This window comes from Nocardioides panzhihuensis (assembly GCF_013408335.1).
In the GTDB taxonomy this organism is placed as follows: Bacteria; Actinomycetota; Actinomycetes; order Propionibacteriales; family Nocardioidaceae; genus Nocardioides; species Nocardioides panzhihuensis.
This window is the reverse complement of sequence record NZ_JACBZR010000001.1, coordinates 3,897,113-4,009,642: the sequence shown is the minus strand read 5'-3', so window position 1 is coordinate 4,009,642 and position 112,530 is coordinate 3,897,113. Positions and strand designations below refer to the sequence as shown.

The following is a 112,530-nucleotide window of genomic DNA, read 5'->3' as shown; positions in this document are numbered from 1 at the left end:
CTAAAGAGGATGGCGGAGCACGTCAACGTCCCACTCCGCGAGCCTTGTGGACAAGATGTGGAGAACCCGGCTTTGCTTGGGGACATCCGGTGGATGAAACGTCCGTTCCTGTGAGTAACCATGGTGTGCGGGTGGAGAATGTTTGGTGGAATCAAGACCTTGACCTGCGAAAAGCATTCTCGACCGGCTGTGGAGGGGAAAATAGTTGGAGGAAGATTTGGTAGGCGAGGCGTTGTCCCCCGTCGCGGCCCTGCGTCGGATCGCGTTCCTGCTCGAGCGCGGCCGCGAGGACACCTACAAGGTGAAGGCCTTCCGCGCCGCGGCGGCAGCGATCCTTTCCCTCTCCGACGACGACATCCGCCGCCGGGCGGACGAAGGCACCCTGACCGAGCTGAGCGGTGTCGGGGCGAGCACGGCCAAGGTCATCGCCGAGGCGGCGCGCGGCGAGGTTCCGCAGCGGCTGCAGGACACCGAGGGGGCGCACGGCGGGCCGCTGACCACCGATGGCGCAGGGGACGGGCTGCGGAGCCGGATCCGGGGCGACCTGCACAGTCACTCAGACTGGTCCGACGGTGGGTCGCCGATCGAGGAGATGGCCTTCACCGCGATCGAGCTCGGCCATGACTACCTCGTGCTCACCGACCACAGCCCGCGCCTGACCATCGCGAACGGTCTCAGCGTCTCCCGCCTGGAGCGCCAGCTCGGCGTGGTCGACGCGGTCAACGACCATCTCGCCGGACACGGGTTCACCCTGCTGAAGGGGATCGAGGTCGACATCCTCGACGACGGCAGCCTCGACCAGACCGACGAGATGCTCGACAAGCTCGAGCTCCGGGTCGCGAGCGTCCACTCCAAGCTCAAGATGGAGAAGGAGCAGATGACCAGGCGCATGGTCACGGCGGTCTCCACGACCCGGATGAACGTGCTCGGCCACTGCACCGGCCGATTGGTCACCGGAAACCGCGGCACCCGGCCGGGTAGTCAGTTCGACGCGCGCAAGGTCTTCGAGGCGTGCGCCGAGCACCAGGTCGCGGTCGAGATCAACTCGCGGCCCGAGCGGAGAGACCCGCCGACCAAGCTTCTCGAGCTCGCTCGCGACATCGGCTGCCTCTTCTCGATCGACTCGGACGCACACGCTCCGGGGCAGCTCGACTTCCTCGTCCTGGGCTGCGAACGAGCCGAAGCGGCGGGTATCGAAGAGGAACGGATCGTCAACACCTGGCCGCGTGACCGCCTGCTGGCCTGGGCGAACAGGTAGTTTCTGGTCCTATGGACGGCCCGGAGATCGAGGTGCGGCGCAGCAAGCGGCGTCGGCGTACGGTCTCTGCCTACCGTGACGGCGACCGCATCATCGTGATGATCCCGGCCGCGATGTCGCAGCGCGAGGAGTCCGAGTGGGTCGAGCAGATGGTCGCCCGGCTGGAGAAGGCCGAGCGGCGCCGCAAGCCCAGCGACGACGACCTGATGCGGCGCTCTGTCGCCCTGAGCGACCAGTACTTCGGCGGTCTGGCCAAGCCGGACTCCGTGCGCTGGGTCGACAACCAGAACAGCCGCTGGGGCTCCTGCACCCCGGGCGACCGCTCGATCCGGCTCAGCGACCGGCTGCGCGGCATGCCGGCCTGGGTCATCGACTACGTGCTCGTCCATGAGCTCGCCCACCTCTTCGAGGCCAAGCACAATGACGCCTTCTGGGCCTGGGTCGACCGCTACCCCCAGGCCGAGCGCGCCAAGGGCTACCTGGCCGGCTGGTCTGCGGCGGCCAGGCTCCCGGCCCCGCCAGGCTCCGAGGACGACGATGAGGACGACGACGAGATCGACTGAGTGACCGCGCAGGTAGCGGCCGCGTGTTGCGCCTGCGCGCTGTCTAGCTCACGGCGTACGTGAGCGCGACCGTGCCCAGGCTCGTCGACGTGACGTCCTGAAGGTGCAGCGAGCACGGCGACGGCAGCTCACCGAAGAGTCGCTTGCCGGTGCCGAGCAGCAACGGGTGCACGAACAGCCGCAGCTCGTCGACGAGCCCGGCGCTCATCAGCTGACGGACGAGGTCTCCGCTCCCGAGCGAGACGATGGTTCCGGACCCTTCGGCCTTGAGGCCGGCGACCGCCTCGATGACGTCTCCCTCGAGCACGCTTGCACCGCTCCAGGTCAGGTCGCCGAGAGTGCGGGTCGCGATGTACTTCGGAGTGGAGTTGAGACTGGCCGCCATCGGGTCCGTGTCGGGCTGGGTCGACCAGAAGGCCGCCATCTTCTCGTAGGTCCGCCGCCCCAGGACGTACGCCGAGGTCTGCGCTCCGACGTCGGGGGAGAGCACCTCCCCGACCGCCGCGCCGTACGGCATGCCCCAGCCGCCGTGCTCGAATCCGCCGTCCCGGTCCTCGTCGGGGGAGCCCAGCCCCTGCATCACTCCGTCGACGCTCAGGAACTCCACGATCGCAAGTCTTCGCATGGCGACAGTCTGCGCGTTTCTCGAATCGGCTGGCTTGAACGAAATCGACCGGCGATCATCGAGGTATGACGGGCGTGACCCGCGAGATCGTACGACTGCCGACCCACCCTGGTCTGCAGGGTCTGGTGGCGGGCATCGTCGGTTTCCGTGAGCGGTCGGCCGCGCCGCTCGAGCGGCGTCAGCCGGCGGGGACCCTGCTGCCGCTGATCGTCTCCTTCGGGGATCCGTTCGAGATAGTCGACGTCGCCGCGGGGGAGGGCGTCGGGACGTACGGGTCGTTCCTGTCGGGCTTCATGCCCGGGCCGGTCGCGACCCGGTCCGGGCGTAGCCACGCCTGCGTGCAGGTCTACCTGACGCCGATCGGCGTCTCCCGGCTGCTCGGTGTCCCGGGACGTGAGGTGGCCGGCCGGGTGGTGCCCGCCGCGGATCTGGTCCCGGAGCTCGGACCGTCCTTCGAGGAGCAGCTCGCGGAGGCAGTCACGTGGCGCGGAAGGTTCGACCTGGTCCAGTCGATCCTGCTGGCGCGAGCAGTCGGTCCGGTCGACCCGCTGGCGTCGTGGTTGTGGGAGCGGATCGCCGAGTCCGGAGGTCAGGTGCGCATCCGGGACCTGGTGGCAGAGACCGGATGGAGTCACCGCTATGTCACGACCTGCTTCCAACGCACCGTCGGGCTCACCCCGAAGGCGGCCGCGGGCGTCGTACGTTTCGAGCGCGCCGTAGCCGACCTCGGCCGGCTGACCGTGGCCGAGATCGCGGCCCGTCACGGCTATGCCGACCAGAGCCACCTGACCCGCGACGTCGTCCGGTACGCCGGTGAACCGCCCGCCGCGCTCGCCCTCACCCGTCGGCCGACCGCTCACACCGCACTCGGGAGAGCCCCGGGCTAGAGGCGAGCCTGGGCGAGCTTGGCCAGCTCGAGGAGGTCTTCGTCGGGGTCGGGAATGCTGTCGACGGGCCACCAACGCACGTCCAGCGACTCCTCGCTCACCTCCGGAGCCACACCCGCGGGGGCGACGGCCACGAAGCGTACGTCGAGGTGGTGGACGTCACCGGACGGAGCACAGAAGGGGACCGGGTGCTCGGAGAGCTGGACGATGCCAGGCAGTGGCTCCAGGTCTGGCACACCCGACTCCTCGCGCAGCTCGCGGGCAGCCGCGGCCCACAGCGTGGGGTCCCCCTGCTCGAGGTGACCACCGAACTGGAACCAGCGCCGGGCCTTGCGGTGGTGGGTCAGCAGGACCTGCGCGCCGTCCTGCGAGACCACCAGGCACGAGGCCGTCAGATGGTCGGGGACGCACGGCTTGAAGACACCCTCAGGGTTCGTCTCGAGGTGAGCGACATAGCGCTGCCGCAGAACCTCCTGCGAGTCGGACGGCGCTGCCCACGCTCGCAGCATCGCGAGCGCGTCGGCGTGCAGACTCACTCCTCCGAGTCTCCGCGAGTGTCGCTGTCGCCACCGAGCAGCTTCTTGAGCTCCTCGTCGAAGTCGATCGACTCGACGTCGGGAGCCTCGGCGCCCTCGCGGAAGCCGAGCGGGTCGTCCAGGTCGGCCGAGGTGGGCAGCAGCGCCGGGGACATCCAGACGCCGTCGCGGGCCTCGACGCCCTGCCGGGTGCGCAGCGAGCCCCACAGCGCGGCCGCGTCCCGCAGCCGCCGCGGTCGCAGCTCCAGGCCGACCAGGGTCGCGAAGGTCTGTTCGGCCGGACCGCCGGCAGCCCGGCGGCGGCGTACGGCCTCCTGCAGCTGGGCGGCAACCGGCATCTTGTCGGCGGTGGCCAGGGCGACGACCTCGTCGACCCAACCCTCGACGAGCGCCAGCACGATCTCGAGCCGCTCCAGCGCAGCCTTCTGCACCGGCGAGTCGGGCACCTCGAACATGCCTTCCTCGAACATGTTCTGCAGCTGCGTGGGGTCCTGCATCGCGGAGAGGTCGAGGCCGCGCATCTGCTCCTCGATCCGCTGCTGCATGGTCTCCATGTTGAGCTCTACGCCCTGCGCGTAGTCGGTGACGGCCGAGACGACATGGTCGCGCAGCCACGGCACTCCCGCGAAGAGCCGCTGATGGGCCGCCTCACGCAGGGCCAGGAAGAGCAGCACGTCGTCGGTGCTGACGCCCAGGCCCTCGGCGAAGGGCTCGACGTTGACCGGCAGCAGCGCGGCCTGACCGGACTCGGCGAGCGGGATGCCGATGTCGGAGACCGAGATGACCTCGCCAGCGAGATGGCCGAGGCCGGTGCCGGCCTGGTTCGCGTACAACGCGCCCATCGCCTTGCCGACGAACCCGATCATCGGACCCATCTGGGCCTTCATCTCCTCGGGGAGCTGCCCGCTCATCGCGCTCGCCGTGGAGGCCGCGACCGGCTCGATCAGCGGCTTCCACGCGTCCAGCGTGTTGACCAGCCACTCCGCCTTCGACCAGGCGGTGGCGGACTTCACACCGGCGGGGAAGGAGGTGGTCTCCTCCAGCCAGTGGTCGGCCAGCTGGATCGCGTCGGCGACCGCGTCCTTCTGTCGCTGAGAAGGCGTCGGGTCGGGTGTGGATGCGGCGACCTTGCGGGCAAGGTCCATCGCGACGTCCCAGTTCAGTGGGCCGTCATAGGGCTGTAGCAGCGACTGGATCTGACCGAAGATCTGGCTCAGGTCAGGCATGCCGCCGGGGCCGCCGCCGACTCCGCCGATCGGGAAACCACCGAAGAAAGCTTCAAAGGGCGTGCCCTTGAACGGGTTCTCCGGCTCCTCCGGCTCGTCGGGGCCACCTGGGGTCTGACTCATGTCTCCAGCCTACGCGGTTACGGAAGCCCACCGTCTGCAAGGACTAGTCTGTATCTCATGGCTGAACCTAAGAAGGGCGCCGTGAAGCTCCTCGACATCCGGGACACCCCGCTCGACGTCACCGAGGTGATGGACGCTCTCGACGACGACGCTTCCGGCGGGGTGACCCTCTTCGTCGGCCGCGTACGCGACCACGACGGCGGCAAGGGCGTGACCGGCCTCGACTATCAGGCCCACCCGACCGCCCTCGCGCGCTTGACGGAGGTCGCCGAGAAGGTGGCCGCCGACCACGGGGTCGCGGGCGTCGCCGCCGTCCACCGCACCGGTCACCTCGACATCGGTGACATCGCGGTCATCGTCGCCACCGCCTCCGGCCACCGCGGCGAGGCCTTCGCCGCGTCTCGCGACCTCATCGACACCCTCAAGGCCGAGGTCCCGATCTGGAAGCACCAGGTCTTCGCCGACGGCACGGACGAGTGGGTCGGCGCGCCCTGATGCGCGCTGTTGGCGACACCAAATACGATTAAGAGCATGTCCATGAACTCGGATCGCCGGCCAGGCGCCGCCCATCACGCGTCCTGGCGGCGTTGTCGTCGGTCGACGGCCAACCCCGGGCCGCCTCCCTCCTCCGCCTTGCCATGCCGCGCACTGGACAGCGCCTGGCTCGACGCCGAGTCCACGGGCAAGCTCTGATCGTGGACATCCTGCTCTGGCTCGTACCCTCTGCGGTCATCACCGTGCTGGCGATGGCCTGGGTCGCTTTCCTGGGACGTGAGGGGCGCGAGGAGGACCGGGAAGAGGTCGTACGCCGCCTCGGCATCGCGCTGGAGAAGACCAAGACCCGCGAGCGCTCGAAGAAGTACGCAGCGCCCCAGCCGCCGCCCGACAGGTCGACCGGGCTCGCGGTTCGTGTCAACCGCGATGCCTCCTAGGTTGCGGGGTCTGAACGAAGTGGCCCCGAGCTTGTCGAGACCCACCCTCGTTCACCTGTTTGTCTCGAATGAGAAGGTGACGCTATGACGCAGCGCACCCTGGCGGGTCTCATCGCCCTGCCGCTCGTCGTCGCCCTGATCGTGATCGCGTGGGTGGTTCCGCTGCCTTACACGATCTACAGCCCTGGGCCGACGGTGAACGTCCTGGGCGAGTTCGACGGCAAGGACATCGTCCAGGTCGAGGGTCACAAGACCTACGACGACGAGGGACAGCTGCGGATGACCACTGTCTCCGAGACCACCCGCGAGGCCAGGCTCGGGCTGTGGACCCTGCTGGGCGCGTGGATGAGCGACACCGAGGCGGTCTACCCGCGCGAGGTCGCCTACCCGGACCAGGGCACCGTCGAGGACGACCGTGAGGCCGGGCAGGTGCAGATGGCCAGCGCCCAGGACGCGGCGATCGCGGCGGCGCTGACCAAGCTCGGTGAGGACGTCGACGAGGTCTCGGTCGCCGAGGTGGCCAAGGACGCGCCGGCAGCCGGCAAGCTGAAGGCCGACGACGTGGTCACCAAGGTCGGCGACCAGGCGGTCGACACTCCTCAGGAGGTCGTCACCGAGGTGCAGAAGGTCGAGCCCGGAGACACGGTCGAGATGACCGTCGAGCGCGACGGCAAGAAGCGCACCGAGACCGTCAAGACCGGTGAGAAGGACGGCAAGGCCTACATCGGTGTCTCGCTGGGGGCGACCTACGAGTTCCCCTACGACATCAAGATCACCCTCGACCCGGCCATCGGCGGGCCGAGCGCGGGGCTGATGATGGCGCTCTCGGTCTACGACACCCTCACCGAGGACTCGCTGACCGACGAGCGGAAGATCGCCGGCACCGGCACCATCGACGGTGACGGCAACGTCGGCCCGATCGGCGGGATCCAGCAGAAGATCCCGGGTGCGGCCGAGGACGGAGCCGAGCTCTTCCTGGTGCCCGCCGGCAACTGCCAAGACGTCGAGGGCGCTGCGAACGGTGACATGCGCCTGACCCGTGTGGAGACTCTCGATGACGCCATCGAGGCCATCGATTCCTGGACCGAGGACCCCAATGCCAAGCTGCCGACCTGTGGGAGCACGAAGTGAACGACACCCCTGAGCCGACGCCTGAGCTCAGCCGCGGACTCGACCTGGAGACCGACCCCGCGCTGGCCACGGCGGTCCTCGAGATCGAGGCCCACGTCGCCGGCGAGGGCTGGGACGGACCGGCGAGGCTCTTCGCGCTCGTCGACACCGCCGCGCTGGTCGAGGCCGAGCCCGCGCTCGCCACGATGATGGGCCTGGACGCTCCCGACCAGGACGGGTCGCTGACCCCGATCGAGCAGGATCAGATCCCGGTCACGACCCAGCTGGAGGAGGTCCTCCAGACGACCGCCTGGCCGCAAGGCGTCACCGGCTGCGCCGCGGTCGTCGAGCGCTTGGTGCTGCCGCCCGACGCAGACGGGAAGATCCCTGAGGACGCCGAGGCGGCCGCCGAGTTCGCCAAGGCACACCCCGACCGGCAAGAGGTACGCATCGTGGCCGGTGCGACACGTGCTGGTGCGACGTACTGTGCGCTGAGGTTGAAGGCGCACGACGACGACCAGTCGGTCATCGGCGGCGTCGACCTGGTCCCGGAGCTGCTTGAACTGCTGCGTGTCACTCTGGAGGAGACTCCCCTCGAGGAGATCCCGGACAGCGAGGGCGACCGATGAGCTTGTTTGACGACGACGACCCGGCGCAGGCGCCGGCGCGCACCCAGAGCACCGGTCGCAACCGCTGGCTGGCGATCGCGGCCGTATCGGTGATCGTGCTCTTCTTCAGCATCAGCGCCTTCGCGGCGATCTACACCGACGCGCTGTGGTACGACGCGATCGACTTCAGCAGCGTCTTCGGCACGGTCTTCTGGACGCGGACGGCGCTCTTCGTCATCTTCGGTGTGCTGATGGCGATCTTGATCGGGTTGCCTGCGGCGCTCGCCTACCGCACCCGCCCCTACTTCCACCCGGCCGACGACATCGGCGGTATGGACCGCTACCGCGACGCGATCGCCCCGATCCGCACCTGGCTGCTGATCGGCATCGCCGGCGTCTCGGGGATCTTCGCCGGGTTCTCGGGCTCGGGCCAGTGGCGCACGTATCTGATGTGGCGCCACGGGCGTGACTTCGACAAGAAGGACCAGTTCTTCGGCAAGGACGTCGGCTTCTACATCTTCGATCTGCCGTGGTGGCACTACCTGGTCAACTTCGCCCTGACCGGGCTGATCCTCGGCACCATCGGAGCGATGATCGTCCACTACGTCTACGGCGGGATCCGGCTCACCGCTCAGCGCGACCGGTTCACTCGCTCGGCGCAGGTCCAGCTCAGTGCCATGTTCGGCCTGATCCTGCTGGTCAAGGGGCTCGACTACTGGGTCGACCGCTACGACCTGGTCAACGGTTCGGGGCCTCGCCTGGACGGGATGACCTACACCGACGAGCACGCGGTGCTCCCGGCCAACCAGATCCTGCTCGCGATCGCGGTGATCTGCGGGATCCTCTTCATCCTGAACATGTGGCGGCGCAGCTGGCAGCTGCCCTCGATCGCGATCTCGCTGTTCGCGATCTCGGTGCTGCTGATCGGCATGATCTGGCCCGCGGTCGTGCAGGGCTTCCAGGTCCGGCCGAGCGAGCAGGACAAGGAGAAGCCCTACCTGGCGGCCAACATCAAGGCCACCCAGGAGGCCTACGGCATCGCCAAGGACGACCTCGAGATAACCAAGTACGCCTCGCAGGCCGAGGCCGACGGCGCCTCGCCCGAAAAGCTCGACGAGACGGCCTCCTCGCTGCCGATCGTCGACTCCACCGTCGTCCACCGCGAGTTCGAGCAGGTCCAGCAGGGTCGCTCCTACTACTCGGTGCACGAGCCGCTCGACATCTCGACCTACGAGGTCGGCGGCAAGGAGCGGGCGGTCGTGCTCGGCGTACGCGAGCTCAACCAGGCCGGCATCTCCGACTCCGACCGCACCTGGACCAACCTGCACACGGTCTACACCCACTCCAACGGCGTGATCGCCTCCTACGCCAACATGCGTGGCGCCGACGACAAGACCGAGTCGAACCAGATGCAGTGGGCCGAGGGTGACCGCACCGGCCAGCACGACCTGACCTCCGGTCAGGGCGAGTTCCAGGACAAGGTCTACTTCGGCGAGGACTCCCCGGACTACTCGATCGTCGGCAAGGCCGGCAAGAGCAAGGCGGTCGAGCTCGACTACAACTCCGAGGATGGCGAGACCCGGACGACGTACGAAGGTGCCGGCGGGGTCCCGATCGGGTCCAACTTCCGCCAGCTGATGTACGCCATCCAGTTCGGTTCCACAAATTTCCTGCTCTCCTCAAGCGTCAACGAGAACTCCGAGATCCTCTACGACCGCTCTCCGAAGGAGCGGGTGCAGAAGGTCGCGCCGTGGCTGACCCTCGACGACGACGTCTATCCAGCGATCGTCGGCGGGCGGATCCAGTGGGTGGTCGACGGCTACACCACCACCGACCGTTATCCGCAGTCGGCGAGCGACTCGTTCGCCTCGATGACCGACGACGCCACCCAGACCTCGGCCGGAGTGCAGACGCTGCCGACCGACGAGATCAACTACATGCGCAACGCGGTGAAGGCCACCGTGGACGCCTACGACGGCACGGTCACCCTCTACGAGTGGGACGAGGAGGACCCGATCCTGCAGACCTGGCAGGCGGCCTTCCCCGGCACCGTGATGCCGAAGTCGTCGATCCCGAAGGAGCTGATGGAGCACCTTCGCTACCCCGAGGACCTCTACAAGGTGCAGCGCTACCAGCTGGCGCGCTACCACGTCTCCGACCCGGACGTCTTCTTCTCCGGTAACGAGCGCTGGGCCGTACCCGAGGACCCGAACGACGACAACCACCAGCAGACGCCCTACCGGATGTTCCTCGACGACGGCTCGGGCACGGCTCGCTGGTCGCTCACGTCGACCTTCGTGCCCTACAACCGCCCCAACCTGGCGGCCATGATGTCGGTCGACTCGGACGCCACCTCGAAGAACTACGGGAAGATCCGGATCACCACCGGCTTCCCCGAGGACACCCAGGGCCCGGGCATGGTCTCCAACGAGTTCCGAACGGACAAGGCGATCGCCGACGAGGTCGCCTCGTTCAACCGCTCCGGCTCGGCGCCGGTCTGGGGCCAGGTGATCACCTACCCGACGGCGAAGGACGGCATCCTGTACGTGGAGCCGATCTACGCCCGCCGGGCGACCGCCTCCACCTCCGGCTACGCCCAGCTCGCCTTCGTGCTGGTCTCCTACGACGGCAGGGTCGGTTACGGCTCGACGTTGAGCGAGGCCCTGGAGGTCGCGCTGACCGGCGTCGCACCGACGCCCCCATCCACCTCGGATCCCGAAGAAGAGGAGCCAGCTGAGACGAAGCCACCCTCCGGTGAATCGCCGGGCGAGGTCGGCCAGCTTCTCGAGGATGCGCGCACGCTGTTCGCCCAGGCGGACGAGGCCGGCAAGTCCGGCGACTACGCCGAGCGCGAGCGGCTCATCGCCGAGGCGCAGGACAAGGTCGATCAGGCCGCCGACCTCATCTCCGGCGGCTGACGCCGGCCGCCGGTGGTCGAGCCGATGGACATCCCCGATTTGGGATCCGTTTCCCCCGCAGGTAATGTTGTTCTTGCGACGCGGGGTGGAGCAGCTCGGTAGCTCGCTGGGCTCATAACCCAGAGGTCACAGGTTCAAATCCTGTCCCCGCTACTCCAAAGAAGAAGCCCGGACCATCTGGTCCGGGCTTCTTCGATTTCGAGGGCTCAGCTCAGTGCCGCGCGAAGGATGGCGCTGATGTGGTCGTGGTCCGGTGTCGGGTCGTCGTCGAGAAGGATCGCTGCGCAGAGACCGTCGGAGAGAGCCACGACGGCGGCCACGGCATCGCTGCTGCTCGTCTGGGTCCGCGCGAGCTCGGCGACGTTCTCGCGCCACCGCCGGGCCGCCGGCCGTAGCGCGGGCCGGCGGGCCGCCAACGTCGACAGCTCCCGCTCGGCAAGCGCGCGTTCCCGACCAGAGCCGGCGGACTCGGCGATCAGCTCAGCGAGGCCGACGACAGGGTCGGGATCCGCGTCGATGAGTTCGCGGATGCGTCGGGTGTACTCGTCGGTGACGCTGGTCAGGGCGGCGACGAGCAGGTCGTCCAGCGTCGCGAAGTAGTAGAGAGTCAGGCTGGTGGTGATGCCGGCCTCTTTGGCGACGGTGCGGTGCGTGACGCCGGCGGCCCCGTCGCGACGGACCACGGCGAGCGTCGCCTCGATGATCTGCGCCCGACGGCGCTGGCCGCGGAGCTTGCGTCCATCCGTCATGCCGTGCTCGTCCGCCATCTTCGCCACTCACCGCCGTCATCGTTCGCTGATCACCTCATCCATCGAGGTGCTGGTCTCCTGCCCGCCCTGGTCACCGAGAGGTCGCAGGCGTCGCAACGTGATGAAGCATGCCAGCGAAGCGACGGCGACGCCGATGCCCCCTGCCAGGGCGGCAGCATTGAGCCCGCTGACGAATGCGGCCTGTGCGTGGTCCGTTGCCCATGCCGGGAGCTCGCCTTCGAGGGAGAGTGCGCCTGAGATGTTGTCCTGGTACTTCGCGGCTGCTGCGGGGGACAGCCCCGGGGGAACCTCGACCCTGGCTCGGTAGACCGCCGCCGCGAGACTTCCCAGGAGCGCCACGCCTGTCGCCACGCCGAGCTCTTGGACGGTCTCCGACAGCGCGGCCGCGGCTCCGGACTTGTCGGCCGGTGCCGTGCCCACGGCGATGTCGGTTCCGAGTGCGGCGACGACCCCGAGCCCGAGGTAGACCAGTCCGAAGCCGATGACCACGCTCAGCTTGCTGCCTGGCCCGGCCAGGGCCAGCAGCGCGTACCCGGACAGCGAGACGGCCAAGGTGGCCGACATGACGATCCCGGGCGAGACGCGGCGGGCGACGAGCGGGGCGCCGATGGCGCCGACGAGCATGGCCAGCGCCGGCGGCCCCATCCACATGCCGGCCGCGGTGGGGGAGAGCCCCGCGACGAGCTGAAGGAACTGGGTGACGAGGAACATCGCCCCGCCGAATCCGATGAGGCCCAGCAGCAAGACCGCCAGAGCCGCGGAGAATGCGCCGCTCGTGACCAGGCTCAGATCCAGCAGCGGCTCTGTCAGGTGTCGCTGGCGTCGGATGAAGGCGACACCTCCGATGCCGCCGGCGATGATCGCGATGATCACCTGAAGGTCGATGCCTTCCGCGGCCAGGTGCTTGACCGCATAGATGGTCGGCAGCATCGCTGCCAGAGACAGCCCGACGCTCAGCAGGTCGGGCCGACCCGCTCTGGTGCGGAACTCTGGAAGCAGGACGGGCGCTCCGACGACGACGAGCACCGCCACCGGCACTGCGATGAGAAAGACGGCCCCCCACCAGAACGCTGCGACCAGTGCGCCACCCGCCACCGGTCCGGCTGCCATGCCCAAGGCGAACATCGTGGCCCATACGCCGATCGCCAACGCTCGCTGTCGTAGGTCGGGAAACATGTTGGTGATCAGCGACAACGTCGATGGCATCAACGTGGCCCCGGCGACACCGAGGAGGGCGCGCGCCACGATGAGCCACATCGCCGTCGGCGCGAAGGCGGCCATCACGGAGGCTGCGCCGAACGCGACCGTGCCGATCATCAGCAACCGGCGCCGCCCGAGCCGGTCCCCGAGCGTCCCCATCGTGATGAGGAACCCGGCGATGAAGAAGCCGTAGACGTCCATGATCCACAACGTCTCGGACGCGGTGGGATCAAGGTCCTCGGTCAGGTTCGGCACGACTAGATACAGCGCCGTCACGTCCAGTCCCAACAGCACGGTCGGCAAGGCCAACAAGGCAAGGCCGGCCCATTCGCGCCACCCTGCCCGCGCGGGAGTTCCCACTGCCATCCACAACACCTCGTTCAGATCGATAGTTGTACGAAAGTACTAGTTGTACGATCGTACAACTAAGTCAAAACAAGGAGAGCCGCGGCTCCGGGGTTGTCGAGGTCACAGGTCCCCAGATTGGGGTTCGGTTCAGTTCGCGGTAGTGTTCCTCTTGCGACGCGGGGTGGAGCAGCTCGGTAGCTCGCTGGGCTCATAACCCAGAGGTCACAGGTTCAAATCCTGTCCCCGCTACTCCAAGACGAAGGCCCGGACCGAGAGGTCCGGGCCTTCGTGGTTTTCTGGGCTATGTGGTCCGGTCGGTCACGAGCGGAAAGGCCCGCTGATCTCATAGGTGATGCCGCCGCTGGACGAACCGCTCGTACCTCGCTGGGAGGAGAAGTACATGCGGTTGCCGGCCGGGTTGAACGCCACGCCGCACAGCTCCGACGAGCTCTGCCCCGTGACCCGGAGGAACGGCGCCACGACGTCGTCGGGGGTGATGATGCAGATCTCCATGTTGCCGCCGTCCTCGGCGACGTAGAGGTCTCCTGCCCCGGCACCGGTGAGGTTGTCGACGCCGGTGAGTGGTGGGTTGCTGGTCAGGTTGTCGTCGTAGACCACGTCGAGGGTGTTGGCGGCGGCGTTGTAGGCCCACACCTTGTTGTCGCCCTTGGTGGTGAAGTAGCAGATGTCATTGCGGTAGTAGGCGCCTTCACCGCCGCTGAACAGCTTCATGTTCGACACCTGGTCGCGCGTGGGCGTGGGCGAGCCGTCCGGGTCGGGGACATCGGCCCAGGTGAGGTTCGTGGTGAGCACCTGCAGCTTCCCGGCGGACAGGTCTCCCCAGGTGGTCGGGACGAAGCGGTAGAAGCCGCCGTCGCTCTTGTCCTCGGTCTGATAGACGACCTTGCGGACCGGGTCGCAGGCTGCGGCCTCGTGCGTGAACCGGCCCATCGCCGCGCGTCGGACGGCGGTCTTGACGCCCCACGGGTCGGTCTCCCAGCTGTAGCCCGTGTCGTGCTCCTCGCACGAGATCCAGGTGTTCCACGGTGTCGGCCCGCCCGCGCAGTTCCGGGTGGTGTTGCCGAGGATGCGGTAGGCGTTGGTGATGTTGGCGTTGCCGTCGAACTTGAGCGCGCTCGCGCCTCCGGCGCCGCTGCTCATCTCCGAGTTGGAGACGTAGATCCAGCCGGTTCCGTCGGCGAAGCAGACCCCGCCGTCAGGGGCGCTGTGCCAGGTGTACCCGGTGTTCGCGACAGTCCTCGTCGAGCGGGCGACCACCCTGCTGGTGAACCCTTGGGGCAGCATGATGCCGTTGGCGTCGGCGCCGAGGAGATTCCCGTAGGGGCTCGGTCCGGTCTTGGCGGGATAGGCGATGGCGGGACGAGTGACGCTGAACCCGAAGGCGACGGTTCCAGCGCCGACAACGGCGGCACGTAGGAAGTTGCGACGATCCATGGTGGGGTCCTCTGGAGACTCGGCAGTGGGACGGATGCGCGACATACGCTAGAGATCGGTACCTCCGTCAAGGCGTCTTCAGGGCGAACAATGCTCGACGCATCCGGACCCACAGCCTTCCCGCCAAAGGCGTGGCCGGGCCCCACGATCGAGACCCGGCCAGCTGTGTCAGATCGTGGCGCAGGTGGACGTGGATGGCTCGCCGCGGAACCTCGCGTCCAGGAAGCTCAGGGCGTACGGGTGGAACCCGAAGGCGCCCCCGACGTGCCCCGGTGCCAGACCAGGGCGGAACGACACCGTCGCACCCTGGGCGCACCAGCGCTTCGCTGCGTCATAGCCGGCCGCGTAGGCCACCACGTCATCGGTCTGACTGTGGTAGACGAAGGCCGGGATCGTCGGTTTGCGCCCGTTGCCGATCCGCTGCTCGTCCAACATCGTCGCGTACTGCGGGTCGCGAAGCGTCTGCGGCAGGCTGCGACCGTCCTTCGTCAGGGTGCTCGACTGCACGAACGGGTGCTTCAGCACCGTCTCCACCACGCACTCTTCGCGTACGGCGTCCATCAGCGTGGAGCCGCGGGCATTGAGGAACGTGCTGACATCGATGCCATAGCTGGCCTCACCGACACCGAGCACCGCGTAGGCCAGGAAGCCGACGGCGAAGCTGCCGTCCAGCTTGTCCGCCACGGTGAGCAGGTCTCCGGGGATCCCGCCGGCGGCGACCCCGACCACATTCAGGTCGGGGGCGTAGCCGTGAGCGATCTCGGCTGCCGCTGCGGCCGCGCCACCGCCCTGGGAGTAGCCCATGAGTGCGACCGGGGTCGAGGAGGTGACCCCCGAGCCAGACACGTTGCGAGCAGCCCGTACCGAGTCGAGCACGGCCCGGGCCTGGACCTCACGGCTCATGTAGGTGTGCAGACCCGGCGTGCCCAGGCCTTGATAGTCGGTCACCACGACGGCGTAGCCCTTGGCGAGCAGGCCGGCGAGGAAGACGTTCTCGTATTCCAGGCCTCCGCCGTCGGAGAGCCGTGACGGCGCACACTCGTCGCCGAGACCCTGGGTGCCGACCGCGTAGGCGATCAGCGGCCGGGACCCGCTGCCGGACCATGCCTTGTTGGGCACCACGAGCTGGCCGGTGACCGCGATCGAGGTGTCGTTGCGGTCGGTCGAGGTGTACATCAACCGGGTTGCGGTGGCGTCGACCGGCGTGATCTTCAACGGGGTGACCCAGAACTGCGACGGCTCGGTGCGTACCAACGTGCCTCTGCCGGCAGGCAGCGTCGAGGGCGGGGTGTAGAACGCAGCGCCCGTGGCGTCGTTGCCGCACACCAGCCGGGCGTCGGCCCAGTCGGCGTGGTCGTAGTCGACCCCGTCGCCGGTGTCGTCGACCAGGAGGTCGAGCCGTCGTGCTCCTGCGGTCGTCGCGGAGATCGTCTTGGTGGCGGTGCCGTTGAGCATCTTGCCGGTGTCTGCCACCTCGACGCCATCCGCGAACACACGGAAGCGTGCCGAGCCGAGCCAGCCCTGGGAGTCGTCGACGCCGACCTTCGCGGTGAACGCAGAGCAGCCGCCGCCCAGGTGATAGCTCACCATCGAACCGGCGTGGACGCCCAGCCCCTTGGTGTAGGTGACGCCGTTGAGCTTGAGCGGGCCGCCGTCGCCGGCTGCTTCCTCGCCGTTCTCCTGGTTGCGCTCGACCGGCCCCCAGCCGTTGCTCGGGGTGCCGAGGAACGGCCAGTTGCCGGCGTAGACGGACGTCGTCGGAGCGGCCGGGGTCGTCGCCGCCGGTGCCGTACCGTCGCCGGAGCAGCGGAACTTCGCGCTGGCCCAGTCGGCGTGGTCGTACGCGGCGCCGCCCTCTGCCTGGGAGACGAGCAGGTCGACGGTCTGCGCGCCGTCGATGCCGGCGTAGATCGTGATCGGTTCCATCGAACCGGTCACGGTCTTGGTCTGCGCGACCTGGACGCCGTCGGCGACCACCGAGAAGACGACGCTGCCCTTGTCGCCGACCTCGTCATCGATTCCGACCTCGGACTGGAAGTACTCACAGCTGCCACCGACGTCGAAGCGCACCGCCGAGTCTGCGTGGACGCCCAGGCCCTTGCTGTGACTCTTGCCGCCGACCCAGATCGTACGGCCGTCGCCGGCCGCTTGAGTGCCGTTGGACTCGTCACGCTCGACGGGGCCGTTGCCGTTGACGGACGAGACGAACGGCAGGTCGGAGGCCCAGACCTGGCCGGTCAGCGTCGCTGCGGAGGCGGGTCCGGTCAGCAACGGGGCTGCCGGCGTCGCCAGGGCGACGGCCAGGGCGACGGCGAGGCCCGCGCGGCGGGACGCCCGGGGGCTCATCCGATCACCGCCCGGACAGCGGGTGCCATGGCCTGGGAGTAGCCGGCCCTCGTCGGGTGGTAGCCGTCCGCCATGCTCCATGACTTCCCGTTGACGTACGGCGTCACAGCGCACACGTCGTGCTTGGTGAAGGAGGCGATCGAGCTCTTGTAGCTGAAGCCGGCGGCTGCGGCCCGGTCCGCGGTCGTCGTGTCCAGCATGTCGCTGATCTCGTTGGCCCACACGGCCTCCTGCGCGGTGATGCCGTCAGCCGCGGCGCAGCTGAGGTCGTTGCCGAACAGACGCGGGTAGCCGAGGACGGCCACGGTCGCGCTCGGAGCCTTTGCCCGGATCGCCGCGTAGGCACGATCCAGCTTGGCCGGCAGCTCGTTGGTGATCTTCGCCTTGGTGTCGTTGGCCGCGTTCTCACAGTTGAACGAGAAGCTGCCGGCACAGTTGAAGATCAGGTTCGCGAAGCCCACGTCGTTGCCGCCGATCGTGATCGACACGTAGTCGGTGTCGGCGGAGAGCGAGTTGACCTGGGAGCTGACCACATCGTCGGTGACCGCGCTCTGACAGGCGACGAAGGTGAGGTGGGTGTTCGGCCGTGCCTGGGCGACCACGTAGGGGTAGGCGTAGGTATTGCGCCCGCAGCCCACGTCGAGATTGGAGCTGTAGGCACCGTTGCCGGCGGAGTAGGAGTCGCCGAGACCGGCGTACTCGTCGGGGGTGGCGGCCTGGGCCGCCGACAGTTGCGGTGTCGCCAGGGTGAACGCTGCCAGGGCGATCGCGGTACGGACGGGGAGCCTGAGCATGGCAAACCTCCAGGGCTGTCGGGGATGTGCGCTCACGCTAGGGACCGCCGCCGTCCAGCGGAATCGTCATGCTTCCCGAACTTCGTCGCGGTTGGCTGTGTCCGTTCACAACGACGCTTGCGGGGTGCTGGCCAGGTGGGTCACGATCCCGTCATGCCTTGCATGCCCTTCCGTTCGCGGCCGAACCTGCGGTCTCGCCTTGCCGCCCACCTCCCCGGGATGGTCGACACCACGATGGAGCGGCTCGCGTCCGATGTGCCCTTCTACCAGCAGCTCTCGCGTGACCAGCTGGAAAATGACATCGCCGAGGTGATCCGGCTCAACCTCGAGATGTTCAGGCGGTTGCTGCGCGAAGGGCGCACGCCCGAGAGGATCGATCTCGAGGCGATGCTGCGCTCCGCGCGTGTGCGGGCAGAGGAGCAGATCCCGCTCCCCGCGGTGCTGTCGGCGTACTACAACGGCTTCCGCATCTGCTGGGAGGAGACCGCCGCCCTGGTCGATGCCAACGACGTCGACGAGCTGATCGACATCGGGTCCCTGGTGCTGCGCTATCTGGAGCTCGTCACGACTGCTGTCACCGAGGTCTACGTCGAGACGGTCACGGCCATGACCGGCCGCGACCGCGCGGTGCGCGACCAGCTGCTCGCCCGGCTCGTCGTCGGCGAGGACTCCCCGGAGATGTGGCACGGTGCCGGCCTGGTCCCGTGGCTCCACCGGACGCTGGTGCATCTCTGGGTGCGCGCACCTCGTCATCCGCACGAGGTGACGGTGACGGTGGAGGCAAGGAGGAGGGCCCGGGCCGTGCGTGAGGCGCTCGTCGAGCTGAGCGGTCACGAGATCCTCGACTCCCTGACCCCGACCGGCGGCCTGATGGTGCTGCGCGGGAGCATCTCTGCCTCGGACGTACGCCGTGCCCTCGGCTCTGTGCTCCCGGGCCGTTGGCATGCCGGGCTCGCGCACGCCGAGGGTGCCGAGGCCACCGTTTCCGCCGTGACGGCGGCCAAGGACTGTGCGGAGGTTGCCCATCGCCTCCGACTCGCCACGGGTGTCCACCAGATGGCGGAGCTGGCGCTGGAGGTGCAGGTGACCCGTCCCGGGGCGGCCCGGGACGTACTCGCGGATCTCCTTCGGCCGCTCGACGACCAGCCGGACCTCCTGAACACACTGACCGCCTACGTCGCCGCGTCCGGGCGCCGCGCCGAGACGGCCGAGGCGCTGCACGTGCACCCGAACACGCTCGACTACCGTCTCCGGCGCATCCACAAGCTCACGGGCATCGATGCCACCGACCCTCAGGGCAGCCACCTGGCACGCGCCGGCCTGGTGGTGCGACGCTTCCTCGAGTGACGTCGGGTGCGCCTGTGGAACCACACATCGCTCGATGATGGGACCGTGGGCATGGATGTGCAGGCGGAGACGGCCGTCTTGCGGATGAGATCGCCCTAGGCGGTGATGCGTCCGGGTGCGTCTGGATCGTGTCGTTGACGCTGCGCGGGGGAGAGACCGCGGTGGCGGTCGCCATCGACTCGGTCTCCGAGGCGAAGGCTTCCTCCTACGGTGCCGGTCTGGCGCCGTTCTTCCTCGCCCTGGGTGCGTGGATCGGCGGGTACGTCCTGTTCCTGCTCGTCCGGCCGATCTCGACCCGCGCACTGGCCGCCAACCAGACTCCGCTGAGAGTGGCGCTGGGAGGCTGGCTCACCCGAGTGCGCCCGGAGATCGCCATCTGAGTCGACAGCGGACGGGAACCGGTGCGGCACGATGTCCTGATAAGGCGACCTTATGACGGTGTTGGTTGCGTACCGCCAAGCGCGACACGACGAGGAGGTCGCGCGGCTTCGGCGTGGGCTCGCGCTGCGTGCGATGGTGGCCTCGGGGATGAGTCAGCGGGAGATCGCCGCCGAGCTCGGCGTGAGTCAGCCTGCGGTCAGTCAGCAGTTGAAGGTGGCACGGGACCTGGCACGGCTTCACCCCGCAGATCTGGTCGAGGCGGCTGGGCCGGTCCTCCGGAGTGTCGCCGACGATGCGGGCTACCGCCGCCTCGCGGTCTTTGGATCGGTGGCTCGTGGTGTGGCGCGGTTCGACTCTGACATAGATCTGATCGTCGAGGCGCCCGAAGGAACGTCGTCCTTCGGGTTCATCCGGTTCAAGAGGGTGCTCGAGCAGATCCTCGGACGAGAGGTTGACCTGGTCGACTACGGCGGTCTGAAGCCGAGGCTTGATGATGACGTACGACGTGATGCGGTGTTGCTCTGATGGATCTCAAGGGAGCCAAGGAGGTGCTGCACATTAAGGCGTGGCTCGTGCGGACCGACGAGATCGTTCGTCGAGGCAGGGATGCATACCTCGCCGTGAGCTCACGTGGTTGACGCTCGCAAATGACCTACCTGCCTGGGAGGCCTCGCTACGTGGGCTCTTTGCCGAGGCCGGGACGATGCTCCCGGATGCCTAGGCACCGCTGGTGTCAGACATATCCGCGCCCTCTAGGTTTGGTGATGCGTCGTCAGACGTACTCCTCCCTGAACGGATCGGCAAACCCATGAACATGAACGAACCAGGTGTCGTTCTGAGCATCGATGGTGTGGTGGCGACTGTGCTGCTGGATCGTCCTGACGTACGCAACGCCCAGCATCCGGCGATGTGGGCGGCGATCGCGGGGTTCCTCGAGTCGCTTCCGGATGAGGTGCGGATCGTGGTGGTGCGCGGGGCCAGCGGCACTTTCTCCGCGGGGCTTGACCTGTCGCTGGTCGACCCGGGGGAGACCGAGGTGCCGGGAAGCCTGGTCGCGACGCTGGCGCGCAGCGATCAGGAGGTCATCGATCTGATCGGTGAGTATCAGCGCCCGTTTGCTGCCCTGGCCGACCCGAGGTTCATCTCGATCGCCGTCATCGACGGGTACGCGATCGGTGCCGGCTTCCAGATGGCGCTGGCCTGCGACCTGCGGATCATGGCCGAGGACGCGTGGGTCTGCATGAAGGAGCCTGCGCTGGGGCTGGTGCCCGACCTGGCCGGCACCAAGCCGCTGGTCGAGGCCGTGGGCTATGGCCGAGCGCTCGAGATCTGCGCCACCGCGCGCAAGGTGGGTGCTGCGGAGGCCGAGCGGATCGGTCTCGCGCAGAGCGTGGTGCCATCGGCCGAGCTGGACTCCACGCTCACCGACCTGGTCGGGTCGCTCGTCGCTCACGACGCGACCGCGGTGCGGCGTACGCACGAGCTCTTGGCGGCTGCGTCGAGCCGGAGCCTCGACGAGCAGCGCCTCGCCGAGCGCACCGCCCAGGTGGGACGGCTCCGCGCGGTGCTCGGGCGCTGAGCCGGCCTGCGTCGCTAGCGGGAGATGGCGGCGGCGAGGATCCCCGCGCCGGCTGCGATGTCGTGACCCAGGCGGAAGGCGGGCTCGGGAGCGTGGGCCTGCTGGGCGCCGCCGACGGCCACGACGAGATCGGGGCGGCGGTCGCACAGGGCGGTGATCACCTCGTCGGCGCAGGGGATGTCGGCCGTGGTGGGGATCGCGAGCACGACGGCGGCGAGATCGGGATCGTCGACGACGCCGAGCCAGTCGTCGAGGGGAAGGTCGGCACCCAGGTAGTCGGTGTCCATGCCGCGGCGTCGGGCGGCGACGGCGAAGGCGAAGAGCCCGATCTCGTGCCGGGTGTGGGGAGCCAGCCCGAGGGTGATACGAGGGCCGTGACCATGGGTGGCCGCCGCCTCGTAGGCGACGGCGAGACGCCGCATCACCGCGTTCGACGACAGATGCTCGCCGGCGACGCTGACCCGGCCGTCCGCCCAGGCATCGCCGAGCATCCCCAGGGCGGGAAAGACGTGGTCGGTCATCACCGTCTCGAAGCTGCCGAGAGCGAACACCTGGTCCAGGGCTGCGGCCAGGTCGGTGGTGTCGAGTGCTGATGCGGCGGCGGTCAGTCTCTCCGCGAGGGCGGGGAGCGGCTGGGCGGGACGACCGCTGTCCGGCGACCTCGGGGTCGTGTCGGGAGCCGGGTGTTCGCGATCGATCCGGACCGCCTCGGCCGCGGCCAGGCCGACCGACCAGCCCTGGTCGACGAGGTGCTTCATCGAGAGCAGCACGGCGACGTCGTGGTCGCCGTACAGGCGGTAGCCGCTCTCGGACCGGTGCGGCGTGATGACCCCGTACCTGCGTTCCCAGGCACGAAGCGTCGCGGTGGTGATGCCGACCCGCTGCGCCGCGTGCTTGATGGTGTACATGGGGTCGGCTACCGCGCCAGCTGGTCCAGGGTCGCGCGCATCTGCTCGGAAGCGGTGTCACCCAGGCGGGTGAATGCGGGAGCCAGCAACGGGGCCACGATCTTGGTCATGCCTTTCAGTTCGAACTCGGCCACGTAGCGCACAGATGTTCCGCCGTTGGCTGTCGGTACGAAGGTCATCGTGTCATGGGCGACGACCGTCTTGTTCTCGCCACGTAGCACGATCCGGGTGCCGGGCTCGTAGGCCTCCACCACGTAGGTGAGATCGGTGGTGCGCCCGAGGAAGCGAGAGGTGTTCGCGTAGGTCGTCCCCACGCCGCCGTCTCCGGAGACGCGGTCGGTGCGCACGGTCCCCGGATCCCAGTGCTCGGTGTTGGTGAAGTCGGCCAGGAAGTCGAACACCTCGGCTGTCGACGCGGAGGTCTCCACTGTTCGGTCGATTCTCATCATCGCGTCCCTTCAAACCTTTGACATACCTTGAACAAGGATTGTACATTCGATCCTCGGAACTAGCCAGCGGCAATACCGCTGCTCGAAGAGGGAGATTTCATGAGCCGAGCGGCGAGCACCCCGCGGCCAACGGTTGCCGTGATCGGGGGCGGAGTCTCCGGACTGACCGCCGCTCATCTCCTCGGGCGCACCCACGACGTCACGCTCTTCGAGGCCGAGCAGAGGCTCGGCGGCCATGCGCACACCCACGAGGTCTCGACCGCATCGGGAGCCGTCCTCCGCGTGGACAGCGGCTTCATCGTGATGAACGAGCGCACCTATCCCAACCTGCTCCGCCTCTTCGGTGAGCTCGGTGTCGAGACGCGGCCGACCGAGATGAGCATGAGCATCGTCTGCGACGACTGCGGTCTGGCGTACGCCGGGGGCAGGGGCCTCGGCGGCATCCTGGCCCAGCCGGGGCGACTCCGCGACCCTCGCTTCGTCCGCATGCTGGCGCAGGTGCCCCGCTTCCACCGCCGAGCCCGCCGCCTGCTCGAGACCGACAGCGATCTGACCTGGGGAGAGTTCCTGGTCGACGGTGGCTTCAGCGACTACTTCGTCCAGCACTTCGCCGTGCCGCTGGTCTCCTGCGTCTGGTCGTGCGGTGAAGAGGACGCCGCCGGCTACCCGGCCCGGCACCTGTTCGCCTTCCTCGACCACCACGGGATGCTTCAGGTCACCGGATCGCCCACCTGGCGTACGGTCGTGGGCGGCTCCCGCGCCTACGTGGACAAGCTCGCCGAGCGGCTCGGAGACGTCCGCGTCGGCGAACCCGTGACCGCTGTGGCGCGGTCCGTCGATGGGGTCGAGGTGCGCACCGCGGCGGAGACCAGGCACTTCGACCGGGCGGTGGTGGCGACTCACGCCGACCAGGCCCTGAGGCTCCTGGTGGACGCGAGCCCCGAGGAGAAGGCGGACCTGGCCGCCATCGGATACTCGCGGAACGAGACCTGGCTGCACCGCGACGCCACCCTGCTGCCGGACTCGCCCCGTGCTCGAGCCTCGTGGAACTACCGCCTCGCGGCGTGCGGCGGCGGCGCCGACAAGGTGGTCGTCAGCTACTGGATGAACCGCCTTCAGGGCCTCGACGACCGCGACGAGCACGTGGTCACCCTCAATGCCACCGAGCACGTGGACCCGGCCACGGTCACCGCACGGATGACCTACGAGCACCCCGTCTTCACCACCGAGGCCGTCGCGGCGGCGGCTCGGCTGCGTACTGCCGGCGGCCCCAGGCTGGCCTTCGCCGGGGCACACCTCGGTTGGGGCTTCCACGAGGACGGCTGCCGCTCCGGGGTGGAGGCGGCGGAATCGTTCGGAGCGACCTGGTGATCCCGTCGCCGGCCTTTCCCGAGGTCCCCGCGCTGGTCGTGGGTCATGTCAGTCATGCCAGAGAGGTGCCGTTGCGGCATGCTTTTCGCCACCGCAGCTACCAGTGGCTCATCGACGTCGACGATCCGCCACGTCTGCCCTTCTGGCTGCGTCCCCTGGCTGGGTTCCGGGTCGAGGACCATCTCGACGCGGGCTCTTCGGGGCGCGGCGTACGTGGTGATCTCGGTGTGTTCCTCGCGGCCCGAGGGGTCTTTCTCGCGCCGACCGACCGGGTGCTCATGCTGGCGAATGCCCGAGTCCTGGGCCACGTCTTCGACCCCCTCACGGTCTTCTGGGTGCAGTCGGACGACGGTGTGCTGCGAGCGGTCGTCTTCGAGGTGCACAACACCTACGGCGACCGCCACGCCTACCTGCTCGACATCGATCGTCGCGGACACGCCCGCATCGACAAGGCCTTCTACGTCTCGCCGTTCAACGACATGGCCGGCAGCTATGAGATCCAGCTGCGGGTCGACCCGGGCGAGGTCGCGGTGACCGTCGGCCTGGACCGCGACGGCGTCCGCGTGCTGACGGCGACCACCCGAGGAGTCCCGGAGCCGGCGACGCGTCGCGCGCTGCTTCGGGTGAGCCTCACCCACCTGCTGATGCCCCATCGGGTCAGCGCTCTCATCCGGTTCCACGGGATCCGGCTGTGGTTGCGCAAGCTGCCCGTCCTCACTCGTCCTGCCGCACAGAAGGAGGCCACATCATGAGCGTGGAGTCCGTGACGCTCGACCGGCCGGTGCGCAGGGCGCCGGCGGCGACCGGGAGCCTGCGAGCAAGCATCGCCAAGCAGATACTGCGTCTGGCGACGCGGCAGGCCCCGGTCGACGTCGTGCTCCCGGACGGGAGCCTGCTCAACCGTCGCGGCGGTTCACCCACCGCGGGAAGGCCGGGCATCGTGCTACGGAGCCCGGAGTCGTTCTACGGCCGAGTCGCTGTGAACCCGAAGATCGGCATCGGCGAGGCGTACACGGCCGAGGACTGGCACGCCGCCGACGGCACCGATCTCGCGGATGCACTCACGCCGTACGCCGAACGTCTCTCCGGGCTGCTCCCGGCCTGGATGCTGCGACTGCGCGGCCTGGTCGACCAGCCGATCCCCGCCGACCAGCGTGGGGCGGTGGAGGACACCCAGGAGAACATCTCCGCCCACTACGACCTGGGGAACGAGATGTTCGCCGCGTTCCTCGACCCCACCCTCAGCTACAGCTCGGCCATGTTCGACCGCACGCGTCCGCTCGCCGAGCAGGATCTGCAGGAGGCGCAGCTGCGCAAGGTCAACGCTGCCCTCGACCTGGCGGGCGTCGGCGCCGGTGACGAGGTGCTGGAGATCGGTACGGGATGGGGGACTCTCGCGATCGAGGCAGCACGTCGCGGCGCGCGGGTCACCACGGTCACGCTGTCGGTGGAGCAGGCGGCCATGGCCAGAGAGCGGGTGGAGGCCGCGGGACTCACCGAGCGGGTCGAGGTGCTGGTGCGGGACTACCGTCACGTCGCCGGCACCTTCGACGCCGTGGTCAGCATCGAGATGATCGAGGCGGTCGGCGAGCGCTACTGGCCGGAGTACTTCGCCACCCTGTCCCGGCTGGTCCGCCCCGGCGGAGCCATCGCCCTGCAGGCGATCACCATGCCGCACCAGCGCTACCTGGCCACCCGCCACTCCTACGGCTGGATCCAGAAGCACATCTTCCCGGGCGGGCTGATCCCGTCGACCACAGCCATCTCCGAGCAGGCCGGCAGGGTCGGCCTGGCGGTGACCCGCACCGACACGTTCGGCGCCGACTACGCCGAGACGCTACGCCGCTGGCGCGCGGCCTTCCTGGCCGCGTGGCCGACGATCCGGTCGGACGCCTTCGGTGAGGAGTTCCGGCGCACCTGGGAGTTCTACCTGGCCTACTGTGAGGCGGGCTTCCGCGCCGGGGTCATCGACGTCGCCCAGATACGACTGGAAGCCGACCGGCGGGAGGTGCCATGACGACATCGCTGATGTGGTTCCGGCGGGACCTGCGGCTCGGGGACCATCCCGCACTGCAGGCCGCGGCGCGTGACGGGCAGGTCGTGCCGCTGTTCGTGCTCGACCCGCGCCTTGCCCGCCCCGGGCCGAGATGGGAGCGTCTCCTCGCCTCGCTCGCGGCGCTGCGTGAGGAGACCGACGGGGCGCTGGTCGTCCGGGAGGGTGATCCGGCCGAGGTCGTGGCGCAGGTCGCGGCCGAGGCCGGGGCGAGCCGGGTGCACGTCTCGACCGAGACGACCCCCTACGGTCGGCGGCGCGACGCAGCCGTCGAGCAGCGTCTGGCGGCGGACGACATCGCCCTGGTCGGCACCGGCAGCCCGTACGCCGTGACCCCGGGCAGGATCCTGAACACGGCCGGGTCTCCCTACCGCGTCTTCACACCTTTCCTGCGGGCCTGGCGGGAGCACGGGTGGAGGGCCCCTGCCGGTGATCCTCAGGTCGAGTGGATGACGAAGCTCGACTCGGAACCGCTGCCGTCCCATCCTGACCGCGAGGCCGGTGAGCGCGCGGCCCTCCGCCGCTGGGAGGACTTCTGCGACGAGGGCCTGGCCGGCTATGCCTCGGCCCGGGACCGACCCGACCTGGATCAGACCAGCCGCATCTCCGCAGCGCTGAAGTATGGCGAGATCCACCCGCGTACGCTCCTGGCGGATCTGGACGCGCGCAGCACGGATGCCTCCGGCGGCGACGTCGAGCGCTTCGTCACCGAGCTGGCCTGGCGCGATTTCTACGCCGACGTGCTCTGGCACGACCCCGAGTCGGCCTGGCGCGACCTGCGGGGAGGGCTGCGAGGCATGCAGTACGACGAGGACCCCGCCCTGCTGGCGGCCTGGAAGTCGGGCACCACGGGCTTCCCGTTCGTCGACGCCGGCATGCGTCAGCTGCTCGCGGAGGGCTGGATGCACAACCGCGTACGGATGGTCGTCGCGAGCTTCCTGGTCAAGGACCTGCACATGTGGTGGCCGGTCGGCGCCCGGCACTTTCTCGACCATCTCCTCGACGGAGACCTGGCCTCCAACAGTCACGGCTGGCAGTGGGTGGCGGGGACCGGGACCGACGCCGCGCCGTACTTCCGGGTGTTCAACCCGGTCACGCAAGGGCTTCGGTTCGACCCGGAGGGCGACTATGTCCGGCGCTGGGTGCCTGAGCTTCGCCATCTTCCGGGCGCGGCGGCACACGAGCCGTGGCTCCACCCCGACGGGTCTGCCAACGGCTACCCTGATCGCATCGTCGACCACGCCGAGGAGCGTCACGAGGCGCTGGCCCGGATGACAGAGCTGAAGGACTCGACCCTATGACTCCGTCGCGTGCGACCACCGAGGACGAGGGTCTGGACCGAGTGCTCGACCGTGCGGTCGTGCTGGGCTACTCCCGCCTGGGCTATGCGATCCGTCGCCGCCGGTGGGCGGCGGCCGATCCGCGTCCCGGTGCCTTGGCCGGGCGGACCGCGCTGGTCACCGGCGGAGGTAGCGGGCTCGGTGCGGCCACCGTGCTGGGCCTGGCCCGGCTCGGCGCCCGCGTGCACGTCCTCGTGCGCTCACCCGAGCGCGCCGCGACGGCGGTCGCCCGGATCGAACAGCAGCTGGGTGACGAGGGTCTGGTCGCCGACCTTCGGATCGAGCGCTGCGACGTCTCGGACCTGTCCGTCGTCGATGCGTTCGCCGACGACCTCTGCACCCGTGACGGTGGCACCACGACTCTCGACGTGCTCGTGCACAACGCCGGGGTCATGCCCCCGGAGCGAACCGAGTCGGTCGACGGTCACGAGCTGACGGTCGCCACCCATGTCCTCGGACCGATCCGGTTGACCGAGCGGCTGCTCCCCGCGCTGCGGCGCTCGGAGCACGGCGCCAGGGTGGTCTTCGTCGCCTCGGGCGGGATGTACACCCAGCCGCTGCCGGTGGACGACCCGGAGTTCCAGCACGGCAGCTACCGGGGCGCGGTGGCCTATGCGAGATCCAAGCGCATGCAGGTGGAGCTGGCGCCGCTCCTGGACCGGCGATGGTCGCCAGATCGCATCTCCACCTACGTCATGCACCCGGGCTGGGCGGACACGCCGGGTCTGGCCCGGTCGCTCCCCGCCTTCCGTACGCTGAGCCGTCCGCTGCTGCGGTCGGCCGAGGCAGGGGCGGACACGGCGGTGTGGCTCGGCGCCACCGACCCCGCCCCGCCTTCCGGCACGTTCTGGCACGACCGGCGGCAGCGTCCGACGAGCTACCGGTCGGCGACCCGTCCCGAACCCGGGGACACCGACGAGCTGTGGAGATGGGTGGCGGCGGCCGCCGGCGTCGACCGGCCATGAGTCTCTGCCCGGTCCTGCGACCCCCTTTCGCGAACTACCAACACGACAATTGGAAAGGCCCCGACCATGCGGTCTGCGATAGAACGTCTCGCGCGAGTCACCACGAGGAAGGCCACGGCGTGGGTGGTCCTGGTGGTCGCGTTCCTCCTGGCCGGCGCGGTGATGGCTGTGGGATCGTCGCTGGGGTCCGCGAGCTCGGCCCCTGACCCGCTGCCGGCGGACGCCGAGTCCGCGCAGGTGGCGGAGCTCCAGCAGAGCTTTCCGGGCGGGGACGTGCTGCCCGCGGTCGCGGTGGTCGAGCGTTCCGGTGGGCTGACCGAGGAGGATCAGGAGTGGGTCGGCGAGGTGTCGCGGCGTTGGGCCGAGATCACCGGGAACGAGGTGTCGCCACCGATCCCGGCCACTGACGGCGAGGCGCTGATCGTCGCCATCGACGTCGATGCCGACGTGACCGGCCTCGATCTGACCGAGCTCGTGGACGACCTGCGCGAGGCGGCCGACGAGGGCCGACCCGACGGCCTCACGGTCGAGCTCACCGGCGGTGCCGCCTTCGCCGCAGACATCTCCTCGGCGTTCGAGGGTGCGGATCTGCGTCTGCTCCTCGTCACGGCCGGCGTCGTTGCCCTCCTGTTGATCCTGACCTACCGCTCGCCGGTGCTGTGGCTCGTGCCGCTGACCGTGATCGCGGTGGCTGATCGCACCGCGTCGGTGGCGACCCAGATCGTCGCGGACTGGATCGGCACCGGCCTCGACGGGTCGACGTCGGGGATCACCAGCGTGCTGGTCTTCGGTGCCGGCACGAACTATGCGCTCCTGATGGTCTCGCGCTACCGCGAGGAGCTCCGAAGGCACGCCCATCACCGCGACGCCCTCGCCGCCGCGGTGCGTGGATCCAGCGAGGCGATCGTGGCCAGCAACCTCACTGTCGTGCTCGCGCTGCTGGTGCTGACGCTCAGCGTCGCCCCGAACACCCGGTCCCTGGGCATCTCGGCCGCCATCGGTCTGCTGATCGCCCTGCTGTTCGCTCTCTTCGCTCTGCCCGCCGCGCTGTCGTTGTTCGGCCGCGGCCTCTTCTGGCCGTTCGTCCCGCGCAACGGCGAGGAGGAGAAGTCGCGCGACGGTGTCTGGTTCCGGATCGCCCGTACGGTGGTCAGCCGTCCGGCAGTGGTGCTGGCCGCGGCCGCGGTGATCCTCGGCGTCCTGGCCTCGGGGCTCCTGGGCGTCAAGGTCGGCCTGTCGCAGACCGATCAGTTCCGTGTCGACGCCGAGTCCGTCGACGGTCTGGAGACGCTGTCGAAGCACTTCCCTCCCGGTGCTGCCGATCCGGTGACGATCGTGGTGGGAGCCGATGAGGCCGAGGAGGTGCTCGCGCGGGTCAACCAGATCGACGGGGTCGACAGCGCTCGTCCGTCCGGCAAGAGCGACGACCTGGTGAAGATCACCGCGACCCTCGAGGACGCGCCCGCGACGGCGGAGAGCATCGAGACGATCGAGACGATGCGCAGCGAGCTGGACGGGACCGGTGCTCTGGTCGGCGGCAGCGTGGCCAAGGACCTGGACAGCCGAGACGGTGCAGTACGCGACCTCAAGGTCATCGTGCCGTTGATCCTGCTGGTCGTGCTGCTGGTGCTCTTCGTGGTGCTGCGGTCGATCGTGACGCCACTGGTGCTCGTCGCCATCAGCGTGATCGCAACTCTGTCGGCGCTCGGCCTGGGCGCCTGGATGAGCACACACGTCTTCGGGTTCCCCGCGCTCGATGTCAGCACCCCGCTCTACGCCTTCTTGTTCCTGGTGGCGCTCGGCATCGACTACACGGTGTTCCTCGTCCTGCGTGCGCGGGAGGAGGCCGCCGAGCACAACACCGTCGATGCGATGGTCATGGCGGTCGGCTTGACCGGCGGAGTCATCACCAGTGCAGGCATCGTGCTCGCCTCGGTGTTCGCGGTGCTCGGCGTGCTGCCCCTGATCACGTTGACCCAGGTTGGTCTGATCGTGGGCCTCGGCATCCTGCTCGACACCTTCCTCGTCCGCACCGTGGTGGTGCCTGCGGTCTTCGCGCTGGTCGGCGACAGGATCTGGTGGCCCGCGGCGATCTCCCGGCGGAAGGCCGAAGGGTCGACGATCGACACCTGATCGTTCGGACAACGTTCTTGCAGGTCGGGCGGCGTCCTGACGGGTCAGCGGCCGCCCGACCCGATAGGCTCTCGTGGTGATTCGCCAGACTCGGGGTCGTTACGGGGGCCAGGGTGCGCCTTGAGGGTTTGCTCGGCATCAGGCTGCGGCTGCTGCGCGAGGAGCGTTCCCTGACGCAGGGCGCGCTCGCCGAGGCTGCCGGCGTCAGCGTCGCCTCGATCCGCGACCTGGAGCAGGGCCGGACGAGGCGACCGAGGGCGGCATCCCTGCGTGCGCTCGCCCGCGCGCTCGACCTGACCCCGGAGGAGGCGGCGGAGTTCACCGAGGCCCCCGCGCCGAGCCGGGACGCCGAGGACAGCGCGGTCGTGAGCGTCTCCGTGCTCGGCCCGACCCTCGTGGTCCGAGACGGGGTGGCGCTCGACCTGCCTGAGCAGGTCGGGCTGCTGCTGAGGCGGCTGGCTCTGGATCCGGGAGAGAAGGTCGGGCGCGACGAGCTGCTCGACCTGCTGTGGCCGGAGCTGACCTCGGACGCGGCCGGCAAGCGGATGGCCCAGCTGCTCCGGCGGCTGCGGGCCCTCGTCGCACCGATCACGGTGACCCACGACGGCAACGCGCTCGGTCTCGACGCCACCCCCGAAGAGCTCGACCTCGTCCGCTTCCGCGAGCTCGCCGCCGACGCCGACCTGGACACCTTGACCGAGGCCGTGCGCCTGTGGCGCGGGCGTCCCGACCGGTTCGAGGAGGCGCCGTGGCTGTCGAGCTCCGTCGAGAACGAGTACGTCGCGGTCGCGCTCAGATGGGCCGGCCTCAGCGTGGCGGAGGGACAGGCCATCGAGGCGCTCCCGGTCGTGAGCGAGCTCGCCCGCCTGCGTCCTCTGGACGAGCCGCTGTGGGCGGCGTACGTGAAGGTGCTGGCGGCGGCCGGACGCCAGGCCGAGGCGCTCGCCGCGTACGAGACGGTCCGATCCGTCCTGGCCGAGGAGCTCGGGCTCGACCCGAGCCCGGTCCTCGAGGACGTCCGCCAAGGCACCCTGGAAGGACGATGGCACGCCCGGCGGCCGACCCTGGTCGAGGGTGCACGCAGGCGTGACGTACCTCGCGAGGTGCCGGCGGCGCCGGCGCTGATCGGACGTGAGGCCGAGCTCGCGACGCTGACCGCCGGCCTCGGCGAGGATGGCGGTGCGGCGGTGCTCGTCACCGGACCGGCCGGCTCCGGGAAGAGCACGCTGGCGCTCACCGCCGCGGCCCGCCTGACCGATGACTTCCCCGACGGACAGCTCTACGCCGACCTCCACGGCGTCTCGGGAGAGGCGGTGGCACCCGGCTTGGTGCTGAGGCGGTTCCTGCGCTCGCTCGGCCTCTCCGGCCAGCAGATCCCGACAGACGACGCCGACGCCGCGGCGCTGCTCCGCAGCGAGCTCTCCGACCGGCGGATGCTGATCGTGCTGGACAGCGTCGACAGTCCTGGCCAGGTCGTCCCGCTGCTGCCCGGTCTCGGCGAGAGCCGGACGATCCTCACGAGCCGACACCGGCTGCCGGCGCTCGCGGGCATGATCGACCTCGGCCGCCAGATCCACCTCGGCGAGCTCAGCATCGAGGCCTCCGTCGCTCTGGTCGGCGCGATCGTCGGCGCGGAGCGGGTCGCCGCCGCACCTCGCGCGAGCGAGTCGTTGGCGCTGGCGTGCGGCCGTCTCCCGCTGGCGCTCAGGATCGCTGCGGCGCGGTTGCTGAGCCGGCCGGAGTGGTCGATCGAGACGTACGCCGACCGGCTGAGCGCGAGCTCCCACCGGCTCGCCGAGCTGGCCGTCGGCGAGGTGAGCGTCGCGGCCAGCCTCGAGATCTCCTATTCGGCGATGCCTGCCGAGGTGCAGCGTGCCTTCCGGTTGTGCTCGCTGATCTCGGCCTACGACTTCGACCCTGCTCCGGCGGGTGCCGTCCTCGCCCGCGACCCGGAGACCGCACAGCGGCTGCTCGAGGACCTGGTCGACGCCAACATGCTGCAGACCGTCGTCTCCGAGGACGGCGTCGGGCGCTACCACTACCACGACCTCCTCCGGCTCCATGCTGGTGATCTGGCCGCGGCCGACCTCGAGCAGCAGGAGGCGCAGGGCCGGCTTGCCGACTGGCTGCTCGACACCACCGTCAGCGCCGCCGACACCACCTATCCGGGGCGCCTGCGCGCGCTGGAGATCGAGCCCTCGCCGGGCAGTCGTTTCGACTCGGCTGACGACGCTCGCACCTGGCTCGACCACGAGGCGCAGCTGCTGATCGCGTTCGTGAAGCAGGCCGGGGCCGACCCGCAGCAGCGCCACTACGCCTGGAAGCTCGTCGACCAGTCCAGGATCCACTACCGCACCCGCCTCGACGTGACCACCTACCTCGACCTGATGACGGTCGGAGCCGAGGCCGCCATGCTGGAGGGTGAGGTGCGGGCCGAGGCCTTCCTGCGTACGCTGCGGGTCGATGTGCTCGGGGTCCTGGGTCGCATGGACGAGGCCTGGGCGGAGTCGGATCGTGCCCGCACGCTCCTCGACACCAGCGGCTGGAGGAAGGGTCAGGCCTTCGCGGCGATCGTCGACGGTCACCGCCACCGCGTCGCGGACTCGGGACGCGAGGCGGAGTCCGCCTACGCGCGCGCCTTGGAGATCCTCGGCGAGGCACCCGGCACCGAGGGACTGCGTGCGTGGGCGCACCAGGCACTCGGCATCGCCTGCACCCAGCAGGGCCGTTTCGAGGAGGGGCGCCGCCACCATCTCGTGGCCGTCGAGCTGAGCGAGGTGCAGGGCAGCGCCACCCCGCTCGAGCTCTCCACCCTGGCCGCGGCCGAGCGGGCCCTGGGCCTGCTCGACTCGGCAAGCGCTCGGCTGGAGTCAGCGCTGGCGCAGGCCACCCGCAACCGCAGCCCGTTCGCGGAGGCCAACGCGCTCGAGGAGCTCAGCCTGCTCGCCCTGGTCCGTGGCGACCACGCCTCGGCGCTCGAGCTCGCCGACCGGGCTCACCTGACCGCGCGGGCCCACGGGGACGTACGTTTCGTCGCCTCCACGGCCTGCAGCTATGCGGCCGCTCTCTATGCGACGGGAAGCCTCCGCGACGCCGCCGAGACCTATGAGTACGCAGTGCGGCTCAGTCACACCCACGTCGCCTCGTTCACCGAGACCCGTGCCCGGGTCGGGCTGGCGCAGGCACTCCATGCCGAGGGCGACCACGAGGCCGCCCGGACCCACGCCGCCAAGGGCCGGCAGCTCGCGGTCGAGCACGGCTTCGCGCCGTTGCGGCACGAGGCCGACCGCGCGCTCGAGCTGCTCGGCGACTAGCTCGGCTCGCGGTCCTTGCCGAGTCGCCTGTCTCTCAGAGGCGAGCGGGTGTGGCCCCTCGGACACGGCGCCGCGCAGGTACGAGCAGGATCATCACCAGGCCGAGGACAGCCGGGATCACGAACGAGTAGAAGTTCCAGCGGAAGCCGAGATCTGCATCCATGACGAACCCGATCATGCTCGGGGCGACCACGGCACCGACCCGTCCGAGGCCGAGGGTGATACCGACGGCGGTGCTCCGTGTCCACGCTGGGAAGTACGCCGCGGCGTACCCGTTGACCAGGATCTGTGTGCCGATCGAGCCGAGCCCGGCGACGGCGACGCACACGTAGAGCAGGCCGGTCGGCGGCTGATAGGCAAGCGTCAGCAGCGTCACGGTTGCCGCGAGGAAGCAGAGGGCGACCGCGATCTTCTCGCCCAGGCGGTCGGCTAGCGCGCCAGCGGCGACGGTCCCCACGACCGCGCCGAGATTGAGGACCAGCAGGAAGCTGATCGCCGAGCCGAGCGGGTATCCGGCGGACCGCATGATCTGGGGTAGCCAGGTGTTGAGACCGTAGACAAGCAGCAGGCCGGAGAAGGACGCGACCGAGAAGAGGGCGAGCGGAACGATCCTGCCCGGGCCGAGCAGGTAGCGGATGGCGCCGCCCGCATCACGGGTGCCGGGGGTCGGGTCGTCGCTCACCAGTCCGTACTGCTCGGCGAGCGCGTCCGCCTGGGCGGAAAGGCCGCGGCGCCGCAGGTAACCGACCGACTCCGGGAGCAGCTTGTAGACGATCGGGAGGAGCAGCAGGCCCGGGATCGCACCGATCCACAGCAAAGTCCTGAAGCCTGCAGACTCCAGCCAGATCAGGGCGGCGATCGCCGCGAACACTCCGCCGAAGGCGTATCCGATGAACATGGCCGCGTTGTAGAGCTGCTTCTTCCCCGGCGGGGCGTACTCCACCGTCAGTGCGATCGCCGTCGGCATCACCCCGCCCAGCCCGATTCCCGCGAGCAGCCGGAACAGGCCGAAAAGCTCCGGGGTGGGAGCCATCGCGGTGGCGACGGTGGCGAGGGAGAACGAGCCGATGCTCAGCAGGATCAGGCGACGTCGACCCAGGATGTCGGCCAGCGCTCCGACGGCCAGAGCCCCGACGAGCATGCCGAGGGTGGTGTAGCTGCCGATCATCCCGGCCTCGGACTTGGACAGGTCCCAGGTGGGATGAGCGAGCAGCTCGGGAATCATCGCGCCGTAGACCATCAGGTCATAGCCGTCGAGGACGATCGCGGCAAAGGCGACCGCCACGATCACCAGCGGACTCCGCCGGGCGACCGTCGTGCTGCCGGCCGTCCTCCCTACCGTGCTCATCGAGCGCTCCCAGCCAACGCTGCGACGGCGCCCGATCCGGCGTCTGCGACGAACTCGTGGATCCAGGCCAGGTGACGGTCCCAGGCCCGCGGCCCGCCCAGCCGTACGTTGCGGGCATCTGCCCGCGGACCATCAGGCAGGTGCAGCACATCGGCGGTGGTGATCGAAGCGATCTGCACCTTGCGGGTTCGTTCCAGGCGCCGCTCCTGGTAGACGCGGCGCGCCGTGTCCCAGTCGTTGCCGTCGGCCGGACCGCTGAGGAGGCAGTCGGCAAGCACTATCGCGTCCTCGATCGATTGGTTCGCGCCCTGGCCGTGGTGCGGCACCAGCGCGTGTGCGGCATCACCGAGCAGAGTGATCCGGCCCTTGCTCCATGAGTGCAGCGGGGGGCGCTGGAAGAGGCCCCACTTGTCGCCACCGGGAACCGCGCCGATCATCTGGAGTACGGCGGGATGCCAGCCCGCGAACGCCCTGACGTGCTCGTCGTCGGCGCCGGAGTCGAGCCAGGCTTGCTGGGGCCAGGGGCCCTTCAGCCGCTTGACCAGCAGGAAGTTGTGGTCGCCGTTGCCGATCGGGTAGTGCAGCAGGTGTCCCGACGGGCCCATCCAGAACTGGATCGCCTCGGGATCGGGAAGCAGGTCGAGGTGGGCACGCGGAACGATGCCGCGCCAGCCGAAGCTGCCGGAGAAGCGGGCGTCGTCGTATCCGACCACATGCGTTCGCAGCAGCGACCTGGCGCCGTCGGCTCCGATCACCAGGTCCGCTTCGACGACCTCGCCGTCGGCGAAGTGCAGCCTCGCCGCGGCCCCGGAGTCGTCGACCGAGACCAGTCGTTTCCCGAGGTGCAGGCCCTCGGCCCCGAGCCGGCCGGAGAGGATCTGCTGAAGATCTGCGCGGTGGATGCCGTAGTACGGCGCGCCGCAGCGCCGGTGGTACTCCTCACCGGAGAGCAGGCGACCGATGGCCTCGCCGCTGCGGCCGTCGCGGAAGATCAGGCCGTCCACGACGGCGGAGCTCTCCGCCATCGCGTCGCCGACTCCGAGGCGGTCGCGCAGGAAGCGGGTCGCGTTGGCGGACAGGGCGACAGCGGCCCCGACCTCACGAAGCTCCTCGGCCTGTTCGTACACCTGGGGCTCGAGGCCTCGACGGCGGAGCTCGATCGCGAGCGTCAAGCCACCGATGCCGGCGCCGACGATGACGATGCGCGGGGTCGTCATGGGGTTTCCCTTCGTTGATGTGTGATGCCCCGACGCTAGGTCTCGGCGACGGGTGGCCACATCGGTCCGATGTGGCAACCGTCACGTCGAAATTCCGACACTGTGTCGGACTAAGGTGATGTCTCGTGCAGCGGATCCCTGATCTCGACGACGCGCTCCAAGACCTTTCCGAGGTCGTCGGTCGCCGCCTCGTGCTCCTCGACGAAGCGATGCGCGTGGTGGGCTACTCCATCCACGAGTCCGATCGTGACCGGCGCCGACTCGCGCACTTGCTCACCCATAGCGACTCCTGGTCGGTGCCGCGCACCTTCACCCAGGCGGACATCATCGAGGCCAGACCCGGACTGGGACGCTGCCTCTTCGTCCGGCTGACTGAGCGAAGCCATCGGATCGTGGGTCACCTGCTGATGGTGCTGGGTGACGACGAGGTGCCTGAGGACGTCCGCGAACGGTTGCTCGGCAAAGCGCCCGAGCTCGGCGACCTGCTCGCGCTGCGTAACGCCCATGCCGAGCGCGACCACCGGAGGGCACGCGAGCTGACCGTCGACCTGGTGACAGGTGACCCGGACAGCCGAGCGGCGGCGGCCGAGGGACTGCTCGGCGAGCGGGTCCTGAGCGACTCCGGTCGCTACTGCGCAGTCGCGCTCGGTGTCGACCCGCGCTCGACCTCCTCGCGGGATGCGGAGAAGTCGGCCCTGGCGGTCAGTGTGACGACGAGCTTCGTGGCACAGAGCTCGACCGCTTCAGTGGTCGGCGCGGCGCTGCCGGACGGCCTGGGCGTGCTGGTGTTCCCCCGACCGGTCGTCGTCCCCCGACTGACTCGGCTGCTGCAGGGACCAGAGGTCATCGGAGTACGGGCCGGGATCGGCCCGCTCGGAGCGATCGAGGACGTCCAACATTCCTTCGCTCGCGCGCGGCTGGCTTGGCGTGCGACCTGCTTCGCACCACAGGACCACCCCATCGTGCTGGAGTGGGATCGGGCAGGACTGGATGCGACCCTGGCCCGGCTTCCGTTGGAGTTGTTGAAGACTGACGACCTCCCTCCGGCAGTGCGGCGGCTGCTCGATCACGGGCTCGGCATCGACCTGCTCGACACGCTCGATCGCTACCTCGGCTCTGGGGGCGACGCCCAGCAGACAGCACGAATGCTCAACATCCATCGATCGACGCTCTACTACCGTCTCGACAAGGTGCGGGAGGCCATCGACGAGGACTTGCGTGACGGGGTGCTGCGCCGTGAGCTCCACACGGGAATCCGGATGGCGCAGCTCGCTGGTCTCGGTCCCTGGGCGATGGACCCTCGCCCAGGGACATGACTCGGCCCCTCCGCCGGTGCGGAGGGGCCGAGGGGCGCGACCGAGGCGGATTCCTCAGTTGTTGATGTCGGAAGGGTGCTTGGCCAGCGGGGTGACCTGGACGTCCATGTAGGGGAACAGTGGCAATCCGGACAGGATCTGGTGCAGCTCGTCGTGGGACTCGACGTCGAAGACCGAGAAGTTGGCGTACTCCCCGGCGATCCGCCACAGGTGCGGCCACTTCCCGGCGCGCTGGAGCTCCTGCGCGTAGGCCTTCTCGCGGGCGATCGTGTCGTCACGGACGTCCGGATCCAGGTCGTGCGGGATCCGGACGTCCATGCGTACGTGGTAGAGCATCAGCCGCGAACCGGGTCGAGGACGAAGCCGTAGTCGACGTTCACCGAGCCGTCACCGTTGGCGACGGGAGCGAGCACCAGCTCGGGCTTGACCGCCGAGGCGATGTCGTCGTCGTTGTGCTCGTCACCGGGGAAATAGAGCTGGGCGGTGAGGAGCTCGTGACCCGGAGCCGACACCTTCACGTGCAGGTGCGCCGGGCGCCAGGCGTGCCAGCCGGCGGCGGCGATGAGCTTGCCGCACGAGCCGTCGGTCGGGATCTGGTACGGAGCCGGCTGGATCGTGTGGATCTCGAAGGCGCCGTCGGCCCCGACGGTGAAGCTGCCACGCAGGTTCCACTCCGGGATGCCGGGCGCGAACTGCGAGTAGAAGCCATCGGCGTCGGCGTGCCACAGCTCGACCTTGGCGCCGTCGAGCGGGGTGCCGTCGGTGGAGGCGACCTTGCCCGTCCAGGTCAGCGGCGTGCCGGACTCGCCGTCGCGCATCGGGATGGTGCCGTTCGCACCCTGCTCCGGGGCGTCGGGGACGTAGTAGGGCCCCTCGATGGTGCCCTTGTTGCCCTCGCGGTGCTCGGTCGCGACCTTCTCGACCTCGTGCTCGACCCAGACGTCGAGGAAGAGCGGCCACTCGCCGTCCTTGCCGACCTGGATCAGCCACGCCTTGAGCGCGTTGTACTCGTCGTAGGTGACCTTCTCCTCGCGGATGGTGTCGTAGATGGCGTTCAGCACGCGCTTGGCCAGCCTGTCGACGCGCTCCGGCGGGGTGTCCTTGACGGCGTCGAAGGGCGACTTGTCGGCGGCGAACCGCTCGGTGGCAGAGGCACCGGAGGCGGCCGCGGAGGCGGCCTCGCTGGACTCCGTGGGCTGCAGGGTCTGGTCGGTGGTCATGATGTGTCCTCTCGGGTTGCGGTGTGGGGTCCGGTGTTCAGTTGTCGGTGCGGTAGCGATCGAGCTTGTCCGGATCGATCTCGACCCCGAGGCCGGCACCAGGACGTACGGCGAGCTCGCCGTCGCGGATCTCGAGCGGCTCGGTGAGCAGGTCATCGGCCATGTCGAGGAAGTTGGAGAGCTCCCCGGCGCGGCGGGAGGTGAGCCGGTGAGCCGCGCCGAAGGCGAGCGTGCAGGCGGTGCCGAGCTGGCCGTCGATCTGATTGCCCATCACGACCTCCAGCCCGAGGCCCTCGGCGAGGTGGAGCACCTGCTGCGACCCGGTGAAGCCGGTGCGTGCGGTCTTGATGCTGATCGCGGTGGCCGAGCCGCCGAGCACCTCGCGGGTGACGTCGGCCGCCGTCGGGACCGACTCGTCGGCGATGAACGGCACGTCGAGCTGGCTGACCAGCCAGCGCCGGCCGAGGACGTCGTCGGCAGGGTTGAGCTCCTCGGCGAAAAGCAGGTCCAAGTCGGCCATCTGCCTCATCGCACGGGCGGCCTCGGCCGCGGTCCAGCCGCGGTTGCCGTCGACGTACAGCTCGATCTCGGCGCCGAACCGCTCGCGCAGCGCTCGGACGACGGCGGTGTCGAGCTCGATGGGGGAGCGGCCGACCTTCACCTTGAACGTCGAGATCCCGTACGCCTCCCGCATCCGCTCCGCCTCGGCGACCATCGCCTCGGGGGAATCGAAGCCGAGCATGTGGGAGACCCGCATCCGGTCGGTGAAGGCACCGAGGAGGTCGACGACCCGCAGGTCGAGGGTCTTGCCGAGGGCGTCCCACATCGCCATGTCGACGGCGGACTTCGCGGTCGGGTTACCGACGGTGCGGTCCATCAGGGCGCGGGCGGTCTCGCGCTCGAGCAGCGTGAGCCCGGCGAGCTGCGGGGCGAAGAGCTGGTCGATGACGGCGATGATCCCGGTCTGGGTCTCGCCGTAGGTGAACGGCCGCGGTGGTGCTTCGGCGACTCCCACGACACCGTCGTCGGTGTGGACGCGGACGAGCACGTGCTCTGCGGCGTGGACCTCGCCGGAGGCGAAGCGCAGCGGTTTGCGGTACGGGATGGCGAACGGGATCGCCTCGATCGCGGTGATCTTCATGGTTGGACTCCGAATCGGGGAGCTTCCAGACGGGGTGCGGTGAACAGGTCGGCTGCCTCGAGGACCTCGATGACGGCATCGACGACCGGGTTGTCGTCGTCGGTCCGGTACGCGAGGGAGAGCTCGATGCTGCCCGCGTCGAGCAGGTCGCGGAAGACCACTCCCTCCAGCGGGAGGGCCCGGACCGAGGCCGGGACGACCGCGACGCCGAGGCCGGCGGCGACCAGGGCCAGCAGGACCGCGGTGCTGGGTGCCTCGTGCTCGCGGCGGGGCACGAATCCGGCCTCACGGCAGCTGCGCAGGACGGCCTCGTTGACCGCCGAGTCGCGGGCGCTGTAGGCCACGAACGGCTCGGTGCGCAGGTCGGCCAGGGCGACGACGGGCTCGACGGCGAGCCGGTGGTCGAGGGGGACCGCGAGGGCGAGCGGCTCGACCTCGAGGGTGCGCAGGGTCAGCCCTTCGCCGACGGCCGGCGGTCGCAGCACCCCGAGGTCGAGCGCCCCGCTCTGCAGTCGCTCGCACTGGGCCGGCGTGAGCAGATCGGCCTGGATCTCCAGCGCCACCTCGGGCAGCTCGCGCTTGACCACTCGGGCGATGCCCGGCAGATGCGAGAAGGAGGCGGTGCCGGTCAGCCCGAGGCGGACCAGGCCGTGGCGGCCGGCCCCGATGCGGCGTACGCCTCGAACGCTGTCGTCGACGGCGGCGAGCACCCGGGCGGCCTCGGTGCGCAGGAACTCGCCCGCCGGAGTGAGCGAGACCTGCCGGGTCGTCCGGGTGAACAGCGTGACGTCGAGCTCGGACTCGAGCTGGCGGATCGCCTGGGAGAGCGCCGGCTGGGCGATGTGCAGCTGCGCCGCGGCCTGTCCGAAGTGACAGGTCTCGGCGACCGCGGCGAAGTACCGCAGGTGGCGTAGCTCCATGAAGCGCTCCTCGGGAAGTGGTGATGAGCGCCACGCTAGATCCGCGATCAATAAACAACAAGGACGAAAATGCGGTCCATTGATTGATCTGAATGATCAATAGATGCCTAGGTCGGAACTGGGCATTCGCCTGGTGTGACGGGCGCCACTCACTGCGAGGGTCGAAGCACCGTCACCCGTTGGAGGCATCACCATGACCGCACCGCTCACCGAGAGTCTTGGCCACATCGAGAACGTCCTGTCGGACGCCGTCGTCGAGGACCGCGAGGCCGGGATCTACCGCGCCAACCGCCGGATCTTCACCGACGAAGAGATCTTCGAGCTGGAGATGAAGCACATCTTCGAGGGCAACTGGATCTACCTGGCCCACGAGAGCCAGGTGCCCAACCCCGGCGACTACTTCACCACCTACATCGGGCGGCAGCCGGTGATGATCACTCGCGACAAGGACGGCGAGCTGCACTGCATGATCAACGCCTGCGCCCACCGTGGCGCGATGCTGTGCCGGCGCAAGACCGACAACCGGATGACCCTGACCTGCCCGTTCCACGGCTGGACGTTCCGCAACGACGGCACCCTGCTCAAGGTCAAGGACCCCGACGACGCGGGCTACCCGGAGAGCTTCAACACCGAGGGCTCCCACAACCTCACCCACGTGGCCCGCTTCGAGAGCTACCGCGGCTTCCTGTTCGGCTCCCTCAACGAGGACGTACTTCCGCTGGAGGAGCACCTCGGCGACACCGTCAAGGTGATCGACATGCTGGTCGACCAGTCGCCCGAGGGGCTCGAGGTGCTGCGCGGGGCCTCGACCTACACCTACGACGGCAACTGGAAGGTCCAGGCGGAGAACGGCGCCGACGGCTACCACGTCACCGCCACCCACTGGAACTACGCGGCCACCACCTCGCGACGCAACACCGGCGAGTCGAAGAACACCACCAAGACCGTCGACGCGGGCAGCTGGGGCAAGTCCGGCGGCGGCTACTGGTCCTACCCGAACGGCCACCTGTGCCTGTGGACCTGGGCGGCCAACCCCGCCGACCGGCCGCTGTGGGACCAGATGGACGTGCTCAAGGAGAAGTTCGGCGAGGCCAAGGGCGAGTTCATGGTCAAGGGCTCCCGCAACCTGCTGCTCTACCCGAACGTCTATCTGATGGACCAGTTCTCGACCCAGATCCGGCACTTCCGGCCGATCTCGGTCGACCAGACCGAGGTCACCATCTACTGCATCGCCCCCAAGGGCGAGAGCCCGGAGTCGCGGGCCTGGCGGATCCGGCAGTACGAGGACTTCTTCAACGCCTCCGGCATGGCCACGCCCGACGACCTGGAGGAGTTTCGCTCCTGCTTCCTGACCTACCAGGCCTCCGCCGCACCGTGGAACGACATGAGCCGCGGCGCCGAGCACTGGCACACCGGCCCCGACGAGGTCGCCGAGGCGCTGGAGATGCCGGGAGTCATCTCGGCCGGCGCGAAGAACGAGGACGAGGGGCTCTATCCCGTCGTGCACGGCTACTGGGCTGACGTCATGCGCGCGGCCGTCGAGAGCGTAAAGGGGAAGTGATCATGACTCTCACGCAGAATGCTCCCGCCGGGGCGAAACTCATCACGCACAACATGATCGAGCAGTTCCTCTACCGCGAGGCGCGCCTCCTCGACGACCGCGAGTTCGAGAAGTGGCTGGAGTGCTACGCCGACGACGTCGTCTACTGGATGCCCTGCTGGGACGACGCGGACCTCCTCACAGAGGACCCGCAGACCGAGATGTCGCTCATCTACTACCCCAACAAGGGCGGCCTGGAGGACCGGGTCTTCCGGATCCGTACGGAGCGGTCCTCGGCCACCTCGCTGCCCGAGCCGCGTACGTCGCACAACTTCACCAACGTCGAGGTGATCGAGCGCCGCGGCGACCTGGTGGACGTGCGCTTCAACTGGCACACCATGTACTTCCGCTACAAGACCATCGACCCGTACTACGGCACGTCGTTCTACACCATCGACTTCTCCGGCGAGCAGCCGCTGATCCGCCGCAAGACGGTGGTGCTGAAGAACGACTACATCCACCACGTCGTCGACATCTACCACGTCTGAGGTTTCTCCCATGACTGCAATCGAGACCGAGCCCACCACCGGGGTCACGACCCACCAGGTGGCGCTCTCCTTCGAGGACGGGGTGACCCGGTTCATCACCGTGCGTGAGGACCAGACCGTCGCCGACGCGTCCTACCGGCAGCGGATCAACATCCCGCTGGACTGCCGCGACGGCGCCTGCGGGACGTGCAAGGCGCTGTGCGAGTCGGGGGAGTACGACGGCGGCACCTACATCGAGGACGCCCTCTCCGACGCGGAGGCCGCCGACGGGTACGCCCTGCCCTGTTCGATGAAGCCGCGCTCGGACCTGGCGCTGCAGATCGCCACCACCTCCGAGGTCGCCAAGACGGGCGCCGCGAGCTACACCGGCACCGTCGTCGGCCTGGACCGGCTGAGCCCGACCACGGTCGAGCTCGCCATCGACATCCCCAACCGCGGCGAGCTCGCCTTCCTGCCCGGTCAGTACGTCAACATCGCCGTTCCGGACACCGAGGTGACCCGCTCGTACTCCTTCGCGAACGCCCCGCGCGAGGAGCGGCTCGTCTTCCTGGTCAAGCTGACCGAAGGTGGCGCGATGTCGACCTGGCTGACCGAGCGCGCCGCGGTCGGCGACGAGGTCACCTTCACCGGGCCGAACGGCTCCTTCTTCCTGCGCGAGGCGCGCCGGCCGGTGCTGATGCTTGCCGGCGGGACCGGCCTGGCGCCGGTGCTCTCGATGCTGCGCCAGCTCGAGGTCGACGGCTGCGATCGCGGCGGCCGGCTGGTCTACGGCGTCAGCACCGACGACGACCTGGTCAAGCTGGCCGAGGTCGGCGAGCTGGTCTCGCGGCTGCCCGGGTTCACCTGGGACCACTGCGTCTCCGACCCCGGCTCGACCGCGGCCAACAAGGGCTACGTGACGAGCCTGGTCGGTGACGAGCATCTGCACGACGGCGACGTCGCGATCTACCTCTGCGGTCCGCCGCCGATGGTCGAGGCGGTGCGTACGCACGTCTCCGGTGCCGGCATCGAGCCCACCGGTTTCTACTACGAGAAGTTCGCCCTCGCCGTGCCAGCCCCTGCCGAGGCGTCACCCGCGTCGGCCGAGACGTCACCCGCGTCGGGCGAAGCGTCACGCGTACGTGTCGAGCTGGAGACCCACCCGGAGGCGCGGGCCGTCGCGGGGCAGGTGATGCTCCCGGCACTCGACCTCGGATCCAGCGGATCGGCTGCCGTGGCTCGCGACGATGGCGATGTCGTACGCCGGATCGCCGGTCAGCTGGTCGCGCCGGCATCAGCACCCGTTGGTCGGGGCCACTTCGTTCAGACCCCGAGGGCGAGCGAGCGTGTCGAGACCAACACGGTCGAGGACCTGATCGAGTTCCCCGAGGCACGGAGCATCGGTAGCCAGGTGACGTTCGCTCGAGACGACTCTGTTGGTCTCGACACGCCTCCGCCTAGCGGCTCCGGCGGCTCGACCAGCGAAGGGGCCGGCTCGACCAGCGGAGGGGCCGGCTCGACCAGCGGAGGGGCCGGCTCGATCGGCGGGGACACCACCGCTGACGGCTACACGATCGGTGAGGAGCATCCGGACATCTCGGCCTCCGACGCGATCTTCGAGGCGCGGGCGGCGCTGGAGGTGGGGGCGCTCGACCTCACCATCGGCCGGCTCGACTCCCAGCAGCTCGCCGGCTACCGGCTGCTCGCCGAGTCCACCCTGCCGTACGTGGACGGCGACTGCTTCCTCGACGCCCACGGCTACACCGAGTCGAACGCGGCCTTCCACGACTATCTGTTCACCCTGACCGGCAACGGCCACCTGCTGGCCGCCTACCAGGCGCTCGGGGTCAAGGGGCGGATGGAGGAGGTGCTGCGCAACGCCACCTGGTGCCACCCGCGGTGCACCCAGGACCACCTCGACATCGTCGAGGCCTTCGAGCGCGGCGACCGCGTGGCCGCTCGCGACCTGATCAAGGCTCACAGCGAGCGGTCCAAGGAGACGATGCGGCGAGCGATGGCCGAGTCGGCCGCGGCGACCAGGCCGAGGCTCATCACCCCGGGCCGGTTCGCCGGCCAGGTCGTCGTGGTCACCGGAGCGGCCCAGGGCATCGGCGCCCAGGTCGCCCGCCGGGTGGGCGCCGAGGGCGGCGCCGTCGTCCTCGCCGACCGCTCGCCGCTGGCGGGCGAGGTCGCCGCCGAGCTCACCGACCAGGGTGCGAAGGCGAAGGCGGTCGAGTGCGACCTCGAGCACTATGAGGGAGCCAGCGCGCTGGTGGAGCAGGCGCTGGCGGCGTACGGCCGGATCGACGTGCTGATCAACAACGTCGGCGGCGCGATCAACTTCAAGCCGTTCACCGAGTTCACGCCTGCGCAGATCGACGCCGAGATCACCCGGTCGCTGATGACCACGCTGTACGCCTGCCGGGCGGCTCTGCCGGGCATGGTCGAGCAGCGGCACGGCGTCATCGTCAACGTCTCCTCGGCCGCCACCCGAGGCATCCACCGGATCCCGTACTCCGCCGCGAAGGGCGGGATCAACGCGATCACGGCGTCGCTCGCGCTGGAGTACGCCGACGCGGGCATCCGCGTGACCGCGACGGCCCCGGGAGGTACGGAGGCTCCGCCACGCCGGATCTCTCGGGGCACACCACAGCCGCGTACCGACACCGAGAAGGCATGGTTCCAGGCCCACATCGACCAGACCCTCGAGACCTCACTGATGCACCGCTACGGCACGCTCGACGAGCAGGCCGCCGCGATCTGCTTCCTCGCCTCCGAGGAAGCCTCCTACATCACCGGCACGGTCCTTCCCGTCGCCGGCGGTGACCTCGGCTGAGCCACCCAGGTCCTCTCTCGGGGCCGAATCCCTCCCTCCGCGAGCGTGCTCGCGTCACCGATGGAGATCACCCATGCCAGACAACACCGAAATCACCGACGAAATCACCCGCACCAAGCGCGGGCGCCAGCTCACCTGGGTCGTCGCGCTCTCCGCGCTGGCCCTGATGTTCGACGGCTACGACCTCGTGGTCTACGGCACGGTGCTGCCGACCCTCATGGCTGATCCCGGGCAGATCGGGCAGCTCTCCGCGGGCCAGGCAGGCACGCTGGGCAGCTATGCCCTGGTCGGGGTGCTCGTCGGTGCGCTGAGCGCCGGAGCGGTCAGCGACCGGATCGGCCGCCGGAAGGTGGTGCTCGCCAGCATCACCTGGTTCTCGCTCGGGATGGCCGCGACCGCGTTCGCCGAGTCGATCGCCGTTTTCGGGACCCTGCGCTTCCTCACCGGCCTCGGGCTGGGCGCGATCCTGGCGACGGTCGGTGCCCTGGTCGCCGAGTTCGCGCCGCCGGAGCGGAAGAACCGGCTCAACGCGATCGTCTACAGCGGCATCCCCGCCGGTGGCGTGGCCGCCTCCGTGATGGCGCTCATCATCGATCCGAGCGGCTCCAACTGGCGGATCCTGATGGCGATCGGCGCCGCCCCGCTGGTGCTCCTGCTGCCGTTCGCCATCGCCAAGCTGCCGGAGTCGCAGCTGTGGCTCGACTCCCGCGGCCAGGTCGCGACGGGCCCCGCGGCCCAGGAGGCGGTCGGCTTCAGCGCGCTGGCGCGCCGCCCGCTCGCCTTCCCGACCGCGGTGCTCGGGTTGATGAGCTTCTCCGGCCTGCTGCTGACCTACGGCCTGAACACCTGGCTGCCGAAGATCATGGAGGACAACGGGTACGGCAAGGCGTACGCGCTCACCTTCTTGCTGGTGCTCAACGGTGGCGCCATCGTCGGCGGGCTCCTCGCCTCGTACGTCGCGGACCGCACCGGGGCCAAGAAGGTCGTCTCGACCACCTTCGTGCTCGCCGGCTGCATGCTGTTGCTGCTGCCTCTCGGGCTGCCGCTCTCCGTGCTGTTCCCGGCCGTCGCGATCGCCGGCGTCGGAACCATCGGCACCCAGGTGCTCATCTACGGGCTCGTGGCCAACTTCTACCCCACCCGGGCCCGCGGCGCGGGCGTCGCCTGGTGTGCCGGGTTCGGTCGGCTGGGCGGCATCGTCGGACCGATCATCGGCGGGGCGCTGGTCGCCGCCGGTGTCGGCGGCACGACCGCCTTCCAGATCTTCGCGGGCGTCGCGGTGCTCGGTGCGGTGGTCACCACGGTCGTGCCGCGATCCCCGGAGGAGCCGGTCTTGGACGTCGCGCTCGAGGACGGCGTACCAGCGTGAAGGGGCCTAGGGTGTGACCGTGCTCATAGAGAGAGCCGGGTGTGTCGGTCGTGAGGACGAGCTCGACGAGCTCACCTCGCGGCTGGCCCTCACCCGTGCCTCAGGCTCTGCCGCCGTCCTGCTCCTCGGCGACCCGGGGCTGGGCAAGACCGCGCTGATCCGCGGCCTCGTGGACCGGACCATGACGACGGCGCTGATGGCCCGTGCCGGTGCCTGGGAACAGGAATCGCCGGGTGCCGTTCTCCGCCAGCTGCTCGGTGAGGCGATGTATCGAGCTTGTCGAGATGATGCGTCTGCGGATCCGGTCGCTGCGGCCGACGCGCTGGTCGCGCGAGCCCTCGACACTGGTTCGGCGGAGGATGCCGGCCTGATCCTGGTCGACGACGCCGACCTCGCCGACACGCTCTCGCTGCAGGCGATCGCCTCCGCGCTGCGCAGGCACCGCGACGCCCCTGTGCTGGTGGTGCTGGCGGCCACCCGCAGCACGCCGTTCCTCGGGGAGATCGCCGCCGAGACCGTACGCATCGAGGGGTTGGACGCGGCTGCCGTCGGCGAGCTCGCCTCGCTGCGCGGACGGATCCTGCACCCCGCGATGGCCGAGGTCCTCACCCGTCACACGGCGGGCAGCCCGCGCGATGCGGTCGCCCTGCTCGACGAGCTCCCGCCGAACCGCTGGGCACGGCCCGAGACCCAGCTACCGGCACCCGTCCACGTACGCGACAAGGTCGAGCTCGCTCTCGCCGGGTGCGGCGCCGACGGGCGCGCCCTCGCCGAGGCCTTCGCGATCCTGGGGGAGGACGCATCGCTGGGACAGGCCGCGACCCTCGCCGACCTCGAGGACCCGCTCTCGGCCGTCGACGCGCTGGCCGCTGCCGGGCTCGTCGAGGCCACCCACGACCACCGCCCCCGATGGCGTACGCCGCTGGTCGGTGTCGCCGTGCTGACGGCGATGGGCGCTCGCCGGGCCGCCGACGCGCACCAGCGCGCGGCCGCGATCGTCGACGACGAGGTCCGGCGGGCCAGGCATCTCGTCGCCGCGACCCCGATGCCCGACGCGAACCTGGCCGACGAGGTCGCCCGGCTGGCGCAGCGGCGTGGCGACGAGGGCGCCTGGGCGCAGGCCGCGGCACTCTACCGCGACTCCAGCCGGCTCACCGAAGACCCGGTGCGCCGCGACGACCGCCTGATCCGTTCCGTCGACGCCCTGGTCGCGGCGGGCGACGGCATGGGCGCCGCGGCGCTGGTGCCCGTGGTCGAGGGCCTGCGCGAGACGCCGCTGCGCGATGCGGTGCTCGCCTATCTGGCGATCCTGCGCGGTCGCGCCACCGAGGCCGAGGTGCGGCTCAAGCGCGCCTGGGACATCGTCAACCCCGACCGGGAGCCGGAGACCGCCGCACTGATCGCCACCCGGCACGTGCTGCACTCGCTGGCGCTGTGCCGTGGTGACGAGCTGGTCACCTGGGCCGACCGGGCGATCGCGCTGGCCGGCCGAGATTCTGCGGCGGGCGTCGAGGCGGCGGCGATCCGCGGGCTCGGGCTGGCGATGTCGGGCCGGTTCGAGGAGGCGCACGAGGCGTACGCCGCGGCCGCCCGCCGCGTCGGGCACAGCGCCCAGACCCAGCGGGTCACGATGGGCCGAGGCTGGCTCGATGTCCTCACCGACGAGCCCGACGAGGCCCGCAGCCGCCTGGAGGGGGTCACCGACCCACGGGTCCTCGGCGGGTCGACCCGGATCTCGATGTGGGCCCTCGCCTGGCTGGCACGGGTGCAGTTTCTGACCGGTGAAGGTGAATCGGCCCTGCAGACGGTCGCCGCCGGCCGGGCGCTCGCCGCCGAGTCGGGCATCGCCCTGGTCACCCCGCTGCTGGAGTGGACCGCCACCGAGACCCACCTGCTGCGCGGCAGCTGGGAGGACGCCGCCCGCACCGCCCGTGCCGCCGAGGTCGGCGCGCAGGGCTACGAGATCATGCGCGTCCCCGCGCTGCTCGCCCGCGCCCACATCGCCGAGGCCCGCAGCGACTTCCGTGCCGTCCTCCGCATCCTCGAGCCGCTCACCCAGGCCCCGGCCGGCAGCGCGTTGGCCGAGCCGGCCATCTGGCCCTGGGCCGAGACGTACGCCGCAGCGCTGATCGCAGAGGGCAGGCTCGACGAGGCCGACGAGTTCCTCCGTCCGCACGAGACGCGTGCCGGTGAGGAGCGGCATCGCTCCGCCCAGGCCCGTCTGGCCACCGCCCGAGGCCGCTGGCACGGCGCGCGGGGCGACCTCGCCGGGGTCCGCGACACCTTCGACCGGGCGCTCGGCCTGCTCGACGGGCTGCCGCTGCGCTACGAGCGGGCCCGGGTGACCTTCGCCTACGGGCAGGCCCTGCGTCGTGCCGGTCGCCGTCGCGACGCCGAGGCGCTGCTCTCCTCTGCCCGCGACCTGTGGGACGGACTGGGGGCGGTGACCTACGTCGACGCCGCCCAGCGGGAGCTGCGCGCCGGGGGAGTGCGGGCCGGGGGAGTGCGGGCCGGGGGAGTGCGGGCCCCGCGCGGCCGGCGTGGGCCGGCGGACCTGACCCCGCAGGAGGAGACCGTCGCGGAGATGGTCGCCTCCGGCCTCTCCAACCGCGAGGTCGCCGCGCAGCTGTTCGTCTCGCCCAAGACAGTGCAGTACCACCTGACCCGCATCTACGCGAAGCTCGGCGTACGCAGCCGGACCGAGCTCGCCGCGATGGCGGCCGAGCCGACGGAGGAGCCATGAGCACCGATCTCCACGTCCGAGCGCCCCGGACCGAGCTGAGGCGTGACCTGGGCCGCCACGAGCTGGTCAACGGCTTCATCGGGTTCCTGTTCTCCTGCACCGGTCCGGTGGCGGTGATCCTCGCCGTCGGCCAGGGCGCCGGACTCTCCGCCGGTGTGGTCGCCTCCTGGGTGAGCGCGGTCTTCTGCCTCAACGGGGTGCTGACGATCATCGCCTCGCGGTGGAGCCGGCAGCCGCTCGTCTACTTCTGGACGATCCCCGGCACCGTGGTCGTCGGCCAGGCGATGACCGCCGGCACCACCTGGCCGGAGGCGGTCGGCGGGTTCTGCATGGCCGCGGTGCTGCTGATCGCGCTGGCCCTGACCCGGCAGGTCGACCGCATCATGCACCTGCTCCCGATGCCGATCGTGATGGCGATGGTCGCGGGCGTCTTCCTCCGCTTCGGCACCGACCTCGTCCTCGCCGTCGACCGCGACCTGGCGGTCGCCGGGCCCATGGTGGCCGCCTTCGTCGCCGTCAGTGCGGCGCCGTGGCTGGCGCGCTGGCTCCCGCCGGTGCTGGTGGCGCTGGCGGTCGGGGCGGTCGCGGTGAGCCTCGCGGACCGGCCGGCCGTGGAGGTCTCCGGGCGCTGGATCCTCGACCCGGTCTGGACCACCCCTGTCTTCACCGGCTCCGCCTTCGTCGAGCTCACCATCCCGCTGCTGATCACCGTCCTGGTCGTCCAGAACGGCCAGGGCATGGCCGTGCTACGTGCCGCTGATCATGACCCCCGGATGAACCAGGTGACCGGCTGGTGCGGGGTGACGTCGCTGCTTGCGGCCCCGCTCGGCGGAGTGTCCACGTGCCTGGCCGGTCCGACCAACGCGCTGGTCACTGCCTCGGGAGAACGGCGGCGGCACTATGCCGCGGCGGTCTGGTGCGGCGTACTGGCCATCGGGTTCGGCCTGCTCGCCCCCGGCATGGTCCGGGTCATCACCACCATGCCCGAGGCGTACGTCGCCGCGCTGGGCGGCCTGGCCATGCTCAAGCCGCTCCAAGGCGCCTTCCAGTCCGCCTTCAGCGGACCCCACGCCACCGGCGCGCTGGTCACCTTCCTGGTGACCGTCGCCGACATCACCGTCTTCAACATCGGCTCCGCCTTCTGGGGACTGGTGGTCGGCGTCGCGGTCAGCGTGCTGCTCGACCGCGGCAGCCGAGACAGCCGCAGCAGCCGCAGCAGCCGAAACAGCCACAACAGCGAGGAGAAGTCATGACCACGACGGACACCACCTATCCCGACGCGACCATGCGCTACGGCGCCACCGCCCGGCAGGTAGCCGACGTCTTCGAGCCGGCCGAGGCGACCGACTCGCTCGTCCTGCTGCTCCACGGCGGGCTGTGGCGTGACTCCGACCGGATGCGCACCTGGCCGGCCGGGCGGGCCCTGGCCGAGGCCGGCCACCTGACCGTGACGGTGGAGTACCGTCACGGACCCGGCCAGTGGCGAGCGGCGTTCGAGGACGTCGAGACCGCGATCGAGTCGATCCAGCTCAGCGGTCGGGAGTGGACGATCCATAACGACGCGCCCCGCCGGATCACCCTGGTCGGCCACTCCTCCGGCGGCCAGCTCGCGCTCTGGGCGGCAGCCCGGGCGAGCACCCTCGTCACGGGTGTCGTGGCCCTCGCCCCCGCCGCCGCACTGGCCGCGATGAGCGAGGACGGTCTCGGCGACGGCGCGGTGGAGGAATTCCTCGGCGGGACCCCGGCCGACACCCCCGACGCGTACGCCGCCGCCGACCCGCTGGGCCTCGCCCCGCGGGTCCCGGTCCGGATCCTGCACGGCACCGCCGACACCGTCATCCCGCTCGCGATCTCCGAGCGCTACGCGGCAGCACATCCCGGCGTACGCCTCGAGATGGTCGACGGCGCCGATCACTCCGTCTGGGGCGACCCGACCTCATCGGCCTGGTCGCACCTGCTCTCCGCGGTCGGCCATCCGGCCTCGCAGCCAGAGTGAGACGTAGACGAGGGCCACGAGGACCGGGACCTCGATCAAGGGGCCGACCACGCCGGCGAGCGCCTCACCGGAGGTGACCCCGAAGACGCCGATCGCCACCGCGATGGCCAGCTCGAAGTTGTTGCCCGCGGCCGTGAACGCGAGGGTGGCCGTCTTCTCGTATCCCAGCCCGATCCCGGCACCCAGGGCGAAGCTGCCGCCGAACATGAGGAAGAAGTAGGCCAGCAGCGGGAGCGCGATCCTGACGACGTCCAGCGGCTGTGAGGTGATGGTGTGCCCCTGCAGCGCGAACAGCATCACGATGGTGAACAGCAGGCCGTAGAGCGCCACGGGGCCGATCTGCGGCAGGAACTTCGACTCGTACGCCTCCTGGCCCATCTTCCGCTCACCGATCGTTCGGGTGAGGAAGCCGGCCAGCAGCGGGATCCCGAGGAAGACGAGGACCGAGACGACGATCGTCCAGAACGAGAAGTCGGCGTCGACCTGCTCCAGACCCAGCCAACCGGGCAGCACCTGCAGGTAGAACCAGCCGAGCACGCCGAAGGCCAGGATCTGGAAGACGGAGTTGATCGCGACCAGCACGGCGCCGGCCTCGCGGTCGCCGCAGGAGAGGTCGTTCCAGATCAGCACCATCGCGATGCACCTGGCCAGACCCACGATGATCAGCCCGGTCCGGTATTCCGGCAGATCGGGCAGCAGCAGCCAGGCCAGCGCGAACATCAGGGCCGGCCCGACGAGCCAGTTGAGGACGAGCGAGGAGATCAGCAGCTTGCGGTCGCCGGTGACTCGGTCGAGCTGGCGGTAGCGCACCTTGGCCAGCACCGGATACATCATCAGCAGCAGGCCGATCGCGATCGGCAGGCTGACCGAGCCGATCTTGATCGCGTCGAGCGCCTGGTCCATGCCCGGGATCGCTCGGCCCAGTCCGATCCCCAGCGCCATCGCCGCCAGGATCCAGACCGGCAGGAACCGGTCGAGGACCGACATCTGCTGGAGGACGGGCGCTTGGTCCTTGTCGGACACAGCGGCGTCTGCAGTGTTGGTCACCAGGGGCTCCTCGGTTTCGTCGGCCATCTCAGGAACATCTTGACTGCGGAAGATTGCTCAGTCAATATTGAGTCAATGGAGGTTGAGAGAAAGTCGGAGCTGGAGCGCCGTGCCAAGATCCATGCGGCGCTCGGTGATCCGGTGCGGCTTCGGATCGTCGACAGCCTCCAGATGAGTGATGCCTCCCCCACGGAGCTCGCCGGGATGCTGAATGTCCCGTCGAACTTGTTTGCTCACCACGTCCAGGCGCTGGTGAGCGCAGGCGTCGTGTCCCGTCACCAGTCCGAGGGCGACGGGAGACGCACGTACCTGCACCTCGAGCAGGACATGCTCGACACCCTGGGCACCGCGTCCCCCGTGGCGGTGCCCAGGCGTGTCCTGTTCGTGTGCACCGGCAACTCGGCGCGATCCCACCTGGCCGCGGCGCTGTGGCGCCAGGTCAGCACGATCCCCGCCGACTCCGCAGGCACTCATCCCGCCGAGCACATCAATCCCGGGGCGGTCGCGGTCGCCTCCCGCCGCGACCTGGAGCTTCCGATCGTCGAGCCCCGCCACCTCGATGACGTCCTCGACCCGGACGACCTGGTGGTCACCGTGTGCGACCGCGCTCACGAGACGCCGAAGGCCCGCGGCGAGCTGCACTGGTCGATCCCCGACCCGGTGGGCAACGGCCCCGAGGCGTTCGACGCCGCCTATCTCGAGCTCGAGCACCGGATCAGGTCGCTCGCCTCCCGTTTCGATTCCTGACCCCACACACCCCACCAGGAGAACCACTCGATGAGCACCGACGGATCCGCGACCGACAGCAAGCCGGCCGTTCTGTTTCTCTGTGTCGAGAATGCCGGCCGCTCGCAGATGGCGCTCGGCTTCTTCACCCACTACGCCGGGGAGAAGGCGATCGGCTGGTCCGGGGGCTCCGCACCGGCCGCCGCCATCAACCCGGTCGCGGTCGAGGCCATGGCCGAGCTCGGGATCGACATCTCCGGGGAGTTTCCCAAGCCCTGGACCGACGAGGTCGTCCGGAGCGCCGACGCGGTCATCACCATGGGCTGCGGTGACGCCTGCCCGTTCTATCCCGGCAAGCGCTACGAGGACTGGAAGGTCACCGACCCGAAGGGCGGGGGCATCGAGCACGTACGCGGCATCCGAGACGAGATCGAGCAGCGAGTGCTCGGCCTGCTCGACGAGCTCGGCGTGCCCCCGGAGCGCCCGATCACGAGAGCGTGATCGGCGCCCTGCTGATCGTGATCAGCTCCTCGCTCGGCGCAGGGGCCCCGCAGCAGCTGCCGCCGCTGGCGCTGTCCGGGTCGTCGAAGACACCGGCGCCGCCGCAGACACCGGTGTCCGGGAGCTCCAGCTCCACCCGGGCCGCCGCGTCGTGGTCGCCGGCGAGCTCGGCCACCACGCTGCGTACCTGCTCGTAGCCGGTCATCGCCAGGAACGTCGGTGCACGGCCGTAGGACTTCATACCGACCAGGTAGAGGTCGGGCTCGGGCTGGGCGAGGTCCTTGGCGCCGGTTGCGCTGACCGAGCCGCAGGAGTGCAGGTTGGGGTCGATCTGGACCGCGATGTTGCGCGGCGCCTCCAGGGTCGGGTCGAGGTCGAGGCGCATCTCGCTGAGGAAGCTCGTGTCCGGCCGATATCCGGTCAGCACGACCACCTGGTCGGCCTCGATCTCGCGGCCGTCCTCGGCGATGAGGGTGGCTCCGTCGACCCGCTCCGTGCGGAACCCGGTCACCATCTCGACGGTGCCGTCCTGGACGGCCTTCCGGGCCCGTACGCCGAGGGCACCCCGCTCCGGGAGCTCGTCGGCCTCGCCGCCGCCGAAGGTGTTCGTGGACACCGCACGGCGGATCGCCCAGGTGATCCTCGTTCCCGGGTGGTCCTTGGCGATGACGGTGAGCTCGTTGACGGCGTTGAAGGCGGAGTCGCCAGCGCCGATCACGACCGTGTGCCGGCCTGCGTACGCCTCGGGGTCGGCGTGGTTCGGCACGGCGTAGCCGAGCACGCCCGCGGCGTGCGCCGCGCGCTCCCCGAGCGCCGAGAGCCCGTCGGCACCGGCCGGGTTGGGCCGGCGCCAAGTGCCGGAGGCATCGATGACGGCCCGCGCCTCGAGGCGCTCCTCGGAGCCGTCGGCGCCGGTCACGTGGAGGACGAAGGGCTGCTCGGCGCGGTCGGCGTCGACCAGACGGTCGCGGCCCTTGCGGGAGACGCCGGTGACCGTGGCCTGGTAGCGGATGTGGTCGCCGAGTGCGTCGGCGAGCGGGACGAGGTAGCGCTCACGCCACTGCGCGCCGGTGGGGTAGCCCTGGGCCGGGGCTTCCCAGGCGGTCGGCTCGAGCAGCCGGGCGGCGGCCTTGTCGACGAGCTCGGGCCAGGCCGAGAAGAGGCGTACGTGGCCCCACTCGGCGACCGCCGCAACCGGCTCCGCTCCTTGCTCGAGCACGAGCGGGGTGAGACCACGCTCGAGGAGATGGGCTGCGGCCGCGAGGCCCTGGGGTCCGGCGCCGATGACGGCAACAGGCAGGTCGGTCATGATGCTCCTCAGATTCACGAACGTCGATATGTGGGCGACACTAGATCACGTATCGACGTTCGTCAATGTTTCCGGGTAGACTGTTCCCCATGACCGCTCTCCCCGTGCTTCCGTCCGCCGCCGTCGCGTGCTGCTCGCCGGTGACCGCAGGCGTCCTCGAGGACGACCAGGCCGAGGCGCTGGCGCGGATGTTCAAGGCGCTCGGCGACCCCAACCGGGTCAAGCTGCTCTCGATCATCGCGGCCGCCGACGACAAGGAGGCGTGCGTCTGCGACCTCACCGAGCCGGTGGGGCTGTCCCAGCCGACGGTCTCCCATCACATGAAGCTGCTGGTCGAGGCCGGGATGGTCACCCGCGAGCAACGCGGCCGCTGGGCCTACTTCTCGATCGTCCCCGGCGTTCTCGACTCCCTTGCGGGGGCGCTGGCGTCCCGATGAGGGTTGAGCGCCCGGGTCAGACCGCGGTGTAGCCGCCGTCGATCAGCCAGTACGCACCGGTGACGAACGAGGCGTCCTCGGAGAGCAGGAAGCGGACGACCGTGGCGATCTCCTCGGGGCGGCCGAGCCGGCCCAGCGGGTGCTTGGCGGCCAGGGCCTCCTGAGCGCTGTCGTCGGCCGTGGCCTGGATCAGCGGGGTGTCGATGTAGCCGGGGCCGACCGCGTTGATCCGCAGTCCGGCTGCTCCGTACTCGGCGGCGGCGTTCTTGGTGAGGCCGACGACAGCGTGCTTTGTCGCGGTGTAGGCGGCGTTGCCGGGAGCGGCCACCTCGCCGTGGATCGAGGCCATGTTCACGATGGCGGACTCGCCGGCGCCCGCCTTGAGCAGCTCGGGGATCTGGTAGCGGAGGCCGTAGGCAACGCCGGAGAGGTTGATGCCGATGACGCGGTCCCAGTCGCTGGTGTCCAGCTCGCCCAGCGGTGCCGCAGCGCCGCCGATACCGGCGTTGTTGACGGCGTAGTTGAGCTTTCCGTACGTCTCGACGGCGAAGGCGACCGAGCGCTCTGCGTCCTCGGCCATGGAGGTGTCGGCCCGCAGTGGCATCGCCTCGCCACCGCCGGTCTTGATCTCCTCGGCGACCCGGGTCGCGGCGTCGAGGTCGATGTCGGTGATCACGACCTTCGCGCCCAGTTCGGCGAGCTCCTTCGCGATCGCCTCCCCGAGTCCGCTACCGCCTCCGGTCACCAGGGCTACCTTGTTCTCGAACGTCATGTCTTCCTCCTCGCATTGTCCGGGGCGGGGCCCGGGCGCTATTTGATCCAACATTCAAGTACCGCTGAGGGGGCGCGCCCTCTTCCATTTGCATAGGTGATCTATGCCTCTTGGTGGCTCATCGAGTTGCTGCGGCGATCACCTCCAGCAGCCGGCGGTGAAGCTCCATGAGCTCGTCGACGCTCATGTCGAGCCGCTCGACGATCGCGCGCGGGATCTTCTCGGCGTCGTCGCGGAGCGCGCGCCCATGCTCGGTCAGGACGACGGCGAGCGAGCGCTCGTCGGACTTGTTGCGCTCGCGGCGTACGTAGCCCTGAACTTCGAGGCGCTTGAGCAGCGGGGAGAGGGTGCCGGGGTCGAGCTGGACCTTCCGGCCCAGCTCGGAGACGCGGAGCGGCTCCTCCTCCCAGAGGGCCAGCATGACCAGATACTGCGGATGGGTCAGGCCCAACGGCTCGAGGAGGGGCCGGTAGAGAGCGATGACGCTACGGGCGGCGACGGCCAGGCCGAAGCAGACCTGTTGATCGAGCGCCAGCGGATTCTCGATCTCCGCGAGCGGATCTTTCTTCGTCGGCATGTGAGTTAGCGTACCAATAGTTTGTGCACAAACGGTTGTCCTGCAAGTATGGGACTGTGAACGAGCAACCGCGACGACCACGCCACCTGATGGACCCGGACAACCCGATCCGGACCGTCAACGACAAGTCGCTCACGCACGTGCAGCAGTGGGTCGCCTCCGTGCTCGTCGTGTTCACGGTCGCCCACCTGGTGGTCGGGCTGGTCATCGCGGCGGTGGCGATCGATCCGGCCTACCAGACCTCACGGATCGGGCTGTGCGTCATCGCGGCGGCCTTCGGGGTGCTCGGTCTGGCCGGCGGCTTCCTCATCCACCGTCGCAGCCCGATCACGCCGTGGCTGATCCTCGGGATCGTGCCCTCCGTCGTCGGTCTCTGGTTCGTGCTGCGCTGAGGGCGACGCCGCGATCGAGGCGTCGCCCTCAGCGGGATGGAGCAGGTCAGAACAGGTCGGGCACGGTCCAGCCGTCCAGGTCGTACTCGGCCAAGAACTCGTCAGCCAGACCCTTCATCGCGTCTACCCCGCCCCGGTTCTGGGCGGCGAAGAGGAGCTCGGCCTTCACGTTCTCGTGGTTGCCGGAGTAGTTGCGCTCGTAGAGCTCGTGACGCCCGCCGAACTCGGAGCCGATCGAGTCCCACAGCGCCTTCATGACCTTGACGCGCTCGACGGCGGTGATGCCGTTGGAGCCACGGACGTACTTGTCCAGGTAGGGCCGGACCTCGGGGCTCTTGAAGTCGGCGGCGCCCGAGGGCAGGTAGATCAGCCCGGAGGCGACGTCCTGCTCGATGATCTCCTTGACCCGCGGATAGCCGTGGATCATGAACATCCGGTACGTCAGGCCGTACTCGAGCTTCGGGATGACAGCGTCGCCGACCCATGGCTCGGGGTCGCGGGCCATCGACTCGGTCAGCGACCAGAACAGGTTGCGCCAGCCGATCACCTCACCCACCCGGGTCTGTACGCCGCGGAAGCCACCCGAGCCGGTGGCGTCGAGCGCCTTCATCAGCAGGCCGGCGATGAAGTCGAGCTTGACGGCCAGGCGCGTGCAGCCCTGGAAGGTGAACCGCGGCAGGAACCCTGACTGCGGGAAGAAGGAGTTGATCCGGTCCACGTCGCCGTACATGAAGACGTTCTCCCAGGGCACGAGCACCTTGTCGAAGATGAAGATGGTGTCGTTCTCGTCCATCCGGCTCGACAGCGGATAGTCGAACGGCTCGCCGTTCTTCGCGGCCTGCTCGGTGTAGGAGGAGCGGCAGATCAGCTTGATGCCGGGAGCGTCCATGGGGACGGTGCAGATCAGCGCGAACTGCTTCTTGCGGATCGGCAGGCCGTAGTGGGCGATGAAGTTGTAGTTGGTGATCGCGCTGCCGGTCGCGACCACCTTCGCGCCGGAGACGATCAGGCCGGCGTCGGTCTCCTTCTCGACCTTCATGTAGACGTCGCCGACCTCGTCCGGCGGCAGCTGGCGGTCGACCGGCGGGTTGATGATCGCGTGGTTCCAGTAGAGGACCTTCTCCTGGGACTCGCGGTACCAACGCTCGGCGTTGTCCTGGAACGGGGCGTAGAGCTCCTTGTTTGCGTGCAGGGTGCCGAGGAAGCTGGCCTTGTAGTCGGGGGAGCGGCCCATCCAGCCGTAGGTCATCCGGGCCCAGCGCGCGATCGCGTCGCGTTCCTTGAGCAGGTCGGCCGAGGAGGTCGGGGTCTTGAAGAACGGCATCGTGACGCCGCCGTTGCCGGTGTCGGTCGGCACGGTGAGCTCATCGACGTGCGGTCCGGTGTGGAGCGCGTCGTAGAGGCGCGCCGTCATCCGCACCGGGTTGCGGAAGGCCGGGTGCGTGGTGACGTCCTCGACCCGCTCGCCGTGCAGGTAGATCTCGCGGCCGTCGCGCAGGCTCTCGATGTACTCGTCGCCGGTCATCGGCCGGGAGGCGAAGTTGGTCTGCTGGTTGACCGGTGAGCCGGCGGCCGGGTTGACGGTCGGAGGGCCGTCGGGCAGGGACTCGGGGGCGAGGGTGTCGGTCATCGTGTCTCTCCTTGGTCTGGATATCGGGGTTGGCATCAGTAGTGGGTGGACCGCGGGATCGCGGGAGCCGCGATGGCGGTGAACGACGAGGTCGCGTCGAACCAGCCGGTGTTCGGGTCGTCCTGGCAGCCGAGCCAGACGACCTCGGAGGTGGGGTTGCCGATCTGGTGGAAGGCGCTGTCGTGGAAGAGCAGCGGCTTTCGGTCGGTGGTGATCACCTCGACGACCTCTCCGAGGAACAGCAGGTGGTCCCCGCCGTCGTCGGCACGCCACGGACGGCAGACCAGCGTCGCCGCCGTCCCGCCGAGTCGTGGCGCCGTGACGCCCTCGCGCCAGGGGAGCTGGTCGCTGCTGGGGCGTCCGGCGAAGTGCATGGCGACGTCGCTCTGGTCCGCCGCGAGCACGTTGACCGCGAAGGCGGCGCCATCGAGGTAGGCGGCCGCCTTGGACGTACGAGTCAGAGCGACCTGAACCAGGGGCGGGTCGAGCGAGATCGGCGTGAAGGCCGTCACCGTCGCGCCGTGGTGCGCGCCGTCAGGGGTGCGGCAGGTGATCACGGTGACACCGGTCGCGAAGCGGCCGAAGGTCGACCGCAGGGTGCGTGGGTCCATGGAGCTCCTCCTTCGTCGGGCCGCGAGATGTGGCGGCGATCACGTTGGAGGACGACGCTAGATCCGGATCACGAGGGCGGCGATCCGCTCGGCGAACGGGCTGTCCGGATTGCGCACACGGTTTCCGTACGCTCTCGGCGACGGGCGGTTGCGCTGTTAATGTGAAGGACGTCACTAGGGGGTGGCAGATGAGCGTGACCGGCACTCTCACCGCGTCGTCCGGGGCGTCCGGAGACATGGAGACCTTCTCCGACGAGGTCGCCCGGGCCTACTTCCCGCATGCCCTGACCATGCGCGGTCGGGCCGCGCGGCCGGCGGTGCTGCGTGCGGTCGATCTCGGCCCTGTCCGGCTGACCCGGATCGGTTGGGGCGCGGAGGTCTCGGTGGAGTCGGACCACCCGGGCGCCTGGGCGGTCAACGTCCCGCGCAGCGGTGTGCTCGAGGCCAACGTCGGTGGCGCCCACGTGCTCTCGCTCGACGGCCAGGCGACGGTGTGTCCTCCCGACCGGCCGACCAAGATGACGCGGTGGTCGGCCGACTGCTCGATCGTCGGGATGCGGGTCGACCGTGACTATCTGGTCGAGGAGGTGGCGGCCCTGGTCGGCCTGCACACCGACCGGCTGCCCGCCCAGCTCGACCTGCGGGGCCACGGTGCCCGTGCCTGGATCGGCCTGCTCGGCTCCCTCGGCACCGAGGCCATGCGCAACCCGGCCCTTGTCGGCGACGAGCGGGTCAGGACCCGCCTGGCCGGCACCTTGACCGCCGCCTTCGTCGCCGCCTGCTTTCCCGAGGAGCCGGCCGTCGGCTCCGTCCAGCCCCGCATCGTCTCCCGCGTCGTCGAGGCCATGGAGGCCGACCCGGCGCGCGAGTGGGCCGCCTCCGACCTGGCCCGCGAGGCCGACGTCGGCATCCGCCGGCTCCAGCAGGGCTTCCAGCGCTACCTCGGCCGCACGCCGACCCAGAAGCTGCAGGAGATCCGCCTCGAGCGGGTCCACGCCGACCTGCTCGCCAGCCGCGGCGACACGGTCGCCGAGGTCGCCTACCGCTGGGGCTTCACCCACCTCGGCCGCTTCGCCGCCGCCTACCGGCAGGCCTACGGCGTAGCCCCTTCGCAGACCCTGCGCTGTCGCTAGTCGGCGCTGAGACTCGCCAGGAGGGCCAGCGCCCGGTCGAGCAGCGGGCTTTCCTCACCGGCGCGGGTCGCGGCGACGAGCTCGACGCCGGGGGTGCCGGTGAGGGGGACGTAGACGACGCCGGGGACGGCGAGGGCCGCGGTCGGCTCGGGCACGATGGCGACCCCGAGACCGGCGGCCACGAACGTGACCAGGGTGGAGGTCTCGGCGACCTCGTGGGCGATGTGGGTGCGGATCCTGGCGGAGTCGAAGAGGCCCTGGATCGTCGCGTTCATCGCCGAGCGGCCGCTGCCGGCATGGATGACGAGGCCTTCGCCGTCGAGATCGGCGATGCGTACGCGACGACGGCCGGCGAACCGGTGGTCCTTGGGCATCGCCACCAGCAGGCTCTCCTGGCGGAGGTGGGTGATCGAGAGGCCGGGGCCCCCGGAGTTGCCCGTGGGCAGGGGCCGGAGCAGGCCGAGGTCGAGGGTGCCGTCGGTGAGCGCCGCGGCCTGGTCCGGCGAGAGCATCTCGCCCCGGAAGCCGAACTCGACCTCGGGCAGCTCGGCGCGCAGGGTGCGGGCGAGGGCCGGGAGCAGCGAGTACGTCGCCGACCCGACGCATCCGATCAGCAGGCGTCCGCGCCGACCCGAGGCGATGCTGGCCGCCTCGTGGGCGGCGGCGTCCACGGCGCCGAGGATCTCCCGCGTCCGTTCCAGGTACGCCGCCCCTGCCGGGGTCAGGTCGACCCGTCGCGTCGTCCGGGTGAGCAGGGTCAGCCCGAGCTCGGCCTCGAGCTGCCGGATCTGCTGCGACAACGGTGGCTGCGCCATGTGGAGCCGCGCGGCCGCCCGGCCGAAGTGGCGCTCCTCGGCGACCGCGACGAAGTAACGAAGATGGCGCAGCTCCATGCACTCATATTCGCAGAGTCTCAGTCGCCCGGCGGTAATAAGAATGCCGAGGCGTCACCCCCGTCGGCCGAGGCGTCACGTACGTCGGCCGAGTTGGCACCGCATTGCCAACTCGGCCGACGCGGGTGACGTCTCGGCTCAGGTTGGCAGCGTCTCGCCCTGGACGGCCTGGATGTCCAGCTCAACCTTGAGGGTCGTGCCGATGGCGGCTATACCGGCGGCGACGGCCTGGTTGTAGCTCATCGCGAAGTCCTCGCGCCGCAGCTGGGCGGCCGCGCGGAAGGCGGCCCGGGTGCCGCCCCAGGCGTCCGGTCCGGTGCCGAGGTAGGCGACCTCGAGGTCGACCGTGCGGGTTTGGCCGTGCATCGAGAGGTCCCCGTGGACGGTCCAGCGGTCCGATCCGGCCGGGGTGAGACCGGTGGAGCGGTAGACGATCTCGGGAGAGGCCTCGACGTCGAGGAAGTCGGCGCTGCGAAGATGCTCGTCGCGCATCCGATTGCCGGTGTCGATCGAGGCGGCTCGGATGACCGCCTCGACGCGTGACTTCTCCAGATGGTCCGGGGCGATCTCGACGACCCCGCTGAAGTCGGTGAACCGTCCGCGCACGCTGGAGATGCCCAGGTGCTGTGCGACCGCGCCGACGGTGGAGTGGGCGGGGTCGATCGTCCACGGCCCCGGGGCCGGGAGCGAGGTGTCTCCCTGTCGGGACAGCGTGATCGTGCCGAGCGCGGCCGATCCCGAGGCGGTGACGATCGCCGTCGCCGCGGTGGGGGACCACCCGATCGCGGTGATGATCGCGACGTACGGCCCGGGGGCGAGGACGGTGCCGTCGGTGACGACACCGTCCTCGTCGGCCTCGGCGCGCAGCACCTGACCGCCGGCCGTGTCGGTGAGGGTGACGACCGCGTGCGCCACGGCCCAGCCGTCGCGGGTGCGGATCTGTGCGGTCAGTGCCATCGCGGATCAGTCCTCGGGGTGGGAGAGGAGGATCTCGTGGCCGTCGACGCCGTGGCCGGTGAGGCTCACCGCGCTGGCCGCCGGGGGATAGCTGGTCGCCAGGACCGTGTACTCCCCACCGTCGAGATCGGCGAAGGCGTACGCCCCGTCCGCGCCCGTCGTCGCGGTCCCGACCACGTTGCCGGCCGCGTCGACCAGCGTCACCCGGGCGTCTGCGAGAGGGCCGAGCGCGGCCTTGACGACTCCGGTCAGCCGGGCGCCGGTGACCAGCTCCACCTCGACCCGGGTGACCCCGGTCGCGCCGATCTCGATCGGCACGGCGTGCGGGCGGTAGCCCTCGGCGTTGACCGCGACCGTGGCTGGTCCCGGGACCAGCTCGTTGACGAAGAAGGTGCCGTCGGCGACGGTCGTTCCGGTGGAGAGCAGGTCGCCACGTACGTCGGTCACGATCACCATCGCACCCTGGACCGGCGCGCCGTCCTCGCCGCTGCGCACGATGCCCTTGAGGCCCGTCGTGCCGCTGAGCAGGAGGTCGTACGCCACCGGCTCGCCGCCCACGACCACCGTCGACGCCTGCGGCTGGAAGCCGTCGGCCGAGGCGATCAGGACGTATGTCCCCGAGCCGGGTGCGTCCACCGCGTAGGAGCCGTCGGCGTGGGCGACCGACCGGCCGAGCTGACGTCCCGCCAGCGAGATCAGCGTGACGGCGGCGTGCGAGACCGGGACGCTGCCGGCGCCTCGGACGAACCCGTGCAGCGCGATCCCGTTGCCGGCCGGAGTGGATGCGGGAGTGGATGCGGGAGTGGATGCGGCCGGAGCGGGGTTGTCGGCCGGGTGTTGCTCGGGCACCCCGGCGACGGCCTCGGCGACAGCCGCAGGCCCGTCGACGCCGGTCGCCTCCTCGGCAGCCTGGGCGAGCCCGCCCTTGGTCTTCAACGGCACCTCCTTGATGAACACCACGAACACGAGCGCGACGACTGCTGCCGCCGCGGCCACCAGGAAGATGTCGGCGATGCCGTGGCCGTACGCACTCTCGAGCACGGTCCGCAGCGGCTCCGGGATCTTGTCCATGTCGGGGATCTCGCCCGAGGTGCCCTGGGCCATCGCGGCGTACCGCGGTCCCAGGTCGGCCAGACCGTCCTTGACGTAGTCGCCGATCCGGTTGGCCATCAGGGCGCCGAGCGCGGAGACGCCCATCGCGCCGCCGAGGCTGCGGAAGAACGTCACCATCGAGCTGGCGGCGCCGAGGTCGGCGGGTGCGACCTGGTTCTGCGTGGAGAGGACCAGGTTCTGCATCGTCATACCGACACCCAGGCCGAGAACCGCCATGAAGACGGCGACGTGCCAGTACTCGGTGTCGTAGCGGATCGTGCCGAGCATGCCCAGCCCGCCGACGATCAGCGCGGCGCCGACCACGAGCCAGGCCTTCCACTTCCCGGTGCGGGTGATGACCTGCCCCGAGATGGTCGAGGAGAGGAACAGTCCGGCGATCATCGGGATCGTCATCACGCCGGCCATCGTCGGGGACTTGTCGCGGGCGAGCTGGAAGTACTGGCTGAAGAAGATCGTCCCGGCGAACATCGCCACACCGACGAAGAGCGAGGCGAGCGAGGAGAGCGTGATCGTCCGGTTGCGGAACAGTCGCAACGGGACGATCGGCTCCGCGGCCTTCGACTCGACGAGGCCGAAGATCGCCAGGAGCGCCGCCGAGCCGCCGACCATGGCAGCGGTCTCCCAGGAGGCCCAGTCGTACTTGTCGCCGGCGAAGGTGACCCAGACGAGCAGCAGGCAGACGCCGGCCGCCATGAAGAACGCGCCGGCCCAGTCGACCTTGACGCCCTCCCGCCTGACGACGGGGAGGTGCAGTGTCTTCTGCAGCACGATGAAGGCGACGATCGCGAACGGGATGCCCACGTAGAAGCACCAGCGCCAGCCGAGCGAGTCGGCATCGGTGATGACCCCGCCGAGTAGCGGGCCGCCGACGGTGGCGACCGCGAAGACGGCGCCGAGGTAGCCCGAGTAGCGGCCGCGCTCACGCGGGGAGATCATCGCCGCCATGATGATCTGGGCCAGGGCGGTCAGGCCGCCCATGCCGATGCCCTGGACCGCCCGGGCGGCGATCAGCTGCTCCGGGTTCTGAGCCAGGCCGGCGACGGCCGAGGCCGCCACGAAGAGGACCAGCGCGATCTGCATCAGCAGCTTCTTGCTGAACAGGTCGGCCATCTTGCCCCACAGCGGCGTGGTGGCCGTCATGGTGAGCAGGGTGGAGGTGACCACCCAGGTGTAGGCCGACTGCCCACCGCCGATGTCGGCGATGATCTCCGGCAGCGCGTTGGAGACGATCGTGGAGGAGATCATCGCCACGAACATGCCGAGCAGCAGGCCCGAGAGCGCCTCCATGATCTCGCGGTGGGACATCTGACCGTGCAGGGCCCCGGGGGCGCCGCCGGACGAGCCTCCCGGTGGACCTGCGTGCGTCCGTTCGGCGGTCGTCGTTGCCATGGACTTCCCTTCTGTATCGAGCACAGCGGTGTTGGGCAGAGCCTCAGCTGCGTACGTGGGTGAGCGTGTGTGCTGGGCAGACGATGCTGTCGTGCAGCTTGGCCATGAGCCGGATCAGCTCGTGGACCTCGTCGTCGCTCCAGTCGCCGAGCCGCTCGGAGAGCAGCTCGGTGATGTGGTCGGAGAACCCGGCGAGCAGGTCTCGCCCGGAGGCGGTGAGACACAGCAGGCGTGATCGACCGTCCGCCGGGTTGGGGGAGCGCGCGAGCCAGCCGTGGTCGGCCAGGTAGGAGACGTGGCGGCTGGTCACCGAGATGTCGACGGCGAGCAGATCGGTGAGCTCGCTGATGGTCATCTCGCCGTGCTGGCTCAGGAGCCCCAGCACGCCTGCGGAGCCGGCCGGTAGGCCGGGCGGGAGGTTGCGGGCGAGGCCCCTCTTGACGGCCCCGACCTCGCTGAGCCGATGCATCAGGTCGCGGTAGGTCGCCTGCTCCATCATCGCCCCTTCATATTGGTTGACTTTTACAACCTTATGAAGAATAGGAGGCCGATGCAAATTGCTTCGCGCGCGAGTCGGGGCCGAAGAAGGTGGTGCGGGCTAGGCGACGATGCCGCGGGCGGCCCAGGCCGTCGCGGTCACGGTGAACGGGCCGTTCCCGAGCCGGCGCCGGGCGACCTCCTCGAGCGCGGCGCGACCGGCGTCGTCGAGGGACTCCACGTAGTCGCCCGCCGGGCCGACGCCGAAGGTGTACGGGTCCCACCAGTCCTCGAACGTCGGGTGGGTGACGCGGACGGCCAGGCCACGGGGCTCGACCTTGCGGAGTCCGGCCTGCTTGAACAGCTTCTCGAGGTCACCCATCCGAGAGCCGGCGAGGAGCGCCTCGTCCTCGGCCTCCGGGTCGATCTCGTCAACGCAGGACCAGAACGGCGAGACGGCACCGGTGTCGGCGTCCCAGACGCACGCCGCGACGGTGCCGCCGGGCCGGGTGACCCGGATCATCTCCTCGATGCCCGCCGCCGGGTCGGTCATGAAGTGCACGACCAGCTGGGCCAGGGAGACGTCGAACCAGCTGTCGGCGAAGGGGAGCGCCTCGGCCACGCCGGTGTGCACGTCGACCCGGGCCAGCTCGCGGGCGACCGCCTCGATGAAGGGCGGTGAGGGGTCGATGGCGGCCACCAGATGTGCCTCGGTGAGGGTCACCAGATGGCGGGTGAGCGTGCCCGGGCCGCAGCCGACGTCGAGCACACGCTGGCCCATGCTGACCCGGGCGAAGTCGGCGAAGTGAGGTGTGAGGGGCTCGGCGTAGCGGCCCATGAATCGGGCGTATCTCTCCGCGACGACGTCGAAACCCATGCTTCAGGCTAGGTCCACCGTCCGGTGTGCCGACAGCCCCAAGTTCGGTATCTCCCTAGTGAGTCGACGGCGTCGTCTCGACCTCGGTGCGGTCGTCGGACCACAGCGTGTGGAAGTTGCCGTCCTTGTCGACGCGCTTGTAGGTGTGGGCGCCGAAGAAGTCTCGCTGGCCCTGGATGAGCGCGGCCGGGAGCCGATCGGCGGCGAGCGAGTCGAAGTAGGCGAGCGCTGAGGAGAAACCGGGTGCGGGGACGCCGGCAGCGGCTGCGATCCCGACGACGCGCCGCCAGGCGTCCTCGCCGGAGGCGACCCCGTCGGCGAAGTAGGGGTCGACCAACAGTGTCTCCAGGTCGGGCTTGGTCGCGTAGGCGTCCACGATCCGGTCGAGGAAACGGGCCCGGATGATGCAGCCGGCCCGCCAGATCTTGGCGAGCGCACCGAGATCGATGTCCCAGCCGTACTCCTTCGCCCCGGCCACGATCAGGTCGAACCCCTGCGCGTAGGCGACCACCTTCGAGGCGTACAGAGCCGCGCGTACGTCGTCGACGAACGTGTCGGGGACCGCCGGCGCCTTCGGGCGATTGGTCACCGAGGCCCGCATCGCGCCGCGCTGGGCAGGCTTCGAGGAGACCGCCCGGGCGAAGACGGCCTCGCCGATGCCGGAGACCGGGATGCCGAGGCCGAGGGCGTTCTGCACCGTCCAGACGCCGGTGCCCTTCGAGCCAGCCTCGTCGAGGATGACGTCCACGAGCGGCTCGCCGGTCTCGGCGTCCTTCTGGGCGAGCACCTCCGCAGTGATCTCGATCAGGTAGGACTCCAGGTCGCCGGTGTTCCAGTCCTTGAAGACGTCCACGAGCTGCTCCACGGAGAGCCCGCCCACCCGACGAAGGAGGTCGTAGGCCTCCGCGATCAGCTGCATGTCGGCGTACTCGATGCCGTTGTGGACCATCTTCACGAAGTGGCCGGCACCGTCGGTGCCGATGTGGGTGACGCAGGGTTCGCCATCGGCGACCGCGGCGATGCTCTTCAGGATCGGGCCCAGCGTCTCCCAGGCCTCGGCCGAGCCGCCGGGCATGATCGAGGGACCGTTGAGCGCACCCTCCTCGCCGCCGGAGATGCCGGTGCCGACGAAGTTCAGGCCGCGCTCACGAAGCTCGCGCTCGCGGCGGATGGTGTCGTTGAAGTTGGCGTTGCCGCCGTCGACGATGATGTCGCCGGGCTCGAACCGCTCGGCGAGCTGCTCGATCACCGCGTCGGTGCCCTTGCCGGCCTGGACCATGATGATCGCCGTACGCGGTTTGGTCAGGGTGGCCACGAAGTCGTCGATCGTCTCGGAGGCGAGGAAGCCCGCCTCGGGATGCTCGGTGATCAGCTCCTCGGTGCGGGCGTAGGTGCGGTTGTAGACCGCCACCGTGTTGCCCTCGCGCGAGGCGAGGTTGCGGGCCAGGTTGGACCCCATCACGGCCAGGCCCACCACGCCGATGTTCGCGGACCTGTTGTCGGTGTTCGGCATCGCTGCTCCTCGTTGCTGGGTCTGGTTGCTGCGTCTGGTTGCTGCGTCTGTTGCTGTGCCTGGGTTGGGCGGGTGCCACCATCATGCCCGCGGCGTGAAGACCATGTCCTCGGGTATCTCGAGCCCGAGCTGGGCGAGCAGGCCGAAGAGCACGCCCGCGACCTGCCGGGTGAGCCGCTCGACCACCTCGTCGCGGGTCTCGTCACCATGGTCGAGCCACCAGATGATGCTGGCGTCGACCATCCCCATCAGCCCGGCGAGGACGCCGTCGGGCGGCTCGCCGCTGAGCTCGGACTCGCTCAGGTAGCCGCGCATCGCCTCGACGAGCTCGTTGAGGAAGCGGGTGCGACCCATCCGGGCCCGGTGCAGCGCCTTGGTCTGCTGCTGGGCGGCGACGAAGCGGTAGAGGTTGGGGTGCTCGGCGGCCCAGTCGACGCACGACCCGATGACCCCGCCGATCACCTCGCGGGGTGTTCCGGTGCGAGCCAGGTTGGGCCGTACGCGGCGCAGCAGCTCGTTCGCGGCGAACCTCGTCACCTCGGCGTCGAGCTGGTCCTTGCCGGCGAAGTGCCGGTAGACGTTGGGCCGCGGCAGACCGGCCCGCTCGGCGATCCGTGCCATCCCGACCGTGGGGCCGTCCTCCTCGATCGCCTCGACCGCCGCGAGCACCACTCGCGAGCGTCGGGAGTCTTCCTCGAGTGCCTCTTTCGCCGAGCGGCGCCGAACTGTCGAGTCGACCCACTTCACAACGTCCACCACGCGTTCACCGTAGCGCTGATACACCTTGTATCCAGTTCCGGTACGGTGATACAACCTGTATCCAGTACATCGTGTCCCACTTACTCGTGGGGTGCCGACCGGAAGGAACGCCCGTGACCCGCCGCTCTCCCTGGATGGATCAAGACCTCGAGGACCTGCGCGACCTCGCCCGCACCTTCTGCGAGAAGGAGATCAAGCCCAACATCGACTCGTTCATCGCCAACAAGCAGGTCGACCGCGACCTGTGGAACCGGGCCGGCGAGCTCGGCCTGCTCTGCCTCTCCGTGCCGGAGGAGTACGGCGGCGGTGGTGGCACCTTCGCCCACGAGGCCGTGCTGATCGAGGAGCAGGCCCGCGTCGGCGACTCCTCGTGGGGTGCCCCGCTGCACAGCGGGATCGTGGCGCACTACCTGGTGGCGTACGGCACCGAGGAGCAGAAGCAGGAGTGGCTGCCGAAGATGGCCAGCGGGGAGGTGGTCGCCGCTGTCGCGATGACCGAGCCCGGCACGGGATCGGATCTGCAGGCGATCAAGTCGAAGGCGATCCGCGACGGCGACGACTATGTCGTCAACGGCGCCAAGACGTTCATCACCAACGGCCTCCAGGCCGACATGGTGCTGGTCGCGGTCAAGACCAACCCGGAGGAGAAGGGCTCCGGGATCTCCCTGGTGATCGTCCCCACCGACGCCCCCGGCTTCCGGCGTGGGCGGGTGCTCAACAAGATCGGGATGAAGGGCCAGGACACCTGTGAGCTCTTCTTCGACGACGTACGCGTCCCCGCGGCCAACCTGCTCGGCGCGAAGGAGGGCGAGGGCTTCGTCCAGCTCATGCTGCAGCTGCCGCAGGAGCGCCTGATCGTGGCGCTCGGCTGCGTGGCGGCGATGGAGTTCGCCTACGAGGAGACGATCTCCTACGTCCACACCCGCACCGCCTTCGGGCGCCCGGTCTTCGGTTTCCAGAACACCAAGTTCACGATGGCCGAGGTCGCCACGGAGGCACGGGTGGCGCGCTCCTTCATCGACGAGTGCATCGAGCTGCACATCAAGGGCGAGCTCGACATCCCGACGGTCGCGATGGCGAAGTACTGGTGCTCGGAGCGGGCCATGAAGGTCGTCGACAAGTGCGTGCAGATGCACGGCGGCTACGGCTACATGGAGGAGTACCCCATCGCCCGCGCCTTCACTGACCTGCGCGTCCAGCAGATCTACGCCGGCACGACCGAGATCATGAAGGAGATCATCAGCCGCTCCCTGCCCGTCCCGAGCTAAGGCCCGGGACGGGTCTCGGAGCGGGGCTCAGGCCGCGGCGCTGGGCGGTGCGGCGCGGAAACGCGCCGGCCGTCCAGCGACGCCGAGCGCTCGCCACGCCCAGCCGGTCAGCGGCGTACGCAGCCCCAGGTTGTCGAAGAGCATCCGCACGTCGGCGAAGAGATGCCGGCGGAAGGCCGCGGCCTCGGGGCCCTCGCCCCAGACCTCGCGGACGACCGAGTCGGGCAGGCCCATGAGCTCGCGGTCGGCACGGGAGGGAATGATGATCGCGTCCGCGCCGAGGCGCATGGCGAGCGGGGTGAGGATCCCGAGGGCGATACGCGAGACCGGGTTGAGGTCGGGCGCGTGCTCCTCGAGCCAGGCGTGCGCGAACCCGATGTGGCGCGCCTCCTCGGCGATGTGGATGGCCATGATCCGGTCCAGGAGCGGGTGGGTGCCGCCGGAGCGCATGACCTCCTTCTGCACGTGGTCGATCGGCTCCTCGCCGGCGAGGATGATGGCGAAGAAGAGCGCGGGGTAGAGCCCGCCGAGATGTCCCACCAGCGGGATGACCCGCATCAGCCACTCGGGCGCGCCGGCGACGTCCGGGCACACCCGGTTGGTGAACTCCTGGAACATCTGGATGTGGTGGGTCTCTTCGGTGAGCTCGTGCATGAAGTAGCGGAACTCCGGGTCGCCGTTCTCGACGCCCATCAGGAACTGGGTGCCGCCCAGGAGCAGCAGCTGCTCGAACTGGGAGCCGGTCTTCACCATCGCGGTGAGGCGGTGCCGGCCGACCTCGATCTGCCGGGCCTTGGGCAGCGACTGGTACCAGGGGTGGGCGCCGAGCAGGTCGAGCGGAGGCAGGATCCAGCGCTCGTCGTCCTCGTCGACGGCCATCTCCGCGGCGTCCCAGTCGACGTCCTTGAATGCGTTGAAGTACTTCTCGACCGAGGCCTCCGACAACGTACGCAGCGTCTCGTCGTACTCCCGGCGGGGCTGTGGCCGGGGCGCGATCACACGGGCCGGGGTGCTGGCCACCGTGCCCACGTAGCCACCGATCGAGCGAAGTGTCTGCACAACCATCCGAGCCTCCTTGCGCGATGTTGATACATCATCAAGGTACATGGGATTTGTGTCCCGGAAAACGCTTTTGGGGGCGTGTCTCGCTCAGCAGATCTCGGCAGCCAGCGCCTTGCGCACTCCGGCGACGAGGTCCTCCGGGGTCCGGGCGGGGCGGTCGAAGGTGGTGTGCGCGCTGTGCGCCCCGCGCTCGTCGACCCACTGGAAGTCGAAGCCGTCGGCGTGGAGCCCCGTGATCTGGGCGGCGAGGATGCTGTCGACCGGGAGGTAGGTGCGGGTGGCGACCGCCTCGCGGAGCTCTTCTCCGTGGTGGTTGTTGAGGTGGTCCTGGTTGCGGTGGAGCACGCCGTCGTTGAGGTCGAGATCGCGGTCGGTGAAGGTGTCGAGCGGGATCGGGAGCGCCTCCCCGTCGGGGCGGACCAACATGACTCCGGAGACGTCCATGACCACCTCCTCCCACTCCGTCTCGCAGCAGGTGCAGGCGTCGGTACGCAGCCACCTGAGCAGGCCGGTGAGTCGGACCGCCTCGCTGCCGCCGAGAGTCCCCTGCAGGACCAGCACGGCGTGGCTGCCCCGGCGCCCGGCGTACGCAAGGCGCTGCTCGGGTGGGCACAGGAAGGTCGGCCGCCCGCCGTCGTCGGCGAAGCCCTGCATCTCGAGCTCCTCCAACGAGTAGGGGATGCCGTCGATCACCACGCTGCCGCCACGGGGGCAGGACAGGATGCTGCGGGCAATGCTGGCGGTCGAATCCATGACACCTCCGTGTTTAGGTAAGGCTTACCTAAACACGATTGCGGTTGGTCGGGCAAGAGACGCCGCCCACATCGTCAGCTGAGCCCTACCCAATCCCGGTGAGCAACCATCGCCGCCATCTGTCGCTGCCTGGTAGGCCCATAGCTTGCGGACACACCTCTCTGAAAGCAGCTGACCATGGTCACCGAGCACACCGCCGCATTCACCAGGATGCGCGCGATCGTCCAGACCAAGTACGGCGACTCCGGCGCCCTTCACCTCGACCGCGTCGCCGTCCCCGAGATCGCGGACGGCCAGGTTCTCGTACGCACCCACGCCGCCGGACTCGACCGCGGCACCTGGCACATGATGACGGGCAAGCCGTACCTGATGCGGATCGCCGGGATGGGTTTCAAGGGGCCCAAGGACAGGGTGCCGGGTCGTGATCTGGCAGGCATCGTCGAGTCGGTCGGGTCCGCGGTCACGAGGTTCGCGGTCGGCGACGAGGTCTACGGCATCGGCCGTGGTGCCTTCGCCGAGCTAGCGGTCGCCTCCGAGGCCAAGCTCGCCCACAAACCTGCGAGCCTCAGCTTCGAGCAGGCCGCGGTGGTGCCGATCTCTGCCGGCACCGCGCTGCAGGCGCTGACCGACCAGGGTCGTCTCGGGGCCGGACAGTCGGTGCTGGTCATCGGGGCGTCGGGTGGGGTGGGCGGCTATGTCGTCCAACTGGCCAAGAGGCGCTCGACCGCCTCCCGACGATCGACGTGCTCGTCAACAACGTCGGTGGCTACTGGGACACCCGTCAGGTCACCGCCGACGGGATCGAGCGCACCCTCGCCGTCAACCACCTCGCCCCGTTCCTGCTGACGGAGCTGCTGCTGGCCCGGCTGAAGCGGAGTGCCTACGCCCGGGTGGTGACCGTCGCGTCCCAGGCGCACGCCCAGGGCTGGATCGACTTCGACGACATCCAGGGCGAGCGCTCCTACTCCGGGGCTGGTGCCTACAGCCAGTCGAAGCTCGCCAACATCCTGTTCACCCACGAGCTCGCGCGGCGCCAGCCGAGGGTGACCGCCAACGCGGTCCATCCCGGCGTGGTGAGCACCGCGTTCGGGGCCGAGGACCCCGGACGTACGCAACGGCTCCTCGTCCCGCTCCTGCGGCCGTTCATGAAGAGCCCGGCCAAGGGTGCGGCGACCTCGATCTACGCGACCACCGCCCCGGAGCTCGTGGGTGCCACGGGCGGCTACCTCGCCAACAGCAAGGCCCGGCGTTCCGCCCCGCTCAGCTACAACCAGGACCTCGCCTCACGCCTGTGGCGGGTCAGCGAGGATCTCGTCAGAGCGGACTAGCCCTACCTGACCAGACGCTCCCGTCCCGCCACCATCGCCGAGACCACCAGGCCGGCTGCGGCGATCCAGAGCGGGATCATCGCCAGGATCCACGACCCGGTGGCGCCCTGGATCAGCCCGACCAGGAACGGGCCGCAGGCGCCGACGGTGTAGCCGAACAGCTGCATCATCGCCGAGAGCCGGGCAGCGACGTGGTCGTCGGCGCTGCGCAGGACCAGGATCGTGAAGGCGTAGGAGATGCCCATCCCCTGCACGATCCCGCCGGCCACGGACCAGATCAGCCACAGGCCGGGGGCGAGGACGAGTCCGAGGAGCATGGCCAGCCAGACCGCGCCGATCGTGATGCCCAGGACTCTCTGGTCCCGCCCACGGTGGACAAGAGCAGGCACCAGCAGTGTGCCGGGGATGCCCAGCACCTGGAAGAGCGACATCGCCAGCCCGGCATCGGCCAGGCTCAGCCCGGCCGAGTCGCGCAGCAGGGTGGGCATCCAGGCGGTCACCCCGTAGTAGGTCACCGACTGCAGGCCGAGGAAAGCCGTGACGGCCCAGGCCACCGGATTCGTACTCAGCCGCGCGCCCATCCCGCCGGCGCGCGGAACCGCGGTCATCGGTGAGCGGTGCGCCGCGGTCGCGGGCCCGGCGAGCGCCACGACGGCGACCAGCGCCATGAGCGCCCACGCCGCCAGTGCGTGCCGCCAGCCCAGCCAGACGGCCAGCGGCGCGGTCAGTCCGGCCGCGAGCGCGGCCCCGGTCGCCAGGGAGGCGGTCGTGACCCCGGTGATCCGACCGGCGGCGGACCCGAAGTCACGCTTCACCGCGACGGGCATCAAGACGTTGCCGACCGTCATCGCCAGCCCGAGGACCACGGTTGCGGCCAGGAGCAGCCAGACACCGGCGTACGGGCGGACCGCGGTGGCCAGTGCGATGACCAGGCAGCCGACGAGCAGCGCCCGGTAGATCCCCAGCCGGCGACCCAGCCATACCGCGCCGGGTGCGCCGAGTGCGAAGCAGAGGACCGGGAGGCTGGTCAGCAGCCCGGCCGTCGCCGAGGACATGTGCAGGTCGGCGCGGATGTCGGGGAGGACGGGCGAGACCGCGGCGATCGAGCCGCGCAGGTTGAGACCTACGACGAGGATGGCCGCGAGCAGGCCGTACTTGAACCGAGCCACTCAGAATCCGATCGGGAGTCCTGCATAGTTCTCCGCCAGCCCCGCTGCCGCGTGCTGGCTGGAGGTCACCCAGCGTAGCTGGGAGAGCTGGAGCTGGGTGTCGAACGGGTCCTCGGTGGTGTGCAGCATGGTGGTCATCCACCAGGAGAAGTGGGTGCAGCGCCAGACCCGGCGCAGCGCGGTCTCTGAGTAGCCGTCGGCGAGGCGTGGGTCACCCTTGAGGAGCGCGGTGAGCGCGGGCGCGAGCAGTGCGACGTCGGCGATCGCGAGATTGAGGCCCTTGGCTCCGGTGGGCGGGACGATGTGGGCGGCGTCGCCGGCGAGGAAGAGCCGGCCGTGGCGCATCGGCGTGGAGACGTGGGAGCGCATCGGGAGGACGCTGCGGTCGGTGATCTGACCCGGCTGGAGCGTCCAGCCGTTCTGTCCGTGGCCGAGCCGGGCGGCGAGCGCGTCCCAGATCTGGTCGTCGGACCAGCTCGCCGGGTCGGTGCCGTTCGGCACCTGGAGGTAGAACCGGGAGACGCTCTCCGAGCGCATCGAGTGCAGGGCGAAGCCGTCGGGGTGCCAGGCGTAGATCAGCTCGTCGGTCGAGGGCGCGACGTCGGCGAGGATGCCGAACCAGCTGTAGGGATAGGTGCGGTCCCAGCTCTCTCGGGCCGGGATCGCGGCCCGGCTGGGGCCGAAGGAGCCGTCGCAGCCGACGATCGCATCCGCGACGACCGTCCGGGCACGGCCCTCGGAGTCGGTGAAGGTGACCGAGGGGCGGTCGGACTCGATGTCGTGCAGCGCGGTGTCGGTGACCTCGTAGTGGACGACCTGCCCGGCGGCGCGCCGGGCATCGATGAGGTCCTTCTGGATCTCGGTCTGCCCGTAGACGTAGACCGCGCGGCCGACCAGGTCGACGAAGTCGAGGTGGTGGCGCTCCTCGGGCCACTGCAGGTAGATCCCGCGGTGCTTGTCGGCGTCACGAGTCAGCCGGTCGCCGAGTCCGACCTCGGTGAGCAGGTCGACGCTCGACTGCTCCAGGATGCCGGCGCGGATCCGGGCCGCGACGTACTCCTCCGACCGGGTCTCCACCACGACCGAGTCGACCCCGTCGGCCGCGAGGAGATGGCTCAGCAGCATCCCCGCGGGACCGGCGCCGACGATCACGACCTGCGTACGTTCATCTGCCATGGGGTGAGTCAACCTCCGTTCGGGTGGCCACCGCCATCGCCACTTTCCACTGAATGAAAACCCCGGGTACGGATCCCGGTTCGACAGGGGCCGCTGCCCGTCGAGCTGAACCAAATGATGCGGACGGGCTCTTGTGTCCGCACCGGCAGGTCCCTACGGTCGAGGCACACGTTGTGACCCGAGTCACAAACTGAAAAGGAGCGCCTCTGATGCCCGACGTCCTCGCTGACCGCGCCGCCATCGAGTCCCAGATCGGCGACCAGACCATGGTCGACATCCTCGCCAAGGTCGTCGCCGAACGCGGCGCCGAGCCGGCCTTCTCCGACCGGCACACTGCCGACGGCACCGGTTGGCGCACGCTGACCTGGGGCGAGCTGCACCAGCGGGCTCGCGAGCTCGCGGCTGCCTACATCGAGGCTGGTCTGAAGCCGGGGGAGTCGGTCGCGATCATGGCCGCCAACCGCATCGAGCACGTCCTCGCCGACCTGGCCGCGGTGCTCGCCGGCGGGGTCCCGATCAGCATCTACAACACCCTCGCGCCCGACCAGGTCGGCTATGTCGCCGAGCATGCGGACCCACGGATCGTGGTGCTGGAGACCGACGATCACGTCGCCCGCTGGGCGCTCGGGCTGAAGCGGGAGGAGATCGTCCGTGTCGTCACGATCGACGCAACCGTGGCGGACGATCCGCGGGCGATCGCCTGGGACGACTTCGTGTCCTCGGGGGCGGCCGCGCTGGCCGAGGTCGGCGACGAGCTGGACGCTCGAGGCGCGGCGGTGACCCAGGACGACACCGTCACCATGCTCTACACCTCGGGTACGACCGGGCAGCCCAAGGGGGTGGTGCTCACCCACCGCAACATCGTCTTCGAGACGACCTCCTCGCTGGCGACCTCCGGTGTCGAGGAGCCGGGGGTGCTGGTCTCCTACCTGCCGTTCGCGCACATCGCCGAGCGGGTGCTCAGTCTCTACATCCCGCAGTTCAACGGCGGTCACGTCTACCTGATCCAGGACCCCTCGCTGCTGCTCGCCAGCCTCCAGGAGGTGCATCCGACCAGCTTCTTCGGGGTGCCCCGGGTCTGGGAGAAGATCCGCACCGGCGTCACCGCTCTGCTCGCCGCCGAGACCGACGACGCCAAGCGGGAGGCCGTGGAGAAGGCGATGGCGGTCGGGCTGGCCTACGTCGAGTCGCAGCAGACCGGGCAGACGACCTCCGCCGAGCTCCAGGCGCAGTTCGAGCAGGCCGACGCGTCGGTGCTCTCGATCATGCGCGCGCTCCTCGGTCTCGACAAGGTCGAGTGGGCCGCCAGCGCCGCCGCGCCGATGCCCATCGAGGTGGCGAGGTTCTTCGCCGGCCTCGGGCTGAAGATCTACGACGTCTACGGCATGACCGAGACCACCGGGGCGGCCACCGGCAACGGCCCCGACGGCTTCCGGCTCGGCACCGTCGGCCGCGCGCAGCCCGGGATCGAGGTGCGCATCGCCGATGACGGCGAGATCCTGTTCCGCGGTCCGATCATGACCCCTGGCTACGTACGACGGCCGGAGGCCACGGCCGAGCTCTTCGACGCCGACGGCTGGCTGCACACCGGCGACATCGGCTCGCTGGACGAGGACGGGTTCCTGACCGTGGTCGACCGCAAGAAGGAGATGATCATCAACTCTGCGGGCAAGAACATCGCGCCGTCCAACATCGAGAACCTCCTCAAGGAGAGCCCGCTGGTCGGTCACGCCATGGTGGTCGGTGACGCTCGCTCGTACGTCGTCGCCGTGCTCACCCTCGACGGCGAGATCGCTCCGGTGGTCGCTCAGAAGCTCGGGGTCGAGGCCGGCTCGCTCGCCGAGCTCGCCCAGCACCCGGTCATCCGGGGCGCCGTGGCCAAGGCCGTGGACGCCGCCAACGCCCGGCTCTCCCGCCCCGAGCAGGTCAAGGCCTTCGAGCTGCTCGGCGAGGAGTGGACCGCCGAGTCCGAGGAGCTCACCCCGACCCTGAAGCTGAAGCGCCGGGTGGTGAGCAAGAAGTACGCCGACATCATCGACGGGCTGTACGCCGAGGCGCAAGGCTGAGTCGCCCGGGTTGTGAAGCCGAGAGTGGTCTATCGGTCACTCTCGGCTTCACAACGTCGGAGGCCTCCGCAGATCGGACATCGTGTTGGCCCAGCCGCCGTCGCGTCGGATCTGCACGACCGCGATGAGGACCAGGACAGCCGCGGTCGCGAAGTGGATCACCGCGTCGGTGACGTGGTCGGGCATGTGCATGACCCACATGACCTGCGGTGAGATGAGCGCCCAGATCCCGGGAACGGTGCCGGCGACGGCCGCGGCCAGGAGATAGAGCACCGACCAGGAGTTGCGGCGGCACAGGAACAGACCGGGCGCGAACAGCGCGAACCCGGCGACCGCGTGCCAGCCGTTGTAGTCCATCCCCAGCACCTTCTGCGTCGGGGCGTGGTGGCCGACCTCGAAGCTCGGCTCTGCGATGAATCCGGCGATCGCCCACAGGATGTGGACCGTGCAGACCACCAGGACCGCCCACTGGGTGAACGTCCAGCGCGTGCCCGAACGCGTCTCTTGATAGATCGTTCTAGTCATATATTGACCATAGACGTTCCCGTTCACAGGCGCTACCGAAAGTTCAGGCGATGACCAACACGCGTACGCGGATCCTCGATGCCAGCACCGAGCTCTTCCGCAGACAGGGCATGTCCGGCACCGGCCTCAAGCAGATCGCCGAGGTGGCCAAGGCGCCGTTCGGATCGATCTACCACTTCTTCCCCGGTGGCAAGGACGACCTGGCGGGCGAGACGATCCGGCGCGCGGGCGGGGAGTACCGAGACCTGGTCCTGGCCTTCTTCGCCGGTCCCGACGACTTGCTCACCAATGTCGAGACCGCGTTCGCGGCCGCCGCCACGGTGCTGGTGGAGACCGACTATGCCGACGCCTGCCCGATCGCCACCGTCGCGCTCGAGGTCGCGAGCACCAACGAGCCGCTGCGCCAGGCGACCGCCGAGGTGTTCGCCGACTGGATCGAGGCCGGCGGGCGGCATCTCGAGCAGCGGGGAGTTCCGCCCGAGGCCGCCCGCGGCCTGATCATCGGCTTCATCACGAGCCTCGAGGGCGCCTTCGTCCTGGCTCGGTCGCTGCGGTCCACCGAGCCGCTGGAGGCGGCCGGCCACACCGTACGGGCCGCGGTGCGGGAGGCGTTGGGCACCGCGGCCTAGAGGTCAGCGAGCCGTCGGCGCGGAGACGGCGTCCAGGCGGTCCACCTCCTCGTCGGTGAGCCGGAGGGCGCCGGCGGCGATGTTCTCCGCGAGGTGCGCGGGGTCGGCGGTGCCGGGGATGGCGAGCACGTGCGGGCCCTGGTGGAGGGTCCAGGCGAGGCGTACCTGGGCGGGGGTCGCGGAGTGCGCCTCTGCGATGGCCTCGACCACGTGGCGTCCGGTCTCGTCGGGGACGGTTCCAGGGACCGCTCCGGCGACGGCGGCGCCGATGGAGTTGAAGGGCACGAACGCGACCCCGTGCTCGCCGCACAGCCGCAGCAGCGCGTCGTCCTCGCGGCGGGTGGTGAGACCGTACTGGTTCTGTACGCAGGCCACCGGCCCGATCACGAGCGCCTCCGTGAGCTGCTCAGGGCCGATGTTGGAGAGGCCGACATGCTCGACCAGGCCCGCCTCGCGCAGGTCGAGCAGGGCGCCGAAGTGGTCGGCGATGGACCCGGTGCCGCGCTCGCGCCCGACTCCCCAGCGCAGGTTCACCACGTCGAGGTGGTCGAGGCCGAGCTGGCGGATGTTCTCCTCGACCTGGTCGCGCAGGCGCTCGGGACGGGTCTCTGACTCCCAGGCGCCGTCGCGTCCGCGCGGGGTGGGGCCGACCTTGGTCGCGATCACCAGGTCGTCGTCGTACGGCTGGAGGGCGGTCGCGATCAGCTCGTTGGCCGACCGCGTGGGGGTGAAGTAGATCGCCGCGGTGTCGATGTGGTTCACGCCGAGCTCGACAGCGCGGCGGAGCACGGCGATCGCGGCCTCGCGGTCGGGGGCGATCGGGGTGGACAGGTTGCCGATCAGGCGCATCGCACCGAAGCCGATCCGGTTGATCTGCTTCTCGCCGAGCTGCCAGGTGCCGGCGGTGCCGGCGGTGCCGGCGGTGCCGGCGGTGATGTGGTTCGTCGTCATGCTCTCCAGCGTCGCGACCAGCTGCCGCGTACTCACGCCGTTGGCAGGTTGTTGCCGATCGCCGCTCGCGCCTTGGTGGGCGAGGGAGGATCGATGCCATGACGAACACCGTGGGGACGATCCGGACGGGCGGGACCGTCGCCCTCGTTCGCGGCGAGGAGGAGCTGGTGCGGCGCACCTCGCATCTGTTCGCGGTCGCCACCGACATCGCCTGTGCGGCGATCGACCTGCGCACCTGGTCGGCCGCGCGGACCGATGCCGGCATCCGGGCCGCGCTGTGCGGTCGCGACGGCGCCGAGGTGCGGCTGCGGAAGGTCTATCGGCCCAACGTGCTGCTCGACCCGACCTCCGCCGCTCATCTGCGCGAGATCCGCGACACCCGTGGCGCCCAGATCCGGATCACTCCCGACGAGATCAACGAGACGATCCTGATCGACCGCCGGGTGGCGATCCTCGCCGGCGACCGGCGCCTGGGCGAGCGCAGCTTCAGCATCGTCACCCAGCCCGAGGTGGTCCAGGGCGTCACCTCCCTCTTCGATGCGGCGTGGCGTTCGGCGACCTCGGTGGACGCCTACGACGCCCGGATCGCCGAGCTGCGCGACATCGCTCCGCAGGTGCTCGACCTGCTCGGCCGAGGCGTGAAGGACGAGGCCGCGGCGCGCACCCTCGGGCTCGGCGTACGCACCTACCGGCGCCGGGTCGCCGAGCTCATGGAGGCGCTCGGCGCCTCGTCCCGGTTCCAGGCGGGCGTACGCGCCCGGGAGCTCGGGCTCGTCTGACCGTTCCGGTCGACGGTGTCCGGATCCTGATGGCGCCGTCGGGATCTTCGGGGCCGCCCGGTAACGTCGAGAGTGACTTGTTCGGGCGGGTCAGGAGGTCTGCGGTGCGTTGCTTCATCGTCGTCAAGGGGCGCAGCGACGCCGAGCGCTGGGACTGGGTTCTGGCCGGTCCGGAGCTGCGCGCGGCGGGATCGCTGGGTGCGCGCGGGACCGAGGACGCGATCATCGCGGCGCTCGGAGCCGCGTACGACTCGCTGCAGTCGCTCGCACCGGTTCAGGTCGTAGTCGCGCTTCCGTCCAACTCGCGGTTCTGGATTCTGACCGACGAGATCGCGTCCGCGTATCCAGGGGTCGCCGTGGTGCCGTTCGTCGACGAGGACGCGGACATCCGCGCCGAGGCGGTCGAGGCGCTGGCCGTCCATCGCGCCGGCCCGTTGCCACCACTGGTGGTGGCGACCGACGGCTCGGCGCACCGCGGGTACATCGGGTGGGGCTGGCTCGCCGGCGACGGACAGCACGGCTTCGGGCGGCAGATGCCCAACGCCCGGATCCGCGATCCGCAGTCGCTGGTGGTCCTGGCCGAGCTCCAGGCGATCGCCGAGGCGGTGCGAGCGCTGCCTCGGCGCACGCTGACCATCCGGACCGACTCGCGGGTCGCGCTCGCGCTGATCGAGAGCTGGCTCCGGGGCGAGGAGTCCATGCCGAAGGGCTACGACACTGCCCACCGGGCCGAGCTCGCCGGCCTGACCCGGATGCACGACGATCTGTGCCGCGAGTCCGAGCGAGTCTCGTTCGAATGGGTGCGCGGCCATGTCGGCGAGGCACTCAACGAAGGTGCGGACTCGCTCGCGAAGCTCGCCCGGCGTTTCGCCGAGGGGACCTGGGGGCTGACCGCCGAGGAGATCCCCGCGAGGGCGCGGGCGATCGCGGAAACGTTCGCCGTGCCCGTGCCTTCGGGCTCCGCATCTGCGGGGCACATGGCTTCGGGCTCCGCCTCAGCCGGGTAGGTTCGCCTGCTGTGAATGCTCCTGCGGTCACCGTCGCCCCCGACGAGCCTGCGCAGATCCGTGCGCGGCTCGATGCGCTGGGCCTGGACGGCATCTTCGACGTACACACCCATTTCCTGCCCGAGCGGATGCTCGAGAAGGTCTGGTCCTACTTCGACGCGGTCGGTCCGATGACCGGCCGGGCGTGGCCGATCGCCTACCGGCACACCGAGGAGGAGCGGCTCCGCGTGCTGAGGGGCCTCGGCGTAGGTCACTTCTCGGCGCTCACCTATCCGCACAAGCCCCAGATGGCGGCGTGGCTGAACGAGTGGGGTGCGGAGTTCGCTGCCGACAAGCCGGACTGCCTGCAGTCCGCGACGTTCTACCCGGAGCCGGGGGCGGGCGAGTGTGTGCGCGAGGCGGTGGAGGCAGGGGCGCGGATCTTCAAGGCGCACGTCCAGGTCGGTGACTACGACCCCAACTCGCCGCTGCTGGACCCGGTCTGGGAGGTGCTCTCGCAGTCGCGTACGCCGCTGGTGATCCACTCCGGCCACGGGCCCGCGCCGGGGCGTTTCACCGGGCCGGCCGGCATGGAGGCGCTGCTCGAGCGCTATCCGGATCTGGTGCTGATCATCGCCCACATGGGGCTGCCGGACTACTCACGATTCCTCGATCTGGCGGAGAAGTACGACGGGGTGCACCTGGACACGACCATGGCCTTCACCGCCTTCACCGAGGCGATGGCGCCCTTCCCGGCCGAGGAGATGCCACGCCTGAAGGCGCTGGGGGAGCGGGTGCTGTTCGGGAGCGACTTCCCGAACATCCCCTATCCGTATCTGGAGGCGGTCGACGCGGTTCTGGGTCTCGGGCTCGGGGACGAGTGGGCGCGCGGGGTGCTCTACGAGAATGCCGCGCGGCTCTTCCGGCTCTAGCCCGGCTGTGCCTGCTCCAAGAACTTGCGGGCCGCGTCGACAAGCCGGGTGAGCGCGGTCCGCGACTCGTTCCGGCCCTGGTCGAACTCCTCGGAGGTGATCCCGGGCCTCATCGCCTCGATGACCTCGAGCGCCAGGCGACATTGCTTTCGCAGCTCCTGGTCCTCGACCAGCAGCTCGACTCGTAGTCGTGCCGACACGGCCGCCGCGCGTACCTCGTAGTTCTGCCGTCGGAGGGTGTCCTGGTCGTCGCGATCCTCGTTGACGGAGTGCCACCGGTCCATCCGGACACGTCGGTAGGTGGTGAGTGCCTCCGCGTAGACCGCGATCGCGTCGACCCGTTCCTGCCGCCGGCGCTCTACCCCGGCCAGTGCCTGCTGCTGACGAACTGTGCTCCGCTGGATCGCGTACGTCGCCAGAGAGCCGAGGAGGGTGCCGAGCACTGCCACCACACTCGCGAAGATCGCTGTCACCTGCGTAGCCAACCAGGTCGGTGCTCGTCCGTGTGCGCTTTGCCGCAAAGTACGCCGCCCGGAGGACCGGTCAGGCCACGGCGGTCTCCTCGAAGCTGCCGGTGAGGATCTGGACGATGTCGGGGAAACCGAGTGCGAGCCGGTTGAACCGGGGCGACTCCGCGGCGACCACCAGGTGCTTGGCGAGCTCGAGCTCGTCCCGGGCCCACGGGATCAGCCCCGCACGGTCCAGGTTCGCCGAGTTGGCAGCGCCGTGGCCGGAGATCGAGCGGTAGGTGATCACCGGGGTGCCCGAGGCCAGAGCCTCGAGCGAGGTGAAGCCGCCGGCGTTCTGGACGACGCAGTCGCTGGCCGCCATCAGAGCGCGTACGTCGGTGCGCCAGCCGAGGGCCACGACACCGGGGATCCGCTCCAGGCGGCGCTTGAGAAAGGGGTCGGTCGCGCAGAGCACCACCGGGGTCATGTCGCTGTGCGCGAGGATGTCGCGGGCGGTCTGCTCGAGCGCGCCGGCGCCGAGCGAGCCGCCGGTGACCAGCGCCCGCGGGCCGTTCAGCTGGAGGTCCGCCAGGGGGTCGGGGAAGGCGCGCCCCGGCACGTACTCCGCCCCGGCCGGGACCAGCGCCTGGACCACGGACGCGTTGCCGCCGAGCAGTCGGGCCTCGCGGGCGGCGACCTCGTGGATGGCGAGGTTGAGGTCGATGCCCGGGTGGATCCACAGCGCCGGGACCGCGGCGTCGGTGAGGTAGGTGACGGCCGGCGTCGTCAGCTGACCGGTGGTGCGCAGCTCACCGATGACCTGGGAGCAGAACGGGTGGGTGGAGACGACCAGGTCGGCGCCGCGCGTGGCTTCGATGACGGGGCGAGCGGAGAGGCGAAGAAGCTGCGCGAAGGGCCTGTGGAGCGGGCGTCCCGGCATGACCATGCTCATCGTGGTTCCCCAGGAGTCGGGGCTGACCTGGAGCTGCATCTTGTAGCCGAGCTTCAGCCCGCGTCCGAGCCGCCACGGCATCAGATCGACGAAATCGAGGATCTCGACGTCGCACCCGGCCTCTTCGAGTACTCGTGAGATCTCCCGGGAGGCCGAGTTGTGGCCGGCGCCGTAGCTCGCCGAGATGATCGCCACGCGGGGTGCCGAGCCGGGCCGGAGGTGCAGGAGGGGCCCGAGCCGCTCCGAGTCGATGGGCATGCGCCGGATTCTGTAGGCAAGGTGTGACGTCGTGGTGAACGGGACACCCGCCGGCGGCACTCTTCACCATCGGTTCGTCTCGCAGAATCTGCGAGCGTTCTATGGTTCATCCTGTGATCACGGCCCAGGCGTTGCGCGATCGAGCGCGGTCGGCGGTGGCCGAGCTGGGCGGCGGCCCCTTGGCGGTGGCGGTGGTGATGCGCCGGGTCGTTCGGAGCTTCGCGGCAGCGCGGGGACTTCCGCTCACCGATGCTGCTCTCGACTCGGCGGGGCTGCTGTCCGCGCCGAGCGTGGACCGTCCCTCCTTGGATCATCTGGTTTCGGACTATCTGTTCCCGGACGGGACAGCGGTGGACGATCTCGTTCTGGAGGAGATCGGCTACGTCTACGAGGCTCTGCTCGAGGACTCCTCGCGGCGCGACAACGGTGCCCACTACACCCAGCCCGAGCTCGCAGACGAGATCGTCGCGCACACCCTGGCACCGGTCGCCTCCCCGGACGCGACCGTGGTCGACATCGCCGCCGGGAGCGGCGTCTTCCTCCTCGCCTCCGCCCGCTATCTGGCCTCCTCGTGCCAGGTTCCCACGGTCGAGATCGTGACCGGCTGTCTCTACGGTGCCGACATCGACCCGGTCGCGGTCGACATCGCGAAGCTGTCGCTCTGGCTGCTCTGCGAGGACCCCACCCTCCCGCTGACCTTTCTCGACGACCGCATCTTCTGCGGCAACTCGCTGGTGGGGCTCGTCGACCCGGCCGAGCTGCCCGCGAACGTACGCGATCCGAAGGCGTACGCCGACGCCATGATCGCGGTCGCGCTGCCGTTGGGCGGCCGGCCGGGGCGACGGCTCGAAGAGGCGTACGCGGCGCTGAGCAGGGGCCGGCGCAGGCCCGTTCCCGTCGTCCGGCCGATCCACTGGGCGTTGGTCGCTCCTGAGGTGATGGCGCGTGGCGGCTTCGACGCGGTCGTCGGCAACCCGCCCTACCTCGGGGTGAAACGCGTGCGGGACGCGATCGGTCAAGAGCTGCGGGACTATCTCGCCCACACGCTCGCCGGGGGCACCACCAGGCGGGCCGACTACGTCATCTACTTCCTCCTCCGCGCCGCTGCTCTCAGCCGCGGCGAGATCGGGCTGATCACGACCGACTCGGTCAGCGAGGGCGACACGGCGCGGTTCGGCCTCGGCGCCCTCCTGGACCGCGGCTGGCAGGTCGCTCGGGCGGAGCGTTCGGCCCCGTGGCCGACGGCGGGCGTGCGGTTCGCGAAGATCTGGCTCACCATCCGGCCGCTCGACAGCGCCTGGCTCGACGGTCGCCCGGTCTCCGCGATCACCGGCACGCTCGAGGAAGGCCTCTCCCTCCCGGAGCCGGCGCAGCTGGATCTCGAGGTCCCGCTACCGCACGGCTATCAGGGCACGATCGTGCTCGGACGCTCGCTCGTGCTGAGGCCGTCCGAGGCGGAGACCTTCGCTCGCGGCCCGCTCGGGCACGCCGTGCGGCCCTATCTGAGCGGTGAGGACCTGGTGAGGCCGTGTGGCTCGACCGCCTCCCGCTTCGTCGTGGACGTCGGCAAGCTGGGGCTCGAGGAGCTCGCCGAGGACCGTGCGCTCGCGCGTCTCGTACGGTCGAAGGTACGCGCCGAGCGCCGTCGTCACTTCGTGAAGTATCCCCAGCTCAAGGAGCGCTGGTGGGGTTTCCTCAGCCCGGTCGACGAGCTCTATCGCGATGCCGCCGGGCTGTCGCACGTCATCGCGTTCAGCAAGCACAGCAAGCACCTGTGGCCTGTGCTGGTCGGCGCCGACCACGTGTTCTCCAACGGCCTGGTCGTCTACCCGACGCAGGATCCGGCGGCGTACGCGTTCTTGGCCTCCGACCTCCATCGTGTCTGGGCGATGCGCGCCGGCGGCACCATGCTCAACACCGCCTACCGCTACAACCCCTCGCGCCTGCGCGCCACCTACCCGTTCCCCGTCGATCTCGCGCCGCTCCGCCCGGTCGGCAAGGCGCTCCTGGCGGCCCTGGACCGCGTCGGCACCGAGCGCCGGATCGGCATCACCGGCGTACTCAACCTCGTCGGCGACCACCACACCCACGACCTCGCGACCACTGACCTGCGCCAGGCCATCGCCGACGTCAACCACGCGGCCGCCCGCCTGCAGGGCATCGAAGAGTCCCTCGCCACTCCCGATCTGACCCCCACCGGCTTCGGCCTCACCCCGACCCGTCAGCGAGCTCTGATGGCAGCCCTCGTCGACCAGAACCTCACCCTCGCCGAGACGTCACGTACGTCGCCCGAGACGTCACGTACGTCGCCCGAGACGTCACTCCCGTCGCCCGAGACGTCACGTACGTCGGTCGAGACGTCAAGTACGTCGCCCGAGACGTCACCGCGGTGACGTCTCGGCCGACGCGAGTGACGTTTCGGCCGACGGGAGTGACGCCTCGGCTAGACCGGGGTGGCGGGGCCGCCCTCGACAGGAGCGGTGAAGTCGACGGTGCGCTTGGCGTTGGCCAAGGCAGTGACGGTGGCGGTGCCGATGGTGCCCTCGCGGTCGAAGACCTCGGCGGTGCCGACGGAGATGCCCTCGTGGGCGACATGGTCGATGGTGGCGAGGCCGACCTCCATCCCGGCGGGGCGGCGGGCGAGGGCGAGCGAGATGTCGGTGTTGATCCACTCGACGCCGTTGCTGCCCCAGTTGGTGACCATCGAGGTGGCGTCGGCGATGGAGGCCACGGTCTGGAACGGGGTCATCGGCTCGCCGGCGACGGTCGGTACGGCGACCTGCCAGGTGACGTGGCGCCCGGAGTTCTGGTGCTTGCCGAAGTCGTCTGACCAGGGGTTCTCGGAGACGAAGAAGGGCACGTGCGGCTCGGAGGTCGGCGGTGCCACCTCCAGCGGCGGGGGAGCGGCGCGCTCGGTCGACGACCAGACCTCACCGGCGGGGTTCTCGCCGGCGAGCAGGTAGGTGCAGGTCGCCCGGGCAACGACCCGCTCCTCGTCGTCACCAGAGGACTGGACCATCTCGGCGTCGAGCAACGCGATGCGGGGGCCGTTGCGTACGACCCGCGTGCGGATCCGCGTCGGCACCATCCGCGGCGGTCGGAACAGGTCCACGTGATAGCGCGAGGGCACCAGTTCCGAGGCACGTCCGAGCTCCTCGATCTGGTCCTCGAGACCGCGAGCGATCAGGCCGCTGGCGGCCACTCCGTGCATGTGGTCCTCGGCCCACATGCTGCGAGCCATCGGCGTAGGCTCGAAACCGTCATCGGTGCGCCGGAAGAATGCGAGATCCATGCGGACATTCTAGAACGTGTCCTAACTTCGGATTCAGTTGCGAAAACCGGTAAAGAGTAACGGTTCCGTCATCAAAAGCGCTCCAGAACCACGTACCATCGCCACCAAAGCAGCCCCCGATCGAAGAGGACGACGATGAGCACCACGCCTCCCTACCAGGTGACCGACCCCGCAACCGGCGAGGTGATCGAGACCTTCCCGTTCGCCACCGACGCCGAGGTGGAGGAGGCGATGGAGCGGTCCAAGAAGGCGTACGCAGCCTGGCGCTCGACCCCGATCGAGGAGCGTTCCGCGATCGTGAAGCGCGCCGCAGACCTCTTCACCGAGCGCGCCGCGGAGCTCGGGAAGATCATCCGCACCGAGATGGGCAAGAAGGCCTCCTCGGGCGCCGGCGAGGCCGAGTTCTCCGGTGAGATCACCGCCTACTACGCCGACCACGGCCCCGAGCTGCTCGCGGAGACCGACCTGCCCGGCCACGAGGGCAAGGCGGTCATCCAGCGTCTCCCGCTCGGCCCGGTGCTCGGGGTGATGCCGTGGAACTACCCCTACTACCAGGTCGCCCGCTTCGCCGCGCCCAACCTCGTCGCCGGCAACACCGTCATCCTCAAGCACGCCGAGAACTGTCCGCGCTCCTCGGCCGCGATCGCGAAGATCTTCGAGGAGGCCGGCCTTCCCGACGGCGTCTACCAGAACATCTACGCCACCCATGAGCAGATCGCCACGATGATCGCCGACCCGAGGGTCCGGGCGGTCTCCCTGACCGGCTCCGAGCGCGCCGGCACGGCGGTCGCCGAGGCCGCGGGCCGCAACCTGAAGAAGGTCGTCCTCGAGCTCGGCGGCTCCGACCCGTACATCATCCTCGACTCCGACGACATCGACGAGGCCGCCGAGACCGCCTGGGCGACCCGGATGGAGAACGTCGGCCAGGTGTGCAACGGCAACAAGCGGATGATCGTGAACGAAGGCGTCTACGACGACTTCGTCGCGTCCCTCACCAAGCGCGCCGCCGCGATGAAGCCGCTCGAGGGTGAGGACGGCGACGACACCGTCTACTCCCCGCTGGTGGCCCGCAAGGCGGCCGAGGCGCTGCGTGCCCAGATCGAGGACGCGGTCTCCAAGGGGGCAACGCTCCACGCCGGCGGCGAGATCTCCGACGGGCCCGACGCGTTCTTCGCCCCCGCCGTCCTCACCGGGGTCACCCCGCAGATGCGTGCCTACACCGAAGAGCTCTTCGGTCCGGTCGCGGTGGTCTACAAGGTGAGCACGGACGAGGAGGCGGTCGAGCTGGCCAACACGGTGGAGTACGGCCTCGGTGGTGCGGTCTTCTCCACCGACGAGGCCCGCGCGATCGCCGTCGCCCAGCAGCTCGAGGTCGGCATGGCCAACGTCAACACCCCGGCCGGTGAAGGTGCCGACGTCCCCTTCGGCGGCACCAAGCGCTCCGGCTTCGGCCGCGAGCTCGGCCCGCTCGGGATCGACGAGTTCCTCAACAAGCGTCTCTTCTACGTCGAGCGCTGAGCTCACCTCAGCGGGCCTGCTCGGTTGCTCCGGATTCTCTGCGAGAATCCGGAGTGTGGCTGAGAAGGTGTCTTTCGCGAGCATGTCCGGGCCGGTGCTGGCCGGTCTCATCGACCTGCCCGAGGGTGAGGTGCGTGGCTGGGGAGTGTTCAGCCACGGCTTCACCCTCGGTAAGGACTCTCCGGCTGCCGCGCGGATCTGCAAGCAGCTCGCCGCCGAGGGCATCGGGATGCTGCGCTTCGACAACCTCGGACTCGGCGACTCCGAGGGCGACTGGGGCGACGGCTCCTTCACCCACAAGGTCGCCGACACCGTCGAGGCCACCCGGTTCATGGCCGAGCGCGGCACTCCGGCCGAGCTGCTCGTCGGTCACTCCTTCGGCGGCGCGGCGGTCCTGGCCGCGGCCGGGGAGGCCGTCGGTGTCGATGCCGTGGTCACCGTCGGCGCCCCGTTCCAGCCCGCGCACGTCGAGCACAACTACGACGCGGTGCTCTCCAGGGTGCTGGAAGAGGGTCAGTCGCCGTGGATGGCCGGCGGAAAGTCGCTGACCCTCCGCGATCACTTCGTCCACGACGTACGCCGCGCCGACCTGCGCCACAAGATCATGCAGCTCAAGAAGCCGCTCCTGGTCATGCACAGTCCCACCGACAACACGGTGGGCATCGAGAACGCCTCCGACATCTTCAACACCGCCCGCCACCCGCGCTCCTTCGTGGCGCTGGAGGGCTCCGACCATCTCCTCACCCGGAAGGGCCAGGCCAGGCGCGCCGCCCGGATCATCTCGGCCTGGGCGGACCAGTATCTGGTGGACTGACCCGGGGCGCGCGAGTTCTCGCGCGAGTTCTACCGGGCTCTCCCGCACCCTGTCTGACGCCGATGTTTGATCAATTGACAGAAAACGCGGAACGAGACTTCCGCTAACAGGTGTGGGTGGGGTTACACTCGCTGCAAGCGCCCGGCTCGTGGACGTTCGTCGTGGGGACCGAACGAGTCACTGGCCCGGTCGATGAGGCGCCGATCGCGCGTACCCGCTGTTTTGGATGCGGTCGTCAGTCGTCTGCCATCGATCTGCGTGAGCCCTGGGAGGGCGACCGGCCGATGAGGTCGGTATCTGGACATGCCACTCACCCGGTGCGTGGCCCAAGGAGGATTCAGTTGGCTCAGGGAGCCGCTACCCGGCGCAACAACCGGTCCGGCCGTTCGCGAAGCAACGGCAACGCCGGCAAGTCCGGGCAGAACGGTCGCCGCAAGGGCGTCCACAAGGACAACGAGGGCATCATCCCGGTGCTCGCTCAGGTCGTCCGCGAGGTGGAGTCGGCCGTGCAGCGCCGCTCGGCCATGCCCGATGTGCGCACCAAGTTCCAGGTCGTCGCGCTCCTCGCCCGAGACGAGCGCCACCGCGTGCTCGAGGACGAGACCCTCAACGAGGGACGCCGCGCCGAGCAGCTCAAGCGCTTGGACGGGATCGCCACGATCCTCGCCAAGACGGCGACCATGGACTCGCGCCTGTTCGAGCTCCTCGCCGAGGACGCCGAGATCTCCGATGCCGCCGTCGACCTCAAGCACGAGCTGATGGCCCGCGGTGGCGTCGACGTGCCCGAGGACGAGGAGGACGACGAGGACGACACTCCTGTCGTCGCGGTCGCCGACAAGCGTGTGGTCCCGACGAGCGTCATCCAGCGCCAGCTCTCCAACCCGTTCCTGGTGCCCGACTTCACCAACGCTCGCCCGACGGTGCATGCCCGCCGCCTCTCCGGCTGGGAGCTGCTCGGACCGCTGTTCCGAAGCTTCGAGTACGCCGACTCCGGGCCCTCCTGCATGCCGCTGCCCGAGCCGCCCGCCTACGGCCCCGGCCACATCGACGCGCCGGGGACCCGCGAGCTCATGCACCACCAGGCGCAGCTGGTCGCCTCGGCCGCCGAGGGCCACCGTTCCTACCTGCTGGCCGACGAGCCCGGCCTCGGCAAGACCGCTCAGGCCCTGCTCGCCGCCGAGGCGGTCGACGCCTACCCGCTGCTCGTCGTCGTGCCCAACGTCGTCAAGGCCAACTGGGCCCGTGAGGTCGACCTCTGGACGCCGTCAAAGAAGGCGACGGTCGTGCACGGCAACGGTGAGGACATCGACGGCTTCGCCGACATCATCGTGGTCAACTACGAGATCCTCGACCGCCATGTCGGCTGGCTCGGCGAGTTCGGCTTCAAGGGCATGGTCGTCGACGAGGCCCACTTCATCAAGAACAAGTCCTCCCAGCGCTCTCAGCACGTGCTCGCTCTCTCCGAGAAGATCCGGCAGCGGACGGCCAACCCGCTGTTGATGGCGCTGACCGGCACCCCGCTGATCAACGACATCGAGGACTTCCGGGCGATCTGGCAGTTCCTCGGCTGGATCGACCACGTCATGCCGCAGGGCAGTCTGCTCGAGGGGCTCGAGGAGACCGGCCTGACCCCGCAGGACAACAGCTTCTACGGCGCTGCCCGTCGTGTCGTCGTCAACCAGGGCATCGTCCGACGCCGCAAGATCGACGTCGCCAGCGACATCCCGGCCAGGCGCGTGGCCGACCTCCCGGTCGAGCTCGACGACGCCGAGGGCCGCTCGATCCGGGCCGCCGAGGCCGAGCTGGCCAAGCGGATGATGAAGCGGTACGACACCGCCATCGAGACCCGGGTGACCGGCGCCAAGCCGGCCGCCGGCGAGCTCGACCTCGAGCTGATCCGCCGCGTGGCCGCGTGGGAGCGCGAGGACCAGGACGCCTCGACCGGTGAGAACGTCTTCGGCATGATGCGCCGCATCGGCAAGGCGAAGGCCAGCCTGGCCGCCGACTACGCCGCTCAGCTGGCCCGCAACGTCGGCAAGGTCGTCTTCTTCGCCAAGCACATCGAGGTCATGGACACCGCCCAGAAGGTCTTCGAGGAGCGCGGCATCCGCTACTCCACGATCCGCGGTGACCAGACCTCGAAGGCGCGCGAGAAGGCGATCGACGAGTTCATGAACGACCCCGAGGTCGCCGTGATCGTCTGTTCCCTCACCGCCGCCGGCGTCGGCATCAACCTGCAGGCCGCCTCCAACCTGATCCTGGCCGAGCTCTCCTGGACCGACGCCGAGCAGACCCAGGCGATCGACCGCGTCCACCGCATCGGCCAGACCGAGCCGGTCACCGCCTGGCGGATCATCGCGTCACAGACCATCGACACCCGGATCGCCGAGCTGATCGACTCCAAGGCCGGCCTCGCGGCTCGTGCCCTCGACGGCTCCGACGAGGAGGTCACCGACTCCGCCGACATCCAGCTCGAGGCCCTGGTCTCGCTGCTCACCGACGCGCTCCGCAAGCGGGAGTCCGGCCGCCGGAGTCGGCGCACCGCCTGATCCTGGTCCGGCGCTTCACCCGGGCGCCATCTCAGGGAGAATCCTGAGGTGGCGCCTGGGTGCTCCGGCGTAGGCTTGGTCACATGTTCTGGATCATTCTTCTCCTCATCGCGGCGGCTGTCGGCGGATACGTCTTCCGAGTGCCGATCGTCGCCAAGCTGACCGGTCAGCCACGCAGCCGGATCGAGCGTCAGATCGGGCCGAAGAACAAGCGCCTGCCCTGATCCCCACGGGGAATCCTCAGCAGCCCACATGCGTTGAGGCGTACGTGTCCGCCGATCTGGCGTACACGTGACTCCAGACCGGAAAGTGAGACCCCCATGCCTACCGTCGAGCTCGGCGCAGAGAACTTCGAGAGCACCGTCACCGACAACGAGATCGTCCTCGTCGACTTCTGGGCGTCCTGGTGCGGCCCGTGCCGCCAGTTCGGCCCGATCTACGACGCCGCCTCCGCGGAGCACCCCGAGATCGTCTTCGGCAAGGTCGACACCGAGGCCGAGCAGGCGCTCGCCGGTGCCGCCAACATCACCTCGATCCCGACGCTGATGGCGTTCAAGAAGGGCAACCTGGTCTTCTCCCAGCCCGGTGCGCTCCCGGCTCCGGCGTTGAAGCAGGTCATCGACGCAGTCGTCGAGCTCGACGTCGACAAGGCGCTCGCCGAGCAGTCCACGCAGTCCGCGGAGTCCGGCGAGTAAGACCGAGCGACGCTGCCGGACCCACATCAGGTTTGATAGCGCTGTGACCGAAGAAGCCCACGACGAGCTCCTGCGCCTGCGCGGCAGCATCGACAACCTCGACGCCGCCCTTGTCCACCTTCTCGCCGAGCGCTTCAAGTGCACCGAGCAGGTCGGCCGGCTGAAGGCGCGTGCCGGATTCCCGCCGGCCGACCCCAGCCGCGAGGCGGTCCAGATCGAGCGACTCCGCCGGCTCTCCGACGACGCCGGCCTAGACCCCGAGTTCGCCGAAAAGATCCTCAACGTGATCATCGCCGAGGTGATCCGCAACCACCGGCAGTTCGTCGAGGACTGACAGGGTCGGGGTAGTCCGGTAGCGAACTGCCCATTTACCCGTCGGTAATAGGCAGCTCGCTACCGGACTACCCCGAAATGTCAACCGACCACCCGGTCCAGCCAGGCGTTCCAGAACCGGCGGTCGGGGTCGAAGCGGCGGACGAGGTCCTTGAAGTCCTCCCAGCGCGGGAAGTCGGCGCCGGGGGCCGTGGTGGCGAAGAGCTTGCCCCAGTGTGGCCGTGTGCCCGCCGGGAGCCGCTGCTCCAGGTCGGGCAGAAGCTCGCGTACGCCGGTGGGGTCGGCGTTCCAGGTGAAGTGGAGCGCCAGCACGTCGGTGCCGTAGGCGGGGGAGAGCCAGAGATCGTCGGCGGCGACTGCGCGGATCTCGCTCACCTGCAGCAGCGGCCGGATGCGGTCGGCGAGCGACCGGACGGCGTCGAGCGCCTCCTGAGCGCGTTCGAGGGGCACCAGGTATTCGCTCTGCAGCTCGGCCCCGACGCTCGGCTGGAAGTCGAGCCGGAAGTGGGGCAGCCGCTCGTGCCACGGCCCCGGCGCGCCGAGCTGCTCGGTGCAGGGCGCCGGGTCCAGGCCAGGGACGACGTGGCGCGGCCGGCTCGCGAGCACCGTCCCGGGGATCTCCGGAGCCGTCGAGAGCGACTTAGCCCAGACACGGCCGACGGACCCGTCGGGCTCGTCGGACCAACGCGTGAAGATCGACACCGAGTAGACCGCACCAAGGATGTCGGTGAGGTGTTCTCGCAGGTCAGCGTAGGTAAGCCCCTCGTGGACGGTCTGCGCGATCTGGTAGGTCGCTGAGGTCAGCAGCTCGAGGTGCGTCACGATCCCCAGGGCGCCGATGCCGACCACGGCCCCCGCGAAGTCGGGCGAGCCGGCCTCCAGGCGCACCAGCTCGCCCCGCCCGTCGACGATCTCGAGGGCGGTCACGGAGGTGGCCAGCGATCCGTTGCGTACTCCGGACCCGTGGGTGCCGGTGGCGACCGCGCCGGCGACCGAGATGTGGGGGAGCGAGGCGAGGTTGGGCAGCGCCCGGCCACGCTCCTGCAGCCAGGCGGTGAGCTCTCCGTAGCGCATCCCGCCGGGCACCCGGACGATGTCGCCGGCCAGGACCGGTGACTCCTCCAGCCGGTCGAGCGACACCAGCACGCCCGGGGTGTCAGCGAGATCGGTGAAGGAGTGCCGCGACCCCAGTGCGCGCAGCCGGGGCTCGCGCAGCACGAGGTCGCGTACGTCACCCACGGAACGTGGTCGCACGAGCTCGCGCGCGGTGTAGTCATAGCTGCGAGCCCACGTCGATCCGCAGGCCTCGGGGAGGGAAGGCATGCGACGGATCGTAGCGATGACACCGGCTTGTGGTCGGTGGTCTACTGGAGTTCGAGAACGTCGATCTGAGCGAGGGGTAGATGAGCGAGCACGCAGCAGAGGCAGATCTCGAGGAGCAGGCCACCGCCGTCGTGACGGACACCGTCGACGAGGAGGCGCCGCTGGACGCCGAGGAGACCGTCTCCTCGACGCCGGACGACGTCAACGAAGCCGACTACGCCGAGCAGAAGCTCGACGCAGGCAGCCCCGACGACGACTACTGGGCCTAGGCGTTCTGGCCTAGGCGTTCTGGCCTAGGAGTTCTGCGGGAACCCCAGGTTGATCCCGCCGTGCGACGGGTCCAGCCAGCGGGTGGTGACGGCCTTCTCGCGGGTGAAGAAGTCCAGCCCGGCGGGGCCGTACGCCTTCGCGTCCCCGAACAGCGAGGACTTCCAGCCGCCGAAGGAGTGGTAGGCGACAGGCACCGGGATCGGCACGTTCACGCCGACCATCCCGACCTGCACCTCCCGCTGGAAGCGGCGAGCAGCGCCGCCGTCGTTGGTGAAGATGGCGGTGCCGTTGCCGAACTGGCCGGAGTTGATCAGCTCCAGGCCCTCCTCGTAGCCGGAGACGCGGACGACCGAGAGCACCGGGCCGAAGATCTCCTCGGTGTAGACGGCCGACGTCGTGGGCACCCGGTCGACCAGCGTCGGCCCGACCCAGAACCCGTTGGGGTCGCCGTCCACCTCTATGGCGCGGCCGTCGACGACGACCTCCGCACCGTCTGCGGTCGCCACGTCCACGTAGCTCGCCACCTTGTCCCGGTGGGCGGCCGTGATCAGCGGGCCCATGTCGGTCTCCCGGGTGCCGTCCCCGGTCTTGAGAGTGGCCATCCGTGAGGTGATCTTCGAGATCAGGGAGTCGGCCACCGAGTCGACCGCTAGCACCACCGAGATCGCCATGCACCGTTCGCCGGCCGACCCGAAGCCCGCGTTGACCGCCGAGTCGGCGACCAGGTCGAGGTCGGCGTCGGGCAGAACCAGCATGTGGTTCTTGGCGCCTCCGAGGGCCTGGACCCGCTTGCCGGCGGCGGTGCCGCGCTCGTAGACGTAGCGCGCGACCGGGGTGGAGCCGACGAAGGAGATCGAGGCGACGTCGGGGTTGTCGAGGAGGGCGTCGACCGCCTCCTTGTCGCCGTGGACGACGTTGTAGACCCCGTCTGGGAGCCCCGCCTCGGCCCACAGGTCCGCGATCCAGCTCGAGGCGGTCGGGTCCTTCTCCGAGGGCTTGATCACAACCGCGTTGCCCGCCGCGATGGCGATCGGGAAGAACCACATCGGCACCATGGCGGGGAAGTTGAACGGGCTGATGATGCCCACCACGCCGAGCGGCTGCTTGAGGGTGGTCACGTCCACGCCGGAGGAGACCTGCTCGGAGACGGTGCCCTTGAGCAGGTGGGAGAGCCCGCAGGCGAACTCCACGACCTCGAGCCCCCGGGCGATCTCGCCGGCGGCGTCGGAGAGCACCTTGCCGTGCTCGGCGGTCAGGATCTCGGCCAGCTCGCCCTTGCGCGCGTTGAGCAGCTCGCGGAACTTGAAGAGCACCGTCGTACGCCGCGTCAGCGAGGCCTCGCTCCACTCCGCGAACGCCTTCTTGGCGGCCGAGACGGCGGTGTCGACGTCGGCGGCCGCGGCGAAGCGTACGCGCTTCTGGACGGTGCCGAGCGCGGGGTTGTAGATGTCGCCCAGACGGCTGCCGGTGCCGGGGGTGGTGGCCCCGCCGATCCAGTGGTCGAGGATGGGGAGATCGGTCATGTCATGCGTCCTTTGCGGGTTACAGCGAGCCGAGCACGTCGTCGTAGATCGACATCGCCTCGGCGACCTCGTCGGGGGTGACGACGCACGGGGGAACCACGTGGATGCGGTTCTCCATGATGAAAGGGATCAGGTTGCGGTTGATGAGCTCGGACTTGATCCGGCCCATCGCCGCGGCCGGCAGCGGCTCCCGCGTCTCGCGGTCGGCGACGAGCTCGAGCGCCCAGAAGACGCCGGTGCCGCGCACCTCGCCGATCACCGAGTGCTTCTCGGCCAGCGTGGCGAGGCCCGGAGCGATGTGGTCGGTGCCGATGGTCGCGGCGTTGTCCACGATGCCCTCCTCGTTCATCGCCTCGATGGTCGCCACGATCGACGCCATCGCGAGAGGGTGGCCGGAGTAGGTGAGGCCGCCTGGGAAGACCTGGTCGTCGAAGGTCGCTGCGACCGGGTCGGAGATGATCACGCCTCCGGCGGGTACGTAGCCGGAGTTGACCCCCTTGGCGAAGGTGATCAGGTCGGGGACGACGTCGTAGGCGTCCAGGGCGAGCCACTCGCCGGTGCGGCCGAAGCCGGCCATGACCTCGTCGAGGATGAGCATGATCCCGAACTCGTCGGCCAAGGCCCTGACCCCGGGCAGGTAGCCAGGCGGCGGGATCATGATCCCGGCGGTGCCGGGGATGGTCTCGAGCAGGATCGCCGCGATCGAGCCCGGTCCCTCCGCCTCGATGACCCGGCGCAGGTGGTGCAGCGCACGCTCGGCCTCCTGCTCGGGCGTGGTCGCCCAGAAGTCGGAGCGGTAGAGGTAGGGGCCGAAGAAGTGCACGTGGCCATGGGCGTACTCGTTCGGGATCCGCCGCCTGTCACCCGTCGCGACGATCGCCGCGCCGGTGTTGCCATGGTAGGAGCGGTAGGTCGAGAGCACCTTGTCGCGGCCGGTGTGGATGCGGGCCATCCGGATCGCGTTCTCGACCGCATCGGCGCCGGCGTTGGTGAAGAAGACCTTGTTGAAGCCCACCGGAGCGATGTCGGTGATCCGCTCGGCGGCCTCGCCGCGAGCCAGGTTGGCCGTCGTCGGCGCCACCGTGGTCAGTGTCTCGGCCTGCTTCTTGATCGCCTCCACCACCCGGGGGTGCTGGTGGCCGATGTTGGTGTTGACCAGCTGGGAGGAGAAGTCCAGGTACGTACGCCCCGAGTGGTCCCACACCCGCGAGCCCTGCCCGCCGGCGATGACCAGCGGCTTCAGGGAGGCCTGGGCGGACCAGGAGTGGAAGACGTGGGCGCGGTCGAGGTCGTAGGCGCGAGCGTCGAGGGCCGACGCGGTGGGAGCGGGCTCCGTGGTGAGCGCGCTCGTGCTTGTCTCGGTGCTGGTCAAAGCTGTCCCCTGGGGTGCGTGACGAACATGGATCTGACTCCTCACTCTACGCCGGGAGCAGCGAAGACGTCGTCGAACGTTGATGCTGATTACGACGGTATATCAGGGTCGCGCCTACGTTTTCGATACATTAATGCCATTCGGGCAACGAAATCGCGTGTAGTCTCAGATCTTGGCGATCGCCGGCAGGTTGACGCCGGGGATCACCAGCTCGCCGTACGCCGCCAGGGTCTGGTCCATGGCGTCGTGCTGCAGATAGATGGCGAACTGGTCGACGCCGAGGCTCCTGAGCTGCTCGAGCTTGGCGACCTGCTGCTCGACCGAGCCGAGGATGCAGAACCGGTCGACGATCTCGTCGGGCACGAAGTCGGTGTGGGTGTTCCCGGCCTGCCCGTGCTCGTTGTAGTCGTAGCCCTGGCGGTCGGTGATGTAGTCGGTGAGCGCCTGTGGGACCGCACCGCTCCCGTACTTGGCGACGATGTCGGCGACGTGGTTGCCGACCATCCCGCCGAACCAGCGGCACTGTTCCCGAGCGTGCGCGAGCGCCTCGGGCGACCCGTCGGTGACGTACGCAGGCGCGGCCACGCAGAAGGTCAGCGACTCCGGGTCGCGGCCGGCGTCGGTGGCCGCCTTCTTGACCGCCCCGATCATCCACTCGGTGATGTCGGGGTCGGCCAGCTGCAGGATGAACCCGTCGCCGACCTCCCCGGCCGCCTTCAGAGCGAGCGGGCCGTAGGCCGCAATCCACACCTCCAGCTCGGAGCGCTTGGCCCACGGGAATTGCAGCGTGGTGCCGTTGATCTCGACCGGGCGCCGGTTGGCGAGCTCGCGGATCACCCGGGTCGCCTCGCGCATCTCCTTGATCGTCGACGGCTTCCCGTTGAGCACCCGCACCGCCGAGTCGCCGCGACCCATCCCGCACACGGTGCGGTTGCCGTACATCTCGTTCAGGGTCGCGAAGACGGACGCGGTCACCGTCCAGTCGCGCGTCGCCGGGTTGGTGACGAACGGACCGACCTTGATCGTGCGGGTCTCGGCGAGGATCTGGCTGTAGATGACGTACGGCTCCATCCACAGCAGGTGGCTGTCGAACGTCCAGACATGGTCGAAGCCGTACGCCTCGGCCCGCTTCGCCAGGTCGACGACGCGCCAGACGGGCGGGTTGGTCTGGAGGACGACACCGAAGTCCATGCCGTCACACCAGGTACTGGGACAGGTCGCGCTTGAGGTAGCTGCCGTGACCCTTGGTGCCTTTGAACTCCCCGTCGGCCACGACGACGGACCCGCGGGAGAGCACCACGTCGACGTGTCCGTCGATCTCGTAGCCCTGCCAGGCGGAGTGGTCCATGTTCATGTGATGGGTCCTGCCCTCCCCGAGGCCGATGGAGGTGTGTCCGGCTGGGTCGTAGACGACGATGTCTGCGTCCGCGCCCGGCGCGATGACGCCCTTGCGGCCGTAGAGCCCGAACATCCTCGCCGGCGTGGTCGCGATCAGCTCCACCCACCGTTCCAATGCGATCTGACCGGTCACCACACCCTGGTAGAGCAGGTCGACGCGGTGCTCGATCGAGCCGATCCCGTTCGGGATCGCCCGGAAGTCGTCCTTGCCGAGCTCCTTCTGCTCCTTCATGCAGAAGGGGCAGTGATCGGTGGAGACCATCTGCAGGTCGTTGGTGCGCAGGGCCTGCCACATCGCGTCCTGGTGGCCCTCCTCGCGCGAGCGCAGCGGCGTCGAGCAGACCCACTTCGCGCCCTCGAAGTCGCCCCACTCCTCCGACCTCGCGCCGAGCTGGTCCTCGAGGGAGAGGTAGAGATACTGCGGGCAGGTCTCGCCGTAGACGTTCCTGCCCTTGTCCCGGGCGGCGGCGAGCTGCTCGACGGCCTGCTTGGCGCTGACGTGCACCACGTAGAGGGGTGCTCCGGTGACGTCGGCGAGCATGATCGCCCGGTGGGTGGCCTCCTCCTCGAGCTGCCAGGCACGCGCGATGCCGTGGTAGTAGGGGCTCGTCTTCCCGGACTCGGCCAGCTGCGCGGCGAGCACGTCGATCGCCGGCCCGTTCTCGGCGTGCATCATGGTCAGCAGCCCGTGGCCGGTGGCCTTCTGCATCGCCCGCAGCACCTGGGCGTCGTCGGAGTAGAAGACACCCGGATAGGCCATGAACAGCTTGTACGAGGTGATCCCCTCATCGACCAGCGAGTCCATCGCCTTGAGCGCGTCGTCGTCGACCCCGCCGATGATCTGGTGGAACCCGTAGTCGATCGCGCAGTTGCCGGCGGCCAGCTCGTGCCAGTGCGCCAGCCCGTCCTGTACGCGTTCGCCGTAGCGCTGCACCGCGAAGTCGATGATCGTCGTGGTGCCGCCCCAGGCCGCCGCTCTGGTGCCGGTCTCGAAGGTGTCGGACGCGTTGGTCCCGCCGAACGGCAGCTGCATGTGGGTGTGGGCGTCGACGCCACCGGGGATGACGTACTTCCCGGTCGCGTCGATGGTCAGGTCCGCGTTGATCGTGCCGAAGGGGCTGGCACCGGGGGAGATGAGCGCCACGATCTTCTCACCGTCCACCAGCACGTCTGCCTGGGTGCGCCCGGTCGCGGAGACGACCGTGCCGCCAGTGATGAGAGTGGTGCTCATGCGGTGCTCCTATCCGCTGGTCGAGCCGCCGGAGCCGCTAGGCGGAGGCGTGTCGAGACCAACACAGTCGTTCACGGTCGAGGGATGGCGGTGTAGGAGTCGGGCCGTCGGTCGCGGTAGAACTGCCAGTCGTCGCGCATCTCCTGGACCATGTTCATGTCGAGGTCGCGCACCAGCAGCTCCTCCTTCTCGCCCGAGCCGAGCTCGCCCACGTAGTTGCCGCGAGGGTCCACGATCTGCGACATCCCGTAGAAGTCGACCGCCTCGGGGCCGTACTCGTTGTCCTCCAGCCCGACCCGGTTGGGCGCGAGCACGAAGTAGCCGTTGGCGACCGCGGCAGCGGGCTGCTCGACCTCCCACAGCCGGTTGGAGAGTCCGGGCTTGGTGGCGTTGGGGTTGAAGACCATGTGGGCGCCGTTGAGACCGAGCTCGCGCCAGCCCTCGGGGAAGTGGCGGTCGTAGCAGATGTACATCCCCACCTTGCCGACCGCCGACTCGAAGACCGGGTAGCCCAGGTTGCCGGGGCGGAAGTAGAACTTCTCCCAGAACTTCTCCACGTGGGGCAGATGGTTCTTCCGGTACTTGCCGAGGATCGTGCCGTCGGCGTCGACGAGCACGGCGGTGTTGTAGTAGACCCCGACCTCCGCCTCCTCGTAGATCGGCAGCACCATCACCATGCCCAGCTCCTTGGCCAGGCTCGCGAAGCGCTGCACGATCGGCCCGTCGGCCGGCTCTGCGTAGCGGTAGTACTTCTTGTCCTGGGTGATCCCGAAGTAGGGCCCGTAGAAGAGCTCCTGGAAGCACATCACCTGGGCGCCCTGCGCGGCGGCGTCACGCGCGAAGCCCTCGTGCTTGTCCAGCATGGAGACCTTGTCCCCGGTCCAGGTGGTCTGGCTGATTGCGGCTCTGACGATGCTCATGCAAGTACCTCCCCCCAAATAGAAGCACGCCGCTGCGGCCCGTGGGGCCGCAGCGGCATTTTTGCTTGAAACGAGGCGGGGGTTGAAACTCTTCTGCTCTAGGGGGCCGTCGCCGGATGACGTACGACCACGTGCTCCACGGCCTGGGCGAGCTCCTCGCGGAGCTCGGGCGCGAGCTGGGGGCAGTCGAGGGAGAGGAACAGCTCCATCGCCGAGCGGGTCGCGCGAGCACGTTCGCCGGGCGAGCGCTCGGGAAGGGTCGGCGCGATCTCAGCGAGGTGGGCGCTGGTCTCGACCACGGTGTTGCAGTCGTGCGGGGTGAGTGGGGCGCGGGCCTCCCGGCCGGCGCGGACGAGGACGCTGAGAACCTCCACCTTGGCGGCGGTGGTCAGTGACATCGCGCTCCTCGATGAGTCGAACAGATGCGACCCCACACCGTCCGCGTTGTGCGACAACATGTATCTCCTCGGTGGGACGTGTGCCTCCCCCGAGGCACTCTCGTCCACTCCAACGAGCGGGGGAAGGGATCGGTGACGCCCTTGGGTGGTTTGTAACCCACCTGTTGGCCAACCCGTGAGTAGCCTATAGAAACCCCGGTCTCGGTGTTGCAGTTCGGCCCTGCGTTGGGCGACCCGGCACAATTGGGCCATGAGTTCTCCTGGGGGCGTCGGGATCGGCGGCCTGATGGCCGAGACCGAGGCCGATGTCGTACGTCGCCAGGCACTGCGCCGGATGCGCATCGTCGCCACCGGGCTCCTGGTCGTGGCCGCCATCGTCTATCTGCTGACCCTGGGCATGGACGGGTTCTGGGGGTTCGTGAACGCCGGTGCCGAGGCGTCGATGGTCGGCGCGATCGCCGACTGGTTCGCGGTCACCGCGCTGTTCCGCCACCCGCTGGGGCTGCCGGTGCCGCACACCGCGCTGATCCCGAAGCGGAAGGACGAGCTCGGCGCCAGCCTGGAGGAGTTCGTCCAGGACAACTTCCTGCAGGAGGAGACCATCCGCGAGCGGCTCGGTGTCGCGATGCCGTCGCTGAGGCTCGCGCTGTGGCTCTCGGAGGAGGCCAACGCCAAGCGGGTCGTCGACGAGGTCTCCACCGTGGTCGCCGACGGGTTGTCCCGGATCAGCAACCGGCACATCGTCGAGATCATCCAGGACGGGTTCGTACCTCGCCTGCGCGAGGAGCAGATCGCGCCGCTCCTCGGCGGCACGCTGCAGGCGGCCCTGGACGACGGCGTACATCACGGCCTGGTCGACCTGGCGCTGGTCGAGCTGCACGGCTGGCTCGAGGAGAACGAGGAGATCGTCACCGAGGTGCTCGGTGAGCGCGCGCCCTGGTGGACGCCGCAGGTGCTGCGTGAGCCGGTGACCGCCCGCATCCACGTCGAGCTGGTCCGCTGGATCGCCGACATCCGCGACGACCCCGAGCACCGAGCCCGCAAGGCGATCGACGCCATGCTCGCCGACCTCGCCGACAACCTGCAGCACGACCAGGCGACCATGGAGCGTGCCGAGCGGCTCAAGGAGCGCGTGCTCGAGCATCCGGGCGTCATCAACACCGCCATCTCCATCTGGGACGCGCTGCGTCGCGCGCTGACCTCCTCGCTGCGTGACCCCGAAGGCGTCGTTCGCCTCCGCGCCCTGGACGAGGTCATCCGCTACGCCCAGAAGGTCGTCCTCGACGAGGCGCTCCAGCGCCGCTACGACGCGCTCGCGTCCGACGTGGCCGTCTACGTCGTCCAGCGCTACGGCCGCGAGGCGACCACCGTCATCACCCATACGATCCAGCGCTGGGACGGCAAGCAGGCCGCTCGCCGCATCGAGCTCTTCGTCGGCCGGGACCTGCAGTTCATCCGCATCAACGGCACCATCGTCGGCGGGCTCGTCGGCGTCATCATCCACACCGTCGCGGTCCTGATGGAGTGATGGGGGAGGATGGGCACGTGAGCGAGCGACAGCGAGTGAACCGTCAATACAACACGCGACCGCGTCCGTACTCTGGCGCCTGCGCTACGGACGTGGTCGCGTGAGCGAGCATCAGAGCGAACCCTTCGACGTACCCATCTCCGACGAGATCATCAGGCTCGGTCAGTTCCTGAAGCTGGCCAACCTGGTCGAGGCCGGCTCCGAGGCGCGCCCGGCGATCACCGCCGGTCAGGTGAAGGTCAACGGCGAGCCCGAGCTCCGCCGTGGCCGTCAGCTCCGCGTCGGCGACGTCGTGGAGTACGCCGGCCAGTCCGCCCGGGTCTCCGACGAGGCCGACTTCGACGTGCCGTGGTAGGACCCGGCAGAAATAGAGCGAGGCGGTGACCCGGAAGGGTCACCGCCTCGCTGCGTACGAACTGCTTACTTCTCGACCTTCACCAGGTCGCAGAGGAAGACGAGGGTCTCACCGGGCTTGATGACGTTGCCGGCACCGCGGTCGCCGTAGCCCAGGTGGGGCGGGATGACGAGCTGGCGGCGGCCGCCGACCTTCATGCCGAGGATGCCCTGGTCCCAGCCCTGGATGACCTGGCCGATGCCGACGCGGAAGTCGAGCGGCTCGCCACGGTTGTAGGACGCGTCGAACTCCTCGCCGGTGGACAGCGCCACGCCGACGTAGTGCACCGAGACGCGGTCACGCTCGGTGGCCTCCTCGCCGTCACCGATGGTGATGTCCTTGATGACGAGGTCGGTCGGAGGGGTGGGGTCGACGAAGTCGATCTCAGGCTTCTGGGTCATGGGTTCAGTCTACGTATCGAATCTCGCTGGGGCACACCGTCGCGGTCGCGTCGTCCGGCACGAGATAGGTCGGGGTCAGGCCGTCGGCCCGCGCACGGCCGAGGTTCCACTCCAGCCAGTCGCCCTCGCGATCGTCGGTCCCGAGCACACAGCTCCGCAGGTCCGCTGGGAGCTTCTTCAGGGCCGGCACCGCGTCGTCGCTGAGACCGGAGAGGAAGTCGGTGTCGATCTTCCCGGTCTCCTCATAGCGCGAGACGTTGTGCTCGGCGATCCACGCGTCCGGGTTGATGGCGGCGATCCCGAGCAGCGCGACAGCGCCGCTCACCAGGGCGAACCGACCGAGCCAGACCCCGCGACCGATCGCGCCGCCGGCCACCGCGGCGACGAGCCCGGCGACCACCAGCAGACCCAGCCAGGCCTCGAAGACGTCCACGAGCAGACGGAGCTGCGTGAAGCCGTACGCCTCCTGGTAGAGGTGCATCCGATACAGCGCCGACCCGACGACGACCTGGGCCTCGGCGGCGAGCAGCCCGAGCGCGACCCGCAGCCACAGCCGGTCGGCGATGGTCTCCACCGGCGCCTTGCGAGCCGCCGCCCAGATCACCAGCAGAGTCAGTGCGGTCGCGACGGTGAGCTGGCCGAACCCCTGGTGGACGTACTCGGCATACGTCAGCCCCGTCGTCTCGCGCAGGTAGTCCTCGCCGCCGAACACCGCGGTCGCCTGAGCGACCAGGAACGCCGCGAAGACGGCGACCACGACCCCGACCGGAGCCAGCCACTCGTAGCGGTTGGCGACGGGCTGGGACGTACGCTCGCTCTGGTCGATCCGCGGCGGGTTCACGGCCAGGTACGCAGCGCCCAGCACCACCCCGAAGACGAAGACGGTCATGAAGATCCGGGCCGCGAGGGTATCGGGGCGTACGTCCGGCACGAACTGGTCGACCCAGCTGCCCAGCACCGCGTCGGCGGTGGTGAACAGGAGTCCGAAGATCACCAGTCCGAGCAGGGACAGCACCGTGGTGCGGGCGACCGCGGCACCGTGTCCGCGACCGGAGACGCTGGTCAGCGTCCGGCCCAGCCACGGGATCCCGCGCAGCCCGGCCAGCGGCCAGGAGATCCCGGTCAGCATGATCCCCAACAGGGTCTTCGCCTGCGTGGAGGCGCACAGCAGGACAGCGATGGCGGTGATCAGGCACAGCACGACGATCCACTCGGCGTCGCGGACCACCGCGACCGAGGAGAGCATCGCGTACAGCACGTAACAGAGGATCGAGAACCGGCTGCGCCGTTCCTTGCCCGCCATCATCACGACCCCGCCGGCGGCCAGCAGCACGATGACCGTGCCGAGGCCGGCGTTGCGGTCGGGGATCAACAGTCCGCCGAGCAGGCCGGCGACCACGGCACCGATGAAGAGTCCGAACCTTCCGGTCACGCCGGAGTCTGGCCAGTAGGTGCCGAAGATGTCGTCGAGGACCGACGGGGTGACGTAGGCGGCCTTGGGGTCGGCCGACGTCGCGGTCTCGCGAGCGTCGACCGGCTGGGCCGGTTCGGCGGGCTCGGCCGCCGGGGGAGTGGTGGGCATCTGGGTCTCCTCATGGGTGGGGGCAGGACGACTGGCATCGAGCTGATGGGGGATGGCGCGTGCGGGAGGCCGCAGCGGAAGGTCGACGCGGACGCGGGCACCCGCGGTGTCGGGGAGCGGGTCGAGGAAGGCGATGGAGCCGCCGTGCAGGTCGGTGACCCACCGGGCGATGGCGAGCCCGAGCCCGGTCCCACCGCTCTCGGCGGAGGCGCTCAGCGTGCCGAAGGGCTCGAAGACGCGACCCCGGTCGGCGGCCGGAACACCGGGCCCGGAGTCGAGGACCTCGAGGTGGTAGCGCTCGCCGTCCCTACCGGCGCGCACGGTGACCACACCGTCTCGCGGACTGTGCCGGGAGGCGTTGTCGAGCAGGTTGACGACGAGCTGGCTGAGCCGGTCGGGGTCGGCGTCGACGACCAGGTCGGCCGGTGCGTCGACCACGTAGGAGACCGGACGCCCGTTCGCCCGCACCTCCGCGACACAGGCCTCGAGCAGCGGGCGGAGGTCGACCGACGAGGTGCTCAGCGGCGCCTTGCCGGCGTCGACCCGCGCGAGGTCGAGCAGGTCCTCGACCAGCCGGCTCAGGCGCTCGGCCTGGCCGAGCGCGGTCTGGAGGGCGGCCGGCTCGGACCCGACGCCGTCCACGAGGTTCTCCAGCACGACGGTGAGAGCCGCCAGCGGCGTACGCAGCTCGTGGGAGACGTTGGCGACCAGATCTCGGCGCTGGCGGTCGACCGCGCCGAGATCGCTGGCCATCGTGTTGAACGCCCGGCCCAGCTGACCGACCTCGTCGGCTCCGCCGGCCGGCACCGAGACCGTGTAGTCGCCCCGGGCCATCCGCCGGGCCGCGAGGGTCATCTGCCGCAGCGGGGACGTCATCCCGGCCGCCAGCAGCTGGGTGACCGCCAGGGCGATCCCGATCGTGACCGGGATCGAGACCCACGGCGAGACCCCGGCGACCCGCCCGACGGAGGCGACGACCGCCGCGACCAGGGCGCTGGCGGCGACCAGGAGCCCGAGCTTGACCTTGATCGAGGAGACCCGTTCCAGGGGAGTCACTCGCCGGCCTCCAGTGCGTAGCCGACACCGTGCACGGTCCGGACCCGGGCAGACCCGATCTTGGCGCGCAGCCCCTTCACATGGCTGTCGACGGTGCGGGTGCCGGAGGCGTCGTTCCAGCCCCAGACCTCGGCGAGCAGACGTTCGCGAGTGACGACGGCACCGGGGTCGGCGGCCAGGCAGACCAGCAGGTCGAACTCGGTCGGCGTGAGCCTGACCTCGGCTTCGTCGACCCACACCCGCCGTGCGGCCGGATCCATCCGCAGGCCCCCGATCTCGGCCGTACGCCGCGGCGACGCCGCCAGCTCGGCGGCCCGCTCCACCCGCCTCAGGAGGGCGTTCACCCGGGCGACCAGCTCACGGGCCCGGAACGGCTTGGTCAGGTAGTCGTCGGCCCCGACGCCGAGCCCGATCAGCACATCGGCCTCGTCGACCCGGGCGGTGAGCATGAGCACCGGCACCGGGCGAACGGCCTGGATCCGGCGGCACACTTCCAGACCGTCGTAGCCCGGCAGCATCACGTCCAGGACGACCAGGTCGGGCGAGGTCTCCTCGAAGCAGGAGACCGCCCCGGGGCCGTCCCACGCCCGGACGACGTCGTACCCCTCCGCCTCGAGCCGGTCGGAGACGGCCTGGTTGATGATCGGCTCGTCCTCGACGACGAGGACCCGGCGAGCGGTCGTATGTTCTGGCACATGCTCAGGCTAGAAGCCCGAGCCGCCGGAAAGGCTGCAGAAGTTGTGCAGGTCCTGTGAAGAACGGGGCTGTCCCCGCCCTGCCCTACGTCTGGTGGACGTACGCCTCGAGCTGGTCGCGCTCGAAGGCGAGCTGGTCGATGCGGTGCTTGACCAGGTCGCCGATGCTCACGATGCCGACCAGGTCACCGTCGGTGGAGACGACCGGCATGTGCCGGATCCGGCGCTTGGTCATGGTGCCGAGGATGTCGTCGATGGTGGCCTCGGGCGCACAGGTCTCGACCTCGGTGGTCATGATCGAGGAGATCTCGGCGGAGAGCAGCGCGTCGTTCTCGTGGAGGCGACGGACGACGTCGCGCTCCGAGACGATCCCGGCGACGTCAGTGCCGTCGCTGCTGACGACGCAGGCACCGATGCTGTGCTCGGCGAGGACCCCGAGCAGGTCACGCACGGTGGCGGTTGATGCGATCGTGACGACTTCAGCGATCGCCTTCCGAGTGAGTACGTCCGCGATCTTCATGTACCAACGGTAGCGGCTGTGACGTGTGTCACGCCAGGGTCTGTTTGGGAACGCGGCGCCTGGCCGGCGCTTCCGAGTTCTCAAACAGACCCTGGGTCTGGTGGGACGGGTCTACTCGGTTCCCGGACGGCGGAACGCGGTGACCGACCCGGGCTGCGCGGCCGGCCAGTCGGCGTCGTTGCTGCCGTCGGGCAGCCCGCCGAGGAACGAGAGCACCGCCTCGTGCAGATGTCCGTTGGTGGCCAGCGCGTTGCCGCCCCACGGTCCCGGGTCGCCGGCCAGCGAGGTGAACTGGCCACCGGCCTCACGCACGATGATGTCGAGCGCGGCCATGTCGTAGAGCTCGAGCTCCGGCTCGACGGCGATGTCGACCGCACCCTCGGCGACGAGCATGTAGGACCAGAAGTCGGAGTAGGCGCGGGTGCGCCAGCAGCGCCGCATCAGCGCCAGGAAGTCCTCGAGGCGCTCGCGCTCCTCCCAGCCGTGCAGCGAGGAGTAGGACATCGAGGCGTCCTCCAGGCGGCGTACGTCCGAGACCTGGCAGCGGGTCGACTTCATCAGCGACTTGCCGGTGTGGGCGCCCTGGCCCTTCGCCGCCCACCAGCGTCGCCCGAGCTGGGGCGCGGAGACGACCGACATCACGACCTCGTTGTCGACGGCGAGCGCGATCAGGGTCGCCCAGACCGGCACACCACGGACGAAGTTCTTCGTGCCGTCGATCGGGTCGACGATCCAACGGCGGCTGGACGAGCCGGACGAGCCCGACTCCTCCCCGGTGATCGCGTCCCGCGTACGCGCGCGGGAGAGGGTGCGGCGGATCGACTCCTCCACGGCCTTGTCCGCGTCCGAGACGGGGGTCAGGTCGGGCTTGGTCATGACGTGCAGGTCGAGCGCCTTGAACCGCGACGTGGACAGCGAGTCGGCGTCGTCGGCCAGCAGGTGCGCCAGCCGCAGGTCGTCGTTGAAGTCAGGAGTGCTCGCCACGAGGGTTCACTCTAGTGGCTGCGGTCCCTGAGCGTTGCCTCCCCTGGTAATAGGTCAGAGGGCGTACGTCGGCACCGAACGCGCTTCGAGCAGGCGCCGGAACGAGGTGACCCGGTCCGGATCGAGCCGGCCGGCCTCGACCGCGACGTCCAGCCCGCACTCCGGCGCATCGACGGCGTGGGAGCAGCCACGCGGGCAGGCGGTCGTCGCCTCCTCCAGGTCAGGGAAGGAGACGATGAGTCTTTCGGGCTCGACGTGGGCCAGGCCGAACGTACGGATCCCCGGGGTGTCCACGATCCACCCTGTCCCGGGAAGCCGCAGCATCAGCGCCGAGGTGGACGTGTGCCGTCCGCGTCCCGTGACCGCGTTGACGTGCCCCACCTCCCGGCCGGCGTCGGGGACGATGGCGTTGACCAGCGTCGACTTGCCGACGCCGCTGTGGCCGAGCAGCACCGACGTACGCCCGTCGAGCTCGTCCCGCAGCGCGCTCATGTCCCCGCCCCGCTGTGTGACCACCCACGGCACCCCCAGCGACCGATAGATCGAGACCAGCGACTCGGGGTCGGCCAGGTCGGCCTTGGTGATGCACAGCAGCGGGTCGATGCCGGCCTCGTAGGCGGCCACCAGCGCGCGGTCGATGAACCCGGTGCGCGGCTCGGGGTCGGCGATCGCGGTGACGATCACCAGCTGGTCGGCGTTGGCGACCACGACCCGCTCCACCGGGTCGTCGTCATCGGCCGTACGCCGCAGCACGGTCTCCCGCGGCTCGAGCTCGACGATCCGGGCCAGCGCGCCCTCCGCGCCCGAGGTGTCGCCGACGACCTTCACCCGGTCACCCACGACGACGCCCTTGCGGCCCAGCGGGCGGGCCTTGACCGCCCACACCTCGACATCGGGTGCCTCGTCCATGACCAGCGTGAACCGGCCCCGGTCGACCGTGATCACCCGCCCGAGATCGGCGTCGTCATAGCTGGGCCGGTCCTTCGTCCGCGGCCGCGTCCGGCGGCGGGGCCGGTCGTAATGCTCGACGTCCTCGGTGCCGTAGCGGCGCTGTGACTTCGCCATCAGATGCTCAGAAGAGTCCCGCCCAGAAGGGCGCGAAGTCGGTGAAGGTCTTGCTGGTGGTCGTGATGTTCTCGACGAGGACGCCATCGACGGCAGCGCCGATGATCACTCCGGCGTGGGCCATCCGGTGGTCGGCGTAGGTGTGGAACACCCCGCCGTGCAGCGTCGCCGGCCGGATCGTCAGGCCGTCGGGATGCTCGGTGGCGTCGGCTCCGAGCGAGCCCAGCTCTCGGGCCAGGGCGGCCAGCCGGTCGGTCTCGTGGCCACGGATGTGGCCGATGCCGGTCAGGTGCGAGGGCGTCGAGGCGAGCGCGCACAGCGCGGCGACGGCCGGGGTGAGCTCGCCGATGTCGCGCATGTCCAGGTCGATCCCGGTGAGCTGCTCCGGCCCGGTCACGGTGAGCCCGTCGTCGCCCACACGCACCTCGCAGCCCATCAGCGAGAGCACCTCGCGCAGCTGGTCGCCCGGCTGGTCGGTGGCCTGCGGCCAGTCGCGTACGGTCACGGTCCCGCCCGAGACCGCCGCGAGGGCGAGGAACGGCGCCGCGTTGGACAGGTCGGGCTCGATGGTGCGATCCAGTGCCTTGATCGGTCCCGGAGCCACCGTCCACCGGTTGGCGTCACCCCCCGATGACGGAGCGTCGACCGCGACGCCGTGCTCTCGAAGCATCGCGACCGTCATGTCGATGTGGGGCAGCGACGGGACCGGCTTGCCCTCGTGGCGGATGTCGACGCCCCGCTCATACCGCGCCCCCGCCAGCAGAAGCGCGCTGATGAACTGGCTGGATGCCGAGGCGTCGACGACCACGGTCCCACCGGGCACGGCGCCGGTGCCGTGGATCGTGAACGGCAGCCCCTCGCCGTCGATCGAGACCCCGAGGTCGCGAAGCGCGCGCAGCACCTCGCCGACCGGCCGGTTGCGCATGTGCGGGTCGCCGTCGAAGGCGATCGTGCCGGTGGAGAGCGCAGCCACCGGAGGTACGAACCGCATCACCGTCCCCGCGAGACCGCAGTCGACCTCGGCGTCGGCCCCGAACGCCCCGGGCGTCACGACCCAGTCGTCACCCGAGGTGTCCACCTGCGCGCCCAAAGACGTCAGCGCTGCCGCCATCAGCAGCGTGTCGCGGGACCGAAGCGCACGACGTACGACGCCGGGCCCCTCCGCGATCGAGGCCAGCAGCAGCGCCCGGTTGGTGAGCGACTTGCTTCCAGGCAGCGACACCGTCGCCGTCGCCGGTCCGAGCGCTCGGGGCGCCGGCCAGGGGTCCGCGATGTCGGCTGCACGGTCGGTCGTGGAAGTCACGGTGTCAACCTTAGAGGTTCCGCGAGCAGGGGCGGCCGTCGCGAGCGTCGTGAGACGTGTGCTCCCGCAAGGCGCCCGCCTCGATGGCGGTCTGGGTTGTACCGTTGAGAGGCGGCAACACCGCGGGAGTACGCGTATCGCGGCGCGTAGCAGGTCGACCCTGCTCGCGGAACCTCGGTTCCGACCTGCGAAAACCGCAGCGCGTCCGCCGGTGGGAGCCGACGGACGCGCGGTGAGCTGATGTGGGATCAGTCGATCCCGAACGCCTTCAGGAAACCCTTCCAGGTCAGCCCGCCCGTGCGGGCGCCGCGCTCCTCCGCAGGAGGTTCGACATCCGGAGTCCGACCAGGGCTGGCGCTGCTGCTGGGCCTGTCAGAAGGGCCTGAGCCGTTCTCGGGGTCAGCCGAGTCGCTGGGCGGAACAGGCAGCTGGGGCGGGTCGGGCGTGCCGGGCGCCGTCGGCAGCTGTGGCACGTCCGGTGTCGGAGTCGGCGTAGGCAGCTGCGGCACGTCCGGGGTCGGCGTAGGAGTCGGCGTAGGGGTCGGCGTAGGAGTCGGCGTCGGCTCCGGGGCGGTGCCGGAGACGCTGACGCGGTCGTTGCCGGGAGCGGAGTCCGTGTAGCCGACCGCCTGGAGCGTCCCCTCGAACGACCAGTCACCGTCGGGGACGAAGTCGAAGTGGAGCACCTCCTGGCCGTTGTTCGTGCTCGACAGGGTGCACTCGCCCTCGACGACGCCGCCTTGCGGCACGGACGGGACGCTGAGCTGGGAGCAGGCCCACATCGACTGCGGGTTCGAGCGCTCCGGGTAGGGCTGGCCGATGCCGGTCAGCCGGTAGCGGAAGGTCGCGGTGTAGTCGCCTTCGGGGATACCGTCGGCTGCCACCTGGATGTGCTCGTAACCGTCGTAGGTCACGTGGTCCAGGGCGATGCCGGCGTCGTAGGCGAAGGTGATCTCGACCTCGCCGACATCCGTGCCGCCGTGGCCGTCCGAGATCTGGTAGGTGAACGTGTCGCCGGCCCCGGTGTAGCCCTCGTCCATCGTGTAGGCGACCTTGCCGTCGACGATCTCGGCCGTGCCGTGTGCCGGGTCGGTGACCGAGACGAGCTGGAGGGCGTCGCCGTTGTCGTCGGCGTCGTTGGCGAGCACGTCGACGGTCGTCGTGGCCGTCGTGCTCTGATTGCCCATGCCCAGGCCGTTGTTGCCGTCCCCGACGGTGACCTTGGCCGTGGCCGAGTCCTCGACAGCTTCCGGGGCAG

At 69.6% G+C, this 112,530-nt stretch carries 103 protein-coding genes and 2 tRNA genes (1 of these 105 running past the window's edge); 52 read left to right on the top strand and 53 right to left on the bottom strand.

The window, feature by feature from the left end; genetic code table 11:
• Window positions 1-232: 232 nt before the first annotated feature.
• The gene (locus BJ988_RS18985) at window positions 233-1,258 is read left to right on the top strand and encodes a PHP domain-containing protein (protein WP_179659500.1); all 1,026 of its coding nucleotides are present in this window, start codon (window positions 233-235) and stop codon (window positions 1,256-1,258) included.
• Between the two features lie 11 nt (window positions 1,259-1,269).
• Window positions 1,270-1,821 carry a M48 metallopeptidase family protein gene (locus tag BJ988_RS18980; protein WP_179659499.1) on the top strand — a complete coding sequence of 184 codons (552 nt, stop codon included), beginning with the start codon at window positions 1,270-1,272 and terminating at the stop codon, window positions 1,819-1,821.
• A 43-nt stretch (window positions 1,822-1,864) separates the two neighbouring features.
• On the opposite strand, the gene BJ988_RS18975 is transcribed toward BJ988_RS18980, so the two are convergent.
• Entirely contained in the window at window positions 1,865-2,446 is a 582-nt protein-coding gene (locus tag BJ988_RS18975) for a dihydrofolate reductase family protein (RefSeq protein WP_179659498.1), read from the bottom strand.
• Between the two features lie 74 nt (window positions 2,447-2,520).
• Between BJ988_RS18975 and BJ988_RS18970 the strand changes: the two genes are divergently transcribed.
• A complete protein-coding gene (locus BJ988_RS18970; protein ID WP_218860975.1) occupies window positions 2,521-3,333 on the top strand; it encodes a helix-turn-helix domain-containing protein in 813 nt (270 codons plus the stop codon).
• On the opposite strand, the gene BJ988_RS18965 is transcribed toward BJ988_RS18970, so the two are convergent.
• Together BJ988_RS18965 and BJ988_RS18960 are read right to left on the bottom strand one after the other, a co-directional pair.
• Window positions 3,330-3,869 (bottom strand): NUDIX hydrolase, encoded by a 540-nt coding sequence (locus tag BJ988_RS18965; protein WP_343051684.1) that lies wholly within the window; start codon window positions 3,867-3,869, stop codon window positions 3,330-3,332. The two genes, BJ988_RS18970 and BJ988_RS18965, sit on opposite strands and share 4 nt — an antisense overlap.
• Complete coding sequence (locus BJ988_RS18960) at window positions 3,866-5,218, bottom strand: zinc-dependent metalloprotease (RefSeq protein ID WP_179659496.1); 1,353 nt, start codon at window positions 5,216-5,218, stop codon at window positions 3,866-3,868. Before BJ988_RS18960 ends, BJ988_RS18965 begins: the two co-directional genes overlap by 4 nt.
• Window positions 5,219-5,275: 57 nt before the next feature.
• On the opposite strand from BJ988_RS18960, the gene BJ988_RS18955 reads away from it, so the two are divergent.
• From BJ988_RS18955 to BJ988_RS18930, 6 genes are all read left to right on the top strand, one after another.
• Window positions 5,276-5,713, top strand: coding sequence for a molybdenum cofactor biosynthesis protein MoaE (locus tag BJ988_RS18955; protein WP_179659495.1), 438 nt, complete (start codon window positions 5,276-5,278; stop codon window positions 5,711-5,713).
• Window positions 5,714-5,913: 200 nt separating this feature from the next.
• Window positions 5,914-6,150 (top strand): hypothetical protein, encoded by a 237-nt coding sequence (locus BJ988_RS18950; protein ID WP_179659494.1) that lies wholly within the window; start codon window positions 5,914-5,916, stop codon window positions 6,148-6,150.
• Between the two features lie 84 nt (window positions 6,151-6,234).
• Window positions 6,235-7,281 carry a YlbL family protein gene (locus BJ988_RS18945; RefSeq protein ID WP_179659493.1) on the top strand — a complete coding sequence of 349 codons (1,047 nt, stop codon included), beginning with the start codon at window positions 6,235-6,237 and terminating at the stop codon, window positions 7,279-7,281.
• Window positions 7,278-7,889, top strand: coding sequence for a PPA1309 family protein (locus BJ988_RS18940; protein WP_179659492.1), 612 nt, complete (start codon window positions 7,278-7,280; stop codon window positions 7,887-7,889). Before BJ988_RS18945 ends, BJ988_RS18940 begins: the two co-directional genes overlap by 4 nt.
• Complete coding sequence (locus BJ988_RS18935) at window positions 7,886-10,786, top strand: UPF0182 family membrane protein (protein ID WP_179659491.1); 2,901 nt, start codon at window positions 7,886-7,888, stop codon at window positions 10,784-10,786. Before BJ988_RS18940 ends, BJ988_RS18935 begins: the two co-directional genes overlap by 4 nt.
• 79 nt (window positions 10,787-10,865) lie before the next feature.
• Window positions 10,866-10,939 (top strand) — tRNA-Met (locus tag BJ988_RS18930).
• A 53-nt stretch (window positions 10,940-10,992) separates the two neighbouring features.
• Here BJ988_RS18930 and BJ988_RS18925 read toward each other — a convergent pair.
• A complete protein-coding gene (locus tag BJ988_RS18925; RefSeq protein WP_246321523.1) occupies window positions 10,993-11,535 on the bottom strand; it encodes a TetR/AcrR family transcriptional regulator in 543 nt (180 codons plus the stop codon).
• Between the two features lie 36 nt (window positions 11,536-11,571).
• Window positions 11,572-13,122 carry an MFS transporter gene (locus BJ988_RS18920; protein ID WP_179659490.1) on the bottom strand — a complete coding sequence of 517 codons (1,551 nt, stop codon included), beginning with the start codon at window positions 13,120-13,122 and terminating at the stop codon, window positions 11,572-11,574.
• Between the two features lie 157 nt (window positions 13,123-13,279).
• Between BJ988_RS18920 and BJ988_RS18915 the strand changes: the two genes are divergently transcribed.
• A tRNA-Met gene (locus BJ988_RS18915) sits at window positions 13,280-13,353 on the top strand.
• A 69-nt stretch (window positions 13,354-13,422) separates the two neighbouring features.
• On the opposite strand, the gene BJ988_RS18910 is transcribed toward BJ988_RS18915, so the two are convergent.
• From BJ988_RS18910 to BJ988_RS18900, 3 genes are all read right to left on the bottom strand, one after another.
• On the bottom strand, window positions 13,423-14,559 hold the full coding sequence (locus BJ988_RS18910; protein WP_179659489.1) for an alkaline phosphatase PhoX: 1,137 nt from the start codon (window positions 14,557-14,559) through the stop codon (window positions 13,423-13,425).
• A 168-nt stretch (window positions 14,560-14,727) separates the two neighbouring features.
• Window positions 14,728-16,905: an alpha/beta fold hydrolase gene (locus BJ988_RS18905; protein ID WP_179659488.1), complete on the bottom strand. Its 2,178-nt coding sequence runs from the start codon at window positions 16,903-16,905 to the stop codon at window positions 14,728-14,730.
• A complete protein-coding gene (locus BJ988_RS18900) occupies window positions 16,902-17,699 on the bottom strand; it encodes an SGNH/GDSL hydrolase family protein (protein ID WP_179659487.1) in 798 nt (265 codons plus the stop codon). The genes BJ988_RS18905 and BJ988_RS18900 overlap by 4 nt, the downstream gene beginning before the upstream one ends.
• 153 nt (window positions 17,700-17,852) lie before the next feature.
• Here BJ988_RS18900 and BJ988_RS18895 point away from each other — a divergent pair, with 153 nt between their 5' ends.
• From BJ988_RS18895 to BJ988_RS18880, 4 genes are all read left to right on the top strand, one after another.
• Window positions 17,853-19,046, top strand: a complete 1,194-nt coding sequence (locus tag BJ988_RS18895; RefSeq protein ID WP_179659486.1) for a PucR family transcriptional regulator — start codon at window positions 17,853-17,855, stop codon at window positions 19,044-19,046.
• A 128-nt stretch (window positions 19,047-19,174) separates the two neighbouring features.
• On the top strand, window positions 19,175-19,426 hold the full coding sequence (locus BJ988_RS18890) for an ABC-2 transporter permease (RefSeq protein ID WP_218860972.1): 252 nt from the start codon (window positions 19,175-19,177) through the stop codon (window positions 19,424-19,426).
• A gap of 52 nt (window positions 19,427-19,478) precedes the next feature.
• A complete protein-coding gene (locus BJ988_RS18885) occupies window positions 19,479-19,952 on the top strand; it encodes a nucleotidyltransferase domain-containing protein (RefSeq protein WP_179659485.1) in 474 nt (157 codons plus the stop codon).
• A 283-nt stretch (window positions 19,953-20,235) separates the two neighbouring features.
• Window positions 20,236-21,006: an enoyl-CoA hydratase/isomerase family protein gene (locus BJ988_RS18880; RefSeq protein ID WP_179659484.1), complete on the top strand. Its 771-nt coding sequence runs from the start codon at window positions 20,236-20,238 to the stop codon at window positions 21,004-21,006.
• Between the two features lie 14 nt (window positions 21,007-21,020).
• Here BJ988_RS18880 and BJ988_RS18875 read toward each other — a convergent pair whose 3' ends face one another.
• Together BJ988_RS18875 and BJ988_RS18870 are read right to left on the bottom strand one after the other, a co-directional pair.
• Window positions 21,021-21,914 carry a MerR family transcriptional regulator gene (locus BJ988_RS18875; protein WP_179659483.1) on the bottom strand — a complete coding sequence of 298 codons (894 nt, stop codon included), beginning with the start codon at window positions 21,912-21,914 and terminating at the stop codon, window positions 21,021-21,023.
• Window positions 21,915-21,922: 8 nt separating this feature from the next.
• Window positions 21,923-22,360 carry an SRPBCC family protein gene (locus tag BJ988_RS18870; protein ID WP_246321522.1) on the bottom strand — a complete coding sequence of 146 codons (438 nt, stop codon included), beginning with the start codon at window positions 22,358-22,360 and terminating at the stop codon, window positions 21,923-21,925.
• Window positions 22,361-22,462: 102 nt separating this feature from the next.
• On the opposite strand from BJ988_RS18870, the gene BJ988_RS18865 reads away from it, so the two are divergent.
• From BJ988_RS18865 to BJ988_RS18835, 7 genes are all read left to right on the top strand, one after another.
• A complete protein-coding gene (locus tag BJ988_RS18865) occupies window positions 22,463-23,734 on the top strand; it encodes an NAD(P)/FAD-dependent oxidoreductase (RefSeq protein ID WP_179659481.1) in 1,272 nt (423 codons plus the stop codon).
• Complete coding sequence (locus BJ988_RS18860) at window positions 23,731-24,486, top strand: DUF1365 domain-containing protein (protein ID WP_343051681.1); 756 nt, start codon at window positions 23,731-23,733, stop codon at window positions 24,484-24,486. The genes BJ988_RS18865 and BJ988_RS18860 overlap by 4 nt, the downstream gene beginning before the upstream one ends.
• Window positions 24,483-25,751 carry an SAM-dependent methyltransferase gene (locus BJ988_RS18855; protein ID WP_179659480.1) on the top strand — a complete coding sequence of 423 codons (1,269 nt, stop codon included), beginning with the start codon at window positions 24,483-24,485 and terminating at the stop codon, window positions 25,749-25,751. Before BJ988_RS18860 ends, BJ988_RS18855 begins: the two co-directional genes overlap by 4 nt.
• Window positions 25,748-27,088 carry a cryptochrome/photolyase family protein gene (locus BJ988_RS18850; protein ID WP_179659479.1) on the top strand — a complete coding sequence of 447 codons (1,341 nt, stop codon included), beginning with the start codon at window positions 25,748-25,750 and terminating at the stop codon, window positions 27,086-27,088. The genes BJ988_RS18855 and BJ988_RS18850 overlap by 4 nt, the downstream gene beginning before the upstream one ends.
• Complete coding sequence (locus tag BJ988_RS18845; protein ID WP_179659478.1) at window positions 27,085-28,092, top strand: SDR family NAD(P)-dependent oxidoreductase; 1,008 nt, start codon at window positions 27,085-27,087, stop codon at window positions 28,090-28,092. The genes BJ988_RS18850 and BJ988_RS18845 overlap by 4 nt, the downstream gene beginning before the upstream one ends.
• A 66-nt stretch (window positions 28,093-28,158) precedes the next feature.
• A complete protein-coding gene (locus BJ988_RS18840; RefSeq protein ID WP_179659477.1) occupies window positions 28,159-30,225 on the top strand; it encodes an MMPL family transporter in 2,067 nt (688 codons plus the stop codon).
• A 113-nt stretch (window positions 30,226-30,338) separates the two neighbouring features.
• Window positions 30,339-33,539, top strand: coding sequence for a BTAD domain-containing putative transcriptional regulator (locus BJ988_RS18835; RefSeq protein ID WP_179659476.1), 3,201 nt, complete (start codon window positions 30,339-30,341; stop codon window positions 33,537-33,539).
• A 34-nt stretch (window positions 33,540-33,573) separates the two neighbouring features.
• Here the strand turns inward: BJ988_RS18835 and BJ988_RS18830 are convergent, their stop codons facing one another.
• On the bottom strand, window positions 33,574-34,887 hold the full coding sequence (locus BJ988_RS18830) for an MFS transporter (RefSeq protein WP_179659475.1): 1,314 nt from the start codon (window positions 34,885-34,887) through the stop codon (window positions 33,574-33,576).
• Window positions 34,884-36,104, bottom strand: coding sequence for an FAD-dependent monooxygenase (locus BJ988_RS18825; RefSeq protein WP_179659474.1), 1,221 nt, complete (start codon window positions 36,102-36,104; stop codon window positions 34,884-34,886). The genes BJ988_RS18830 and BJ988_RS18825 overlap by 4 nt, the downstream gene beginning before the upstream one ends.
• A 125-nt stretch (window positions 36,105-36,229) precedes the next feature.
• On the opposite strand from BJ988_RS18825, the gene BJ988_RS31050 reads away from it, so the two are divergent.
• Entirely contained in the window at window positions 36,230-37,420 is a 1,191-nt protein-coding gene (locus BJ988_RS31050; protein ID WP_179659473.1) for a helix-turn-helix domain-containing protein, read from the top strand.
• 54 nt (window positions 37,421-37,474) lie between these two features.
• Here BJ988_RS31050 and catC read toward each other — a convergent pair whose 3' ends face one another.
• From catC to BJ988_RS18800, 4 genes are read right to left on the bottom strand one after another with little or no spacing between them, the layout of a single operon-like run.
• Window positions 37,475-37,756, bottom strand: coding sequence for a muconolactone Delta-isomerase (gene catC, locus BJ988_RS18815; protein WP_179659472.1), 282 nt, complete (start codon window positions 37,754-37,756; stop codon window positions 37,475-37,477).
• Window positions 37,756-38,640: a catechol 1,2-dioxygenase gene (catA, locus tag BJ988_RS18810; protein WP_179659471.1), complete on the bottom strand. Its 885-nt coding sequence runs from the start codon at window positions 38,638-38,640 to the stop codon at window positions 37,756-37,758. The genes catC and catA overlap by 1 nt, the downstream gene beginning before the upstream one ends.
• Before the next feature lie 37 nt (window positions 38,641-38,677).
• Complete coding sequence (locus BJ988_RS18805) at window positions 38,678-39,781, bottom strand: mandelate racemase/muconate lactonizing enzyme family protein (protein ID WP_179659470.1); 1,104 nt, start codon at window positions 39,779-39,781, stop codon at window positions 38,678-38,680.
• Window positions 39,778-40,701 carry a LysR substrate-binding domain-containing protein gene (locus BJ988_RS18800; RefSeq protein ID WP_179659469.1) on the bottom strand — a complete coding sequence of 308 codons (924 nt, stop codon included), beginning with the start codon at window positions 40,699-40,701 and terminating at the stop codon, window positions 39,778-39,780. The genes BJ988_RS18805 and BJ988_RS18800 overlap by 4 nt, the downstream gene beginning before the upstream one ends.
• Before the next feature lie 193 nt (window positions 40,702-40,894).
• Between BJ988_RS18800 and benA the strand changes: the two genes are divergently transcribed.
• From benA to BJ988_RS18765, 7 genes are all read left to right on the top strand, one after another.
• A complete protein-coding gene (gene benA, locus BJ988_RS18795; protein WP_179659468.1) occupies window positions 40,895-42,262 on the top strand; it encodes a benzoate 1,2-dioxygenase large subunit in 1,368 nt (455 codons plus the stop codon).
• Between the two features lie 2 nt (window positions 42,263-42,264).
• Window positions 42,265-42,789, top strand: a complete 525-nt coding sequence (benB, locus tag BJ988_RS18790; RefSeq protein WP_179659467.1) for a benzoate 1,2-dioxygenase small subunit — start codon at window positions 42,265-42,267, stop codon at window positions 42,787-42,789.
• A gap of 10 nt (window positions 42,790-42,799) precedes the next feature.
• The gene (gene benC, locus BJ988_RS18785) at window positions 42,800-45,604 is read left to right on the top strand and encodes a benzoate 1,2-dioxygenase electron transfer component BenC (RefSeq protein WP_179659466.1); all 2,805 of its coding nucleotides are present in this window, start codon (window positions 42,800-42,802) and stop codon (window positions 45,602-45,604) included.
• Window positions 45,605-45,677: 73 nt separating this feature from the next.
• Entirely contained in the window at window positions 45,678-46,973 is a 1,296-nt protein-coding gene (locus BJ988_RS18780) for an MFS transporter (protein WP_179659465.1), read from the top strand.
• A gap of 19 nt (window positions 46,974-46,992) precedes the next feature.
• A complete protein-coding gene (locus BJ988_RS31415) occupies window positions 46,993-49,716 on the top strand; it encodes a LuxR C-terminal-related transcriptional regulator (protein ID WP_218860970.1) in 2,724 nt (907 codons plus the stop codon).
• Window positions 49,713-50,969: a benzoate/H(+) symporter BenE family transporter gene (locus BJ988_RS18770; RefSeq protein ID WP_179659464.1), complete on the top strand. Its 1,257-nt coding sequence runs from the start codon at window positions 49,713-49,715 to the stop codon at window positions 50,967-50,969. Before BJ988_RS31415 ends, BJ988_RS18770 begins: the two co-directional genes overlap by 4 nt.
• Window positions 50,966-51,712, top strand: coding sequence for an alpha/beta hydrolase family protein (locus BJ988_RS18765; RefSeq protein WP_179659463.1), 747 nt, complete (start codon window positions 50,966-50,968; stop codon window positions 51,710-51,712). The genes BJ988_RS18770 and BJ988_RS18765 overlap by 4 nt, the downstream gene beginning before the upstream one ends.
• Here the strand turns inward: BJ988_RS18765 and arsB are convergent.
• Window positions 51,653-52,699 carry an ACR3 family arsenite efflux transporter gene (gene arsB / locus BJ988_RS18760; RefSeq protein ID WP_246322012.1) on the bottom strand — a complete coding sequence of 349 codons (1,047 nt, stop codon included), beginning with the start codon at window positions 52,697-52,699 and terminating at the stop codon, window positions 51,653-51,655. The two genes, BJ988_RS18765 and arsB, sit on opposite strands and share 60 nt — an antisense overlap.
• Before the next feature lie 135 nt (window positions 52,700-52,834).
• Between arsB and BJ988_RS18755 the strand changes: the two genes are divergently transcribed.
• Both BJ988_RS18755 and BJ988_RS18750 read left to right on the top strand, forming a co-directional pair.
• Window positions 52,835-53,506 (top strand): arsenate reductase/protein-tyrosine-phosphatase family protein, encoded by a 672-nt coding sequence (locus tag BJ988_RS18755; RefSeq protein ID WP_179659461.1) that lies wholly within the window; start codon window positions 52,835-52,837, stop codon window positions 53,504-53,506.
• 30 nt (window positions 53,507-53,536) lie between these two features.
• On the top strand, window positions 53,537-53,986 hold the full coding sequence (locus tag BJ988_RS18750) for an arsenate reductase ArsC (RefSeq protein ID WP_179659460.1): 450 nt from the start codon (window positions 53,537-53,539) through the stop codon (window positions 53,984-53,986).
• Here BJ988_RS18750 and BJ988_RS18745 read toward each other — a convergent pair.
• Complete coding sequence (locus tag BJ988_RS18745; protein ID WP_179659459.1) at window positions 53,973-55,295, bottom strand: NAD(P)-binding domain-containing protein; 1,323 nt, start codon at window positions 55,293-55,295, stop codon at window positions 53,973-53,975. The two genes, BJ988_RS18750 and BJ988_RS18745, sit on opposite strands and share 14 nt — an antisense overlap.
• An 89-nt stretch (window positions 55,296-55,384) precedes the next feature.
• Here BJ988_RS18745 and BJ988_RS18740 point away from each other — a divergent pair, with 89 nt between their 5' ends.
• Window positions 55,385-55,732, top strand: coding sequence for an ArsR/SmtB family transcription factor (locus BJ988_RS18740; protein ID WP_179659458.1), 348 nt, complete (start codon window positions 55,385-55,387; stop codon window positions 55,730-55,732).
• 16 nt (window positions 55,733-55,748) lie between these two features.
• Here BJ988_RS18740 and BJ988_RS18735 read toward each other — a convergent pair whose 3' ends face one another.
• Window positions 55,749-56,504, bottom strand: coding sequence for an SDR family NAD(P)-dependent oxidoreductase (locus BJ988_RS18735; protein ID WP_179659457.1), 756 nt, complete (start codon window positions 56,502-56,504; stop codon window positions 55,749-55,751).
• A gap of 118 nt (window positions 56,505-56,622) precedes the next feature.
• Window positions 56,623-57,081 (bottom strand): MarR family winged helix-turn-helix transcriptional regulator, encoded by a 459-nt coding sequence (locus tag BJ988_RS18730; RefSeq protein WP_179659456.1) that lies wholly within the window; start codon window positions 57,079-57,081, stop codon window positions 56,623-56,625.
• A 56-nt stretch (window positions 57,082-57,137) separates the two neighbouring features.
• Between BJ988_RS18730 and BJ988_RS18725 the strand changes: the two genes are divergently transcribed.
• Window positions 57,138-57,473: a hypothetical protein gene (locus BJ988_RS18725; RefSeq protein ID WP_179659455.1), complete on the top strand. Its 336-nt coding sequence runs from the start codon at window positions 57,138-57,140 to the stop codon at window positions 57,471-57,473.
• A gap of 46 nt (window positions 57,474-57,519) precedes the next feature.
• Here the strand turns inward: BJ988_RS18725 and BJ988_RS18720 are convergent, their stop codons facing one another.
• Together BJ988_RS18720 and BJ988_RS18715 are read right to left on the bottom strand one after the other, a co-directional pair.
• Entirely contained in the window at window positions 57,520-59,103 is a 1,584-nt protein-coding gene (locus BJ988_RS18720) for a 4-hydroxyphenylacetate 3-hydroxylase family protein (protein WP_179659454.1), read from the bottom strand.
• A gap of 35 nt (window positions 59,104-59,138) precedes the next feature.
• Complete coding sequence (locus BJ988_RS18715; RefSeq protein WP_179659453.1) at window positions 59,139-59,714, bottom strand: flavin reductase family protein; 576 nt, start codon at window positions 59,712-59,714, stop codon at window positions 59,139-59,141.
• Between the two features lie 188 nt (window positions 59,715-59,902).
• On the opposite strand from BJ988_RS18715, the gene BJ988_RS18710 reads away from it, so the two are divergent.
• Window positions 59,903-60,847 (top strand): AraC family transcriptional regulator, encoded by a 945-nt coding sequence (locus tag BJ988_RS18710; protein ID WP_179659452.1) that lies wholly within the window; start codon window positions 59,903-59,905, stop codon window positions 60,845-60,847.
• Here BJ988_RS18710 and BJ988_RS18705 read toward each other — a convergent pair.
• The 7 genes from BJ988_RS18705 to BJ988_RS18675 form a co-directional block, all read right to left on the bottom strand.
• The gene (locus BJ988_RS18705) at window positions 60,844-61,740 is read right to left on the bottom strand and encodes a LysR family transcriptional regulator (protein ID WP_179659451.1); all 897 of its coding nucleotides are present in this window, start codon (window positions 61,738-61,740) and stop codon (window positions 60,844-60,846) included. The two genes, BJ988_RS18710 and BJ988_RS18705, sit on opposite strands and share 4 nt — an antisense overlap.
• 138 nt (window positions 61,741-61,878) lie before the next feature.
• Entirely contained in the window at window positions 61,879-62,697 is an 819-nt protein-coding gene (locus BJ988_RS18700) for a YceI family protein (protein ID WP_179659450.1), read from the bottom strand.
• Window positions 62,698-62,703: 6 nt separating this feature from the next.
• Window positions 62,704-65,199, bottom strand: a complete 2,496-nt coding sequence (locus tag BJ988_RS18695) for an MFS transporter (protein WP_179659449.1) — start codon at window positions 65,197-65,199, stop codon at window positions 62,704-62,706.
• Window positions 65,200-65,242: 43 nt separating this feature from the next.
• On the bottom strand, window positions 65,243-65,695 hold the full coding sequence (locus BJ988_RS18690; RefSeq protein WP_246321521.1) for a MarR family winged helix-turn-helix transcriptional regulator: 453 nt from the start codon (window positions 65,693-65,695) through the stop codon (window positions 65,243-65,245).
• 102 nt (window positions 65,696-65,797) lie between these two features.
• A complete protein-coding gene (locus BJ988_RS18685) occupies window positions 65,798-66,553 on the bottom strand; it encodes a class I SAM-dependent methyltransferase (protein WP_179659447.1) in 756 nt (251 codons plus the stop codon).
• A gap of 55 nt (window positions 66,554-66,608) precedes the next feature.
• Window positions 66,609-68,066: an NADP-dependent phosphogluconate dehydrogenase gene (gene gndA / locus BJ988_RS18680; RefSeq protein ID WP_179659446.1), complete on the bottom strand. Its 1,458-nt coding sequence runs from the start codon at window positions 68,064-68,066 to the stop codon at window positions 66,609-66,611.
• A gap of 81 nt (window positions 68,067-68,147) precedes the next feature.
• Window positions 68,148-68,825 carry a TetR family transcriptional regulator gene (locus BJ988_RS18675; protein WP_179659445.1) on the bottom strand — a complete coding sequence of 226 codons (678 nt, stop codon included), beginning with the start codon at window positions 68,823-68,825 and terminating at the stop codon, window positions 68,148-68,150.
• Between the two features lie 113 nt (window positions 68,826-68,938).
• Between BJ988_RS18675 and BJ988_RS18670 the strand changes: the two genes are divergently transcribed.
• Window positions 68,939-70,093, top strand: coding sequence for an acyl-CoA dehydrogenase family protein (locus BJ988_RS18670; RefSeq protein ID WP_343051679.1), 1,155 nt, complete (start codon window positions 68,939-68,941; stop codon window positions 70,091-70,093).
• Between the two features lie 27 nt (window positions 70,094-70,120).
• Here BJ988_RS18670 and BJ988_RS18665 read toward each other — a convergent pair whose 3' ends face one another.
• The gene (locus tag BJ988_RS18665; protein ID WP_179659444.1) at window positions 70,121-71,158 is read right to left on the bottom strand and encodes an AurF N-oxygenase family protein; all 1,038 of its coding nucleotides are present in this window, start codon (window positions 71,156-71,158) and stop codon (window positions 70,121-70,123) included.
• 84 nt (window positions 71,159-71,242) lie between these two features.
• Window positions 71,243-71,908, bottom strand: coding sequence for a DUF2470 domain-containing protein (locus BJ988_RS18660; RefSeq protein ID WP_179659443.1), 666 nt, complete (start codon window positions 71,906-71,908; stop codon window positions 71,243-71,245).
• A 177-nt stretch (window positions 71,909-72,085) separates the two neighbouring features.
• On the opposite strand from BJ988_RS18660, the gene BJ988_RS18655 reads away from it, so the two are divergent.
• Together BJ988_RS18655 and BJ988_RS18650 are read left to right on the top strand one after the other, a co-directional pair.
• Entirely contained in the window at window positions 72,086-72,754 is a 669-nt protein-coding gene (locus tag BJ988_RS18655; RefSeq protein ID WP_218860966.1) for an alcohol dehydrogenase catalytic domain-containing protein, read from the top strand.
• A complete protein-coding gene (locus BJ988_RS18650) occupies window positions 72,652-73,236 on the top strand; it encodes an SDR family NAD(P)-dependent oxidoreductase (RefSeq protein WP_218860965.1) in 585 nt (194 codons plus the stop codon). Before BJ988_RS18655 ends, BJ988_RS18650 begins: the two co-directional genes overlap by 103 nt.
• A gap of 2 nt (window positions 73,237-73,238) precedes the next feature.
• Here BJ988_RS18650 and BJ988_RS18645 read toward each other — a convergent pair whose 3' ends face one another.
• Window positions 73,239-74,405, bottom strand: coding sequence for an MFS transporter (locus BJ988_RS18645; RefSeq protein ID WP_179659442.1), 1,167 nt, complete (start codon window positions 74,403-74,405; stop codon window positions 73,239-73,241).
• The gene (locus tag BJ988_RS18640; RefSeq protein ID WP_179659441.1) at window positions 74,406-75,581 is read right to left on the bottom strand and encodes a 4-hydroxybenzoate 3-monooxygenase; all 1,176 of its coding nucleotides are present in this window, start codon (window positions 75,579-75,581) and stop codon (window positions 74,406-74,408) included. It lies immediately after the preceding gene.
• 209 nt (window positions 75,582-75,790) lie between these two features.
• Between BJ988_RS18640 and BJ988_RS18635 the strand changes: the two genes are divergently transcribed.
• Window positions 75,791-77,647, top strand: coding sequence for an AMP-dependent synthetase/ligase (locus BJ988_RS18635; protein ID WP_179659440.1), 1,857 nt, complete (start codon window positions 75,791-75,793; stop codon window positions 77,645-77,647).
• 48 nt (window positions 77,648-77,695) lie between these two features.
• Here BJ988_RS18635 and BJ988_RS18630 read toward each other — a convergent pair whose 3' ends face one another.
• Complete coding sequence (locus tag BJ988_RS18630; RefSeq protein WP_179659439.1) at window positions 77,696-78,172, bottom strand: DUF4383 domain-containing protein; 477 nt, start codon at window positions 78,170-78,172, stop codon at window positions 77,696-77,698.
• A gap of 50 nt (window positions 78,173-78,222) precedes the next feature.
• On the opposite strand from BJ988_RS18630, the gene BJ988_RS18625 reads away from it, so the two are divergent.
• Window positions 78,223-78,801, top strand: coding sequence for a TetR/AcrR family transcriptional regulator (locus BJ988_RS18625; RefSeq protein ID WP_179659438.1), 579 nt, complete (start codon window positions 78,223-78,225; stop codon window positions 78,799-78,801).
• 3 nt (window positions 78,802-78,804) lie between these two features.
• Here the strand turns inward: BJ988_RS18625 and BJ988_RS18620 are convergent, their stop codons facing one another.
• Window positions 78,805-79,752, bottom strand: coding sequence for an aldo/keto reductase (locus BJ988_RS18620; RefSeq protein ID WP_179659437.1), 948 nt, complete (start codon window positions 79,750-79,752; stop codon window positions 78,805-78,807).
• Window positions 79,753-79,850: 98 nt separating this feature from the next.
• Here BJ988_RS18620 and BJ988_RS18615 point away from each other — a divergent pair, with 98 nt between their 5' ends.
• The 3 genes from BJ988_RS18615 to BJ988_RS18605 all read left to right on the top strand — a co-directional run bounded on the left by BJ988_RS18615 (window position 79,851) and on the right by BJ988_RS18605 (window position 82,449).
• Window positions 79,851-80,531: a response regulator transcription factor gene (locus BJ988_RS18615; protein WP_179659436.1), complete on the top strand. Its 681-nt coding sequence runs from the start codon at window positions 79,851-79,853 to the stop codon at window positions 80,529-80,531.
• Between the two features lie 104 nt (window positions 80,532-80,635).
• Entirely contained in the window at window positions 80,636-81,538 is a 903-nt protein-coding gene (locus BJ988_RS30585) for an RNase H family protein (protein WP_179659435.1), read from the top strand.
• 11 nt (window positions 81,539-81,549) lie between these two features.
• Window positions 81,550-82,449: an amidohydrolase family protein gene (locus BJ988_RS18605; RefSeq protein ID WP_343051678.1), complete on the top strand. Its 900-nt coding sequence runs from the start codon at window positions 81,550-81,552 to the stop codon at window positions 82,447-82,449.
• Here the strand turns inward: BJ988_RS18605 and BJ988_RS18600 are convergent.
• Both BJ988_RS18600 and BJ988_RS18595 read right to left on the bottom strand, forming a co-directional pair.
• Window positions 82,446-82,922 carry a hypothetical protein gene (locus tag BJ988_RS18600; RefSeq protein ID WP_179659434.1) on the bottom strand — a complete coding sequence of 159 codons (477 nt, stop codon included), beginning with the start codon at window positions 82,920-82,922 and terminating at the stop codon, window positions 82,446-82,448. The genes BJ988_RS18605 and BJ988_RS18600 overlap by 4 nt on opposite strands.
• Before the next feature lie 70 nt (window positions 82,923-82,992).
• Window positions 82,993-84,108, bottom strand: a complete 1,116-nt coding sequence (locus BJ988_RS18595; RefSeq protein WP_179659433.1) for an MGDG synthase family glycosyltransferase — start codon at window positions 84,106-84,108, stop codon at window positions 82,993-82,995.
• Between the two features lie 113 nt (window positions 84,109-84,221).
• Here BJ988_RS18595 and BJ988_RS18590 point away from each other — a divergent pair, with 113 nt between their 5' ends.
• Window positions 84,222-86,501, top strand: coding sequence for an Eco57I restriction-modification methylase domain-containing protein (locus tag BJ988_RS18590; RefSeq protein ID WP_179659432.1), 2,280 nt, complete (start codon window positions 84,222-84,224; stop codon window positions 86,499-86,501).
• A gap of 50 nt (window positions 86,502-86,551) precedes the next feature.
• On the opposite strand, the gene BJ988_RS18585 is transcribed toward BJ988_RS18590, so the two are convergent.
• A complete protein-coding gene (locus BJ988_RS18585; protein ID WP_179659431.1) occupies window positions 86,552-87,400 on the bottom strand; it encodes an acyl-CoA thioesterase domain-containing protein in 849 nt (282 codons plus the stop codon).
• Between the two features lie 135 nt (window positions 87,401-87,535).
• Between BJ988_RS18585 and BJ988_RS18580 the strand changes: the two genes are divergently transcribed.
• The 6 genes from BJ988_RS18580 (at window position 87,536) to BJ988_RS18555 (ending at window position 93,310) form a co-directional block, all read left to right on the top strand.
• A complete protein-coding gene (locus BJ988_RS18580; protein WP_179659430.1) occupies window positions 87,536-88,918 on the top strand; it encodes an NAD-dependent succinate-semialdehyde dehydrogenase in 1,383 nt (460 codons plus the stop codon).
• A 55-nt stretch (window positions 88,919-88,973) separates the two neighbouring features.
• The gene (locus BJ988_RS18575; RefSeq protein WP_179659429.1) at window positions 88,974-89,732 is read left to right on the top strand and encodes an alpha/beta fold hydrolase; all 759 of its coding nucleotides are present in this window, start codon (window positions 88,974-88,976) and stop codon (window positions 89,730-89,732) included.
• Between the two features lie 341 nt (window positions 89,733-90,073).
• The gene (locus tag BJ988_RS18570; RefSeq protein WP_179659428.1) at window positions 90,074-92,281 is read left to right on the top strand and encodes a DEAD/DEAH box helicase; all 2,208 of its coding nucleotides are present in this window, start codon (window positions 90,074-90,076) and stop codon (window positions 92,279-92,281) included.
• An 83-nt stretch (window positions 92,282-92,364) separates the two neighbouring features.
• Window positions 92,365-92,505 carry a hypothetical protein gene (locus tag BJ988_RS18565; protein ID WP_179659427.1) on the top strand — a complete coding sequence of 47 codons (141 nt, stop codon included), beginning with the start codon at window positions 92,365-92,367 and terminating at the stop codon, window positions 92,503-92,505.
• 96 nt (window positions 92,506-92,601) lie between these two features.
• A complete protein-coding gene (gene trxA / locus BJ988_RS18560; protein WP_179659426.1) occupies window positions 92,602-92,976 on the top strand; it encodes a thioredoxin in 375 nt (124 codons plus the stop codon).
• A 43-nt stretch (window positions 92,977-93,019) separates the two neighbouring features.
• On the top strand, window positions 93,020-93,310 hold the full coding sequence (locus BJ988_RS18555; RefSeq protein ID WP_179659425.1) for a chorismate mutase: 291 nt from the start codon (window positions 93,020-93,022) through the stop codon (window positions 93,308-93,310).
• Between the two features lie 80 nt (window positions 93,311-93,390).
• On the opposite strand, the gene BJ988_RS18550 is transcribed toward BJ988_RS18555, so the two are convergent.
• Window positions 93,391-94,632 (bottom strand): FAD-binding protein, encoded by a 1,242-nt coding sequence (locus tag BJ988_RS18550; protein ID WP_179659424.1) that lies wholly within the window; start codon window positions 94,630-94,632, stop codon window positions 93,391-93,393.
• Between the two features lie 80 nt (window positions 94,633-94,712).
• Between BJ988_RS18550 and BJ988_RS18545 the strand changes: the two genes are divergently transcribed.
• Complete coding sequence (locus tag BJ988_RS18545; RefSeq protein ID WP_179659423.1) at window positions 94,713-94,901, top strand: hypothetical protein; 189 nt, start codon at window positions 94,713-94,715, stop codon at window positions 94,899-94,901.
• 24 nt (window positions 94,902-94,925) lie between these two features.
• On the opposite strand, the gene BJ988_RS18540 is transcribed toward BJ988_RS18545, so the two are convergent.
• The 6 genes from BJ988_RS18540 to BJ988_RS18515 form a co-directional block, all read right to left on the bottom strand.
• The gene (locus BJ988_RS18540; protein WP_179659422.1) at window positions 94,926-96,425 is read right to left on the bottom strand and encodes a CoA-acylating methylmalonate-semialdehyde dehydrogenase; all 1,500 of its coding nucleotides are present in this window, start codon (window positions 96,423-96,425) and stop codon (window positions 94,926-94,928) included.
• Between the two features lie 19 nt (window positions 96,426-96,444).
• Window positions 96,445-97,797, bottom strand: coding sequence for an aspartate aminotransferase family protein (locus BJ988_RS18535; protein ID WP_179659421.1), 1,353 nt, complete (start codon window positions 97,795-97,797; stop codon window positions 96,445-96,447).
• Between the two features lie 165 nt (window positions 97,798-97,962).
• On the bottom strand, window positions 97,963-98,988 hold the full coding sequence (locus BJ988_RS18530; protein ID WP_179659420.1) for a TIGR03842 family LLM class F420-dependent oxidoreductase: 1,026 nt from the start codon (window positions 98,986-98,988) through the stop codon (window positions 97,963-97,965).
• 4 nt (window positions 98,989-98,992) lie between these two features.
• Window positions 98,993-100,426, bottom strand: coding sequence for a dihydropyrimidinase (gene hydA / locus BJ988_RS18525; RefSeq protein ID WP_179659419.1), 1,434 nt, complete (start codon window positions 100,424-100,426; stop codon window positions 98,993-98,995).
• A 71-nt stretch (window positions 100,427-100,497) separates the two neighbouring features.
• Window positions 100,498-101,346, bottom strand: a complete 849-nt coding sequence (locus BJ988_RS18520; RefSeq protein ID WP_179659418.1) for a nitrilase-related carbon-nitrogen hydrolase — start codon at window positions 101,344-101,346, stop codon at window positions 100,498-100,500.
• A 98-nt stretch (window positions 101,347-101,444) separates the two neighbouring features.
• Entirely contained in the window at window positions 101,445-101,744 is a 300-nt protein-coding gene (locus BJ988_RS18515; RefSeq protein ID WP_179659417.1) for a hypothetical protein, read from the bottom strand.
• A 250-nt stretch (window positions 101,745-101,994) separates the two neighbouring features.
• On the opposite strand from BJ988_RS18515, the gene BJ988_RS18510 reads away from it, so the two are divergent.
• Both BJ988_RS18510 and BJ988_RS18505 read left to right on the top strand, forming a co-directional pair.
• Window positions 101,995-103,272, top strand: coding sequence for a DUF445 domain-containing protein (locus BJ988_RS18510; protein ID WP_179659416.1), 1,278 nt, complete (start codon window positions 101,995-101,997; stop codon window positions 103,270-103,272).
• A 100-nt stretch (window positions 103,273-103,372) separates the two neighbouring features.
• Window positions 103,373-103,627, top strand: a complete 255-nt coding sequence (locus tag BJ988_RS18505; protein ID WP_343051677.1) for an RNA-binding S4 domain-containing protein — start codon at window positions 103,373-103,375, stop codon at window positions 103,625-103,627.
• Between the two features lie 65 nt (window positions 103,628-103,692).
• Here the strand turns inward: BJ988_RS18505 and BJ988_RS18500 are convergent, their stop codons facing one another.
• From BJ988_RS18500 to BJ988_RS18465, 8 genes are all read right to left on the bottom strand, one after another.
• Window positions 103,693-104,067 carry an FKBP-type peptidyl-prolyl cis-trans isomerase gene (locus BJ988_RS18500; RefSeq protein WP_179659415.1) on the bottom strand — a complete coding sequence of 125 codons (375 nt, stop codon included), beginning with the start codon at window positions 104,065-104,067 and terminating at the stop codon, window positions 103,693-103,695.
• A 4-nt stretch (window positions 104,068-104,071) separates the two neighbouring features.
• Window positions 104,072-106,705 carry a DUF4153 domain-containing protein gene (locus BJ988_RS18495; protein ID WP_179659414.1) on the bottom strand — a complete coding sequence of 878 codons (2,634 nt, stop codon included), beginning with the start codon at window positions 106,703-106,705 and terminating at the stop codon, window positions 104,072-104,074.
• On the bottom strand, window positions 106,702-107,400 hold the full coding sequence (locus BJ988_RS31410) for a response regulator (protein WP_179659413.1): 699 nt from the start codon (window positions 107,398-107,400) through the stop codon (window positions 106,702-106,704). Before BJ988_RS31410 ends, BJ988_RS18495 begins: the two co-directional genes overlap by 4 nt.
• 85 nt (window positions 107,401-107,485) lie before the next feature.
• Window positions 107,486-107,920 carry a CBS domain-containing protein gene (locus BJ988_RS18485; protein WP_179659412.1) on the bottom strand — a complete coding sequence of 145 codons (435 nt, stop codon included), beginning with the start codon at window positions 107,918-107,920 and terminating at the stop codon, window positions 107,486-107,488.
• Window positions 107,921-108,031: 111 nt separating this feature from the next.
• On the bottom strand, window positions 108,032-108,904 hold the full coding sequence (locus BJ988_RS18480; RefSeq protein WP_179659411.1) for an inositol monophosphatase family protein: 873 nt from the start codon (window positions 108,902-108,904) through the stop codon (window positions 108,032-108,034).
• Between the two features lie 54 nt (window positions 108,905-108,958).
• Window positions 108,959-109,969, bottom strand: coding sequence for a ribosome small subunit-dependent GTPase A (gene rsgA, locus BJ988_RS18475; RefSeq protein ID WP_179659410.1), 1,011 nt, complete (start codon window positions 109,967-109,969; stop codon window positions 108,959-108,961).
• Window positions 109,970-109,976: 7 nt separating this feature from the next.
• Window positions 109,977-111,272, bottom strand: a complete 1,296-nt coding sequence (gene aroA / locus BJ988_RS18470; RefSeq protein WP_179659409.1) for a 3-phosphoshikimate 1-carboxyvinyltransferase — start codon at window positions 111,270-111,272, stop codon at window positions 109,977-109,979.
• Window positions 111,273-111,520: 248 nt separating this feature from the next.
• On the bottom strand, window positions 111,521-112,530 hold the 3' portion of the coding sequence (locus BJ988_RS18465) for a sigma-70 family RNA polymerase sigma factor (protein ID WP_179659408.1). The gene runs 1,501 nt beyond the window's last position; only the last 1,010 of its 2,511 coding nucleotides appear in the window; the start codon falls outside the window, past its right edge — the gene reads right to left on this strand; its stop codon occupies window positions 111,521-111,523.

Excerpts from the sequence above, each read along its gene's own strand:
- BJ988_RS18980 (WP_179659499.1), top strand. The coding sequence starts at position 1,270 with ATGGACGGCCCGGAGATCGAGGTGCGGCGCAGCAAGCGGCGTCGGCGT.
- BJ988_RS18975 (WP_179659498.1), bottom strand. The coding sequence starts at position 2,446 with ATGCGAAGACTTGCGATCGTGGAGTTCCTGAGCGTCGACGGAGTGATG.
- BJ988_RS18960 (WP_179659496.1), bottom strand. The coding sequence starts at position 5,218 with ATGAGTCAGACCCCAGGTGGCCCCGACGAGCCGGAGGAGCCGGAGAAC.
- BJ988_RS18955 (WP_179659495.1), top strand. The coding sequence starts at position 5,276 with ATGGCTGAACCTAAGAAGGGCGCCGTGAAGCTCCTCGACATCCGGGAC.
- BJ988_RS18945 (WP_179659493.1), top strand. The coding sequence starts at position 6,235 with ATGACGCAGCGCACCCTGGCGGGTCTCATCGCCCTGCCGCTCGTCGTC.
- BJ988_RS18935 (WP_179659491.1), top strand. The coding sequence starts at position 7,886 with ATGAGCTTGTTTGACGACGACGACCCGGCGCAGGCGCCGGCGCGCACC.
- BJ988_RS18925 (WP_246321523.1), bottom strand. The coding sequence starts at position 11,535 with ATGACGGATGGACGCAAGCTCCGCGGCCAGCGCCGTCGGGCGCAGATC.
- BJ988_RS18920 (WP_179659490.1), bottom strand. The coding sequence starts at position 13,122 with ATGGCAGTGGGAACTCCCGCGCGGGCAGGGTGGCGCGAATGGGCCGGC.
- BJ988_RS18910 (WP_179659489.1), bottom strand. The coding sequence starts at position 14,559 with ATGGATCGTCGCAACTTCCTACGTGCCGCCGTTGTCGGCGCTGGAACC.
- BJ988_RS18905 (WP_179659488.1), bottom strand. The coding sequence starts at position 16,905 with ATGAGCCCCCGGGCGTCCCGCCGCGCGGGCCTCGCCGTCGCCCTGGCC.
- BJ988_RS18900 (WP_179659487.1), bottom strand. The coding sequence starts at position 17,699 with ATGCTCAGGCTCCCCGTCCGTACCGCGATCGCCCTGGCAGCGTTCACC.
- BJ988_RS18895 (WP_179659486.1), top strand. The coding sequence starts at position 17,853 with ATGCCTTGCATGCCCTTCCGTTCGCGGCCGAACCTGCGGTCTCGCCTT.
- BJ988_RS18885 (WP_179659485.1), top strand. The coding sequence starts at position 19,479 with ATGACGGTGTTGGTTGCGTACCGCCAAGCGCGACACGACGAGGAGGTC.
- BJ988_RS18880 (WP_179659484.1), top strand. The coding sequence starts at position 20,236 with ATGAACATGAACGAACCAGGTGTCGTTCTGAGCATCGATGGTGTGGTG.
- BJ988_RS18875 (WP_179659483.1), bottom strand. The coding sequence starts at position 21,914 with ATGTACACCATCAAGCACGCGGCGCAGCGGGTCGGCATCACCACCGCG.
- BJ988_RS18870 (WP_246321522.1), bottom strand. The coding sequence starts at position 22,360 with ATGAGAATCGACCGAACAGTGGAGACCTCCGCGTCGACAGCCGAGGTG.
- BJ988_RS18865 (WP_179659481.1), top strand. The coding sequence starts at position 22,463 with ATGAGCCGAGCGGCGAGCACCCCGCGGCCAACGGTTGCCGTGATCGGG.
- BJ988_RS18855 (WP_179659480.1), top strand. The coding sequence starts at position 24,483 with ATGAGCGTGGAGTCCGTGACGCTCGACCGGCCGGTGCGCAGGGCGCCG.
- BJ988_RS18850 (WP_179659479.1), top strand. The coding sequence starts at position 25,748 with ATGACGACATCGCTGATGTGGTTCCGGCGGGACCTGCGGCTCGGGGAC.
- BJ988_RS18845 (WP_179659478.1), top strand. The coding sequence starts at position 27,085 with ATGACTCCGTCGCGTGCGACCACCGAGGACGAGGGTCTGGACCGAGTG.
- BJ988_RS18840 (WP_179659477.1), top strand. The coding sequence starts at position 28,159 with ATGCGGTCTGCGATAGAACGTCTCGCGCGAGTCACCACGAGGAAGGCC.
- BJ988_RS18830 (WP_179659475.1), bottom strand. The coding sequence starts at position 34,887 with ATGAGCACGGTAGGGAGGACGGCCGGCAGCACGACGGTCGCCCGGCGG.
- BJ988_RS18825 (WP_179659474.1), bottom strand. The coding sequence starts at position 36,104 with ATGACGACCCCGCGCATCGTCATCGTCGGCGCCGGCATCGGTGGCTTG.
- catC (WP_179659472.1), bottom strand. The coding sequence starts at position 37,756 with ATGCTCTACCACGTACGCATGGACGTCCGGATCCCGCACGACCTGGAT.
- catA (WP_179659471.1), bottom strand. The coding sequence starts at position 38,640 with ATGACCACCGACCAGACCCTGCAGCCCACGGAGTCCAGCGAGGCCGCC.
- BJ988_RS18805 (WP_179659470.1), bottom strand. The coding sequence starts at position 39,781 with ATGAAGATCACCGCGATCGAGGCGATCCCGTTCGCCATCCCGTACCGC.
- BJ988_RS18800 (WP_179659469.1), bottom strand. The coding sequence starts at position 40,701 with ATGGAGCTACGCCACCTGCGGTACTTCGCCGCGGTCGCCGAGACCTGT.
- benA (WP_179659468.1), top strand. The coding sequence starts at position 40,895 with ATGACCGCACCGCTCACCGAGAGTCTTGGCCACATCGAGAACGTCCTG.
- benB (WP_179659467.1), top strand. The coding sequence starts at position 42,265 with ATGACTCTCACGCAGAATGCTCCCGCCGGGGCGAAACTCATCACGCAC.
- benC (WP_179659466.1), top strand. The coding sequence starts at position 42,800 with ATGACTGCAATCGAGACCGAGCCCACCACCGGGGTCACGACCCACCAG.
- BJ988_RS18780 (WP_179659465.1), top strand. The coding sequence starts at position 45,678 with ATGCCAGACAACACCGAAATCACCGACGAAATCACCCGCACCAAGCGC.
- BJ988_RS18770 (WP_179659464.1), top strand. The coding sequence starts at position 49,713 with ATGAGCACCGATCTCCACGTCCGAGCGCCCCGGACCGAGCTGAGGCGT.
- BJ988_RS18765 (WP_179659463.1), top strand. The coding sequence starts at position 50,966 with ATGACCACGACGGACACCACCTATCCCGACGCGACCATGCGCTACGGC.
- arsB (WP_246322012.1), bottom strand. The coding sequence starts at position 52,699 with ATGTCGGTCCTCGACCGGTTCCTGCCGGTCTGGATCCTGGCGGCGATG.
- BJ988_RS18755 (WP_179659461.1), top strand. The coding sequence starts at position 52,835 with ATGGAGGTTGAGAGAAAGTCGGAGCTGGAGCGCCGTGCCAAGATCCAT.
- BJ988_RS18750 (WP_179659460.1), top strand. The coding sequence starts at position 53,537 with ATGAGCACCGACGGATCCGCGACCGACAGCAAGCCGGCCGTTCTGTTT.
- BJ988_RS18745 (WP_179659459.1), bottom strand. The coding sequence starts at position 55,295 with ATGACCGACCTGCCTGTTGCCGTCATCGGCGCCGGACCCCAGGGCCTC.
- BJ988_RS18740 (WP_179659458.1), top strand. The coding sequence starts at position 55,385 with ATGACCGCTCTCCCCGTGCTTCCGTCCGCCGCCGTCGCGTGCTGCTCG.
- BJ988_RS18735 (WP_179659457.1), bottom strand. The coding sequence starts at position 56,504 with ATGACGTTCGAGAACAAGGTAGCCCTGGTGACCGGAGGCGGTAGCGGA.
- BJ988_RS18730 (WP_179659456.1), bottom strand. The coding sequence starts at position 57,081 with ATGCCGACGAAGAAAGATCCGCTCGCGGAGATCGAGAATCCGCTGGCG.
- BJ988_RS18720 (WP_179659454.1), bottom strand. The coding sequence starts at position 59,103 with ATGACCGACACCCTCGCCCCCGAGTCCCTGCCCGACGGCCCTCCGACC.
- BJ988_RS18715 (WP_179659453.1), bottom strand. The coding sequence starts at position 59,714 with ATGGACCCACGCACCCTGCGGTCGACCTTCGGCCGCTTCGCGACCGGT.
- BJ988_RS18710 (WP_179659452.1), top strand. The coding sequence starts at position 59,903 with ATGAGCGTGACCGGCACTCTCACCGCGTCGTCCGGGGCGTCCGGAGAC.
- BJ988_RS18705 (WP_179659451.1), bottom strand. The coding sequence starts at position 61,740 with ATGGAGCTGCGCCATCTTCGTTACTTCGTCGCGGTCGCCGAGGAGCGC.
- BJ988_RS18700 (WP_179659450.1), bottom strand. The coding sequence starts at position 62,697 with ATGGCACTGACCGCACAGATCCGCACCCGCGACGGCTGGGCCGTGGCG.
- BJ988_RS18695 (WP_179659449.1), bottom strand. The coding sequence starts at position 65,199 with ATGGCAACGACGACCGCCGAACGGACGCACGCAGGTCCACCGGGAGGC.
- BJ988_RS18690 (WP_246321521.1), bottom strand. The coding sequence starts at position 65,695 with ATGGAGCAGGCGACCTACCGCGACCTGATGCATCGGCTCAGCGAGGTC.
- BJ988_RS18685 (WP_179659447.1), bottom strand. The coding sequence starts at position 66,553 with ATGGGTTTCGACGTCGTCGCGGAGAGATACGCCCGATTCATGGGCCGC.
- gndA (WP_179659446.1), bottom strand. The coding sequence starts at position 68,066 with ATGCCGAACACCGACAACAGGTCCGCGAACATCGGCGTGGTGGGCCTG.
- BJ988_RS18665 (WP_179659444.1), bottom strand. The coding sequence starts at position 71,158 with ATGGTTGTGCAGACACTTCGCTCGATCGGTGGCTACGTGGGCACGGTG.
- BJ988_RS18660 (WP_179659443.1), bottom strand. The coding sequence starts at position 71,908 with ATGGATTCGACCGCCAGCATTGCCCGCAGCATCCTGTCCTGCCCCCGT.
- BJ988_RS18655 (WP_218860966.1), top strand. The coding sequence starts at position 72,086 with ATGGTCACCGAGCACACCGCCGCATTCACCAGGATGCGCGCGATCGTC.
- BJ988_RS18640 (WP_179659441.1), bottom strand. The coding sequence starts at position 75,581 with ATGGCAGATGAACGTACGCAGGTCGTGATCGTCGGCGCCGGTCCCGCG.
- BJ988_RS18635 (WP_179659440.1), top strand. The coding sequence starts at position 75,791 with ATGCCCGACGTCCTCGCTGACCGCGCCGCCATCGAGTCCCAGATCGGC.
- BJ988_RS18630 (WP_179659439.1), bottom strand. The coding sequence starts at position 78,172 with ATGACTAGAACGATCTATCAAGAGACGCGTTCGGGCACGCGCTGGACG.
- BJ988_RS18625 (WP_179659438.1), top strand. The coding sequence starts at position 78,223 with ATGACCAACACGCGTACGCGGATCCTCGATGCCAGCACCGAGCTCTTC.
- BJ988_RS18620 (WP_179659437.1), bottom strand. The coding sequence starts at position 79,752 with ATGACGACGAACCACATCACCGCCGGCACCGCCGGCACCGCCGGCACC.
- BJ988_RS18615 (WP_179659436.1), top strand. The coding sequence starts at position 79,851 with ATGACGAACACCGTGGGGACGATCCGGACGGGCGGGACCGTCGCCCTC.
- BJ988_RS18595 (WP_179659433.1), bottom strand. The coding sequence starts at position 84,108 with ATGCCCATCGACTCGGAGCGGCTCGGGCCCCTCCTGCACCTCCGGCCC.
- BJ988_RS18585 (WP_179659431.1), bottom strand. The coding sequence starts at position 87,400 with ATGGATCTCGCATTCTTCCGGCGCACCGATGACGGTTTCGAGCCTACG.
- BJ988_RS18580 (WP_179659430.1), top strand. The coding sequence starts at position 87,536 with ATGAGCACCACGCCTCCCTACCAGGTGACCGACCCCGCAACCGGCGAG.
- BJ988_RS18565 (WP_179659427.1), top strand. The coding sequence starts at position 92,365 with ATGTTCTGGATCATTCTTCTCCTCATCGCGGCGGCTGTCGGCGGATAC.
- trxA (WP_179659426.1), top strand. The coding sequence starts at position 92,602 with ATGCCTACCGTCGAGCTCGGCGCAGAGAACTTCGAGAGCACCGTCACC.
- BJ988_RS18550 (WP_179659424.1), bottom strand. The coding sequence starts at position 94,632 with ATGCCTTCCCTCCCCGAGGCCTGCGGATCGACGTGGGCTCGCAGCTAT.
- BJ988_RS18545 (WP_179659423.1), top strand. The coding sequence starts at position 94,713 with ATGAGCGAGCACGCAGCAGAGGCAGATCTCGAGGAGCAGGCCACCGCC.
- BJ988_RS18540 (WP_179659422.1), bottom strand. The coding sequence starts at position 96,425 with ATGACCGATCTCCCCATCCTCGACCACTGGATCGGCGGGGCCACCACC.
- BJ988_RS18530 (WP_179659420.1), bottom strand. The coding sequence starts at position 98,988 with ATGGACTTCGGTGTCGTCCTCCAGACCAACCCGCCCGTCTGGCGCGTC.
- hydA (WP_179659419.1), bottom strand. The coding sequence starts at position 100,426 with ATGAGCACCACTCTCATCACTGGCGGCACGGTCGTCTCCGCGACCGGG.
- BJ988_RS18520 (WP_179659418.1), bottom strand. The coding sequence starts at position 101,346 with ATGAGCATCGTCAGAGCCGCAATCAGCCAGACCACCTGGACCGGGGAC.
- BJ988_RS18515 (WP_179659417.1), bottom strand. The coding sequence starts at position 101,744 with ATGTCACTGACCACCGCCGCCAAGGTGGAGGTTCTCAGCGTCCTCGTC.
- BJ988_RS18510 (WP_179659416.1), top strand. The coding sequence starts at position 101,995 with ATGAGTTCTCCTGGGGGCGTCGGGATCGGCGGCCTGATGGCCGAGACC.
- BJ988_RS18500 (WP_179659415.1), bottom strand. The coding sequence starts at position 104,067 with ATGACCCAGAAGCCTGAGATCGACTTCGTCGACCCCACCCCTCCGACC.
- BJ988_RS18485 (WP_179659412.1), bottom strand. The coding sequence starts at position 107,920 with ATGAAGATCGCGGACGTACTCACTCGGAAGGCGATCGCTGAAGTCGTC.
- rsgA (WP_179659410.1), bottom strand. The coding sequence starts at position 109,969 with ATGGCGAAGTCACAGCGCCGCTACGGCACCGAGGACGTCGAGCATTAC.